This window comes from Aureimonas sp. AU20 (assembly GCF_001442755.1).
GTDB lineage: Bacteria > Pseudomonadota > Alphaproteobacteria > Rhizobiales > Rhizobiaceae > Aureimonas.
The window spans coordinates 227,748-311,483 of sequence record NZ_CP006370.1 but is presented as its reverse complement, the minus strand read 5'-3'; the positions used below and the strand labels follow the sequence as shown (position 1 = coordinate 311,483).

Sequence of the window (83,736 nt, the reverse complement as noted above, 5' to 3'; positions counted from 1 at the left end):
CGATTGGGGCCATCGTGCGGCCGGTGCCGAGGGGTGGCGTTCACCTTTCGTGTCACGTAACCCTTCCTAGTAACCCGAGTCTGCCGAGTCTGTCCGATGTCCCGAAGAAGCACCACAGAGGCCGTTGCCGCGATCCGCGCGCGTCGTCGCGCGTTGGGTCTTCGGTCCACCGAGACCGTTCTCCACGAGAGCGAGATCGCCGCGCTGGACGAGGCAAAGGAGCGCTTGGGGGTGCCCTCGCGCTCCGACGTGATCCGCGTCCTCATCGCCAAGGTGGATCTGGACGAACTGACCCGGGCCGACGCCGAACTCGTGAAGAGCGAGGCCGTCTGATGCCGAACCTTATCCTCAACAGGGAGACGCCATAGGCAAAGAAAAAGGCCCCGAAGCGGGAGCCGCCGGAGCCTTCATCTGTGATGCGTGGTTGCTCGCAGGTTTAGCCTCCTTCGCCTTCATCGTCAAATGAAAATGCGGCTTCCCGCCACGGCCTCGCTTTGCCTCGCGCAAGGAGAGAGACCATGCCGGAGGAACATTCCCGCACGCCTATGAGCGTGCCCGTGCCTGCGCGCGCCTCGACAAGAGGGCCGAGCGCCGGAACGATACCGCTTGACCTCGTGGAAGGGGAGGGGGCCGGGCCGCATCCCGACTTCCTCGCCCGCGCCGCGATCTGGCGCGATCAGGCCGCAGGGCTCCTGTCGCTCGCCGAGGCGCGCCTGCGCTCGGCCGCCATCGGGCGCGAGCCCGGGGGCGAAGCGCCGAGTGCGCTCGCGCGTGCGTCCCGTTCCAGGCCGCCACGCCAAACTTCCGCGCCGCGTCCGCGTCACAGCCGCCCCGCGCCTCAGGAGAGCCGTCAGTACGCGCAGCCCATGGCCACCACCGCCGCGCGCGACGACCGGCTGACGCCACACGCCAAGGCCTTTCTCCAGGTGCTTCGCGCGCGCTGCGGTAAGACGCGCGAGACCACCATCACCAAGGGCACGGCGGGCAACATCATGTCGCGCTCGCCGCGCACCATCCGCCGCTATCTCGTGGACCTCGTGCGCTTCGGCTATATCGAGCTGAAGACCCGCTGCAACGCGCGCGGCCTCCATCTCGGCCTCACGGTCACGCTCACCGAACGCGTGCTCCCGTTCTTCGAGGAGGCGAGGGGGCTGGCGCGCTGGCTGGCGGAAACGCCCAAGGCCCTGTTCCAGCCTTTCGACGGAATGATCGACCCGTCGCGCATGGGATCACGGATTTCAGGGGTGACAGTCCTGTCACACAGAAACCAATCCCAAATCAATCTCTCTGAAGTCTCCAGCAAAATTGCGGGACTGACAGGTCTGGCTGGGGATGAAAGGCTCTTGAGAAGAAGAATGGGAGAGGCTGCGCCAAGAAACTAAGACGAAGCAAGCTTCGATCAATTGGAAAACCGACCGGGACGCAGCTTATGCTGGCGAGCCTGCGGGAAAGCTATGTCCGGAATTTGCTAGAAAGGGCAAGCGGCCGAACCCAGTCATGCCGAGCCAAGACGCAAGGCCAGCGCCAAAGCGACCAAGACCAACAAGTGAAACGCGAGGATCGCGAGAAGCCGGCTGCGGAACGGCTCTTTGCGTGTCTTATGGCGCAGGACCTGCTGCGCGACGAGCGTGCCGGGGCTACCGCCGATCAGGGCGAGCTGAAGAAGCATGGCTTCGGGGATACGGCGCCGGCTGGCTCGCGCCTTGGCCTTGTCGAGCGCCATGGCCGCGAAGGCGAGAAGATTGATCGCTGCGAGATAAAGAGCGATCGCGGCACCTAGCGGCGATAGGCCTGGCATTTTCGTCTGAAGTCTCCGCCGGTTCGCCTGCGTTTCAGAACCGTGCCTTACCCCATCCCCGTCGCACCGTCGCGGGGCTGCTTGCACTCCAACGCTCTTGTTCCCAAATCGGGAACAGGGTAGAGTGCCGCCATGCAGATCCTGTCGAAGCGAACATTGCGGCAGTTCTGGGAGGTTCACCCCCATGCCGAGTCCCCGCTTCGCACCTGGCATGCGCTGGTGGAAAAGGCGGAGTGGGCGACGCCCAACGACATCAAGTCTCAGTTCGGGGCCAATGTCGATTTCGTCGGAGACAACAGGGTGATCTTCGACATCGGAGGCAACAAGTTCCGCCTGATCGTTCATGTCTCCTACACGTTCCGCCGCGTGCTGGTGAAGTTCGTGGGAACCCATGCCGAGTACGACCGCATCAACCCGGAGACCGTCTGATGGACATTCGCCCGATCCGCACCGAAGCCGATTACGACTGGGCCTTGGCTGAGGTGGAGCGCTATTTCCTCGACGAGCCCGCGCCCGGCAGCGAGGCGGCCGACCGCTTCGACGTTCTGTCCGCCCTGATCGAGGCCTACGAGGCCAAGGTCTGGCCGATCGAGGCGCCGGACGCGGTGGAGGCGGTGAAGTCCGTGATGGCGGACCGGCGCATCCCGCGCGACAGGCTGACCGCCGTGTTCGGTTCGAAGTCGCGCGTCTCGGAGTTCCTGAGCCGCAAGCGGGGCCTGACGCTCGCCGCCGCCAACCGCCTCCATGACGAGCTCCAGATTCCCGCCGCCGTCCTGATCCGCCCCTACGCGATCGCCCCCCGGCCCGGGGCTTCCCGGCGCCGGGAGAAGGCGGAGGGCTGAGGACGACATCATTCGGCCAGACCGGAGCACCAAAGCCCGATCCGAGGCAAACGTGTCGAGAGGGGTGGGCATTCATGGCCGGGAACGGATGGGGAGGGTGGCTCGTCCGAGCGGCTCTACTTTGCGCAGGGTTCTCAGGGGCGTTTGGCGAAGCCGGGAGGGCGCAAGGCGCGTCTTCGCCAGAAGTGAGATCCTTCATCGTTACCTGCGACTGCAAGACGCCGGCGCAGAGAGAGCGCATTGCGGCGGAAGTGCGCAAGCGCGGCGGCAAGGTGCTCTATATCTATAGCGAGATTCACGGGCTCGCCGTCGCGGCGCCCAGGCGAGGCAGCGCGAAGCGTTTCGCGGCCTCTATCGAGCGTATTCGCGGCGTGATCGCCGTGGAGCCCGACGGCGTGAGTCAGACCTCAACCGTGAACTGACGACGCCCCGGCACCGCGCCGATCCGCCGCGATAGAAAACGGCGGATCAGTCGCCCAGCGCGCGCTCGAAAACCGCGTCGGCGAGCGAAGCGGTGGCGAGCAGGCGGTCGAGCCCGTGACCCTCGCGCGCCAGGGTGGAAAGGCCGATCATCACGGTGACGACATAGTCGGCCAAGGGCGCGGCGAGGTCGGGCCGGGTGCCGGAAATGAAGCCGCGGAGCGTTTCGGCGGCGCCCTGCGTCAAGACACGGGCGGCGGCGCGCGCGTCGGGGTCGTCGCAGCGGGCGCCCTCGATGGCGAGACAGCCGGCAGCGCAAGGGTCCGCCGCATAGCGCCGGGCGGCTTCCTCCAGAACGGCAGCGAGCGCTTCGGCCACGGGTCGGCCGGGCCGCAGGATCGCGCCGAGCGGCACGCCTTGCGTCGCGGTGTAGCGCTCGAGGCTGCGGGCGAAGAGCCCCGCCTTGCTGCCGAAGGCGGCATAGAAGCTCGGCGGGTTGATGCCCAGCGCCTGCGTCAGATCGGCAACGCTCACCGCGTCGTAGCCGCGCGCGTGGAACAGACGCTGGGCCGAAGCGACGCTGGCCTCGGGATCGAAGCGGCGGGGGCGTCCACGCGCGCGCGGCTTTTCTGTAATCATCGCTACAAAAATCCTTGACGGGCTTTCGCCATCCTTTATGTAGCGGCCGATACGTTAATCTGGAAGGGCAAGTCCATGACCAATTTCGAAGGACAATCCGTGCTCGTGCTCGGCGGCAGCCGGGGGATCGGCGCCGCGATCGTACGACGCTTGCGCGCTGACGGCGCGAAGGTGACCTTCACCTATGCCGGTTCGCGCGAGGCGGCGGAGCGGCTGGCGGGCGAAACCGGCGCGACGGCGGTGATGACCGACAGCGCGGACCGGGACGCGGTGATCGCGCGGGTGCGCGAAAGCGGGCCGCTCGACGTTCTGGTGGTGAATGCCGGCGTCGGCGCCTTCGGCGATCCGCTGGAGCAGGACCCGGACGAGGTGGACCGGCTGATCCGCATCAACGTCACCGCGCCCTACCACGCTTCGGTCGAGGCGGCGCGGCACATGCCGGAGGGCGGGCGCATCGTGGTGATCGGCTCGGTGAACGGGGACCGGATTCCCTTTCCCGGCCTCTCGGCCTACGCGATGAGCAAGTCGGCCCTGCAGGGCATGGCGCGGGGCCTCGCGCGCGATTTCGGGCCGCGCGGCATCACGGTCAATGTCGTGCAGCCCGGCCCGATCGATACCGACATGAACCCCGCCGACGGCCCCATGAAGGACGTCATGCATGGCGTCATGGCGCTGAAGCGCCACGGGCGGCCGGAGGACGTGGCGGGACTGGTCGCCTGGTTGGCCGGGCCCGAAGCCAGTTTCGTCACCGGCGCCATGCACACGATCGACGGCGGTTTCGGCGCCTGATCCAAACGTAAAAAGGCCGGGGTCGCCGAGGCCCCGGCCTGAACGCATCGGCCGCCCGCCTTGCTGAAAGGCGGGCGGCTTGCTTTTCGAAACGCGGTTTCGGATCGGGAAAGGGGAGGGGCCACCGCCCCTCCGCGACAAGCGCCAGCCCCTTACTCCGCTAGCCCCTTATTCCGCAGGCACCTCCTGAGCCGACACTGCGCCCCGCGCCGCCTCGCCCGCCCGCGCCTTTCGCCCGGCGAGGGAGCGGACGAGGACATAGAAGAGCGGCGTCAGGAACAGGCCGAACAGCGTGACGCCGATCATGCCGGAGAAGACCGCGATGCCCATGGCCGAGCGCATCTCCGCGCCGGCCCCGGTGGAAAGCACCAGCGGCAGGACGCCCATGACGAAGGCGAGCGAGGTCATCAGGATCGGCCGCAGCCGCAGGCGCGCCGCCTCCACCGCCGCCTCGCGTGGGGTGCGGCCCTCGGCCTCCAGCTCGCGGGCGAACTCGACGATGAGGATGGCGTTCTTGGCCGACAGTCCGACCAGCACGATCAGGCCGATCTGGGTAAAGATGTTGTTGTCGCCCCCCGTCAGCCAGATTCCCGCGAGCGCCGAGAACAAGCCCGCCGGCACGATCAGAAGGATCGCGACGGGCAGCGTCAGGCTCTCGTATTGCGCCGCCAGCACCAGGAACACGAGAAGGATCGCCAAGGGGAAGATCACCACGCCCGAATTGCCGGCGATGATCTCCTGATAGGTCAGCTCCGTCCACTCGAAGCTGAAGCCCGGCGGCAGCGTCTCGGCCGCGATCCGCTCCACCGCCTCGCGCGCCTGGCCCGAGGAGAAGCCGGGCGCGGCGTTGCCGTTGACGTCGGCGGACAGGAAGCCGTTGTAGCGCAGCGCCCGTTCCGGCCCCGCCACCGTGTCGACGGTGAGAAGCGCCGAAAGCGGGATCATCTGCCCCGAATTGGAGCGCACCTTCAGATTGCCGATGTCTTCCGGCCGGGCGCGATAGGGCGCGTCGGCCTGGACGCGCACGGAGTAGGTGCGGCCGAACTGGTTGAAATCGTTGACATAGAGCGAGCCGAGATAGATCTGCAGCGTGTTGAAGATCTCGGTGATCGGCACGCCGAGTTGGCGCGCCCGCGCGCGGTCGACATCGGTGAAGAGCTGGGGCACGTCGATGCCGTAGCCGGTGAACATGCCGGTCAGCTCCGGCGTCTGATAGGCTTTCGCCAGGAACCCCTTTACCACCTCGTCCAGCGCCTTGTAGCCGCCGCCCGCGCGGTCCTCGATCTGCAGCTTGAAGCCGCCGATCGTGCCGAGGCCCTGCACCGGGGGCGGGGGGAAGATGGCGGTGAAGGCCTCCTCGATCCCGCCGAAGGCGCCGTTCAGCCGCTGCGCGATGGCGCCGGCGGAGAGACTGGGGTCGGTGCGCTCCTCGAACGGGTCGAGCGTCAGGAACACGACGCCGGCATTGGAGGAGTTGGTGAAGCCGTTGATCGACAGGCCGGGAAAGGCGATCGTGCTTTCCACGCCCGGCGTCTTCAGCGCGATCTCGCCCATGCGTCGCACCACGGCGTCGGTCCGATCCAGCGAGGCGCCGTCGGGAAGCTGGGCGAAGCCGACGAGATACTGCTTGTCCTGCGCCGGCACGAAGCCGCCGGGAACCGAGCGGAACAGCACCGCCGTCAGCGCGACCAGAAGGACATAGAAGCCGAGCGTCAGCCCCTTGCGGGTGATGACGCGGCCGAGCCCCGAGCCGTAGCGCCGCGACGAGGCGCCGAAGAAGCGGTTGAAGCCCCGGAAGAACCAGCCGAGCGAGGCGTCGAGGATGCGCGTCAGCCGGTCCTTCGGCGCGTCGTGGCCGCGCAGGAGAAGGGCGGCGAGAGCCGGCGAAAGGGTCAGCGAGTTGAAGGCCGAGATCACGGTGGAGATCGCGAGCGTCAGCGCGAACTGGCGGTAGAACTGCCCCGTCAGACCCGAGATGAAGGCGAGCGGCACGAACACGGCGACCAGCACCAGGGCGATGGCGACGATCGGCCCCGACACCTCGCGCATGGCCTGATAGGTCGCCTCGCGGGGGTTGAGGCCCTTTTCGATGTTGCGCTCGACATTTTCCACCACGACGATCGCGTCGTCCACCACGATGCCGATGGCGAGCACGAGGCCGAACAGGCTGAGCGCGTTGATCGAGAAGCCGAGGAAATGCATCACCGCGAACGTGCCGACGATGGAGACGGGCACGGCCAGAAGCGGGATGATCGACGCGCGCCAGGTCTGTAGGAAGACCACGACGACGATCACCACCAGCACCACGGCTTCCAGCAGCGTGTGGACCACGGCGTCGATCGAGGCGCGCACGAACTGCGTGGTGTCGTAGACGATCTCGTAGTCGACGCCCTCCGGCATCGTCTGCTTGATCTCCTCCATCACGGCGCGCACTTCGTCGGCGATCGCGATGGCGTTGGAACCGGGCGCCTGGAACACGGGGATCGCGACGGCCGCCTCGTTCGACAGGAGCGAGCGCAGCGCATATTCCGAGGCCCCGAGCTCGACGCGGCCGATGTCGCGGATGCGGGTGATCGCGCCGGTCTCGGCGTCGGTGCGCACGATGATGTCGGCGAACTCCTCCACGTCCTTGAGGCGGCCTTGCGCGTTCACGGACAGCTGGAACTCCACGCCCGGCACGCTCGGCGAAGCGCCGATGACGCCGGCGGCGGCCTGGACGTTCTGCTCGCGGATGGCCGAGACGACATCGCCCGCCGAAAGCCCGCGCGCGGCGGTCTTCTCGGGGTCGAGCCAGATGCGCATGGAATAGTCGCCCGAGCCGAAGAGCTGGACCTGCCCCATCCCGTCGATGCGCGCCAGCCGGTCGCGCACGTTCAAAAGCGCGTAGTTCCGGAGATAAGTCAGGTCGTAGCGCCCGCCCGGCGAGGTGAGGTGCACCACCAGCATCAGGTCGGGCGAGGACTTCACCACCGAAACGCCGAGGCGGCGCACCTCCTCGGGCAGGCGCGGCTCGGCCTGCGCGACGCGGTTCTGCACCAGCTGCTGCGCCTGATCGGGGTCGGTGCCGATGCGGAAGGTGACGGTGAGCTGCATCGTGCCGTCGGTGGTCGCCTGGCTCGACATGTAGAGCATGCCTTCGACGCCGTTGATCTGCTCCTCCAGCGGCGTCGCCACCGTTTCGGCGATCACCGCCGGGTTGGCGCCGGGATAGGCCGCGCGCACCACGACGGAGGGCGGCACGACTTCCGGATATTCCGAGATCGGCAGCGCGAAGATCGACAGGAGGCCGCCCAGAAAAATCAGGACGGAGAGAACGCCCGCGAAGACGGGGCGATCCACGAAGAACCGGGAAATGGTCATCGAAGCGGACTTTCGGGAAGGAAAAAAGAGACGGGCCGCGCGGCGGAGCGAGAGGGAGGGGGAGGGCGCTCCGCCGCCGGCGCGTCAGCGCGCGCTGGCTTGCCTGTCGAGGCCGCGTCCGGTCTCCATGGAGACCATCTGCGGGGCGACGCGCGCGCCGGGGCGAAGGCGCTGGAGACCGTTGACCACCACGCGCTCGTCGGCGGAGAGGCCGCTTTCCACGACGCGCATGTCGCCGGAGGCGGGGCCGAGATGAACCTCGCGGTACTGCACGGTGTCCTTGTCGTCGACCACCAGGACATAGCGCTTGTCCTGATCGGTGCCGACCGCGCGCTCGGACACGAGAAGGGCGGTGCCGGCATCGGGCTGGCCGAGGCGCAGCCGCGCGAACTGGCCGGGCATCAGCGTCCCGTCCGGGTTGGGGAAGGCGACGCGCAGGCCCACCGTCCCGTTGGCCGGATCGACGCTGGGGTCCACGAACTGGACGCGGCCTTCCACGCTTTCGCCATCGGCAAGGTCGAGCCGGGCGGGAATGCGGGTGATGTCGGCCATGCCGCCCGCCGCGCGCACGAGGCGCTGCACGGTTTCCTCGTCGGCATCGAACGCGGCGTAGATCGGGTCCACCGACACCATGCGGGCGAGCACGGGCGAGGTTGCCCCGGCCGAGACGAGATTGCCGCCCGTCACCTCAAGCCGCCCGATGCGACCCGAAACCGGCGCGCGGATTTCGGTATAGGAGAGATCGAGCTCGGCGCTGCGCAGCGCGGCCTCCGCGGAGGCGAGCCCGGCCTGGGCTTCCGCCGCCGCCTGGACGCGGCGGTCGAATTCCGAAGCCGCGATCGTGCGGTTTCCCTGAAGCTGCGAGCCGCGATCGCGCTCGCCGATCGCGAAGGCGAGGCGCGCCTCGGCCGCCTGCCGGTCCGACAGAGCGCGCTCCATGGTGGCGCGATAGGGGGCGGGGTCGATGGTGACGAGCAGCGCGCCCTTTTCCACCAGCGCGCCCTCATGGAAATGCGCGGCCTCGATGGCGCCCGCGACGCGCGAGCGGATCTCGACGCGCTCCACGGCTTCCAGGCGCCCGGAATGGCGCGACCAGAGGTCCACCGGCCGCCGCTCGACACGCGCGACCGAGGCGGGAATGGCGGGGGGAGTTGCGGGCGGCTGGGCCTCGGCGGTTTCCGCGCCGGTCGCGGGCCTCGGTTCCTGAGTCAGGACGCCGAGGCCGAGAAAGGAGACGGCGAGGGCGGCGGCCGCCGTGCTGGCCATGAAGGCGGCGACCCTGTTGAGGAGGATGGGGAGCTTCGACACGGGAGGACTTCCTTCGGGACGGCGGGGAGGGGGCATTGCCCGCGCACCCTGCGAGGCGAGTTGGCTTCGCCGGGTGCGTGGGGCCGGGAACACGGGAGGACCCCTCCGGCCAGCGGGCGTTGAGGGGCAGGCGCTAGAGAAGCAGGCTGTTGACCTCGCCCTCGGGGATTGGCCGGCGCGCGGGTGCGCGGCGGTGCGGCGCGGGCAGCATGTCCTTCGCCTCGGCCGGAGCGGAAAGGCGGGTGAACCAGCCGCGAAGCCGGGCGGTGAGAGTGCCGGGAAGCGAGCGGGTGGGCGTGGAGGTTTCGGGCGCGGCGTTGCGGAGCGAGGGGCGCTGAGAGATCAGGGACATGACGGGTTCCTCGTCTGGCGTTGCGTCGAAGGGACTTTAAGTTTTGAGCGGGGCGCTCGGCGGCAGGGCTGGCCGGATCGCCGTGTGGGGATGGGCCGCGAAGGCCGAGCCATGCCGTCTGCACCGCTCCGGTCTTCGCGTCTCGTCCCCCGCCAGCCTTCGCCGAAGAGCTTGTCAGGGGCTCCGGGGCGGCTCGCCCGCTTTCACGTCGCGGGCGAGCCTCGATGTCAGAAGCTGTCCGAGCCCGGAACGAGGGTATCGGTCAGCGTGGAGGACGGGGCCGCCACCGGCTGCGGGGCGGCCTTTGCTTCCGTGCGCTCGGTGAGCGGGCGGGCGGCGGGATAGTTGTAGACGGCCTCGATCCGCTCGTGCGTCGTGACGGTCGGCGCGATCACCGACCAGTCGGCGGCGGACTGGCGGTCGCGCGCCGCCGTTTCCGAGCCCGGCACGATGTCGTTGGCAAGGGCGAGGCCGGCGGACAGGAGGAGAAGGGCGGTGGCGGCAAAAAGAGTGGGGTTCATGGGACGTCTCCTGACGCGAGACGCAAAGGCCCGTTGCCGCGACGAGGGAGGTCGCGGAGCGCTTGCGGCTCTCTTGGGTTCAAAATCCGGGACGGGCGCGGACGGCTCGTCGCGCGCTCTCCCTCCGCCGGGCTGGAGGACCGGCGGTCTGGTCGCGCCGTCATGGCGCGGGGGTCGGTTCGGCCGGGAGTGAACGGCTTGCGTTCATTACCGATCGGTAGGGAATGAATTAGGGGCTTGGTTTCCGACTGTCAACGGACTAATTTACCGATGGGTATAAAATAAGAGCGCCTAACAACACCTCCGGGCAGAGAGCCGGCGAGGACCTTTTCGTCACCGCGAGAAGCCGGACGCAGTCCATGCAGTGCATGGGCGAGTACCGGTGACGCGGCGGAGGCGGAAAGAGACCGGCGGATCGACCCCGCGAGGTGTTGTTAGGTGCTCTCAGTCCGGGCTCTGTTCCGGGCTTGTTAGGTAAGGAGATGTCGGATGGGTATCGGTCGTCCGCGGGAGTTCGATCCCGACGCGGCCCTCGACAGCGCGCTGGAGGTGTTCTGGCGCCAGGGCTACGAGGGGACTTCGCTATCGGACCTGACGGAAGCCATGGGCATCGCCAAGCCGAGCCTCTACGCCGTGTTCGGCAACAAGGAGGAGCTGTTCCGCAAGGCACTCGACCGCTACGCCGCGCTGCGCTCCGACCGCTCCTGCGAAGCGATGAACGAGCCGACCTCGCGCCGCGCGGTGGAGCGGATGCTGCTGGGCTTCGCGGGCGTGGGCGACGGGGACGAGGTGCCCAAGGGCTGCCTGATGGTGCAGGGCGCGCTGGTCTGCAGCGAGGCCAGCGAGTCCATCCGGCAGGAACTCTGCGCCCGCCGCGCAGAGGGCGAGGCCGCCCTGTGCCGGCGTCTGGCCGAATGGAAGGCGATGGGCGATCTGCCGCCCGAGGCCGACCCGAAGGATCTGGCGCGCTACGTCATGGCGGTCGCGCAAGGCATTGCCGTTCAGGCCGCGAGCGGCGCCAGCGAGGACGACCTGCGCCGCGTCGTAACCATGACCATGCGCACCTGGCCGCCCGTCTAGAGGCGCACCCGTCTGAGGAAGGCTGCGAACCGCCACCGGCTTGCGGCGCCGCGCCGAAGCTTTGCGCGCGCTTTCGTCCATCGCGACAAGATCGTCGGAATTGATCTTGAGCGCGAGATGGGCTTTCCTACACAAGGCTTACTATAAGACGGTATTTCGGTTTGGAATGTCTTGCTTAATATTCGAAGTTTCCGGAACCAACTTTCAACAAACCCCTGAGACTTAAATCTATCTTGATGATTAGCCCCCTATAAATCGAAAGTGTAAAAGGTCATTCAGATTTTACCTGGGTAGTCGCATGCGTCTGACGATGAAGATGAAACTTGGGGCGAGCTTCGTTTCTGTCCTCGCCCTGACCGGTGCCGTCGGCTATCTCGGCGTGCGCAGCCTCAGCGAGAGCAACCTGACGTTCAAGCAGTTCGTCGCCGAACCCTTTGCCCTGATCAACCAGAGCAAGGACCTCGGCAAGGCGCTCTCCGACATCCGCCGCTCCGTGCTCCTCACGCTGGCGACCGACGACGAGGCCTCGGCCGAGAACGCCAAGCGCGACTACAAGCAGGCCTGGGACGCGATCATGAAAAGCGTCGAGGCGACCTTCGGGACGATGGACGAGGCGGGCAAGCGCGAATTCGCCGATCTGCGCCCGTCGCTCGACGCGCTGCGGACCGTGTCCGACGAAACCATCGCGGTGGGCCTCGCCTACGACACGAGCGGCCCGATGAACGCCTTCCTGCGCTCCAGCGAGGCGGTCGACAAGCTCAACGCCGGGATGGCGGAGCTGGGCCGCAAGGCCGGAAAGGCCGACACCGCCGAGTGGCGCATCGAGGCGCAGAGCCTGACGAACCTCTTGGACCGGGCGCGCCTCGACACGATCGGCAGCCTGCTTCTCTCCGAGCAGGACGCCATCCAGCACCTGAGCGACGATCTCGACGCCACGAATGGCGAGATCCTGGCGACCTGGGGCCGGCTCGGCGCGATCGCAGGTCCGGCCTCGGCGGCCGACATCGCGGCGCTTCGCGAAGGCTGGGCCAAGGCCTTCGCCGATCTCAGAACGCAGACCGACGTGGGCCTGAAGAATCTCGGCTCCAAGATGGTCAACCTGATTTCCGCCAAGCTGGTGCCCGGCACGGAAGCGATGGCCGACCGGGTGGACGCCCTGATCGCGCGCGCCGACGGCAGCACGCAGACCTTCCTCGCGCAGTCCGACACGAGCTACGCCTCGACCCGCAACCTCCTGCTCGTGATCCTCGCCGCGGCGGTGGTGACGGGCGCGGGCGCGGCCGCGTGGATGGCCCTGTCGGTCTCGCGCGGATTGGCGCGGTCGGTGGCCGTGGCCAAGGCGATCGGCTCCGGCGACCTGTCGCAGCCCATCGACATCCGCGGAAGCGACGAGATCGCCGATCTCCAGCGCGCCATGAACGACATGCGCAACAAGCTTCAGGAGATCGTCTCCTCCGTCTCCACCTCGGCCCTTGAGGTGGCGAGCGGATCGTCGCTCGCCGCCAGCACGGCCGAGCAGCTTTCCTCCGGCTCCAACGAGCAGGCGGCGGCCTCCGAACAGGCCTCGGCCGCGATCGAACAGATGTCGGGCAACATCCGCCAGAATTCCGAAAACGCCTCGCAGACGGAGAAGATCGCGACGCTGGCCGCCGCCAACGCCGAGCGCAGCGGACAGGCGGTCGCCAAATCCGTCGAGGCCATGCGCACCATCGCCGCGCAGATCTCGATCGTCGAGGAGATCGCGCGCCAGACCGACCTTCTGGCGCTGAACGCGGCCATCGAGGCCGCCCGCGCAGGGTCGCACGGCAAGGGCTTCGCGGTGGTCGCCTCGGAAGTGCGCAAGCTCGCCGAGCGCTCGCAGCAGACGGCCAGCCGGATCGGCCAGCTCTCTGGCGAGACGCTCGCCGTCGCCGACGAGGCCGGACACATGCTGGACGCGCTGGTTCCCGACATCCGCCGGACCTCCGACCTCGTGGCCGAAATCTCCGCCGCCTGCCGCGAGCAGTCGATCGGCATCGAGCAGATCAACCAGTCGATCACCCAGCTCGACCAGGTCACGCAGTCCAACGCGGGCGCCGCCAACGAAATGTCGGAAACCGCCAACAAGCTCTCGGTCGAGGCCGCGCGTTTGAACGAGCGGGCCGGTTATTTCCACGGCGCCCAGCCGCATGCGGCATCCGCCGCCCCCTCGCGGCAGGAAAGCGTGCGTCAGTTGCAGGAAAAGGTTCAGGCCTTCGGCGCCAAGCACGTCGTCAAGCCCGTCGCCATCAACCGCGCCGGCGCCTCGACTTCGGGGGCGCGGCCCGTCTCGGGCCTCGATCTCGATCTCGATCTCGGCGGCGATGGCGAGTTCGACCGGATGAGCGCCTGAGGGTCAGGCCGGGCTTCGGGCAACGGGGCGCGACAGGCGCCCCGGGCCTTGGAAAAGGGAAACCCGGCGGCCCGGGTTTCCCGCCGTCTCAGACCTCGGCCTTGCGGCCCAGACCGATCGACTTGGCAAGTTCCGAGCGCTTGGCGGCGTAGTTCGCCGCGACCATGGGATAGTCGCTGGGCAGGCCCCACTTGGCGCGATATTCCTCCGGCGTCAGACCGAACTTCGTCTGCAGGTGGCGGCGCAGAGACTTGAAGGCCTTGCCGTCCTCCAGGCAGATGATGTGGTCGGGCGTCACCGACTTGCGGATCGGCACCGCCGGCACGAGCGGCTGCTCGGCCGGGGCCGCTTCGGCCGGGGCGGCGTCGACGCCCTTCAGGGACTGGTACACCGCGCCGATGAGCTTCACGAGCTCGTCGCGCGGCACGTGGTTGCCGCTGACATAGGCGGAGACGATCTCGGCGGTCTGCTCGAGCACCTCGTCCTGTTCGTTCCGTGCCATGAAGCATCCTCCTGTTATGCGCGGCCAATGAGGAGCGATCTACAGGCCCGCCAAGCAAATGGAAACATCACAGGTTCGCAAAGATCGATTTTCCCGAAGCTCTAACCCAATGCAGTGCGGGATTCGACCATCGCGGCCGCAGCCCGGCTCAGGGCGTATCCGCCCTTCCACCGTCCCGATACTCGCGGAATGGAACGCTCGATTGGGGCGATGCCAGGTCAATACAAGCGACGGTCCTCATGGTCGGCGACGGGCGGCGTTCCCATGTCGCGGCGGTCTCGTGGCGCTCTGGCGACTCCGGTTCACATGCTTCAACTATGCGCATGACCCGAGGTTTTGCTGATACGTAAGCAACGCATAGAGCCATCGAGAATAATCTCAAAATCAAAAGACAGTCGAGAAAGTTCGTTAGAAACTCCTCGTCATAGGGTCGTTACGGAAACAGATGCGGCAGGCTGGCATGACGACACAGGACGACTTCCAGGCCTACTCCTTCGAACAGGCGCGCTTCGCCTCGATCGCCAAGGGCTGGAAGGCGCTTTACGTCGCCCTGTGCGCGGTTCTGGCCGCGGTCTCGATCGTCCACATCCCGCTCGCGCCCTGGTGGGCTTGGGGCCTGTTTCCGATCTTTCTCGTTCCGAAAGCCGCGCTCTGGCTGCTCATGTGGCGGGGGCGAACCGATCCCGTTCCTTCCACGGCGGAATGCGCGCGGGCGCTGCGCATCTTGAGCATCGAGGTCGTCTTCTGCGTCGGCGCTTTCGTGACGTGGCAGGTCTGGCTGTCCCTCTGGGGAACGCCCACCTCCATCGTGGTTCTCGTCCTGTGCATGGGCGGGGAACTCGTCTTCATCCTGTTCGGGCTGTTCCATCTGCGCGTCGCCTCGATCGTGGCCGCGATCATGTGTGTGGCGGGCCTGATCCTCACCGGCGTGCTGGCCGACTCGATCCTGGGCGCGGGCACCTATATGGGCGGCTTCGTCATTCTGACGGTGGGCGGCCTGTCGGGCCTCGCCTATATCGCCCATCAGCATTACGTGGATTTCCGACAACTGGTGCTCTCGCGGCATTCGCTCGCGCAGAAAAGCGAGCGGATTCAGGCCCTCCAAGAAGAAACCCTGCGGATCGCCAACACCGACATGCTGACCGAGATCGGCAATCGGCGCAGCTGTTTCCATCAGCTTGAGAAGGCCCTGGCGGAGGCGCGCCGAACGGGGCGCGGCCTGTCCTTCGGCATCATCGATCTCGACGGGTTCAAGGGCGTCAACGACACTCACGGCCACCTGGTGGGCGATCGGCTTCTGACCGCGATGGCCGAGCGGCTGCGGCAGAACATGGCCGCGCATGGCGAAGTGTTTCGCCTCGGGGGCGACGAATTCGCCTTCATCGTCTTCGACACGGACGACGACGACGTTCTGCGCTCGATCGGCGACGAGGTCATCACCTCGGTGAGCCAGCCGCTGCAGATCGGGGGCTTGAACATCGTGCTGGGATGTTCGGTCGGCTTCGCGAGCTTCCCCAAGACGGCGGAAAGCGAGACCGAGCTCTACGACCGGGCCGACTATGTCCTCTACGAGGCCAAGCGCGGCGGGCGGGGCATGACCGTGGTCTTCGAGGAAAGGCATCGCCGCATCGTGGAGGCCTCGGCCGTCGTGGAGCGCGCGCTGCGCGCGGGTCGTCTGGAGGAGGAACTCCATGTCGAGTTCCAGCCGGTGCTCGACCCGTTCCTGCGTCGCACCCTGTTCTGGGAAGCCCTGCCGCGCTGGACGAGCGAGACGCTGGGACCGGTGGAGCCGAGCCGTTTCCTGCTCGTGGCCGAGCAGACCGGCCTCGTCACTCGCCTAACGCCGATTCTTCTCCAAAAGGCGCTCGCGGCGGCGCGCACTTGGCCGAGCGACATCGGCCTCTCCTTCAGCCTGTCGCGGCACGATGTCGTGGCTCTGGAGCGGGTCCTGATCCTCACCTCGATTCTCGCCCGCAGCGGCGTTTCGCCCGGCCGCGTCACCTTCGAGATCGCGGAGAGCGATCTTCTGAAGGACACCGAGCGGGCCGCGAGCCATCTTCAGCATCTCCAGGCGACCGGCGCGCATGTCGCGCTGAAGCAGGTCGGCGTCGCCCAGTTGAGCGTCCACCTTTTCAAATCCTTCGGCGTCACCGCGATCAAGCTGGACCCGAGCCTCGCGCGCGATCTCGCCCATTCCGCTGCCAACGCCCCCATCATCCGCTCCATCGCGGCGCTCGCGAGCGAACTCTCCATCCGCTGCATCGTGGACGGGCTGGAAACGCGCGAGCAGTTCGACAGGCTGCGAAGCGCGAAGCCGGTTCTCGTCCAGGGCGATCTCTACGCCGCGCCCATGAGCGCGGACCGGGTTCATGAATTCCTCGAAGGCGAACGGCGCGAGGTCGCGGCGGGGTAGGCGGGTCTCGCCCGAGCCCTTGTCAGGCCGACCCGTCCGGCGTCTTCGCTTCCTCCCGCAGCCAGGCAACGAAGGCGTCGGCCACGGGGCGAAGGGCGACAGGCTGTTTCATCGGTTCGTTCAATGGTGCCGCCGCGGCCGCATCGCCCGCGCGCCCCGGCCGCTCGCCCGCGATCTCGGCGTCGAGCCGTCGCCGGAGGTCGCGGCCTGGCGCAGGCTGGATCGCCGGTGAGACGGAGAGTTCGGGGCGAGGGCAGGGGAGGGCACCCATTCGTCTGGTTGCCATTGTAATAAAATAACATTACAGGTCGATCCGTCCTGAGACGGAGCCCTTCGCATGAATCGCCCGCCCGCCCCTTTTCGCGCCCGCCTTGCCGGCGCAAACCTCGTCGATCCGATCGAACGCGCCGCCTTCGAACATGGCACCCGGCGCGGGTCCACGCGGCGGCGCTGGGCGGCCTCCGTCATCGATCTTCAGCCAAGTGCCCAGCCGGCCCGGCGGTTCCACCTGCCGATCGGCCGCTCGCCCTACGCCGGCTGATCGCTCCTTTCCCGTCACGTTTTCGAGAGACACCATGCCCCCTCGCACCCTCGTCGGCGCGCTGCGTCCGCTCGCGCTCGCCGTCTCGCTCCTCGCGCCCTGGCCGGCTTTGGCCGCGCCCGGCGGCAGCTTCGACATCGTCGCCCCGTTCGAGATCGGCGGCCCCGATCCTTCGCTTTCGGGCTTCCTGTTCCAGCGCATGCAGGTCGGGGAAACGCTGCTGGACGTGGACCGCGAGGGGCGCCCGCAGCCGGGCCTGGCCACGAGCTGGAGCGTTTCGGCGGACGGGCTGGTCTGGACCCTGCCGATCCGCGAGGGCGTGCGCTTCCACGACGGAACGGCTCTCACCGCCGAGAACGCGGCCGCCGCCTTGCGCTTCGCGCGCGCCAAGCCCGGCGTTCTGGAGCGCGCGCGGATCGAGAGCGTGGCGGCGGAGGGCAATTCGGTGGTGATCCGCCTCGCGGAGCCCTTCGCGCCGCTCGCCGCGCTGCTCGCCCACGCCTCGACCATCATCCTCGCGCCCGCCTCCTACGGGCCGGACGGCACGGCGACGAAGGTCTTGGGCACCGGCCCCTATCGCCTGACGCGGCTCGAAGCGCCGCAGCGCATGGCGGTTGAGGCCTTCGACGCCTATTGGGGCGGCAAGCCGGCGATCCGTCAGGCGACCTATCTCGCGGCGGGCCGGGGCGAAACGCGCACGCTGATGGCGGAAAGCGGCGACGCGGACCTCGCCTTCCAGCTCGACCCGCCCTCCATCGCGCGCCTGAAAGCCAATGGCGCGGTGGAGGTGATGAAGGTGCCGCTGCCGCGCGTCATGCAGATCAAGCTCAATGCGGGCCTGCCGCCCTTCGACACGGCGGAAGGGCGCCTCGCGCTCAGCGAATCCATCCAGCGCGCCGGGCTGGCGAGCGCGCTCCTGCGCGCGCCTGGCACCGGGGCGACGCAGCTCTTTCCGCCAAGCGTCGAGGCCTGGCACGATCCCGACCTCGCCCCGCTCGCCACCGACCCCGAGCGCGCCAGGGCACGGTTCGAAGCGCTCGGCTGGGCGCCGGGCGCGGACGGCATCCTGGCGAAGGACGGCAAGCCGCTGCGCCTCAAGCTTCTCACCTATGCCGACCGGCCGGAACTGCCGCTGATCGCGACAGCCCTTCAGGACCAGTTCCGCCAGGTCGGGCTCGACGTCGAAGTGTCGGTGACGAACTCCTCCTCCATCCCCGCCGGTCATCAGGACGGAACGCTGCAACTGGCGCTGGCCGCGCGCAACTATTCTCTGGTGCCCGATCCCTTCGTCACGCTGCTCGGCGATTTTCGCGACGGCGGCTCGGACTGGGGCTCGATGAACTGGAACGACCCGGCCTTCCACGCCGCCACGAAGGCGCTGCTCGCCAGCACCGACCCGGCCGAGCAGACGCGCCTGCGCCGCGAGATCGCCGCCATCCTGCAGCGCGACCTGCCGGTGGTCCCGGTGGTCTGGTACGAGCAGACCGCCGCCGTGACCAAGGCCGTGGAAGGTGCGGCGATCGACCCGTTCGAGCGCTCCTTCGGCCTGTCCAAGATGGCGTGGAAGCCATGATCGCGCGCCTCGGCCAAAGGCTTCTCCAGGCCCTGTTCGTGGCGCTCGCCGTCGGCGCCTTGACCTTCGCCCTCATGCGCCTCCTGCCCGGCGACATGGCCTATCGCATCGCCGCCGGGCGCTATGGCTACGACTTCGTCTCGGCCGAGAACGCCGCCGCGGTGCGCGCCGAACTCGGGCTCGAAGGCCCCGTCTGGTCCGCCTTCGCGCGCTGGCTGTGGGACATCGCGACGCTCGATCTCGGCCGCTCGCTGGTCTCAGGCGAGCCGGTCCTTGCCGAGATCGGCCATCAGCTCGGCGCCTCGCTCACCCTGGCGCTCGCCGCCGTCGCCCTGTCGCTCCTGCTCGGGCCGCCGCTCGGCATGATGGCGGGGCGAAGGGCGGGGGGCGCGCTGGACCGCGCGCTGCTCGTCTCGGCCGTGGTGCTGCGCGCGCTGCCGCCCTTCGTGCTGGGCCTGATCCTGGTTCTCGTCTTCGCCCTGTCGCTCGGCTGGTTTCCCGCCGCCGGCCATGCCGGCTGGGCCAACCTGGTTCTGCCCGCCGCGACGCTCGCGCTGGGGCTTGCGGCCGTGTCCTCGCGCGTCGCGCGCGATGCGACGGCCGAGATCGTCTCGGCGCCCTTCTACGCCTTCGCCCGGCTGAAGGGCCTGCCGGAGGCGCAGCTCTTTCCGCGCCATGGGCTGCGCAACGTGTCCGTTCCGGTGGTGACCTATCTCGGCGTGCAGCTGGTTATGCTGATCGAGGGCGTCGTCGTTGTGGAAACGCTCTTCGCCTGGCCCGGCATCGGCCATGCGCTGGTTCACGCCATCGTCCAGCGCGACGTGCCGATGGTGCAGGGCACGGCGCTCGCCATGGGCCTGATCTTCGTGTGTCTGAACGCCTTGGTCGATCTCGCCAACGCCCGGCTCGACCCGCGCGCGAGGGCCGCCGCATGAGCCTGTCCGACACGCTCCCCCTCCAGCCGCCCCCGGCGCGCCGCCTGCCGCATCTGGGTACGGCGCTGCTTCTCGGCCTTGGTCTCTTCGCCGCCCTGGCGCCGATCCTCGCCACGGTCGATCCGGCGCGGCAGGACTACGGCGCCATTCTCGCCGCCCCCAGCGCCGCCCATCCGCTCGGCACCGATCATCTCGGCCGCGACATGCTCGCCCGGCTGGGCTCGGCGCTGCGCCTGTCGCTGGGGCTGGCGCTTCTCAGCGTGGTGACGGCGGCGATCCCCGGCACGCTTCTCGGCATCCTGGCCGCCTGGCGCGGCGGCTGGACCGACCGGGGCCTTTCGACGCTCGCCGACATGGTTCTGGCGCTGCCCGGCCTGCTTCTGGTTCTGCTCGTCAGCGCCGTCGTGCCGGGCTCGTTTCTCGCCATCTACGGCTCGATCTCGCTGGTGCTCTGGATCGAATATTTCCGCATCACGCGGGCCTCCGCGCGCGCCATTCTCGCCTCGCCGGCGGTGGAGGCCTCGCGCCTTCTCGGCTTCCGGCCGGCCTATATCGTCTGGCGCCATCTCTGGCCGGAGCTGGCCCCGGTGCTGCTCACGGTCGGCGCCTTCGGCGCGGCGACGGCGATCATGGCGGTCGCCGCGCTCGGCTTCGTCTCGGTCGGCCTGCGGCCGCCCACGGCCGAGCTCGGGCTGATGATGACGGAGCTTCTGCCCTATTACGCCGAGGCGCCCTTCGTGCTGGTGCAGCCGATCCTCGCCGTGTTCCTGCTCGTTCTCGCCCTCAACCTCGTTGCAGGATACCGCCCGAGATGATCCCCTTTCTGCAAGCCGACGCGGTCACGGTCCAGGCCGGGTCGCAGCGCATCGTCCTGCCGACGAGCTTCACGCTCGAACCGGGGCGCCCCTTCACGATCGTCGGCGAAACCGGCTCGGGCAAAAGCCTCCTGGCGCAGGCCCTGGTCGGCAACCTGCCGGACGGGCTCTCGGCCGGGGGCCGGGTGCGGATCGGCGATCTCGCGGAGGACGCCAGCGCCGGGGCGCGCCGCGCGCTCTGGGGGCGCGGCATCACCGTGCTGCCGCAGGAGCCCTGGCTCAGCCTCGATCCCACCATGCGCGCCCTGCCGCAGGTGGCCGAAACGCACCGTTTCGTCGCCGGGCGCGAGGATGCCGAGGCCTACGGCGCGGCGGGGCGCGACCTCGCCGATCTCGGGCTTGGCGATGCGCTGGCCCGCTATCCCTTCCAGCTTTCGGGCGGCATGGCGCAGCGCCTCGCCTTCGCGGCGGCCCGGGCCGGCGGCGCGCCGATCGTGGTCGCCGACGAGCCGACCAAGGGGCTGGATGCCGCGCGCGTCGGCGATGTCGTGGCGCTTCTGCAAAAGGGGCTGGAGGCCGGGGGCGCGCTCCTCACCATCACCCACGATCTGGAGGTGGCGCGGCGCCTCGGCGGCCACGTCGCCATCATGCTGCGCGGCGAGATCGTGGAACAGGGACCGGCCGAGGCGGTGCTCGCTGCCCCGAGCCATGCCTATACCCGGACGCTGCTGGCGGCCGAGCCGCGCAACTGGCCCCGACGCCCCCGCGCGTCGGCGGCGGGTGCAAGTTCGGAGCCCGTGCTGACCTTCGAAAGCGTCGCGGCCTCGCGCGGCGGGCTGCGTCTCTTCTCCGGGCAGAGCTTCCGGCTGCAACCCGGCGAAATCCTCGGGCTGACCGGTCCCAGCGGCTGCGGCAAGTCCACGCTGGGCGACGTCGCGCTCGGGCTCCTGCGCCCCGATGCGGGCCGCGTCGCGCGCCGCTCCGGCCTCGCCCCGGCGGCGTTCCAGAAACTCTATCAGGACCCCGTCGCCGCCTTTCCGCCGCGCCGGACGCTGCGCCGCACGCTGGCCGACCTCGTAGCCCTCCATCGGCTGGACGCCGGGCGCCTGCCCGCCCTCATGGAGCGGCTGCGCCTTCACCCCGCGCTCCTCGACCGCCGCCCGGGGCAGGTCTCGGGCGGCGAACTCCAGCGCTTCTCGCTCCTTCGCGTCCTCCTCCTGAAGCCGGCCCTTGTGGTGGCGGACGAGCCGAGCTCGCGGCTCGACCTCGTGACGCAGAAGGAGATGATCGAACTGCTGGTGGAGGCCGCGACGGAAGACGGCTGCGCGATCCTTCTCGTCAGCCATGACGAGGCGCTGGTGGCGGCGGTCAGCGACCAGCGCATTCGGCTGGAGTTGGAGGGCGCCGGAAGCCTCGCCGCCTGAGGCGCCTCGCCCGCAGGCACGCTTGTCCGCGAGCACAGCGGCGTGATCGCAAACGCCCCGCTTTCACCAGCGCAATGCTTTCAAACGCGCCCGGCTTTCGCTAGAGACCGGGGCGGCTGGTCCCAGCCCCGTCGCGATCCCTAGCGCTTCGGGGGGAGGGGACACCCGGTGAGGAGTCCGGTATCCTCGAACAGCATCGGCCAAGAGGCGGAACGTGGCGGCAGACCAGCAGGACCCAGCGTCCGCAACCCATTCGGATGGCGATCTCGGGTTCCTCCTGATGGAGACCGCGCGCGTCTTCCGCCAGTCGATCGAGCGGGCGGTGATCGACAACCCGTTCGGCCTGACGCCCAGCGCCATCCGGGCGCTCGGCTGCGTCATCCGCTTCCAAGGCGACGGGCTGAACGTCATCGCCAAGCGCATGGACATCGAGCCCATGTCGCTCCACAACCAGATCGACCGGCTGGAGCAATGCGGCCTCGTGGAGCGCCGGGACTGCTCCAGCGACCGGCGCAAGAAGCCGATCTTCCCCACGCAGAAGGCGATCGAGGTCATGGCCGGCCTCGACCCGGCCTTCGACCAGCTTTACCGGACGATGACGCGCGACGTGCCGCGAGAGAGCATGGAGCAGCTGACCGCGATCCTGGTCAAGATGCGCGCCAACCTCACGGCCGACCCCGGCATCACCGCGCCCTTCACGCTCCTGCCCAAGGAACCGGCGGCCACCTGACCGCCTCACCCGCCGCCGCCCATGGTGACCGACATGAAGGCGCGAAACGCGGCGGCCGGTGGCGGAATGGCGCGGGCGCGCGCCCAGGCGAGGCCGACATCCATGCTGGGGATCGGCTCGACCAGCGAGCGCACCTCGATCCGCTGGCCTTCCAGCGACCAGGGCCTGTAGACCATGTCGGACAGGATCGTGACCCCCATGCCCGAGGCCACCAGCGAGCGGACCGCCTCGACGGAGGCGGTGGTCAGGACCGGGCGCGGCGACAGGCCGGCGGCGTCCCAATACCTGACGGCGGTGGTCTTGGCCTCGTCCACGGTGAGCATCACGTAGTCCTCGGCCGCAACGTCGGCGAGGGTGATGGCGGGCCGCGTCAGAAGGCGATGGTCGGCCGGCAGCCAGAGGCGGCGGCGCGAACGCACCAGCGTCTCGCAGTCGATCTCGGTGCTGCGCGCCAGGTTGGAGACCAGCATCACCGCCATGTCCACCTCGCCCTCCACGACGCCGGCCTCCAGCGCGTCGCGCGGCAGTTCCGCCACCTCCACCTCGATTTGCGGGTAGAGCTTGCGGAAGCGGGCGTAGTAGCGGGACATGAAATAGCCCACCACCGTATAGGTCATCCCGAGGCGTAGGACGCCCGCATGGCCTTCGCGGTCGCGCAAGGGGCTCTGAAGCGCGGCGGCGACGGCGCCGGTAATGGCCCGTGCCCGTTCCAGAAAGCGCGTGCCCTCGATCGTCAGCCGGACACCCGAATGCGTGCGCTCGAACAGCTTCACGCCGAGTTCGATTTCGAGGGACTTGATGGCCGCCGTCACGGCGGACTGCGAGATGTTGAGGTCCACCGCCGCATGGCTGACCTGACCACTGTCCGCGGTGGCGATGAAGTAGTCGAGCTGGCGCAGTGTGATGGTCACGAGAGGCCTTATCGTTTTTTTCGATATCCTTTTCAAAAAATGACTATTTCACAAAGCCCCCGAGTTGCGCAAAAAAAATGCAACGCCAAAATTTTGGCAGTTGCGAAGTGGGGGAGGCGATGGGGGTCACACTCAACTGCGACATGGGCGAGGGTTTCGGCCTTTACGTCATCGGCGACGATGTCGGCATGATGCCGCTGATCGACGTCGCCAACGTCGCCTGCGGCTTCCACGCTTCGGACCCGGATCACATGCGCAAGACCGTGCGCCGGGCTAGGGAAAGCGGCGTCAAGGTCGGCGCCCATCCCTCGCTTCCCGACCTGGCAGGCTTCGGGCGGCGCGAGATGAAGCTCAGCCGGGAGGAGGTCGCCAATCTCGTCATCTACCAAGTCGGCGCGCTGAAGGGCTTCCTCGACGCCGAGGGCATGGTCCTGAACCACATCAAGCCGCATGGCAGCCTCTACGGCATGGCCGCGCGGCAGGAAGAGGTCGCACACGGCATCTGCGATGCGGCGAGCGTCTTCGGCGTGCCGCTGTTCGGCATGACGGGCACGCTGCACGAAAGCGTCTATCAGGCGCGGGGCATTCCCTTCGTGCACGAATTCTATGCGGACCTCGACTACGCGCCCGGCGGCACCCTCGTCGTCACCCGCGAGCACGAGGCGAAGGACCCCGCCCTGATGGCGCGGTACTGCGTCAAAGCGCTGCAGGACGGCCTCGGCACCACCAGCGACGGCAGCACCTTCCCGGTGCGCGTGGAGACGATCTGCGTCCACTCCGACACGCCCAACGCGCTCGACATCGCCCGCGCCGTCCGCGAGGCGATCGCCCCCTGGCACTGAACTTGCAAGACTTCGCTCGACACCGTTCCCCGGAGTTCCCTATGCCCCAGATCCTTTCGCCGCTTCCCGGCACGTTCTACCGCAGCGCCTCGCCCGACAAGCCGCCCTACAAGGCGGACGGCGACGCGGTGGCGGTGGGCGACGTGATCGGTCTCGTCGAGGTCATGAAGTCCTTCCACGAGGTGCGCTCCGAGGTGGCGGGCAGCAACGTGCGCTTCACGGCCGACAACGAGGAGCCGGTCATGGCCGGCGCCCCGCTCGCGGATCTCGACTGATGATCGGCAAGCTCCTCGTCGCCAACCGCGGGGAGATCGCGGTGCGCATCATCCGGGCCGCGAAGGATCTCGGCATCGCGACCGTCGCCGTCCATTCCGTCGCGGACGCCGAAGCCCTTCATGTCCAGCTCGCGGACGAGGCCGTCGCCATCGGCCCGCCGGCGCCCAAGAAGTCCTACCTGAGCATTCCGGCGCTCCTGAAGGCGGCCGGCGACACCGGTTGCGACAGCGTCCATCCCGGCTACGGGTTCCTGGCCGAGAACGCCGATTTCTCCGATGCGGTGACGGCGGCCGGTCTCGTCTTCGTCGGCCCGTCCGGCGACGCGATCCGACTGATGGGCGACAAGGTTTCGGCGCGCGAAGCGGCGGCGAAGGCGGGCGTGCCGGTGGTGCCGGGCTCCAAGGGCCGGGTCGAGGGCATCGAGGCCGCGCGCGAGGTTCTGGCCGAAACGGGCTTTCCCGTGATGATCAAGGCGGCGGCGGGCGGCGGCGGGCGCGGCATCCGCATCGCCAATAACCAGGCCGAGTTCGATCAGGCCTTCCCCCAGGCCGAGGCGGAGGCGCTCGCCGCCTTCGGCGACGGCGGTCTCTACATGGAAAAGGTCATCGGCCGTGCCCGGCATATCGAGGTGCAGGTGCTGGCCGACGGCACCGACGCCATCCACTGTTTCGAGCGCGAATGCTCGCTGCAGCGCCGCCGACAGAAGGTTTGGGAGGAGGCGCCCTCGCGCGCCTTGTCGCCCGCCCTTCGCGAGGAGCTCTGCGCCTCCGCCGTGGCTCTGGCCAAGGCGGTCAACTATTCCGGCGCCGGAACGGTCGAGTATCTCTACGACGATGCGGCCGACCGCTTCTACTTCATCGAGATGAACACCCGCATCCAGGTGGAGCATCCCGTCACCGAGGCGATCACCGGCATCGATCTCGTGGCGGAGATGCTGCGCATCGCGGGCGGCGAGCCGCTGCGGCTGAAGCAGTCCGACGTCGCGGTCAAGGGCCACGCGATCGAGGTGCGTCTCAACGCCGAGGACCCCGCGCGCGACTTCGCGCCCTTTCCCGGCACCGTCGAGGACCTGCGCATTCCCGGCGGACCCGGCGTGCGCTTCGATTCCATGCTCTATCCCGGCTACCAGGTGCCGCCCTTCTACGATTCGCTTCTGGCCAAGCTGATCGTCCACGGCGAAACGCGCGAGGCCGCGATCGACCGGCTCGTGCGCGCGCTCAATGAGACGCGCATCGGCGGCCTGAAGACCACGAAACCGCTCTTTCTGGCGCTCGCGGCCGACCCGGCCGTGCGCGCGGGGGATGTCCACACCCGCTGGCTGGAAGGCTGGCTCACCGACAATGCGGCGGCCTTGAGCGCCTGACGGGAGGACCGATGTCCATACGTTTCAGCTTCGGCGGCGACGAACACATCTTCGGGGAAGTCTCCGAAGAGATGTCGCTCGCCTCCTTCTTCACCGGCCTGTCGATGACCAAGGCGGTGCGGGACGCCAGGATTCCCGGCGTCACCGAGATCTGCCCGGCGAACGCCAGCTTCCAGATCCGCTTCGATCCCGACCGGATCAGCCCCCAGGACCTCCTGAAGGAGCTTCAGTCCTTCGAGGCGGCGGCCTCGAAATCCGACGAGACGCTTCAAACGCGCATCATCGAACTGCCGGTCTATTTCGAGGACCCATGGACGCACGAGACCGGCCAGCGCTTCCGCGAGCGGCACCAGGACCCGTCCTCCACCGACCTCGAATATTCCGCCCGCATCAACGGCTATGCCAGCGTGAGGGAGTTCATCGAGGCCTATTCCGGCCAGCCCTGGTTCGTTTCCATGGTCGGCTTCGTCGCCGGTCTGCCCTGGCTCTACCAGATGGTGGAGCGCGCCCGGCAGATCGAGGCGCCGAAATATCTGCGCCCGCGCACCGACACGCCCAAGCTCACCATCGGCCACGGCGGCTGCTTCGCCGCGATCTACTCCGTGCGCGGAGCAGGCGGCTACCAGATGTATGGCGTGACGCCCGCGCCGATCTACGACCCGACGCGGCAGGTGAACTACCTCCAAGATGAGATGTGCCTCTTCAAGCCGGGCGACATCGTGAAGTTCAAGGCAATCGACCGCGACACCTACGACGCGACGCTCGAGGCGATCGAGGCCAACAGCTTCGCGCCCACGATCCGCCCCTGCACCTTCAACCTCGCCGAGTTCAACCGCGACATTCCCGGCACCAACGCCAAGCTGATGGAGCTTCTCGATGGCCGTTAACGTCATAAGCCCGGGCTTGGCCACCACCGTCCAGGACCTCGGCCGACCCGGCTACTACCATCTCGGCATTCCCGAGGGCGGCGGCATGGACCGTTTCGCCACCGTGATCGCCAATCTCCTCGTGGGCAACGACGCGAACGCGGCGCTGCTCGAGGCGACCTTCATGGGGCCCGAGCTGGAATTCACGAAGGACGCTTCCGTGGCGGTGACCGGCGGCGAACTGCCGCCCAAGCTGAACGGCGAGGAGCGCCCGACCTGGGAAAGCTTCCCCGTCAAAGCCGGCGACCGCCTGACCTTCGGTTTCCTGAAAGGCGGCGCGCGCGCCTATATCGCGATTTCCGGCGGCATCGACGTGCCGGTCGTTCTGGGATCGCGCACCACCTATGTGCTCGGCGCGCTGGGGGGCTTCGAAGGGCGCGCCATCAAGGCGGGCGACGTGCTGCCGGTGGGCGAGGGGCCGAACACGACCGGGCGCAGCCTTCCCGCGAACCTTCGGCGCGAGCGGCCGATCCCGGCCGAGCTGCGCATGCTGCCCGGCATCTACTGGCATCGGATCACGGACGCGGCGGGCGAGCGGTTCTTCGAGGACACCTGGAAGGTCGCGCCCGAGGCCGATCGCATCGGCTACCGCTTCAAGGGCGGCGCGCCGCTGGAATTCGTGCCGCGCGAGCAGCCTTTCGGCGCCGGGTCCGACCCGTCCAACATCGTGGATGCCTGCTATCCCTACGGCTCCGTGCAGGTGCCGAGCGGCACCGAGCCGATCGTGCTCCACCGCGATGCGGTCTCGGGCGGCGGCTACATGATGCTGGGCGTCGTGATCTCGGCCGACATGGACCTGATCGCCCAGCTCCAGCCGCACACGCCCGCCCGCTTTCAGCCGGTGACCATGGACCAGGCGCTCGCCGCCCGGGCCGACGCGAAGACGGCGCTCGGGCGCGCTCGGGACCACGTCGCGGGCTGAGGCCCGTTCGGCAAGCGCGCCGGTGGGGGCCGGCGTGGGGAGCTCCAGCATGGGGACGTCCGGCTTGATGGCCGGCCGTCCCGGCAGACCGGCCGCATGGGCCGGATCAGAGGGGCCTTGCGAGTTGCCGACGGTCCGGTCATCCGACCGGCCGTCGCGCCCTTCCGTCGAGACAGGAAAGGAAAGGCGCATGAAAAGTTTGAGCGCGGACTCCGTCTCCGTCGCCTTTGCCGGGCTGAAAGCCCTGTCGGCGGTCGATCTGCGGATCATGCCCGGGCTCATCACCGGCCTGATTGGGCCGAATGGCGCGGGCAAGACCACGCTGGTCAACGTCCTCACCGGCTTCCAGGCGCCGACGGGCGGCGCGGTGCATCTCGACGGCGCGAGCCTTGCCGGCCTCAAGCCGTTCCAGGTGCGCCGCCGCGGCATCGCGCGCACCTTTCAAGGCGGGCGCCTGTTTCGCGACCTCCCCGTGATCGACAATCTGGAGGTCACGGGCGTCGGGCTCGGCCTGTCGCGCCGGCAGGCGGTCGCCGAAGCCGAGGCCATGCTGCACTGGATGGGCATCGCGGATCTGGCCGATCGCGTCGCCGGCACGCTTCCCTATACCGACGAGCGGCGCGTCGCCATCGGCCGCGCGCTGATGGGAAGCCCGTCCTTCGTTCTTCTCGACGAGCCCGCCGCCGGCATGAGCGGGCCGGAAGCGACCGAGCTCTCGGCGCTGATCCGGCGCATCGCGGCCGATCTCGGCTGCGGCGTCCTCCTGATCGAGCACAATGTCGGGCTGGTGCTCGGCCTGTGCGAGCACATCGTGGTTCTGGATTCCGGCGCCGTGATCGAGGAAGGGCCGCCCGCTGCCATCCGGGCGAGCGAGAAGGTGCGCCACGCCTATATGGGCACGGCCGCCGACGCGCCGCTCCCGGTGGAAGCGCTGGAGGTGGCGCTATGAGCCTCCTCGAACTCTCCGGGGTCACGATCCGCTACGGTCGGCTGACGGCCGTGCGCGAGGTGTCCTTCGCGCTGGCGGAGGGCGAGATCCTCTTCGTCACCGGTCCGAACGGGGCCGGCAAGTCCTCGTTGATGCGCGCCATCGCCGGCGTCACCCGGCCGGCGGAAGGCACGATCCGCTTCATGGGTGCAGAGATCACCGCCGAGAAGCCGGAGTCCATCGCCAGGGCCGGCGTGTCCATGGTGCCGGAGGGCCGCGAGGTCTTCGGCTCGCTGACCATCGAGGAGAACCTCATGGTCGGCACCGGCATGCGCGCTCGGGAGCCCGGCGCCAAGGCGCGGGCGGCGGCCGAGCTGGAGGCCGTCTACGCCACGTTCCCGATCCTGAAGGAGCGCCGCTTTTCCCAGGCCGGTCTTCTGTCCGGCGGCCAGCAGCAGATGCTGGTGATCGGCCGCGCCCTGATGACGGGCCCGAGGCTGATCGCCATCGACGAGCCCTCGCTCGGGCTCGCCCCCAACATCACCGACCAGGTCTACGAGCGGCTCATCGCCCTGCAGCGGGAGCGGTCCCTGACGCTCCTGATCGTCGAGCAGAGTTCCACCCGCGCGGTGATGGTGGGCGGGCGGATGATCCTGATGCGCGGCGGGCGGGTGCTTCTCGACGGGGATGCGCGCGAGCTTGGCGACGGCGAAGCCATCAAGGCCGCCTATTTCGGCTACGAGGACCACTGAACATGCTGCAGGTCGTCTTCGACGCGCTCTCGCTCGGCTCCCTCTACGCGCTCGGCGCCCTCGGCATCGCGCTGATCTTCGGCGTCATGCGCCTCGTCAACTTCGCCCATGGCGACGTGATCGCCTTCTCGATCTTCGCGCTCCTCTGGCCCTCGACCGACGCGATGGCGATCGTCTTCGCCGGGCAGCTCCCCTGGTATCTCCTGGTGCCTTTCGTGCTCCTCGTCGGCGCCGGGCTTTCGGTCCTGTGCGAGATCGTGGTCTTCCGGCGCTTCCGGCACGCCAGCCCCGCCACGATGATGATCGCCTCCTTCGCGCTCGGCTTCGTGATCCGCTACTTCCTGCTCATGCTCTTCACGAGCCGGCCGAAGTCGATCTCGCTGCTGCCCGGCCTGTCGCAGCCGGTCGAGATCCTGGGTGCGCGCCTGCCGCTCCTCCAGCTGATCACGATCCTCGCGACGCTCGTCATTCTGGTCGCGCTGACCCTGTTCCTGCGCCGCACGCGCTTCGGTCTGGAAATGCGCGCGGCCGCCGAGAACTTCTCGATGGCGCGCATGCTGGGCGTGAAGGCCAACCGCGTGATCATGGGCGCCTTCGCCCTGTCGGGTGCGCTGGCGGCGGCGATCGGCCTGATCTTCGGCAGCCAGACCGGCACGGTGGACATCCAGATGGGCGCCTCGCTCATGCTGATGGCCTTCATCGCCACCGTGATCGGCGGTCTTGGGAGTCTGGCCGGCGCCGTGCTCGCCGGCTTCCTGCTCGGCGCCGCCTCCGTCGTCATGCAGGTCGCGCTGCCGCTCGACGCGCGCGCCTTCCGCGACGCCTTTGTCTACGCCGCCGTCATCCTCGTCCTCCTGTTCCGCCCGCAAGGCCTGATCGCCGCGCGCGGCACCAAGGAAAGGGTCTGATTCCGATGACCACGCCCTCCGCCTCGCTCGCCCTCGCCGCCGCCTCCCCCACCGGGGCGCGCAAGCCGGCCCGCTTCACGCTCGCCCGGCGCACGATCCTGACCCCCATCCTTCTGTCGCTGATCCTGATCGCGATCGCCGCCGTCACGGTGGCGACGGGGTCGCGCCCCTTCAACCAGACGGTGATCGACGTCTTCGTGCGCGTCATCTTCGTGGTCGGCCTCTACATCTTCATCGGCAATTCGGGCGTCCTGTCCTTCGGCCATGTCGGCTTCGCGTGCCTCGGCGGCTACATGGCGGCCTGGCTGACCATCAATCCGGTGATGAAGGCGAGCGCGCTGCCGGGCCTGCCTCATCTTATCCTGTCGGCGCGCCTTCCCTATTGGCAGGCGGCCGTTCTCGCCGCTGTGTTCGCGGGGCTGGCCGCGCTGGTCTTCGGGCGCGTCCTGATGCGGCTGTCGGGCATCGCCGCCTCGATCGCGACCTTCGCGGTGCTGGCGATGATCAACACGGTCTATGCCAACTGGGATTCGGTGACGGGCGGCACGTCCTCGGTGGTCGGCATCCCGATCGTGCGCACCCTCTGGCCCTATCTGATCGGCGCCGTCATCGCCGTCTTCATCGCCTGGGTCCACGCCATCTCGCGCGCCGGGCTGGCGCTTCGCGCCGCGCGCGACGAGCCGACGGCGGCGAGCGCATCGGGCATCGACATCCCGCGCGAGCGCCTCGTCGCCTTCACGATCTCGGGCGCGGTCATGGGGCTCGGCGGTGCGCTGATGGCCCATTCGGTCGGCGTCGTCACGCCCGATACGTTCTATCTCGGCCTCACCTTCATCACGCTCTCGATGCTCGTCGTCGGCGGCATGAACAGCCTGACCGGGGCCGTTCTCGGCACCGTGATCCTGTCCGCCCTGATCCAGATCCTGCGCTGGTTCGAGGCGGGCGTCTCGATCGGCGGCGCCCAGATCGCCCTGCCGAAGGGCCTCCAGGAAATCGCCCTCGGCGTCATCATGATCGTGATCCTCGCGCTTCGCCCGGCCGGCCTTTTCGGGCGAAGCGAGATCACGCTCTTTCGAAAGTCCCGCAACGCTTAGAGCCTGTTTGACAACCCGGTCGGGCAGGTCCGTCGGCGCTTTCCCGCCGTCACTTCGTTGCCGAGGGCGAGCCACGGGTCTCGCCCGTCCTTGTCGGACCCTCGCCGATGCGCCCTCGCATCGGCTGCGTTTGACGCCTCGTGAGCGTCGAAAAATCGCTCGACGGCCCTTCGCCGCCGAGTTGTCGAACTGGCTCTCAGATCCCGCCGGCATGACGCCCGCGCGGTCCAGCAAAGGAGACGTGCATGACAAAGACAAAGCACCTTGTCGCAGCGGCCCTCGCCTCGGTGGCCCTCACGGTCCCCGCCTTTGCGGACGACGGCACGATCAAGATCGGCTTCGCCACGGCGGAGTCGGGCTTCATGGAGGCCTATGACAAGCCCGCGACCGACGCCGCCCTGATCCGCATCGACGAGATCAACAAGGCCGGCGGCCTCCTCGGCAAGCAGATCGAGGTGGTCAAGGCCGACACCAAATCCGACCGCGCGGAAGGGGCCAAGGCCGGCCTCACCGTGATCGACGAGGGCGCCGACCTCGTGGTCGTGTCCTGCGACTACGACTTCGGCTCGCCGGCCGCGCTGGCCGCCGAGGATGCCAGCAAGGTCTCGTTCTTCCTCTGCGCCGAATCCGTCAAGGCCGGCATCCAGGGCGTCGGCCCGCTGTCCTTCTCGGCCTCGGTTCTGGCGCCGGTGCAGGGCGCGGCCATGTCGGAATGGGCCTTCAAGGAGAAGGGCGCCAAAGAGTTCTACAAGCTCCTCGACACCTGGACCGTCTACAACAAGGGCATCTGCGACGGCTTCGACTGGATGATGCCGAAGCTGGAGGCGCAAGGGGCCAAGCTCGTCGGCGAGGACACGTTCAAGAACGAGGACGCCTCGATCGCCGCGCAGATCACCCGCATCAAGTCGCTGCCCAAGGAGCCCGACGCGATCATGCTCTGCACCATGATGCCGGGCGGCGTCTCGGCGGTGAAGCAGATCCGCGCCGCCGGCATCAACTCGATGATCCTGACCGGTTCGGGCATGGACGGCAGCTACTGGCTGCCGGCCGTGCCGGACCTGTCGAACTTCTTCATTCCGGTTCAGGGCTCGATCTACGGCGACGATCCGAACCCGGACGTGAAGACCTTCAACGCCGCGTTCAAGCAGAAGACCGGTGCCGACCCCTCCAGCCAGTATGCCTATCCCGGCTACGTGATGGTGGACGTCTGGGCCAAGGCCGTGCAGCGCGCCGGCACGACCGACGCCGAGGCCGTGGTGGCCGAGCTGGAGAAGATGAAGGCCGAGCCGACGCTCTTCGGCCCGCGCACCTTCACGTCCGAGCTGCACCACCAGAACAACGCGACCTATCTCGTGGTGGACGTCGAGAAGGGCAAGCCGGGCGTCGTCGGCAAGTGGACGCTGTCCGAGCCCGTTCCGATGGACGCGATCATGAAGTAAGGAAAGGGCGCCGCGTTCGCGCGGCGCTTCGCTTTACCGGAAAACGAGAAGGGCCCGGCCGCGTCGTGCGGCCGGGCCCTTCTTTGCGACATGGTCGGTGCCGGCCGTCAGCTCCGGTTCTTGCGATAGGAATCCTTCAGCGCGATCAGATCGCCGTCGAAGCCGAAGATGTCGCAGCCGTCGACCTCGATCCCGCGCCCATCCCGCGAGGTGCCGACGAAGCGCCAGGACGACAGGCCCGTGTCGCCCGACACCACGTGCTTGCCCCGTGTCCAGGCGGCCTCGGGAAAGGCTTCGAACAGGGCGGCATAGGCGGCGCGCACCGCCTCGCGCCCTTCGTGCCGGGCGCCCTCCGCACCAAGCCCGCTGGACGCTTGGAAGGCGCAGGTCTCGGCCATGCAGTCCATCAGCGTGTCGACATCGCGCCCGTTCCAGGCCGCGAGGAAGCGATCGAGCGTGGCGAGGCGGCGGGCGGAGAGGTCGCTCTCCACCACTTCCACCTCCAGGAAGGCGAGCGGCGCCTCGCCGCCGTTGACGACGTTGTGCGCGACGCCCGTGCGCCGGGAATAGGGCACGCCCTGGCTCAAGCTCGCCTGCGCCGAGCCGCCATCGGGCAGGCCGAGGTCCAGCCTTCCGTCGGTGAGCGGCACGATGACGTAGTCGTGCCCGTGGATATGCCACCCGGTTTCCGCCCCCGGCTGGAACCGCCATTCCGTGACGCGGAACCGCCCGTCGTCGATGTGGACGACGGGCTCGGCCTTCGCCCGCGTCATAGCAGCCCCTCCGCCGCGACGGCTCCGGTCAGGCGCTCCAACGTGCGGCCGAGGCGGGTCATGATCTCGCCGACATCCTCTTGCGTGACGATCATCGGCGGGCAAAGCGCCAGTTGGTCGCCGATGGAGCGGAAGATCAGCCCTTCCTCGTGGCCGATCGCGGCGGCGATCTGTCCGGCCCGGCCGGCCTTCTCGAAGGGGCGCTTCGTCGCCTTGTCGGCCACCAGCTCTAGCGCCCCGATCAGCCCCGCGCCCCGCACCTCGCCCACCAGCGGGTGATCGGCGAAGCTCCGGAGCCCCGCTTGGAACGGCTGTTCCAGCCGCGCCGCGTTGCCCATCAGATCACGCTCCTCGATGATCGCGATGTTCTCCAGCGCGACGGCGGTGGCGACCGGATGGCCGGACGCGGTGAAGCCGTGGCCGAACACGCCGAGCCGGGCCGAGTTGTCCGCGATCGGCGCATAGACCGCCTCCGACAGCATGACGGCGGCGAGCGGCATGTAGGAGGAGGTGATCTGCTTCGACAGCGTCATGATGTCGGGCGTGAACCCGTATTTCTGGCAGCCGAAGGGCGTGCCGAGCCGGCCGAAGCCGCAGATCACCTCGTCCGAGACGAGGAGGATGTCGTTGGCCCGGCAGATGCGCTCGACGCCCTCCCAATAGCCGGCCGGCGGCGGCATGACGCCGCCCGCCGCCATCAGCGGCTCGCCGATGAAGGCGGCGATCGTCTCGGCGCCTTCCTGCGCGATGACGTCCTCGAGCTCGCGCAGAAGCCGGGCGGTGAACTCGGCCTCGCTCTCGCCCTCCATTCCGAAGCGGTAGAAATGCGGGCAGGTGAGATGGCGCACCGGGATCGCCGGCAGGTCGAAGTCGCGATGGTTGGTGGGCAGGCCCGTGAGCGAGCCGGAGGCGATGGTGATGCCGTGATAGGCCTTGGTGCGGGCGAGGAACTTCTTCTTCTCGGGCTTGCCCATCGCGTTCGAGCGATACCAGACCATCTTGACGATCGTGTCGTTGGCCTCCGAGCCGGAGGAGGTGAAGAAGGCGCGGGTCAGGGGCTCGGGCGTCATCTCGGCGAGTTTCTCGGCGAGGCGGATCGAGGGCTCGTTCGATTTGGAGGTGAACGTGTGGTAGTAGGGCAGCTTCAGCATCTGCTGATAGGCCGCGTCCGCCAGGCGCTTTTCGGAAAAGCCGACGCCGACCGACCAGAGCCCGGCCAGCCCCTCGATATATTCCTTGCCGCGATCGTCATAGACGCGGATGCCCTCGCCCCGCGCCATGACCAGCGGGCCGTTCGTCTCGTGCGCGCGCAGGTTGGTGTTCGGGTGCAGCGTGTGGGCGATATCGGCCGCAGCCAGCGAGTTGGAAAGCGTGTCCATGATTGTCACCGGGTTTGGAGGCAAGGAATGGAGGTCGACGCCTTGCGGAACGGCGTCGTCTGGAAAGGCGCGGACGGGATCGGCGGCCGATCGGACCACCGGGGCCGCACCCGTTCTCTCGATTTCTCAAGCATGCGCATCGATCACCTCCCGCAGGACGGCGGCCACGGCGCGGGCGTTGGGCGGATCGGAATGCATGCAGACGGTCTCGAAGCGGACCGGCCGCAGGGTTCCGTCCGACGTTTCGAGCTGCCCCTCCGCAAGGGCCCGGCGCATCCGCCTTTCGACGAGAGCGAGATCGATCTCGCTCTGCACCCGGGGGATCAGAAGCCCGCCATCCGGCCCATAGGCGAGGTCGGGAAAGAACTCGCCCTCGAAGGCGACGCCGAGTTCCGCCGCCGCCGTCTCATGCGCGGTTCCCGCCAGGCCGAAGAGCGGCACGCCGAAGGGTTGGACGGCGCGTGCGATGGCCCGCGCGGTCTCGATGTCGCGCGCGGCCATGCCGTAGATGATCCCGTGCGGCTTCACATGCGACAGCGTCCCGCCTTCGGCGGCCAGGATGCCGGTGAGCGCCCCGATCTGGTACAGGAAGGCGGCGGTGAGCTCTTCGGGCTGGAGCTTCATCTCGCGCCGGCCGAAACCCTCGCGGTCGGGCAACGACGGATGGGCGCCGACGCGCTTGCCGAGCGAGAGCGCGAGGCGAACCGTCCGCAGCATGGTCATCGGGTCGGACGCGTGAAAGCCGCAGGCGATGTTGGCGCAGTCGATCCGGGGCATGATCCCCTCGTCGTCGCCGAAGCGCCAGTTGCCGTAGCTTTCGCCCATGTCGCAGTTCAGGGTGACCATGTCGGGCAGGCTCTTTCCGTGATGGCTTCTCAAGCCAGGATATTGGCCGAGAAGTCGGCGGCGATGTGGTTCAGCTCCGGCTTCGGCTCGCGATCGTGGAGAAGGCGAAGCACGCGGGGCGGCGTCAGCGGCAGCCGGTGGACGGGCTTGCCGATGGCGCGCGCGACCGCGCAGGCGATCGCCGCTCCAACGCCCAGGATCGGCACCTCGCCAGCGCCCTTCGTGCCGAGCGGCCCGATCGAGGGCGCGCCCTCGAAGAGATCGACGGCGACCGGCACGGCGTCGCCCGCCAGTGGCACGCGGTAGGTCTCGAAACCGTCCTGCGCGATGCGACCGTCCTTCGTGATCGTCACCTCCTCGTGCAGCGCGTAGCCCAGCCCCTGCACGACGCCGCCCTGGATCTGGCCGAGAATGGCGCGCGGGTTGAGCGCGCGGCCGACATCCTGCACCACGCGATAGGCCAGCACCTCGACATGGCCGGTATCGGGGTCCACCGCGACCTCGGCCTCGTGCACCACGAAGACGGGAATATCGAGCGCGTCGATGAAATGGCCCATGGCGCAGCCGGACATGGCCGGCGTTCCCGCCGCCGTGAACGCGCCCGAGCCGCTGATCGGGCCGGTGGTCCAGTGCGCGTGCTGGACGACGGCCGCGATCGTGGTGCCGGAGCCCGGCCGCCCGCCGATCTCGACGCGGCCCTTGGTGAGGACGAGATCCTCCGGCCGGGTCTGAAGCATCTCGGCCGCGCTCTTCAGAAGCTTCTCGCGCACCTCGACGCAGGCCGAGACGCTGGCGGCCCCGATCGAGACCGTGGTGCGCCCGCCGCCGACGCCGACATCGAGGCCGGCCGCGTCCGTGTCGGCTTCGCGCACCACCACGCTCGCGGGATCGAGGCCGAGTTCGCCCGCCACGATCTGCGGCAGGGCCTGGACCATGGTGCCCGATCCGATCTCGACGCCGGAGGTGACGAGCACCGCGCCGCCATCGGCGTTCAGGTGCACCGTGGCGGCCGAGGGGCCGGTGAAGACGAACCAGGTGCCGACCACCGTGGCCATGCCGTAGAGACGGCCGTCGGCCCCGGCCTCCATCGTGCCCGTCCTGGCGCGCAGCGCCTCCATCCGGTCGATCATGGGGGCGAGGACGTCGCTGTCGAAACGCTGGCCGGTGGCGCCGAGATCGCCGTCGCCCGCCACGTTGCGCTTGCGGAAGGCGAGGGGGTCCAGCCCGAGCGCGTCGCAGATCTCGTCGGTGTGCCGCTCCAGGGCGAACGTGTTGTAGACGCCGTTGCAGGCGCGGAAGGCGCCGTTGGGCGGGGTGTTGGTGTAGACCGCGCGGCTGACGAGACGCATGGCGCCGACGCGGTAGTTGCCGCCGAGCGTGTGCGCCGTCATCGTGGTCAGGAACACCTGTTCGCCGCCATAGGCGCCGCAGTCCATCAGCACCACGGCCTCGCGACCGACGATCTCGCCGTCCGCCGTCACCGCCGAGCGGATCACGATCTCGGCGTTCTCGCGGCACAGGCACGTCGCCATCTCCTCCTGCCGCGAATTCTCAAGGACGACGCTGCGCCCGCTCATCCTCGCCAGAAGCGCCGTGATCGGCTCGATGGTCGCGTCGAACTTCAGCCCGAAGCCGCCGCCGACGGGGGGAACGGTGACACGCACCTGACCGGGCGCGAGGCCCAGCGCCCGGCCGGTGACGCCGCGCACGGTCCAGGGCACCTGCGTCGAGGTCTGGATATGGGCGCGCCCGTCCTCCCAGGCGCCGATCGCCACGCGCGGCTCGAAGGGAACGTGGCTCTGCCGCCCCACCACGAAGCGGCTTACGATCACCTTCACGTCGCCCCGCGCGAAAGCCGCCTCGACATCGCCCCGGCTGGTGCGGGCCTCCCAGGCGACGTTGCCCGAGCGTGCCGCGCCTTCCGTCAGCACGTCGTAGTCGCGCCAGTGCTCGTGGACGAGCGGCGCGCCGGGGGCCAGGGCCTCGGCCATGGTCAGGACAGGGACAAGCGGCTCGATCTCAAGGACGATCGCCCTCATCGCCGCGCGGGCCGCCTCCGGCGTTTCGGCGGCAACGGCGGCGATCGGCTCGCCGTGGTAGCGGATCGCATCGACGGCCAGAAGCGGATGATCGGCGATGCCGATGCCGTAAAGGCCCGGCGCGTCGCGCCCCGTGGCGACGGCGCGCACGCCGGGCATCGCAAGAGCGGCCGAAACGTCGAGCCGGACGATCCGGCCCGCCGGCACCTCGGCGCGCAGCAGGGCTGCGTGGAGCGTGTCCGGCCGCACGCGGTCGATCGTGTATTTCGTGCGCCCGCGCAGCTTGTCGCCCGCGTCGCGTCGCGGCAGGTTCATGACGGCGGCGGGATCAGACATCGCCCGATTCCGTGGCTGAGGCGCGCTCCGCCGCGAGGCCGGCGAGCACCGCATCGACGATGCGCTCGTAGCCGGTGCAGCGGCAGATGTTCCCGGTCATCGCCGCCTTGACCTCGGCGCGGCTCTCCGGCGCCCGGTCGCGGAAAGCGGCCGACAGGCTCATGACCATGCCGGGAAAGCACATGCCGCACTGGACGACATCGGCGGCCTCGAAGGCGACCTGGAGGGGATGGGGCGCCCCCGGCGGAGCGAGGCCTTCGATCGTGAGGACGCGTCGCCCCGCCACGCTGGCGATCGGCAGGAGGCAGGACATGCGGGCTTCGCCGTCCACATGGACGGTGCAGGCGCCGCAGAAGCCCTCCCGGCACACGGCCTTGGTGCCCGTCAGGAAGCGCTCGCGGCGCAGGATATCGACCAGCGGGGTCAGGGGGTCGCCGGCAAAGCCGCAAGGCTCGCCGTTCAGCTCGAAACGCACGCTCATGCCCTCGCCTCCAGATCTTCCATCGCACGCTTCACCAGCGCGGGCAGGACCGTGACGCGATACCAGCCGTCGGCCTCCACCCCGTCGCGCCCCTCGAAATCCATATGGGCCAAGGCCAGGCGGGCGGCCTCGTCGGGCGATATCAGCCGCGTGCCGATCGCCGCTTCCAGCGCCGTCCAGCGGCGGGCGACGGGTTCCACCGATCCGACCGCGACGCGAAGGGCGCCGCTCGGCAGACGCGCCAGCGAGACGATCGCCACCGGATAGTCGCCGGCCTTCCGTAGCGGCAGGCGCGCATGGGCGCTGGCGACCGCCTCGCGCGGCAGGTGGACGCGAACGAGAATGGCGCTTCGAAGGCGCGTCCGCCGTTCCGCGAGAAAAGCGTCGAGAGGCATGCGGTCGCTGCCGCCTCGGGCAGCGAGTTCCACCTCGGCGCCCTGGACCAGCAGCGCCGGCGCGAGGTCGGCGGCCGCAAAATCGGAAGCCGCGAGATTGCCGCCCAGCGTCGCGGCGTGGCGGATGGCGGGGTTGGCGGCGCTTGAGGCGGCCGTCACGATGCCCTGCAAGCCGGCGAGACCCTTCAGGGCGTTCGCCACGGCGACATGGGTCAGGCCGGCGCCGAGGGTGACGGCCGTGTCGGTCACCACCACCTCGGACAAAGCGGGAATCCGATCGAGAAGCACCACCGAGGCGGGCAAGGGTTCGCCGCGCCGCTCGGCCCGCATCATCCAGGTTCCGCCGGCCAGGACGCTCGCCCCTCCCGCCAGCGCCTCGATCGCGACGTCCAGACTTTCGGCGAAGACGACATGCCGCTGCGGCGTGTCCAACATGGCTCAGCCCTTCCCGCCTGCTTCGATGTCGATGCGGTTCCGACTTTGCCCCGGCCGCACCGCCTTTGTGAAATACGACTTCCTTGAATGGCTTATCGGAAAAACCGAAAACGCCTTCCCGGGTCAGCGCCCCGACAGGCGCGCCCGATCCAGCACCACGCCGAGGATCACGATCGCCCCAAGCACCACCATCTGCACGTAGCCGTCGATGCGCGCGAGGTTCATGCCGTTCGACAGGATGGTGACGAAGAGCGCGCCGAGCACCGCCGTGCCGACGCCGCCGCGCCCGCCGGCAAGGCTGGTGCCGCCGACCACGGCCGCGGCGATCGCCTGGAGCGAGAGCGAGCCGCCGAGATTGGGCTCGCCCGAGCCCGTGCGCGCCGTCATCATCAGGGCGCCCAGCGCGGCAAGCCCCGAGCACAGGAGATAGGCGAGGGCGAGAACGCGCTTGACCGGCAGGCCGGCGACGCCGGCCGCGCGCGGGTTGGTGCCCACGAGATAGAGCGAGCGGCCGAACACGGTGCGCGTCAGGGCGAGATGCAGGAGGACGGCGGCGAGGACGGCGATCGCGATCGCGGCCGGCACGCCGAACACGCTGCCGCGATAAAGGAGGTCGGAGAACAGGTCCGGCACGCCCTGGACCGGCCGGCCGCCCGAGATCGTGGTCGCGACACCGATGGCGATGTTGTAGGAGCCCAGCGTCGCGACGAAGGGGCTGACGCCCAGAAGCGCCACGACGACGCCGTTGAAGGCACCGACGGCCAGACCGATCGCGAGCCCTGCGAGAAGGCCGAGGAACAGAACGGCGACCGGCGACAGGCCCGCACCCCCGGCCGCCGCCAGCGCCATGGCGGAGGCGACCGAGACCACCGAGACCGTGGGGCCCAGCGACAGGTCGAAGCCGCGCGTCAGGATCACCACCGTCTGCGCCATGGCGAAGAGCGCGAGATAGCTCGTCTGCTGGGCGACGTTGAGGAGGTTGGCGGGGCTGAGCACCCGCGCGTCCACCGCCGAGAAGCCGAGGAGCAGGAGAACGAGGGCGATCGGCAGGGCCCATCGCCAGAGCCGCTGGCGGACGGTCGGTGCGTCCGATGCGGGAAGCGCGGCGAGGGCGGGCGAGTTCGTGGCGTCAGACACGCGGCTTTCTCCGTCTTCCCAGTTCCTCGATCGCCACCGCCGCGACCATGATGGCGCCCAGGAACACCGGCTGGAGGCGGGCGTCGACATGGAGGAGGTTGAGCGCGTTGCCGAGCGTCGTCAGGAACAGGGCGGACAGGGCGACGATCTCGACCCGGCCGACGCCGCCCCGCAGGGACACGCCGCCGATCACGGCCGCCGCGATCGACTGAAGCATCATCCGGTCGCCGCCGAAGCTCGCCTGGCCGGAGCCGACGAGGGCGGTGTAGAGGATGCCCGCACCCGCCGCGAAGACGCCCGACAGGACATAGGTGCCGACGACATGGCGCCCGATCGAGACGCCCGACACGACGGCCGCATCGGCATTGCCGCCGATGGCATGGACATAGCGCCCGAAGAGGGTGCTCCTCTGCACGAAGACCATGACGAGGACCAGGGCGAGCGCGATGGTGACGGCGTAGGGCAGGCCGAAGGCCTGGCCCCGGCCGAAACCCTTCACGAAGCCGTCGGGCATGCCATAGACCGGGATGCCGCTGGTGATCATCAATCCGACGCCGGCGGCCGCCGACATGGTGCCGAGCGTGACAACGAAGCCCGACACTTTGAGGCGCGACACGCAGAACCCGTTGACGAGGCCGACCGCTAGCCCTGAGCCGAGGCCCGCCGCCAGGCCGATCGCGACGATCAGCGCGTCGTTGCCGGGAAAGACGCCCCCCGCCCAGCCCATGACCTTGGCGGTGACGACGCTCGCCAGCGCCACCACGGCGCCGACCGACAGGTCGAAGCCGCCGGCAATGATGACGATGGCCTGACCGAGCGCCACGATCGTCAGGAAGGACGCGTTGCGCAGGATATTGAGGACGTTGGCCGGCCCATAGAACTGCGGCGAGACCAGCGACATGACGACGACGAGCAGGAGAAGCGCGATCGGCAGCATGCCGACGCGCAGCGACAGGCCGCGCGGGCGGCGGACGGCGAGCACGCTCATGCGGCCGCTCCCGCGCGCTCGTCGCGGAAGAAGCTCGCGAGGACGTTGGTCTCGGTCTTCTCCGTGCCCGTCAGCTCGGCCGCGATCCGCCCGTGGTGCATGACGTAGAGGCGATTGGACAGGGCCAGCACCTCCGGCAGCTCGGAAGAGACCACGACCACGGCGGCGCCCCCTTCCACCAGGCGCTTCATGAAGTCGTAGACCTCGAGCTTGGCGCCGACGTCGATGCCGACGCTCGGCTCGTCGAACAGAAAGACCGTGAGGTCGCGCGTCAGCGCGCGGCCGAGCATGACCTTCTGCCGGTTGCCGCCCGACAGGTTGCCGACCGCGCGCTCGATGTTCGGTGGGCGAAGCTTCAGCCGCTCCATGATCGGGGCGACGAGCGCGCGCTCGGCCTTGGCCTTGAGGATGCCGGCGCGCGCGAAGCGGGGCAGGTCGAGCGCCGTCATGGACGCGTTCTCGCGGATCGGCCGAGACAGGGCGAGGCCCTCCGTGACGCGATTGGCCGGAAAATAGGCGGCGCCCCGGCGCAGGGTCTCGCGCGGCGAGGGGGCCTCGTAGGGCGTGCCGTGGAGGCGGATGCGCCCGCCCGCGATCGGCTCCAGCCCGTAGACCGCGCGCACCAGCTCGGACTTGCCGCAGCCGACGAGACCGGCGATGCCGGTGATCTCGCCGGCGCGGGCATGGAAGTTCACGCCCGCGACCGTCCCGTCCGCGGTCGACAGGTTCTCGACGTCGAGCGCGACGGGGCCGGGCGTGTGGGTGATCTGCGGAAACAGGACGTCGATGCGCCGGCCCGTCATCAGCTCGACCAGCTCGCCATCGGTCGCCGTGGCGGCGTCGAGGGTGCGGATGTGGCGCCCGTCGCGCAGCACCGTGACGCGGTCGGCGAGCGCGCGGATCTCGCGCATGCGGTGCGAGACGTAGATGATGCCGACGCCTTCGCGCTTCAGGCGCGCGATCAGCTCGAAGAGACGCCCCGTCTCGCGCTCGGTGAGCGAGGCGGTGGGCTCGTCGAGGATCAGGAGGCGGACCTTGCCGAGGAGGGCTTTCGCGATCTCGGTCATCTGCTGGTGGGCGCGCGACAGATCGTCCACCCGGGCGACCGGATCGAGGTCGAAGCCGAGCTCGGCGATCAGTTCGCGCGCGCGCCGGCGCATGGCGCCCGCCCGGAGGACGCCGCCGACCGAGGCCTCGCGGCCGAGAAAGAGGTTCTCCTCGACCGTCAGGCTCGGCACCAGCGAGAATTCCTGAAACACCGGGCTGATGCCGATCTGGCGCGCCCGGTGCGGCGACAGGCGGCCGATCTCCTCGGCCCCGAAGCGGAAGGAGCCGGCGTCGGGCGCAAAGGTGCCGGAGATGACGTTGATCAGCGTCGACTTGCCGGCCCCGTTCTCGCCGAAAAGGACATGGAGTTCGCCCGCGCGCACGTCGAGATCGACGCCGTCGAGGGCGAGGACGCCCGTGAAGCGCTTGGTGATGCCGGCGAGGCGGAGCAGCGGCTCCGTTTCTCCGGCCTGCCCGTGGGGATGCTCCATGCCGATCTCCATGCCGCGCAGACGACTACTTGGCCTTGACCGAGTAGACCGGGGTCCAGTCGGCGGGCGCCAGGACGAGATCCATCTTGACGTTCGGCACTGTCGTCTTGTCGATCACGGCCGCTTCGGGCTGAACGAGCTTGACCACCGGCTTCTTCTCGATGAGGCGGATCGCCTGGTCGATGCCGATCGCCCCTTCGCCCACAGGATACTGGGTGGCGAAGGCGAGGATGTCGCCGCGGTTGAGCGCGTCGAGCATCGCCTGGTTCTCGTAGGAGGAGATGATCTTCATGTCGGTGCGGCCGGCTTCGGCCACCGCGCCGACCGCCGCCTCGGCCGTCGGTGCCGTGCCCCAGATGACGTTCATGTCGGGATAGGTCTGGAGCGCGTCCTGGATCAGCTGGAGCTGGACCGCGACGCCGCTATCGCCGAACTTCTCGTCGAGGATCTTGACGTTCGCGTTGCCGGCGACCTCCTTCTTGAAACCCTCGTTGAAGCTTTCCGCCCAGCCCGAGCCGGCGGGGCCGGGAAAGGTGACGACGTTGGCGGTCTCGCCGGACCCGAGGCTGGCGAGGAGACCCTTGGCGGTCACGCCCCCCATGGCCGCGAAGTCGACGAAGTTGGCGGCCGGCAGCTTCTCGATCGGCACCGGGTTGACGACGCCGACCACCGGCACGCCCTTGGCCTTGGCCTCGTCGAACTTCTGCGCGAGGCCGGCGCCCGAGATGGCGCCGACGATGATGGCGTCCGCCCCGCTCGCCAGACAGTCGTCGAACTGGGAAAGCTGGCGCGGCAGGTTCTCGTAGCCGCCGGCCTCGTAGAGCGTCATGTTGACGTTGGCGGCTTCGGCCTGTTTCACGACGCCGTAGGCGACCGCGACCCAGAAACTGTCCTTCATGTGCGGAAACAGGACACAGAGATTGTAGGGCTTCTCGGCCTTGCCGACCGGCGTGTATTCGGCCGGGGTCGGCGTGCCGGAGGAGGAATCGAAGATCTTCATCGGGAACCAGCTCTCCTCGGCCGAGGCGGGAAGAGCCGCTGCAAGGGACAGGCAGGTCGCGAAGCCGAGGGCGCGCGTCATTGCTTCGAAAGACGTCATGGCATCGATCCTTGGGCTTGGGAGGGAAGGGGGAGCGGGGCGTACCGGCCCCGCCCGTTTGGGCAGGTCTCGTCAGGCGGCCGCCCATTTGGCGACCGAGCGGCGCTCGAAGCTCTCGCGGAACTGGCGGGTGGATTCGGGCAGAAGCTCGCCCGTGCCCCAATGGAGGATCACGGCATGGCGGCGGATCACGTCGAGCATGTCGATCTCGCCGGCCCGGAACCGCTCGGCCACCGTTTCGGGATCGGTGCGGGCCCAGCCGGTGCGCTCGCTCGCGATCTCGGCGCGCAGCGCCCGCGTCGCCGCCTCGTCGACCTCGTACTCGCAGAGCTCGGCGTCGATCGTCCTGATCACGACGCCATAGTCCTTGGCGGCGCGCTCCACCGAGACGTAGTCGTCGGCGACATCCTCGAGGACATGGGCCGGGCCGCGCTTCAACGGATCGCCGAAGCCGCCGCCCCCGCCCGTCGGCCGCCAGAAATGGTCGCCTTCCTTCAGCGAGACGTCGGAGAAGATCGTGCCGAGGCGCACCGTCTCGTCCGTGCCGACGCGCTTCAGCGTCAGCCCGTGCGGGCTCGAGGGCAGGCCCCCTTCGATGCCCCAGACGATCGCCCGCTCGCGGTCGCAGATATAGGAGATCACGGTCTCCTCCGACTGGAGCATGCGCGAACCCTTGAGGACGCCGACGCCCCCGCGCCACTCGCCGGGGCCGCCGGAATCGCGCTGCATCTCGCACTCGGTCATCAGGATCGGCGTCGTGCGCTCCTGCCCCTCGATGGGCTGGGCCATCATGCCGGTGCCGAAGCACGAGGTCGTGGCATTGGCGCCGTCCTTGCCGTTGCGCCCGCCCCAGCCGCCGGGCAGCCAGTCGTAGAACATGAAGATCGGCTTGTCGGAGGACCGCGCGTCGCGCCCGCCGGTGAGGAGATATTCGAGGTTGAAGGTGCAGGCGAGCGCGCGCTCGGGCATCAGCTCCGACCACATCTCGTAGATCGAGTTCATGATCTTCTCGAAGGGCATCAGGAAGCCCGTCACCGCGACGGGCCACTTGGCGTCCACGATCGAGCCTTCCGGCACCGTCAGTTCGAAGGCGCGGTAGAAGCCGGAATTCAGCGGCAGGTCGGGGAAGAAGGTCTTCATGCCCGCCGCGACCGCCGAGAAGGTCGCGCCGAAGGCCGAGTTGTAGATCGAGGCGATGGTGGGGTGGCTGCCGGTGAAGTCGTAATAGGCCTTGTCGCCCCGGATCGTCATCTTGATGCGGATCGGGATCATGCCCTCGCCCCCCGCCGGGTCGCGGTCGATATAGTCCACCGTTTCCCAGGTGCCGTCGGGCAGCGCCGCGATGCGCTGGCGCACGGCACGCTCGACATAGTCCTGCACTTCGGCAAGACCCGTCTTCACCGTGTCGCGGCCGTATTTCTCGACGAGGCGCAAAATCTCGCGGGCGCAGACGGCCGTCCCCTCGGCCTGCGCCTGGATGTCGCCGAGGATCGAGGCGGGATCGCGCGTGTTGGAGGCGATCATGTTGGCCACATCGCGCCGGAACACGCCCTTGTCGTAGAGCCGCACCGGCGTGATGCGCAGGCCCTCGCGGAACATGTCGCGCGCCGTCACGTCGAAGGAGCCGGGCACCGAGCCGCCCATGTCCGACCAGTGGCCGTTGGACTGCGCGAAGGCGATGATCTCGCCGTTCGAGAAGATCGGCCGGATCAGGCGCACGTCGGAAAAGTGCGTGCCGCCGGCATAGGGATCGTTGATGGCGAAGACGTCGCCGTCATGCATGTCACCCTCGAAGGCGCGCATCACGTCCTTGCATGTGAAATGCAGGGTGCCGACGTGGACGGCGATGTCCTGGTTGCCCTGGGCGGCGCACTCGCCGTCGGCGTCGTGCAGCGCGGAGGAGAAGTCGTGGTTGTAGATCACGAAGGAATAGCAGGTCCGCAGCACCTGCTCGCCCATCTGGTCGACGCTGGTGATGAAGGAATTCTTGAGGACCTCGAAGGTCACGGGGTCGAGCGTCTGTTCGCTGGCCATCTCGTTCAGCCCTTCACGCGGATGATGATGTTCAGATATTTGTCGACCTCGGCGAGCGAGCCGGGCGGCACGACCACGGTGGAGTCCACCTGTCCGACGATCGCCGGCCCCCGGAAGGAGAAGCCGCAGGGCAGGTCGTCGCGGCTGTAGACCGGCGTGTCGTGGGGCGCGTTGTCGAACCAGACCGTGCGGCGCGAAACGGGATCTGGGGTTACACCCGTCGGCTCGTGGACGGCGAGTTCGGCCTTCGGCACGACGCCGATCGCCTTGACGTTGACGCGGAAGAAGCTGACCGGCGCGTCGTCGCGGCGGAAATTGTATTCGCGCTGGTGCTCGCGGTGGAAGTCGGCGACCAGCGCCTCGATCGAGGTGATCGGGCTCGGCACCGAGACGGCGAGCGAGCGCCACTGGCCGCGATACATCATGTCGATCGAGCGCTGGAGCACGATATCGCTTGTCGCCACGCCCTCGTGCGTCAGCCGGTCCAGCGCCTCGCGCTCGATGCGGGCAAAGCGGGCCTCGATGTCGGCGGGCTCGGCCTCCGTGCCCTCCACCATGCAGTTCTCGGAGAAGTCGTGCTGCATGTCGACGAGGAGACAGCCGAGCGCCGAGGTGACGCCGGGATTGGGCGGCACGATCACGGCGGGAATGGCGAGCTCGCGCGCGACATCCACCCCGTGCAGCGCGCCGGCCCCGCCGAAGGCGACGAGGGCGAAGTCGCGGGGGTCGTAGCCGCGGCTGATCGAGATCAGGCGCACGGCGTCCGACATGTTGGCGTTGGCCACGCGCAGGATCGCGTCGGACGCCGCCTCGGCCGAGAGGCCGAAGGGCTTGCCGACGCCTTCTTCGACGGCCTGGCGGGCGAGCGAGGCGTCGAGCTGCACCTTGCCGCCGGCAAGGCTCGTGCCGAGGCGCCCGAGCGTGACGTTGGCGTCGGTGTTGGTGGGCTGGCGGTTGCCGTTGCCGTAGCAGGCGGGGCCGGGAAAGGCGCCTGCCGACTGCGGTCCGTTGCGTAAGCTTCCCGCCTCGTCGGTCCAGGCGAGCGAGCCGCCGCCCGCGCCGATGGTCAGCACCTCGATCGAGGAGAAGCGGATGGGATAGCCGAACTCGATGAACCAGTCCTTGGTGACGCGCGACTGGCCCTCGTAGGCGAGCGAGACGTCCGTGGACGTGCCGCCCATGTCGAGGCCGATCGAGTTGGGATAGCCGCAGAGCGAGGCGATGTGGCGCGAGGCGATAGCGCCCGCCGCGATGCCGGAGCCCGCGAGCCGCGCGGCGAAATCCTTGACGCTGGCCGGCGTCATCACGCCGCCGCCGGTGTGCAGGAGGAGGAGATCGCGGGTGTAGCCCTCCGTCGCCAAGCGCTCGCCCAGGCGCGTCGTGTAGCTGACGACGACCGGCGAAAGGGCGGCGTTGGCGACGGTGGTCGAGAAGCGCTCGTGCTCGAAGATCTCGGGCAGGACCTGCGAGGAGATCGACACCGGCACGTCCGGCATGGCCTCCAGCAGGATCTCGCGCATGCGCCGTTCCGGCTCGCCGTTGAGATAGGCGTTCATGAAGCAGACGGCGATGGCCTCGACGCCGCGCTTCTTGAGAATGCGCGCGACATCGCGCGCGGCCGCCTCGTCCAGCGGCTCGACCACCTTGCCGGCGGAATCGACGCGCTCAGGCACCGTCAGCCGGTCGCGGCGCGGGATATAGGGTTTCACGACGTCCTTGTAGACGTCCCAAAGGTCTTCCTTGTTGGCGCGGCGGATTTCGAGCACGTCGCGAAAGCCGGCGCTGCACACCATGGCGGTGCGCGGCAGACGGCGCGTGATCAGCGCGTTGGTGGCGACCGTGGTGCCGTGGCTGAACAGGGCGACCTTGGACAGGTCGATCCCCGCCTTGCCGACACCGGCGAGGATTCCCTCGATCGGGTCCTTGGTGGAGGACGTCTTCTCGATGCGGATGAGGCCGGTGTCCTCGTCCATGATGCAGATGTCGGTGAAGGTGCCGCCGACATCGACGGCGACGCGAAGATTCTGCAAGGCGGCACATCCCATGCTTCGACCGGGCTTGTCGGCACGAGAGTGCCCGGCGGCGCGAGGGATCGATGCGATCCTCGCCCGTTCTCACAAGGACGGTCGGTGATTTTCGAAAGGTTGCCGGGGGATTAAAGAGGCTTTCGCCGGGCCGCTCTTGTCGGCCAGCGCATCAATCCTTGCGCCGGCGCGCACTCGCCGCCCAAGTCTTAGGCGCCTTTGTGCGTTGCACTATCGATGATCACCCGCGCGCGGCGGCGCGGGTCTCGCTTGGGCTTCGGCCGAACTGGGCACGGTAGTTCCGGCTGAACTGCGCCTGATCGCCGAAGCCCCACTCGTAGGCGATCTCGGAAATGGCGCGGCGATGGTTCTGCGGATCCTTCAGGAGCGAGTCGCACATCAGAAGGCGCTGGGTGCGGATATGGGCGCAGACCGTGGTGCCCTCGGCCTCGAAGAGCTGGTGGAGGTAGCGCAAGGATATGCCGCAGCCCTCCGCGATGCGCTGCGGCGACAAGTCGGTTTCGCGAAGGCGCGCGCGGATGAAATGCTCGGCGCGGTGAAGATGGGCGTTGCGCACCGATGAGCGCGAGCCCGACAGGACGCGCTGGTCGGCCTCCACCGCCATGGCCAGGAGATCCACGAGATGGCCGCCCATGCGGTCGCGCGCCGCCTCGTCCATCTCGTCCAGACGTGGCGCCGTCATGCGCACCATGTCCACGAACAGGGCGCCGACGCTGCGGCTGGCGTCGAACTGAAGGGTCGCCAGCCGCTCGGGCCGCGCGATGCGCGAACGAAGCAGTGCGCTCGGCACCTTCATCACCCAGAGCGCGGCGCGCTCGCGGTGGCTGAACTCATAGGGCAGGTGGCTGCGCTCGATCAGGAACTGCCCGGGTCGGCAGGTCACGTCCTGATTGTCCTGCGAAAAGCGGATCTCGGCGATGTCCGGCACGGTGATGAGATAGCTTTCCTCGCGCTCCGACACGAGATGGCGCTCCCGCCGCCGATAGAGCAGCCCGTCGCAATGGTTGCGCGAGATCGAGACCTGGCCGAGCGACCAGAAGTCGAGATCGCCCGCGAACTCCTGCGCGTTGCGGAATTGGATGTCGAGCGGGAAGTAGGTCCGCGAAACCGCGTCCTGCCAGAACTGCTTGCGCTGGCCGCCTGGGCTCTGGTTGGTGGAATAGCTCATTCGCATCGCACGCCTTCCTACCCGGTTCCGGCCACGGGGCCGGCGAACAAGAGTTCAGCACCCGATCGGCGAGGTCTGAAGCCCCACACCCATCGACACGTCGGAACGACCTCAGCAGGAAGCGTGCCAACTCGAGGCGACGACGGTTGACTTTATAAGAACACTTAAATGCAGTTCATGCATAGTCTGCCTGTCAATTTTTAAAGCCTGCCAACAAACGAAGTCGAACACGCCCTTGGCGGCTTTCTTTCTATGGTTGTATTGCCGAGATCGACTGCCGCCCCCAGTTTCCGCATCGGTCCGGCCGTGTTCGCGGAAGGTTTCCTGAAGCTCCTCGCCCGCGCCTTCTGAGACGAGTCGGCGGCGGCGGCGCTTGCCGAACGGGAGCGGCCTATCGCGGAGTGGGGAGGGGAGCGCGGAAGGCCCGTTCGCGTCAGCCTGAACGCTTGGTTTCCTGGGAACGCGGTCCGTTGCCCAGCGAGCGCCACCAGTGCAGGAGCCTTTGGGCGTCCGGGCGCACGGAGACCGCCAGCCCACCGGTGCTTCGGACCCAGGCGTCGCGCAGCCCGATCGGAACGGCCACGGCGATCGGCACGATATCGACGAGGGCGGCGGACAGGATTTCGACCAGTCCGCCGCCCTCGAGCTCGGCGCGGCCGAAGCGGTTGAGCAGGATGAGGTCGGGCTTTCGATCCAGCGCACCCGCAAGGCGGTGTCCGAGTTCGGGAAGTCTGTCGGACGCGCGTCCCTCGTACCGGCCTTCGTCGCTTCCGGCTTCCGGCCATTCCATCTCCGGAGCCAGAACGAACTCCACGGAACGGCTTTTCGAGGGAGCATCCGCCACGCGCCGCTGAAGGATGCCGAGAACGTCCCAGCCCTCCGCCAGCAACAGGCGCATGAACTCCGCGAGAACGGTGTCCGGATCGTCTCCCGGCGCATAGAGCATGCCCGCGACATCGTTGTCGGAATAAAGGCGGGGAAGGATCGCCATCGCCTCAGCCTACCGACCGCAGCCAGTCGCGTCTCCAACAGCGGGTGACGCAAGGCCGGTCGGCGTGAGGGGAGGGCAGACGCGCCGCGAGGCTGGGCCTTCGAGCCGGACGAGGAGCATCCGCGCACTCGGGCGTTCGCGCGACATCATGCCCGGACATACACCCAGGCGAGAAGGCCCGACACGGTCGTCGCCTCCACGCGCCGATAATCGTCCACCTCGTAGCGATCCGCGGCTGCAAGCTCTTCGCCCGTGATCCGGAAGAGCGTCCCCTCGACGAGATCCGAGGCGTCGTCCGACGGCATGACGACGGGGTGAAAGCGCTCCCCGCTCGTTTCGAGGACGGCTGGGTCCGTGATCTCCAGCATCTCGCGCCGAAAGCCTCGGATCGCGTCCGGCGCCCCAGCCAGTTTGCGCCCGAACGACGCGATCTGAACGTTCTCCTGTTGAAGCGTGCCGTAGGAAAACAGGCGAATGTCGGCGTCTTCGGTCAATGAAATCTCCTTTCGAAACGGCCCCAAACGGGGCGCCGCGAATCTCCCGGCCTCCAACCACCATAGAGGTTTGGCGCATCGGCTATATCCCGGAGAATACAGCGACTGGCCGACGGATTCCAACAGCTCGAAAGGTGTCATATTCCCGGGCGCTTGCGCTTTGCGTCGGCATGGATAGGCGGTTTGTTGACATGGCCAGCCTTAAGCGCGAGAGGGCGAAGGCCTGAGCCGGAGCGGCACCCGCGCCCAACCTTCCCTCAGGAGCGTGCCAGGCCGCGTGCCGCGCATTCGTTCGGAGGATCGAGACCATGTTCGTGACGAGCCCAGCCGAAGAGCACGCAACGAAGCCTGAGCTTTACGAGGCTTTGGCGGGACAGTTCGCGGCCCTCATCGCCGGCGAACGGGACGGTATCGCCAATGCGGCCAATCTCTCGGCTCTCCTGTTCACATCGCTACCTCACCTGAACTGGGCGGGCTTCTACTTTCTCCGGGCGAACTCCGAACTCGTGCTCGGCCCCTTCCAGGGCAAGCCCGCCTGCGTGCGCATTCCGGTCGGCCGGGGCGTGTGCGGGACCGCCGTCGAACGGGCCGCGACGGTTCTCGTGGACGATGTCCATGCCTTTCCCGGTCACATCGCCTGCGACGCCGCCTCCCGTTCGGAGCTCGTGGTTCCGCTGCTTCGGGAGGGGCGGGTGGTCGGCGTCCTCGATCTCGACAGTCCCATTCCCTCGCGCTTCGACGGGGAAGACCGGGAGGGCATCGAGAGGCTCGCCGCGATCTACGCAGAGGGCAGCGACCCGGTCTGACGAGCCCCTCGCAACCCGAACGATCTGGCGGCTTGAGCGGGGGCGCGATCCTCGCATCGTTCGGCTTCCTGCCGGCCTGACGCGGGTTTTCCGCGCCCGTGAGGCGCGACCGGAGGCGACGGATCGCAGGCTCCGGTCACGCGATGGTTCGGTGCGTCAGCCCTCGTGCGCCTTGGCGGCCATCTCGTTCAGCGTGCGCAGCGTGTCGTCGAAGCGCCCTTCGGCTTCCGCGCGGCGCAGGAACCCGACCCGCTCCACCAGGATCTCCCGCGGCGTCGGCTCGCTCGCGAAGAGCGCCATGACCTCGTCGATGAAGGCCTCGAGCGGCAGGTAGCCGGGGCGGCTTTCCTGGCCTGGGGTGAGACCGGTCTGCACGGCGGGCGGCGCGAGCTCGATGACCTCGACCCGCCCCTTCAACACCTCGCGCATCGACACGGTGTAGGAGTGCATGGCCGCCTTGGTGGCGTTGTAGGTGGGCGTCGTGACCAGCGGCACGAAGGCCAGCCCCGAGGTCACGTTGACGATGGCGGCATCGGGCCGAGCGACGAGGTGGTCGATCAGGGCGTTCGTCAGGCGGATCGGCCCGAGGAGGTTGGTGGTCACCGTCGCTTCCGCGTCCGTGAGATCGCGGCTCTGGTCCAAAGCCTCGAAGCGCATGATGCCGGCATTGTTGACGATGACGTTGAGGGCGGGGTGGGCGGCGAGCAGCCGCTCGGCGAAGTCGGCCACTCCCGCCGCGCTTTCGATGTCGAGGGTGATGGCGTGCATGTCGGCGCGCCCTTCGCAGGCGCGCTCCAGCGCCTCCTTTCGGCGTCCGGCCACGATCACGGTGTTGCCGTTGTCGTGGAAGCGCTGGGCCAGCGCTTCGCCGATGCCGGAACCGCCGCCGGTGACGAGAATGGTGTTGCCGGTCTGCTTCATGGGAAAGCTCCTGCCTGGGTTCGATGCGCTCTTATCTGTCGATCCACGATGCGATAGGAAGAAGGCACCGAAAATATCCATACGCACCTTTCGGAGAGTGACGCGATGTCCAGCCTTCCCTTCGACGACGCCACGGTCCGCAGGGCGCGGGCCATCGCCCAGACCAAGCCGCCGGCCGACAGCGACCCCAGGGTGGAAGCGCTGGTCAACGATCTGATCGGGCGTGTGGCCGACAAATGGACCATGATCGTGCTCGAGGTCCTGAGCGAGCACGAGGAGCTGCGCTTCACCCAGCTTTCGCGCCATGTCGCGGGCATCAGTCAGAAGATGCTGACGCAGACGCTGCGGCAGATGGAGCGCGACGGGATGGTGACGCGAACTGTCCATGCCGTGGTGCCGCCGCGCGTCGACTACAAGCTCACCGAACTCGGCCTCAGTCTTGGCGCGGCCTTCTGCGGCGTCTGGATCTGGGCGGAGGAAAATCTCGGCCGGGTCGAGACGGCCCGGGAGACATTCGATCGCACCTGCCGGTAGACGGCTCCTCGCGAAAGCCGGCGCCCTCCACGGCGATCGGGCTCGCAATCGGGAAGCGGCGCGGCGTCGAGGCCGGGCGCGATCGGCGTCCCGCCACCCCGCCGGGCAGGGTCGCGATCGATCTCCCGATCAGGTTTTGGGCGCACGAGATCGCGGCGCGACAAACCACGCTTCCCCTCGGCGGCAAGACCGTTATATCTGGCTGGCCATATCGCTCTGATCGGGAGACAACCATGCCCAGCCGTAGATCCTTCCTCGCCCTGCTTACGGGCGCGACCGCATGCCTCGGACTTGCGTTCCTGCCGGGGCAACCGGCCCATGCGCAGGACAAGGCGCCCGTGGTCTTCGCCGCGGCAAGCCTGAAGAACGCGCTCGACGAGATCAACACGGCCTGGACGGCGGAGACGGGCAAGTCCGTCACGATCTCCTATGCGGCAAGCTCGGCGCTTGCCAAGCAGATCGAAAGCGGCGCCCCGGCCGACCTGTTCGTCTCGGCCGACCTCGACTGGATGAACTATCTCGAGGGCAAGAAACTGATCAAAACCGATACGCGGGAGACGCTTCTCGGAAACGACATCGTCCTGATCGCGCCCAAGGACGCCGCGACCACGACGGAGATCCGTGAAGGCTTTCCGCTGAAGGACCTTCTCGCCGGGGGCAAGCTTGCCATGGGCAGCGTCGCGAGCGTTCCCGCCGGCAAGTATGGAAAGGCGGCGTTGGAAAAGCTCGGCGTCTGGGACAGCGTCAAGGGCAACGTGGCGGAAGCCGAGAACGTCCGCGCCGCGCTGGTTCTGGTTGCCCGGGGCGAGGCGCCGCTCGGCATCGTCTACAAGACCGACGCGGCGTCCGACCCGTCCGTCAAGATCGTCGGCACGTTCCCGCAGGACAGCCACCCGCCGATCCTCTACCCCGTCGCCCAGACGGCGGACGCCACCCATGCCGACGCTGCGACGTTCCAGACCTATCTGCGCTCCGCCAAGGCGAAGGCCGCCTTCGAGAAGCAGGGCTTCAACGTGGTGAGCGCGCAGTAAGCTATTGCGGGGCGGCGCAGACCGTGGAGCGGGTCAGGAAACGCCGCTCCCGGCCATTGTCGAGCGAGAACATGCCGCCTCGTCCCGGCACCACGTCGAGGATGAGATCGGTGTGCTTCCACACCTCGAACTGCGCCCCGCCGATATAGACGGGCGTGTCGTCGGCAAGTCGGCCCAAGAGAACGTCGCCATCGCCGATACGGAACTCGCCCCTGGGATAGCACATGGGCGAGGACCCGTCGCAGCACCCACCGGACTGGTGAAACAGCACCGGGCCGTGGTCCGCGACGATCTCGGCCAGGAACGCCATGGCCTCCGGCGTGGCCGTGACCTTGTCCATGATGACCTCCGTGAAAGCGGGCAAGGCGGCGGGAGAAAGACCCCCGCCGCCCTTCGCGGCCTTTTGCTCAGAAGAAGCCTAGCTTCTTGGGCGAGTAGCTGACCAGCATGTTCTTGGTCTGCTGGTAGTGATCCAGCATCATCTTGTGCGTTTCGCGCCCGATGCCGGACTGCTTGTAGCCGCCGAAGGCGGCATGCGCGGGATAGGCGTGGTAGCAGTTCGTCCAGACGCGGCCCGCCTGGATGGCGCGGCCGAAGCGGTAGGCCCGCGTGCCGTTCCGGGTCCAGACGCCGGCGCCCAGGCCGTAAAGCGTGTCGTTGGCGATGGCGAGCGCGTCGGCATCGTCCTTGAACTTTGCGACCGACACAACCGGGCCGAAGATTTCCTCCTGGAAGACGCGCATCTTGTTGTGGCCGGCGAAGATCGTCGGCTCGATATAGAAGCCCTGTGAGAGCTCGCCGCCGAGGTCTGCTCGCTTGCCGCCCGTCAGCACCTGCGCCCCTTCCTGCCGCCCGATGTCGAGATAGGAGAGGATCTTCTCCATCTGCTCGTTGGAGGCCTGAGCGCCGATCATGGTCGTCGGGTCGAGCGGGTGGCCCTGCTTGATCGCCTTCACGCGGGCGACCGCCTTCTCCATGAAGCGATCGTAGATCGACTCGTGCACCAGGGCCCGGCTGGGGCAGGTGCAGACCTCGCCCTGGTTCAGCGCGAACATGGCGAAGCCTTCCAGCGCCTTGTCGAGAAAGTCGTCGTCCTCGTCCATCACGTCGGCGAAGAAGATGTTGGGCGACTTGCCGCCGAGTTCCAGCGTGACGGGAATGAGGTTCTCGGAGGCGTATTGCATGATGAGCCGGCCGGTCGTCGTCTCGCCGGTGAAGGCGATCTTGGCGATGCGCTTGGACTGCGCCAGCGGCTTGCCGGCCTCCAGGCCGAAGCCGTTGACGATGTTGAGGACGCCCTCGGGCAGGATGTCGGCGATCAGCTCGGCGAAGACGAGGATCGAGAGCGGCGTCTGCTCGGCGGGTTTCAGCACCACGCAATTGCCGGCGGCGAGCGCCGGGGCGAGCTTCCAGACCGCCATCAGCAACGGAAAGTTCCAGGGAATGATCTGGCCGACGACGCCGAGCGGCTCGTGGAAATGGTAGGCGACCGTGTCCTCGTCGATCTCGGAGATCGAGCCTTCCTGGGCGCGCAGGCAGCCGGCGAAGTAGCGGAAATGGTCGACCGCGAGCGGCAGGTCGGCGTGGGTGGTCTCGCGGATCGGCTTGCCGTTGTCGAGCGTCTCGACCATGGCGAGGAGATCGAGATTCTCCTCCAGCCGTTCGGCGACGCGGTTGAGCAGCTTGGCGCGCTCGGCGGGCGCCGTCTTGCCCCATCCCTCGCGCGCCTTGTGGGCCGCGTCCAGGGCAAGCTCGACATCCGCCGCCGACGAACGGGCGACATGGCAGAGCGTCTGGCCCGTGACCGGGCTCGGATTGTCGAAATAGCGCCCGTCCGTCGGCGCGACCCATTGTCCGCCGATGAAGTTGTCGTAGCGATCGCGGATCAGGACCTTCTTGGAAACCTGGTCGATGGCTTGCTGGTACATGGGTTCCTCCCGGTGGCATCATGGCCGGCGGCCGTGTTGTTTCGCCGATCCGGGCGCGCTCCCACGTCGCCCGAGGCGGTGCGGAGGGGGCGCCGATCGACCGCCGGACACGACCCGCCGTCCGATCCCTGCCGGACGAAGCCCTCGCACGGCGGCAACCTGCGCCCGATTGGAGGCGCCGTCAACGTTATGTCCGCTCGAATATAACGGTTCTAAATTGTGGGCGCCCGAGCCTTGACCCATGGGGGCCGGCGAACGACTTTGGCCTGATGCCCAGCGGTCGGACCGGCGCCATGACTTCGAGAATTACTCTGCGGTTCGACCTCGGATCGCAAGGCCGGATCGGCCACGGCAAGATCGCTCTCCTCGAGGCGATCGGCACCACGGGCTCCATCTCCGCGGCAGGGCGGGAATACGGCATGTCCTATCGGCGGGCATGGCTGCTGGTCGAGGAAATGAACGGGATGTTCGACCAGCCCGTGGTGGAAACCCGAAACGGCGGCCTGAAGGGCGGCGGCGCCGAGTTGACGGCGCGGGGCCAGCATCTCGTCCGCGTTTATCGGGAGACCGAGGAACTGGTGGCCAAACAGGCGCGGTCCTCGCTGCGCGAACTCGAGCGATGGCTCGCCCCCGCCACGGACGCCGAGACGCCCACGACATAAACGGACCGGCACCGCGCCGCAGGGCGGTTGCCGCGCCGGTTCTTCCGTTATATCCGTATGGACATAACGAGAGGGTCGAGCCCATGTCCATCCTCCTGCGCCAGCTGCCGCCCGCGGTTCGGTTCGAGCCGAGCCCGGTTTCGTTCGAGCCTGCGGCGGAAGGGCCTGCGCCAAGGGCGAGGCGGAAGGACAGGGACCGGATCTGGGATCTGTCCACGAACCTTCACTGCTCCATCGTCGGCACCTGCCTCACGACGGGGGAGCTCAGGCAACTTCTGGCCAAGCTGGGGGACACCAACACGAGGACGGCGAGCAGCCACGCGATCCACCATCGCGCCGTCCAGGCCGCGAGCCTCGGAGACCTCGCGGGCAAGCTTCTGAACAAGCTTCTCGACCGCAAGCACGAAACCTTCGTGCGCCGGTTCAACAAGGCGACGACGCGCGACGAGGTGGCCGGCCTGTGGCGTGCGGCGCTGGAGGCCGGCGATATCCCCGGCGCCTACTGGGCGACGCTGACCCATCCGATGACCGACGACCTCCTGGTTCGGGAAGCGTTCGGCGAGGTGCACATGCTCTCGCATCTCGTCGGCACGTCCAATCGCCTCGACCTGGCCCGCCTGCGGCGCCTGGAGGAAACGCTGGCGGAGCGCGAGGACACCATCGCCCGGCAGCAGGCGCGGCTTCAGGAGAAGGTCGCCGAGATCGAGCGGCGGGACCACCGGATCGGCGAACTCGAAGCGCTGACGAAGGTTTTGCCGACCGAGCCCGCAAAGCCTGCTCCGGACGAGCGCAACCGGCTCGATTTGCTCCGGCGCGCGGATGTGGCGGAAGAACGGTGCGCGCGCTTGGAGACGGAGCTTGCGGCAGCGCAGGCGGCGCAGACGCGAACGGAGCGCGCCCTTTCCGCCGCCGAGACCCGGGAGGCCGAACTCAAGCGGGAATTGGCGCAATTGGACGAGGTGCTGGCCGGGCCGGGCGAGGAGGCCGAGGCGATCGACTTCCGCGGCGCGACGTTTCTTTATGTCGGCGGCCGTCCGGGTCAGGTCGAAAGGTTGCGCGACCTGATCCGGACCAAAGGCGGGGAGCTCCTGACCCATGACGGCGGCGTCGAGAACAACCACAGCCTCCTGCCGGGGCTCGTGGCGCGCGCCGACGCGGTCTTCTTCCCGGTCGACTGCGTCAGCCACGGCGCGGTCAACACGGCCAAGCGGCATTGCCGCGAGATGCGCAAGCCCTTCGTGCCCGTGCGCCACGCCAGCCTCGCGAGCTTCCTCTCGGCCGCCATCCAGCATCTCGAAGCGACGCACTGAATCGACACGTTCGATCGCGATCGGCCGCTCGAATGCCTTGAGCGACGGTGGGTCGGCTCGGTTTGAACGGCCGCGCCAGCTCGGCGATCGTCGCTTCGCAACGGTCTCGCCGCTCGCTGCCCTCGTGCCTTAGCGCTCCGAACGCATGAGATCGATGATGTAGCGACCTGACCCGCGCACATGCGTCTCGATCGCAGCCACCGCACCGACCGCGTCCTGTTCCTTGAGGCAGCGAATAAGCTCGCGATGCTCCACCTGCCGGGCCGCGTAGCGAGATCGTCCGATCGTCAAGCCTCGGCTGATCGTGCCGAGCGTCTTTCGATAGCGGTGCCAGAGCTCCACCGCGTTTCGATTGTAGTGCCGATCGTAGACGGCACGGTGGAATTGCTCGTCGAGTTGGTCGTACCGGTCGTGTCGCTCCACGCCGAGCGCCTCGATCTCGTCCTGAATGGCCTCCATGCGAAGAATGTCGGCGTCGGTCGCGTAATCGGCGAACCAGCGGACGAGATAGGGTTCGATCAGGACGTTGATCTCGTACATGTCCCGCACGAAGCTTTCGTCGATCGGGCGGACGCGGGCGCCCCGGTTCGGCTCGATCACCACGAAGCCCTCGCCGCGAAGCTGCTGAAGCGCCTCGCGCACCGGATTGGTGCTGGTGCCGTATCGCTTGGCGAGATCGGTCACCTTCAGACGCGCGCCCGCCGGAACATGCCCTGCCAGGATATCGTCCAGCAATCGGTCGTAGACGCGCCCGGCGGCCGCCGGCACCAGTGCGTCGACTTCGGCATTGGGCAGCGATCGAGCGAAGAGAAGTTCGGTTGCCATACTTTTTTCACACATTCGATTTGACAGATAATGTACGATCTGAGCGTTATGATGGCAAATCTGCTGGTGAGGGCGGGTCGGAAAATAAGCGGGGACACTGCGGAAAGCGGGCTCCGACGGGAGGAAAATCAATGGCATCCGCTGTCCGGCAACGCTTGGCATGGAAACTGACGCTCGGTGCGGCGATCGCCCTGTCATGGGGGGTGGCCGGGGCCGCCGAGTTTCGTCAGGCGCCTATGCTCGACGCCAAGGTCTCCGACGGCAGCCTGCCGGCGGTCGCCGAGCGTCTTCCCGCGACACCCTTCGTCGAGACGTTGATCGACGGGCCGGGTCGCTACGGCGGCAACCTTCGCACCACGATTCTGGGCGGCGGCGACCAGTACAACATCACCCGCACCATCGCGAACGAGACGCTGGTCCGCTGGACGCCCGACTGGACCAAGGTCGTGCCCTCGATCGCCGAGACCGTCGAGGCCTCGCCCGACGCCAAGACCTTCACCTTCAAGCTGCGCAAGGGAATGCGCTGGTCGGACGGCGCGCCCTTCACGGCCGACGACATCCTGTTCTGGTACGAGGACGTCTTCTCGAACCCCGCGCTGACACCGTCGAAGAACCCGACCTTCACGGTGGCGGGGAAGCCCGTCGTTGTGGAGAAGGTCGACGACGCGACCGTGGTGTTCCGCTTCGAGAGCCCTTACGGCCTGTTTCTTCAGCAACTGGCCTACGGTCAGGGGCACGCCCCGATCATCTACCCCAAGCACTACCTCTCGCAGTTCCACGAGAAGTACAACAAGGACGGCATTCCGGCGCTGCTTGCCAAGAACCCCTCGGTGGGCGATTGGGTCTCGCTCTTCAATTCCAAGGTCTCGCCGAACTTCCAGCCCGTCTACTGGCAGAATCTCGAGCTGCCGACCTTGAACCCCTGGGTTCTGACGGTGCCCTATGCCGACCAGGATCGCGTCGTGGCGAGCCGCAATCCCTACTACTGGAAGGTCGATCCGGCCGGAAACCAGCTGCCCTATCTCGATACCATCACCTGGGCCAAGCTCGACGACGTGCAGCTCATGCTGCTGCGCGCGACCAGCGGCGAGCTCGACTATGCCTTCCGGCACATCAACAACTCGACCTACAAGTCCGTTCTCTACGACAGTCAGGAGCAGGGGCACTACCGGCTGATGGACGTCGCCGATCTGCCGGCCAACGACGCCACGCTCCTCCTGAACCTCAACGTTCAGGACCCCATCAAGAACGCGCTCTTCAACAACAAGGACTTCCGCATCGCGCTCAGCCACGCGATCAACCGGCAGGACATTATCGATCTCGTTTATGTCGGCCAGGGCGCGCCCGCCCAGGTCGGGCCTCTGCCCGAGCACGAGCTCTACAACGAGCGTCTGGCGAACCAGTATGTCGAGTTCGACCCCGAGCAGTCCAAGGCGATCCTCGACCGGATCGGTCTCGACAAGAAGGACGCGCAGGGCTTCCGCCTCGGACCGGACGGCAAGCGCTTCACGATCACCTTCATGGTCGCCGACGTCTTCGGCCTGTCCTATCCCGACATCATGCAGATGGTGCAGCGATACGCCGCCGACGTCGGTCTGGACATCCAGATCCGCACCACGGACCGGGCGCGCCTCAACTCCATGTGGTACGCCAACGAGCAGGACGCCTATATCTGGAACTGTGTGGGCGGGCGCGCCGAAGCCTATACGGACGTGCGCTGCTACATGCCCTTCCAGAAGGCCGACATCTTCTTCGCCTCGAAATGGGCCGATTGGTACGCGGACCACTCGAAGGGCGAGGAGCCGCCGGCAGCGGTGAAGGAGCACATGGCGCTCTACGACAAGGTCAACGAGGCGGTGACCGACGAGACGCGGCTCGCGGCCATGAAGGTCTATCTGGAAAAGGCGGCCGACAATTTCTACACGATCGGCATCTCGCGCCCGATGCCGAAATACGCGCTGATCAACCGCGACATCAAGAACGTCTTCGAGCCGATCCCGATCACCGGCAATCTCTGGCACCCCGCCCCGACGCTGACCCAGTGGTATTTCGACCGGCCGGCGCCCTGACGCGGTAGCCGCCAGCGCGGCCGGCTGAGAGCCGGCCGCCCCTTCTCGAACATCGGCAAGGAGACCGGGATGCTCAGGTTCATCCTGCGACGCGTCGCGTACATGGTTCCCACCTTGTTCGCGGTCTCGATCGTGGCCTTCGTCATCATCCAGCTGCCGCCCGGCGACTACCTCACCACGCTCATGGCCGACTGGGCGAGCGGCGGCGGGGCGGTGGAGATGGGCACGGTGGAGGTGCTGCGTCAGCGCTACGGCCTCGATCAGCCGGTCTGGATCCAGTATTTCTACTGGATCTCCGGCATCGTGACGCGCGGCGACTTCGGCATTTCCTTCGAGCTGAACCGTCCCGTCACCGACGTCATCTGGGGACGGCTCGGCTACACGTTCCTCATCTCCTTCTGCACGCTCCTGTTCATCTGGGCCTTGGCGTTGCCGATCGGCATCTACTCGGCCGTGCGCCAGTATTCGATCGGCGACTACGTCGCGACCTTCCTGGGCTTCCTGGGCTTGGCGATCCCGAACTTCCTTCTGGCCCTCGTCCTGATGTACGTGACGGTGAGCTATTTCGGCGCGAGCGTCGGTGGCCTCTTCTCACCTGCGATGGTGGACGCGCCGTGGGGGCTCGCGAAGTTCGCCGACTTCCTCGCCCATGTCTGGCTGCCGATCCTCGTCGTCGGCACCGCGGGCCTCGCCTCGCTGATCCGCATCATGCGGGCGAACCTTCTGGACGAACTCCACAAGCCCTACGTCACGACGGCGCGGGCCAAGGGCGTTTCGGAGTTTCGCCTTCTCCTCAAATATCCCGTGCGCGTCGCGCTGAACCCGCTGATCTCCACGCTCGGTTGGATCCTGCCGGCCCTCGTCTCGGGCGAGATCATCGTCTCGGTGGTTCTCAGCCTGCCCACCACCGGCCCGATGCTCCTGCGCGCGCTGCTCGCCCAGGACATGTACCTCGCCGGCTCGATCATCCTCATGGTGAGCGTCCTGACGCTCGTCGGGACGCTCGTGTCCGACATCCTGCTCGCCATCGCCGATCCGAGGATCCGCTTCCAATGAGCGACATCGCGACAACCATCGGTCAGCCCCTCGACCCGCAGCCCTCGCCGCTCGAAACGGGCAGGCGCGACCTCGCCGTCGCGGGGCAGTGGACGCTGTTCTGGCTGAAGTTCCGCCGGCACAAGCTCGCCGTCGTCAGTCTCGTTGTGGTCATCCTCCTCTATCTCGTGGCGCTCTTTGCCGACTTCATCGCGCCCTTCGACCCCAACGCCGCCAACGCGCGCTACACCTACGCGCCGCCGCAGGGCATCGCCTTCTTCCTGTCGGAAGGGGAGGGGACCCGCTTCGCTCCGCACGCGGCGGGCCTCAAGATGGAGCTCGACCGCGTCGCCATGCGCCGCGTCTTCCAGACCGACCCGGAGAACCCCGTGCGCCTCGGCTTCTTCGTGCCGTCCGCGCCCTACAAGCTCGCCGGGCTCATCCCGATGGAGCGCAAGCTCATCGGCTCGGTGGAGCCTGGAAAGCCGTTCTATCTTCTGGGCGCCGACCGGCTCGGGCGCGACATCTTCAGCCGCGTCGTCTACGGCGCTCGAATCTCGCTGTCGATCGGCCTCGTGGGCGTCGCCATGAGCCTCGTGCTCGGCGTCGTGCTCGGCGGCATCTCGGGCTACTACGGCGGCGCCGTCGACACGGCGATCCAGCGCGTGATCGAGTTCCTACGCTCCGTGCCGACCATCCCTCTCTGGATGGGGCTTGCGGCGGCCGTGCCGCTGAGTTGGCCGCCGGTGCGCACCTACTTCATGATCACGCTGATCATCTCGCTGATCGGCTGGACGAGCCTGGCGCGCGAGGTCCGGGGCCGCTTCCTGAGCCTTCGCACCGAGGATTTCGTCCTGGCGGCGCGGCTCGACGGGGCGTCCGAGGCGCGGATCATCCTGCGCCATATGGTGCCGTCCTTCGCCAGTCACATCATCTCGGTGATGACGCTCGCCATCCCGACCATGATCCTCGCCGAGACCTCGCTGTCCTTCCTCGGCATCGGCCTCCAGTCGCCGATCGTCTCCTGGGGCGTGCTCCTGCAGGAAGCGCAGAACATTCGCGCCGTCGCCCAGGCCCCCTGGCTGCTCTTCGTTCCCGGCGGCGCGGTGGTGATCGCGGTGCTTTCCCTCAACTTCCTGGGAGACGGGTTGCGCGACGCCGCCGACCCCTACAGCCGATGACCGAGACCCTTGCCACGATCGAGGCCGCCGAGATTCCCGAGCTGGTTCTCGAGGTGCGCGACCTCCGGACCCATTTCGAGAACCGGACCGGCGTCCTCAAGGCGGTGGACGGCGTCAGCTTCGACGTGCGTCGGGGCCGGACGCTGGCGGTGGTCGGCGAGTCCGGCTCGGGCAAGAGCGTGACCGCGCGCTCGATCCTCCAGATCGTCGATCGGCCGGGGCGCATCGTCGGCGGCTCCGTGCTGCTCCATCGCCAGGATGGCTCGAGCGTCGATCTCGCCAAGCTCGACCCGCGCGGACGCGAGATCCGCGCCGTGCGGGGCCGGGAGATCGCCATGATCTTCCAGGAACCGATGAGCTCGCTCTCGCCGGTCCATACGATCGGCAACCAGATCGAGGAGGCGCTCTCGGTTCATCTGGAGCTGACGCGGGCGGAGGCGCGGCGCCGGGCGGTCGATCTTCTTTCCCAGGTCGAGATTCCCAACGCCTCGGCGGCGGCCGACCGCTACACGTTCGAGTTCTCCGGCGGCATGCGCCAGCGCGCCATGATCGCCATGGCGCTGGCCTGCAACCCGTCGATGCTGATCGCCGACGAGCCGACCACCGCGCTCGACGTGACGACGCAGGCCGAGATCCTCGACCTCATCGCCAAGCTCCAGCGCGAGCACGGCATGGGCGTCCTGTTCATCACCCACGACATGGGCGTCGTGGCCGAGATCGCCGACGAGGTGGCGGTCATGCACCACGGCCAATTGGTCGAGACCGGGCCGACCGACCGCATCTTCCATGCACCGCAGGCCGAGTACACGCGCATGCTCATCAACTCGGCCCGCAAGCTCGAGCAGAAGGCCGAGATCCGCCTGAGCCGCCCGCCGAAGCCGGCGCCCACCGCGCCGCTGATCGATGTGCGCTCGCTCACCATGACCTTCGGCAAGGGAGCCTCGGCCCTGCGCGCCGTGGACGATGTTTCGCTGACCGTCGCACCGGGCGAGACTCTCGGCATCGTCGGGGAATCGGGGTCGGGCAAGACCACGATGGGGCGTTGCCTCCTGCGCGTCTACGAACCCTCCAGCGGCTCGATCGGCTATCGGCGCGCGGACGGCTCCTCGGTCGATCTCGCATCGGCGGACCGGCGCACGCTGCGCGATTGCCGGCGCGAGATCCGCATGATCTTTCAGGACCCGGTCTCCTCGCTCAATCCGCGCATGACGGTCGCCCAGATCGTCGGCGAACCGCTCTATGTGAATGGCATCGCCAAGGGGCGCGAGCTCGACGAGCGCGTCTGCGCGCTTCTCTCTCAGGTCGGGCTCGAGCCTGCCTGGCGCGAGCGATACCCGCATGCCTTTTCGGGCGGGCAGCGCCAGCGCATCGTCATCGCTCGCGCCATCGCGTTGAAGCCGCGCCTGATCGTCGCCGACGAGGCGACCGCCGCGCTCGACGTCTCGTTGCGCGCCCAGATGCTCGACCTCCTGATCCGCCTCCAGGACGAGCTCGATCTCTCCTACGTCTTCATCAGCCACGACATCGGCGTCATCCGCTACATGTGCGACCGCGTCGCCGTGATGTATCGGGGCCGCATCGTGGAGACCGGGCCGACCGACGAGGTCTGCGACAACCCGCGCCACGGCTACACGCAGGCGCTCCTCTCGGCCATTCCGCGGCCCGATCCGCGCGCTCGCCGCCTCCACACCCGCTTCCGCTACAACGCCTGAAAGAGACGTCCCCGTGAAGATCCAGGACATCAAGGTCATCGTGACCTGCCCGGGCCGCAACTTCGTCACCGTGAAGATCCTCACGGACGAGGGCGTTACGGGCATCGGCGACGCGACGCTGAACGGTCGGGAACTGGCCGTCGTCAGCTACCTCCAAGAGCATGTCGTACCCTGCCTCCTCGGGCGCGACCCCGCGCGCATCGAGGACATCTGGCAGTATCTCTATCGCGGGGCCTACTGGCGTCGCGGCCCCGTCACCATGGCGGCGATCGCGGGCATCGACACCGCGCTCTGGGACATCAAGGCCAAGGCGGCCGGCATGCCCCTCTACCAGCTTCTCGGCGGCGCCTCGCGCGAGCATGTCCTGTGCTACGGCCATGCCCAGGGCACCACGATCGAGGAGACGGTCGAGGCGGTCGGCCGCCGGAAGGAGGAAGGCTACCGGGCGATCCGCGCCCAGTCCGGCATTCCGGGTCTGCCGAACGTGTACGGTACGGGCGCCTTCTCCGTTTCGACGACGGCGGCGACTGACGCCTTGCCGCGTGAAGAGGCTTGGGACACCGCGAAGTATCTCGTCCATACGCCCAAGCTCTTCGCGGCGCTGCGCGACGCCCACGGCTTCGATCTGCATCTTCTTCACGATTCCCATCACCGCCTGACGCCGATCGAGGCGGCGCGCCTCGGCAAGGACCTCGAGCCGCACCGCCTGTTTTGGCTGGAGGATGCGGTCGCGGCCGAGCATCAGGAAGGCTTCCGCCTGATCCGACAGCATACGGTGACGCCGCTGGCGGTCGGCGAGGTGTTCAACACGATCTGGGACGCGCGCCTCCTGATCGAGGAGCAGCTCATCGACTATATCCGCACCACCGCCGTCCATGCCGGCGGCCCGACGGCCCTGCGCCGGATCATGGACTTCGCCGCGATCTACGGCGTTCGCACGGGTTGCCACGGCGCGATGGACATGTCGCCGGTGTGCCTCGGCGCCAATCTGCATCTCGACCTCTGGGCGCCGAACTTCGGCATCCAGGAATATTCCGGCTATACCGACGCCACGCACGAGGTCTTCCCGCACGCCTGGACCTACGAGTCCGGCCAGCTCCATCCCGGCGACCAGCCGGGCCACGGTGTCGAGATCGACGAGACGCTGGCCGCCCGGTACCCCTTTGAGCGCGCCTATCTCCCCGTGAACCGTCTTGCCGACGGCACACTCTGGCACTGGTAGCCCGCCACCTTCTCTTTTCCCATTTCGAGGATCCGTCCATGAAGATCGCCGCCGTGCGTCCGTTTCCCGTCTGGGTCGGCACGCGAAACCAGCTTCTCGTCAAGATCGAAACCGACGAAGGCCTCTTCGGCTGGGGTGAGTCCGGCCTGTCGAGCCGCGAAAAGGCGGTGGCGGGCGCGATCGAGCATTACGCGCAGTTTCTCGTCGGGCGCGACCCGATGCGGATCGGCGCGCTCTGGCAGGAGATGTATCGCTCGCAATATTTCGAAGGCGGGCGCGTCCTGACAGCCGCCATGTCGGCCATCGACATCGCGCTTCACGACATCAAGGGCAAGGCGCTGGGCGTCCCGGTCTACGATCTCCTGGGCGGCAAGCAGCGCGACCACGTGCCGACCTTCGCAACCACGGCCGCCGAGCCGGGCGAGGCGATGATCGATCAGGCGCGCCAGCTGATCGAGGCGGGATGGGACTGCATCCGCTTCATGTCGACGGGGCAGGAAAGCCCCGATCTCCTCGACCCGCGCCGCTCCCTCGCCGAGACCGCACGCTGGATGGTGCGGGCGCGCGAAGAGCTCGGCACGGATGTCTCGCTCGGCATCGACTATCATCACCGCCTCAGCGTCGCGGAAGCGGCCTCCTTCTGCCAGCGCATGCCCAAAGGCACGCTCGACTTTCTGGAAGAGCCGATCCGCGACGAGACGCCGACCGCCTATGAGGCCCTTCGCCGCTTGACCGACGTGCCCTTCGCGATCGGCGAGGAATTTTCCTCCAAGTGGCAGTTCCTGCCCTTCATCGAGCGCGACATCCACCAGTTCAACCGGATCGACGTCTGCAATGTCGGCGGGCTGACGGAGGCGATGAAGGTCGCCGGCTGGAGCGAGGCGCATTATGTCGATCTGATGCCGCACAACCCGCTCGGGCCCGTCTGCACGGCGGCGACCATTCATCTGGCGGCGGCCGTCCCGAACTTTGCCTGGCTGGAAACGCGGTCCTCGCCCGTCGAGCGGCATCTCGGCTTCGACTCCAGCGAAATCTTCCCCGTGCAACCTCGGCTTGAAGGCGCCGTCTATCCCGTTTCGGATGCACCGGGCCTTGGCATCGAGGTGGACGAGAAGGCGCTTACCCGCGAGCCTTTCCGCTTCTGGGAAGCTCCCCACCTGAAACGGCCGGACGGGTCCGTCACCAATTGGTGACGGCTCGCCGTTGGCTTTCGCATCCGCAAGCGCGCCCCGATCTTCACCAGCGCGCGATCGGCACGGCCCGCTCGCGCGTCGGTGCCACCGCCCGGCGGCCAGTAGGGTTTTTCGTCGGGGACGAGGAGCGAAGCTTCAGCGATGCCGGCGGCAGGGCGAAGCATTCGAGACGAAGTCCACGGCGGAAAGATCAGGGCCAGCCGACCTCGTGGTGTTTTGTCAGCTGCTCTTAGCTCTCGGATGGGCGACCAGACGCCATGGCCGCTCGAACCCGTTCGTCAGTCGGCCGATCGCGGGGTGCGTCCCATGGTCCGCTTGTAGGCCTGCGTGAAGGCGCTCTGGGACCCGTAGCCGACCTCCTCGGCGACGGCGGCGACGCTTGATCCAGAGGACAGCTTGCGCCGGGCCAGGACCATTCGCCAAAGCGTCAGATAGTCCATCGGCGGGCGACCAACGCGCCGCGTGAAGCGCTGTGTGAAGGCGGAGCGGGACATGCCGACCTCCCGCGCCAGCATCGGCGCCGTCCAGCGACGGGCGACCTCGCCGTGCATCAGACCGATCGCCTTGGCCAGGCGGGGATCGGACAGGGCGGAAATCCAGCCGATCGTATCCGTCGACCCCGCCGCCACGAAGGCACGAACGGCCTCGACGACGAGGATTTCGGCCAGCCGCTCCGCGACGAGCGAACTGCCGACGTCCGCGTTTCGGATCTCCGCCTGGAGAGACAGCAGGGTCCGGGCGATGGCTGCGGCGGCCGGCGACGTGGGGTCGATGCGAAGGAACGGCGGCAGCGCGTCGAGCACGAACGGGGCGCAACCGTTCGCGAAGGCGCTGCCGCCTCCCACCATGGCGGTGTCGCGGCCTTCGCCCAGACGAACGGCGTCGTGCCCGGGAGCGGCGTAGAGGTCCATGCCGTCGGTCGGCTCGAAGTCGGGATCGCTGGCCACCGTGTAGCGTGTGTCGCTGAGCAGGAAGACGTCGCCCTCTTCCATTGGCTCCGTCCTGCCGCTCGGTAGAACGAGCCAGCATCGACCTCGGGTCATCGCGACGAACTTCAGGCGCGCCCGTCCGTCGAAGGAAAGCGCCCACCTGCCCGATGCCTCGAGGCTGGTGCCGCGAACGCTCCGCGTGCCCAGAAGGGACACGACGTCGGAGAAGGGATCGAGCATGATTTCGGCGGATCGCGACAAGAGAACGGTCGATCGAACATAGAGCCGCCAGCGGTGTCGTCCTAGCCTGCCTCCATCGCAACGAAGGAGGTTTCTCATGACCGTCGAGAACAAGATCGTCGCCGTCACCGGGGCCGGGCGCGGCATCGGCCGGGCCACCGCCCTGCTCCTGGCCGCCCGCGGGGCTCGCCTCGTGCTGGGAGCGCGCAGCGAGGCCGAGATCGCCGCTGTCGCAGCCGAGATCGAGAAGGCGGGCGGGAACGCCATCTACCAGGCAGTCGATGTCACCCGGCGCGCGGATCTGGAAGCCCTTGTCGGCCTCGCGGTGGAGCGGTTCGGTCGGCTGGACGTGATCGTCAACAATGCCGGGATCGGCCCGATCTCGCGCTTCGATGCCCTGCGGGTCGAGGACTGGGACGCGATGATCGACGTGAACCTGAAGGGCGCCCTTTACGGCATCGCGGCCGCGCTGCCCCTGTTCGTCGCCCAGCGCAGCGGCCACGTCGTGAACGTCGTCTCGACGGCCGGCCTCAAGATCGTCCCGACCATGGGCGTCTATGCCGCGACCAAGAACGCGTTGCGGACGGCGACCGAGGCCTTGCGGCAGGAATGCGTGCCCGGCCTGCGGGTGACGGAAGTCTCCCCCGGCTTCATCGACACGACCTTCGTCGACTCTTCGGTCAGCGATCCCGATGTCAGGGAGGAGCTCGGCAGGCGCAAGCGCGAACTCGCCATTCCGCCCCAGGCCATCGCGCGGGCCATCGCCTTCGCGATAGAGCAGCCTGACGACGTCGAGATCGGCAGCATCGTGGTTCGTCCCACCGCGCAAGACTGAGGACCTGAGGAAGGCGTCGATCGTGGGCCTTCGGCGACCACGATGGAAGGTTACGCGGGCAATGATGGGTCGAAGGCCGTCAGGCAGCGACCCGATAGGCGCCTCTTCTTAAGGTATACCGGGACACCGCCTGACAGGTCGCTTCAGATCAGGATTGGCCGCTCACCATTCGACGCCGATCTTCCCGAAATGGCTTGCGCCTTCCTCGTGCCGAAAGGCGCTCGCGAGGTCCGCGAGGGGGAAGCGGCGGTCGATGACGGGGCGGATCGCGTTCGCATCCAGCGCGCGGACGAACTCCTGCTGCTGCCGACGGCTTCCCACGATAAGCCCTTGCAGTTTGGCCTGCTTCGTCATGAAAGCGCCCGTCGGGATCTCGCCCGAAAAGCCCGTGAGAACCCCGATGAGCGCGATATGCCCACCGATCCGCACGGCCTCGATGGACTGGGCGAGGGTTCCTGGGCCGCCGACCTCGATGACGTGATCGACGCCCCTTCCACCGGTCCAGTCGCGAACCCGTCGTCCCCACTCCGGCTCAGCTCGATAGTTCAGCGTGAAGTCGGCCCCCATCGAGCGCGCGCGCTCGAGCTTCTCGTCCGACGATGACGTGATGGCGACGCTCGCTCCGAACATCTTCGCGATCTGAAGCGCCCAGACCGAGACGCCGCCCGTGCCGAGAAGGAGCACCGTGTCGCCCGCCTTGAGATGGGCGTCGCCGACCAGGGCACGCCAGGCCGTCAGGCCAGCCGTCGTGATGGCGGCAGCCTCCACCGCATCGTAGCCCTTCGGCGCGCGGGTGAACGCGGTGGCGGGAAGAACCACGCTTTCCTGTGCGAATCCATCGATGCCGTCGCCCGGCGTTCGCGCGAAGTCGCCAACGGTCGGCGAGCCGTCTTGCCAATCCGGAAAGAAGCAGGAGACGACCATGTCTCCCGGCGTGAACTCAGCCACGCCCTTGCCGACGCTTTCGACGATGCCCGCGCCATCGGCCAGGAGAATGCGCCCGTCCTCGGTCTTCATCTGCCCCTTGGCGACGGCCAGATCGTGGAAGTTCAAGGAAGCCCCGTGCAGGGCGACACGGATCTCCCCCGGCCCAGGCCGACCGGGATCGGGGTGGTCCTCGGCCACGATACGGTCCAGACCGGCCGGTGCTCGCAATGCCATTGCCTTCATCGTTGTGTTTCCCTTCCGTCTCGCGCGTTGGATGCGCCAACCTGCGTTGGAGATAGGGCATCTCCGCGTCCGGGAACGAAGAGGATCCGCATTCGCGACCTGGGCAGGCGGAAACCCGTCCGGCGGCGAGTTCTTCGGGTCGGGTCGTGACGCGGGTCGTGACGCCCCTGGCTCTCGCCGGAATTTCCAGCACCTCGACGCCGACCCTGCCGGCGTCGACATACCGACTGGCGGGGTCAGGGCTCCGAGATAGATCACCTGTTCGTCGGACCATGTCCGAGCCAGCGAGCGGCTGTTCCGACATCGGCAGTTCGCGACGGCGGGACCGTCCCTTGCATATGTCGAAGACCCGAAATCGAATGCACGCCTGCCGCTTCAGTCGCGAGGGGCCAGGCTGGCCCGCTCGACGAGGCGCGGCCGTGTGAGGTGATGGTGCGGCGCGTAGCGTCCCTCGATCCGCTCCAGAAGCTGGTGGGTCGCCTGCGCGCCGAGTTGGCGCCCTGACTGATCGACGCTGCTCAGCGCGTTCTGCGCGAGATTGCAGAGCGGCGAGTTGTCGTAGCCGACGATCGACAGGTCGCGCGGGATCGCCAGACCCATCTGCGTGGCGACGCTGATGGCTTCCAGCGCGCAGGCGTCCGTCCAGCAGAACAGGGCCTCTGGCCGGGGCGATTGTTCCAGAAGCGGGCGGATGACCTGTCCCGCGAACGGGCTGTTCTCGGCCCGGTGCACCTCGATCCAGCGGTCGAGGCCGCGCCGCTGCATGGCGCGTCGATAGCCGATCTCGCGGTGCGCGGTCACGGCGAAGCTCTCGTCCGGCGTCAGCGCGAGGCTGACATGGGCGATGCGGCGAAGGCCCGCCTCCGCCAGCCGGTCCACCACCATCTCGGCGCCCAGCGCGTCGTCGTTGTTGATCGTGTCGTAATGCTCGGCCTCGGGGCGGTGATGGCCGATCACGACGGTCGGAATGCGCTGCGCGGCCTCGTCCAGAAGCGCCAGCGGCATTCGGGGCGCCAGGAAGATCAGCCCGTCCATCTGCCGGTCCACCATGGCCTCGACCAAGGTTCGCTCCGTGCCGACCGCCGAGTTCGAGACGCCGAGCAGGGGCTGGTAGGGCGTCTCGGCCAGAACCGTGCCGATGCCGATCATGATCTCGGAAAAGAAGGGGTTGCGGATGTCCGACAGGACCACGCCGAGCGTGTAGGAGCGCCCGCGCATCCCTCTCGCCGAGGCGTTCGGACGATAGCCGAGGCGCTGGATCGAGGCGTTGACGCGCTCCTTCAGCCCGTCGCTGACCCCATAGGCGTTGCGCAGGACCTTGGACACGGCCGAAACCGAGACGCCCGCGTCGCTCGCGACGGTTCGGATCGTCGCGCGGCCCGGCCGTCCACTCGTTTGCTTCGGCCCCGTGCCCGACCCTGGCTTCACAGCGACCTCGTTCTTCCCGACCGTACCTCAGTTCTCCTTATCGTATCGGATGGCGGTTCGGCTATTGCCACGGAGACGATTTTGTAGAACGATGCACGTAGAACGATACACAAAATGATGATGCCGGTTCGTGGCGGGATGAAGGGCCACGGACCGAGGGGGGAGACAGGCGGATGGACGGTGGAAACCTGAGCATTGGCGCGCCGGGAGCGGACCACGCGAACTGGACGGCGCGGATGATCCACCCGTTGAGCGACGAGGGCGTCGGCACGCCGGCGTCGTTTCTGCGCCGGCGTTTCACGTTGGACGGTGTTTCCGGCGCCGAGACGCTGCGGATCAGCGCGCTCGGCCTTTATCGCTGCTTCATCAACGGACGGCGTGTGGGCGAGGACCTGCTGACGCCCGGCTGGACCAGTTACGACCGCCGCCTGTCCTACCAGACCTATCCCGTCTCCGATCTTCTGACGCCGGGCGAGAACACGATCGAGATCTGGCTCGCCGACGGCTGGTACCGCTCTCAGATCATGTGGGGGCAGGCGCCGATCTTCAACTGCTGGGGCGACAAGACCGGCGTGATCGCGGAGCTTCGGGCGGGCGCCGATGGCGCGCTGCTGCTGGCCACCGATGCGTCCTGGCGCAGCGGCCTGCTGCCGATCCGCGCCTCCGGTCTCTACTTCGGCGAAACCTTCGACGCCCGGCGCACCGCGCTGGAGGAAACCCACGGCGCGGAGGCGCTCGCCTTCGACACGAGCCTTCTCCTCCCCCACGAAACGCAGCCGGTGCGCGAACTGGCCGCCCTGGAGCCGATCGCGCAGACACGCGACGCGGAGGGGCGCGCGATCTACGATTTCGGACAGAACGCGGCGGGCTACATCGCCTTCGAGGTCGAGGGCGAGCCGGGCGCCAAGGTGGTCGTCGAACATTCCGAGATTCTCGACCGCGACGGACACTTCGAGAATTCGAACTACCGCACGGCCGAGGCGCGCATCACCTATATCCTGCGCGGCGAGGGGCCGGAGGCGTTCCGGCCGCATTTCACCTTTCAGGGCTTCCGCTACGCTCGCGTCTCCATCGAGGGCCGCGCGACGTTGCGCTCGATCCGCTCGGTGCCGATCAGCTCGGTCTACCCGCAACGCGGCCGGTTCACCTGCGGCCATCCGCTGGTGAACCGCTTGGTGGAGAACACGCTCTGGTCGCAGCGGTCCAACTTCATCGAGGTGCCGACCGACTGCCCCCAGCGCGACGAGCGCCTGGGCTGGACGGGCGACGCGCAGGTCTTCGCGCCGACCGCCTGCTACCTGCACGACAGCCACGACTTCCTGCGCAAATGGCTGCGCGACGTGATGGCGGATCAGCGGGCCGACGGGGCGATCCCGCATGTCGTGCCCGATCCCACGCGCCTTCACCCCGATCTTTATCCCGGCTTCTTCGGCTCGACCGGTTGGGGCGACGCGATCGCGATCGTGCCCTGGACCCTTTACCTCCACTATGGCGATCTCGACATTCTCGCGGAAACGCTGCCCGCCATGGTGCGCTGGGTGGACTTCGTCTGGTCGATCTCGGACGGGCCGATCGTTCGCCCGCCGCGCCAGTGGGGCGCGCGGGGCTTCACCTTCGGCGACTGGCTCCAGCCCAAGGGGCCGAGCGCCAAGCCCTTGCCGACCATCGGCGACGAGGCGTCGGCGACGATCTACCTGTTCATCACCTCTAGCCTCGTGTCGCGCATCGCCCGGCTGGTTGGCGACGAGGCGACCGCCGAGCGGATGCGCGAGCGCGCCGAATGCGTGCGCCGGGCCTTCGCGGACGAGTTCGTCACGCCGGCCGGGCGGGTCGGAAACGACGACCAGACCTCCTACGCGCTCGCCGTGCTCCACGATCTCGTGCCGCCCGAACGTCTGGGCGCGGTTCGCGCGAACTTCCGCAATGCCATCGCCCGGTCGGAGGGGCGCATCGGAACCGGCTTCATCGGCACGCCCGCGCTTCTGCCGGCGCTCGTGAAGCTCGGCGAGACGGGGCTGGCCAGTCAGGTCTTCCTGCAGGAGGACGTGCCGGGCTGGCTTTATCAGGTGAAGCAGGGCGCCACCACGATCTGGGAGCGCTGGGACGCGATCCAGGTGGACGGATCGGTGTTCGATCCGCAGATGAACTCCTACAACCACTATGCCTATGGCGCCGTGTGCCAGTGGCTTTTCGAGGCGGTGGCGGGACTGCGCCCCGACCCCGACGCCCCCGGCTTCGGCCGCGTGATCTTCGAGCCGCTCGTGCTGCCGGCGCTCGGCCATGCGCGGGCCGAGTACGAGAGCCGGCTCGGAACCGTCCAGGCGGCCTGGCGGGTCGATGACGAGGGCATGGTGGACTATGACATCGTCCTGCCGGCGGGGAGTTCCGGCCTTCTCCGCCTACCGGCCGGGGCCGGGGAGGCGACGCTGGGGGGGCAGCCCGTATCGGCCGATGGCGAGACGGCGCTGGCCGCCGGCCACCACCGGGTTCGTTTCTGCGCGCCGGAGCTGCGGCCCGGCCTGCCGGCCTTCGCGGCCCATACCAGCCGAACGCCTTGAGCCCCGGATGGCGGGACGGGAGCCCGCCTTCCGCCATCATCCACATCGTTTTTGGGAGGAAACAGATGAACCGTCGCAAAGGCCTGTCCATTCTGTGGGGAACGCTCGCCATCGGCCTGCTCTCCGGGTCAGTGGGCGCGTCCGCTGAGGACACCCAATTGTCCCTGCTGGTCGACAATGCCCCACATACGATCGCCGTGTCGCAGGCGCTCGTCGCCGCCTTCCAGGACAAGAATCCCGACATCGCGATCGAGATCGAAACGCGCCCCAGCGGCGGCGAGGGCGACAATATCGTCAAGACGCGCCTGGCCACCGGGCAGATGACCGACATCTTCTGGTACAATTCGGGCGCGCTCCTGCAGGCGCTCGCCCCCACGCGCACGCTTCTGGATCTCGCCGACCAGCCCTATGCCGCCACGATGGACCCCGCCTTCAAGGCGGCGGTCAGCATGGGCGGCGAGGTCTTCGGCGTTCCCACGCGCCCGGCCGAGGCTTTCGGCATTCTCTACAACCGTCGCCTCTATGCCGAGCTCGGGCTCCAGGTCCCCCGGACCTGGGCCGACTTCATGAAGAACAACGAGGCGATCAAGGCGGCGGGGCACACCGCCGTGATCCAGACCTATCGCGACACCTGGACCTCGCAGATCCTCGTGCTCGCGGACTATTACAACGTCCAGCGCCGCGAGCCGGACTGGGCCGCGCGCTTCACGGCGAACAAGGTCAAGTATGCCGACGACCCGGTGGCCCTCAAAGGGTTCGAGCGCCTGAAGGCCGTGCATGACGGCGGCTTCCTGAACGAGGATTTCGGCGCGGCCGGCTACGAGGACGGCCTGCGCATGCTGGCGGAAGGGGAGGGTGCGCACTATCCCATGCTCACCTTCGCCATCCAGGCCATCGCCGAGCTCTATCCCGACCGGCTGGCCGACATCGGCTTCTTCTCCCAGCCCGGCGAGGACGCGGCCGACAACGGCCTGACGACCTGGCTGCCGGCGGCCTTCTACATTCCGCGCTCCACGAGCCACGCCGAGGAAGCCAAGCGCTTCCTCGCCTTCGCGGCGAGCCCGGAAGGCTGCGCGGTGCAGAACAAGGTGGCCGCCGCCAACGGACCCTATCTCGTCCAGGGCTGCTCGCTGCCGGCCGATCTCCCGGCCGTGGTCCGCGACGTGCTCGCCTATTTCGATGCAGGCAAGACCGCGCCGGCTCTGGAATACCTCTCGCCGGTCAAGGGGCCGCAGCTCGAGCAGCTGACGGTGGAAGTCGGATCGGGCATCCGCCAGCCCGAGGACGCCGCCCGCCTCTACGACAAGGACGTCGCCCGGCAGGCGCAGCAGCTCGGCCTGCCCGGCTGGTGAGGATCGCACAAAGGGGCCGCGCCGGAAGCGGGCGGCCCCGACGCGGCGAAAACCCTTCCGCCAAGCCTTGCCCCACGTCCCATCCGTCACGCAGGACGACGATGACCGAGATCCATTCCCCGTCCGCCGAGCCGACCGCGCGTCGGCGGCGCAGCCCCTATCCGTTCTGGTTCTACCTGCCCGCCGCCGCGATCTACGGCGTCCTGTTCCTGTTTCCGGCGCTGTCCTCGATCTGGTTCAGCCTCACGCGCTGGACCCTTTTCGAGTCGAGCTTCATCGGCCTCGACAATTTCCGTGCCTTCTTTCAGGAGCCCTTCCTGGTTCAGGGCCTCGTCAACACCGTGATCTTCGGCTTCCTGACCTCGGGTCTGAAGACCGTGCTGGGGCTGCTTCTGGCGGTGCTTCTGACCTCGCGCATCGCGGCGCGCGACTTCCTGCGCTCGCTCGCCTTCTTTCCCGTCCTCGTCAGCACGATCGGCGTCGGCATCGCCTTCACGGCCATGATGCATCCGACCCATGGGGTCATCAACGAGGGGCTGGCGCTTCTCGGCGTCAAGGGGCCGGGCTGGCTGACCGACCCGCGCCTGGCGCTCCTGTCGGTGGCGGTCGTGGATGTCTGGAAAGGCGTCGGGCTCGCCACGGTGATCTTCATCGCCGGCATCGTTTCGATCCCGAAGGACTATTACGAGGCCGCGCGGATCGACGGGGCGCGCTCGCTCGCGCAGTTCACCTATGTCACGCTGCCGCTGGTGCGGCCCGCCACCGTGACGGTGGTGACCCTGTCGTTCATCGGAGGGCTCAGAACCTTCGACCTCGTCTGGGCCATGACCAAGGGCGGGCCGGGCTTTGCCTCCGACGTCGTCGCCTCGGTGATCTACAAACAGTATCAGGCCGGTTTCTACGGCCTGTCGACGGCGGGAAACGTCATCCTCTTCGCGCTGATCGCGGTGCTGGTGCTGCCGCTCTACGCCTTTCTGAACCGTGAGGAGGACCGCTCGTGAGACGCAAGCGCAGGCCCGTCGCAAACCTCGCCTCGGTCGTGATCTTCGCGGTCGTCTTTCTCGTGCCCTTCGCCTTCATCGCGCTCAACGCCGTGAAGACGCGCGCGGAGGCCAACCGGCTCGACTTTTCCTGGCCCACCAGCTTCGCGCTCTGGGACAATCTCGTGGCCGTGATCTCGGCGCGCAACTACATGTTGCTCACCGCCTATCTCAACTCCACCCTCATCACGCTCGCCAGCGTCACCCTGCTCGTGATCCTGGGCGCGATGGTCGGCTATGTCCGGCAGCGCCGGAAGAGCCGCTGGAACGGGGTGATCGACGCTCTGGTTCTGGCGGGGCTGATGATCCCGCCCGCCGTGGTGCCCACCATCTGGCTGCTTCAGCAGATCGGCCTCTTCGCCACGCTGCCGGGCATGGTGCTGATCCAGGTCGCCTACAACATCTCGTTCTGCGTGATCCTCTATCGCGCCTTCATCGCCACGCTCCCGCGCGAGTTGGACGAGGCGGCCATCATCGACGGCGCCAAGCCGCTCGACATCTTCTTCCGGGTGATCCTGCCGCTCTTGAAGCCGGTGACGGTGACCAACATCGTGGTGCAGTCGGTCGCCATCTTCAACGACTTCGTCAATCCGCTCTACTACCTGCCGGGCAACGGCAACGTGACGGTTCAGCTGACGCTCTACAATTTCCAGAGCCAGTACGCGACGCAGTACAACCTCCTGTTCACGAACATCCTGCTCGTGACGATCCCGCCGCTGGTCGTCTTCCTGTTCTTCAACCGCCAGATCGTGGCCGGCATGACCGCCGGCGCGGTGAAGGGCTGAGCGACGGGAAACCCGGGCGCGCGCCCGAAAGGAACTCCATGGCCGACCTGTCGCTTCAATCCATCCGCAAGGCGTTCGGCGCCGTCGAGGTCATCAAGGGCATCGACCTCTCGATCCGGCACGGCGAGTTCGTGGTCTTCGTCGGGCCGTCCGGCTGCGGCAAGTCCACGCTCCTGCGCATGATCGCGGGGCTCGAGGAAATCACCAGCGGCGAGCTCCGCATCGGCGGGCGCCTGTGCAACGACGTCGAGCCGAGCGAGCGCGGTATCGCCATGGTGTTCCAGTCCTATGCGCTCTACCCGCATATGAGCGTCTACGACAATGTCGGCTTCGGGCTGAAGCTGGCGAAGACGCCGAAGGCCGAGCGAGACCGGCGCGTGCGCGAGGCGGCCCGCGTCCTGCAGATGGAGCATCTTCTGGAGCGCCGCCCGCGCGAGCTTTCGGGCGGCCAGCGCCAGCGCGTGGCGATCGGACGCGCCATCGTGCGCAAGCCCGAGGTGTTTCTGTTCGACGAGCCGCTCTCCAATCTCGACGCGGCCCTGCGCGCCGACACGCGCATGGAACTGGCGCGGCTTCATGCCGAGCTGGGCGCGACCATGATCTACGTCACCCACGATCAGGTCGAGGCGATGACCCTTGCCGACAAGATCGTGGTGCTGGACGGCGGCGTGGTGCAGCAGGTCGGCCGACCCATCGATCTCTACAAGAACCCCGCCAATCTCTTCGTCGCCGGCTTCATCGGCGCGCCGAAGATGAACATGCTGCCCGTTCGCGTCGCGGCGGGCGGGAATGGGGAAAGCGTCCTGCTTGCCGAGGGGGCGGGGGAGGTGCTGCGCCTGCCGTCCGTCGCCGGCCTGAATGTCGGCCGCAACCTGACGCTGGGCCTGCGCCCCCAGGCCCTCCGCCTGGACGCGGACGGCTCGATCGCGGGCGAGGTCGAGACAGTGGAGCGACTGGGCAACGAGACGGTGGTGGCGTTCCGCTGGGCAGGCGGGCGGCGCTGGCTGGCCGTGATCGCGGGAGACCATATCCTGCGCCGAGGGGACGCCATTCGCATGGCCGCGATCGAGGAGGAGGTTCTCCTGTTCGACGAAAGCGGCAACCGGCTTCCCATCGATCGAGCCGGCTCGCCCCCGCCTCGCGCGGCGGCGGAGAACGGTTCCGCCCCTGCCGACCTCGACGCCTGAGGCTTCGCGAACCGCCGGGGGCGGATGCGATCGCAGGGTCGCCAGACGCCGTTTCGCTCGGCCCGACAATTGCGCCTCGACTGGATATGAGCTCTTCGCGAGGCCGACCACGGGGGCATTGTCCCCGGTGGGACTGGTGATCGGCGCGCTATCTCGTCGCCGACCGGGTGATCGATCCCGGTCGCGGTAGCAGCAAGCTTGCGCTGCGCTTCCAGAACGGCTTCGAGAAAGCGGCCGTTCCAGACATGCCATCGGCCTTCCCCAAAACGATCGTACTGTAAGAAAGGAAGTCGCAGCGGAAGCGAGTTGCTCCTGACGCGCGTTCTCTCCTACAGGCCGAGTATTTCGAAGGCGTCGTCCTCGGGCGAATAGCCCAGGACCTCTCGGCTTTCCTCCAATGTAAGACGCTTGTAACGATTGTCGGAAACGCCGTTGACGATGGCAAACCCGACCGTTTCGACGTCAACCGCGCGGACCAACAATTGCACGGCATCGCGATGGCTTATGAACGCACTGACATCACGGGGCGAATGCTTTTCTCCGGGCAGGAATTCGGCGAAATTGGCAATTCGGACGGCGATAACGGATAGGCCTTCCTGCGTCGAGAAATAGGATCCGAGCGCCTCGCCAAAGCACTTCGTTACGCCGTACAGATTCTTCGGCCTGACGGGATCGCGAACCGAGACCTGGCGATCCTCCGGATAACCCTCGATCGTCTGCGCGCTGCTGGCGAACACGACGCGGCGGCAACCGGCATCCGCCGCCGCGCGGAAGATATTGAACGCTCCCTTGATGTTGGCGTCGAGCAGCGATCCATAGAAGTCTGCGATCGGCCCGGGATCGGCGGCAAGATGGACGACCGTATCGATACCCTCGCAAGCTCGTCTGCATGCTTCCAGATCGGCAATGTCCATAGCCAAGGCGTCGTCCTCGACACCGAACGACGACGTGTCTCGATCCGCAAGGCGAAGGTGCAGCCGCTTCGGAGCCATCGACCGAAATGCAGACCCGACCCGACCAGCGGCTCCCGTCAAAAGAACTGTCCTCGAGCCGTTCCCAGCCATTCCATCATCTCCGATCAATGTCAGTCTCCACGGGTTCGACTCTCTCGCGAGACAGGCCGAGCCGATACGGACGCTTTCCGTCCACAAGCGAACGAGGCGTCAGAAAGGCACCGTTCCCCTCCGAAACCGTGCTTCTTCGCAGACGCCGAGTTCCGAAGTCCTGTTCCGGATCGGATACGCTCGAAACCGCTCGATGCAAACGGCAAAGCGGAAGAAGTTCCTGCGTTCCGAATGACCGGTTTCGGCCCGTCGCTACCACGATCGAACCAAACGCTCAGTTGGCGCTCTCGCGCCTCGCAGCCTCGCTCGCGTCATCGGAAAGACCGGCCCCAGGCGCGCCTCTCCTTGCGCCGCGGCCAAAAGGGGGGCGCCGAGTATAGAGCCCCTCTTGCGGAGTTTCAGTCAGACGGTGTCTCTCAGTCAGCGGGCCCGGATACAGGGTTTGTTGTATCGTCGTTGCGCCGCAGACGAGACACATAGGAAAAACGCTGGCCCGGATGCAGGCTGATGGAGAAGAGCGCGAGCTCGCTCTCGCCGAGGAAGTATCGTCGCGTGATTTCAAGCGTGTGATCACCAGCATCCGCCTCGAGCGGCGCGGCCAGAACCGCCGGGAGTCCGCAGGCCTTGAGCGTCTGCTCTACCAAGGTTACCGGCCTTCCGGCGAATTCTTCGACGAGTTCCGACACGGTACCCCGATGGCCGTCCATATGTTGGCGGACGAATTCGGAAAAGCTTTCCGCCACATAGACGTCCGTCCAGCAGATCGGTGCCATCGGCGGATCGGAGCGTTGGCAACGCCGAAACGAGACGACGAGCCAGCGTGACCCCGCCTCGATCTCGAAACGGGCGGCGGCGGCGCGATCGGCGACCCAGCTGGAGATCGTCAGGCTGTCGCGCAACGTGTCTGAAGCATATTGGACGATCGCTTCGACCGATCCCAACGTCTGGGTGAAGCCGCGTTCGTGGGTTTGCGGGATGGCCGCCTCGACACGCGTGCCAAGGCTTGGGCGGCGTGAGACGAGGCCCAACTTCTGCAACTCGCCTAGCGCTGCGCGAAGGGTCGAGCGGCTTACTCCAAGCAGGACGGCGAGCGTCGGCTCGTTCGGCAGCGTGGAGCCGACGGGATAGACGCCCTCGGCGATCTCGCCTGCCAGCCGATGAGCAACCTGCGCGTAACGCGTCTTCAATGCGCACCATCCTCCATCGGCAGCCACGACAGCATTAGCGCAATTCTCTGTCCGGACAAAGCCGTTGACATTGTTCGGACCGCGTAGTTTGTTCGAACAAAAGGAAAGGGTGGTCGTTTGTCTAGCACCGTCTTCGACTCGCTGTTGTTTCGTGACATGTTCGGAACGGCCGCCATGCGCGCCGTCTTCGCCGACGAGGCATTGGTTGCTCGCTATCTGGAAGCGGAAGCTGCTCTTGCCCGCGCGCAGGCGCGGCTCGGCGCCATTCCCGCCACGGCCGGGACAGCGATCGACGCGGCGGCCCACGCTATCCAGATCGATTTCGATCGTCTGCGCCGCGAGACCGAAATCGTCGGCTATCCCATCCTGCCGCTCGTCCATCAGCTCGCCGAGGCGGCGGGCGAGGCCGGTGGATATGTCCATTGGGGTGCGACGACGCAGGACATCATGGACACGGCGAACGTGCTCCAGATCCGCGCGGCGCTGGATCTCGTGGAAGCCGATATCGAGGCTCTGCGCACGATCCTCGCCCGGCTCGCCAAGAGCCATCGCGACACGCCGATGGCTGGACGCACCCATCTGCAGCAGGCGCTACCCATCACCTTCGGCTACAAGGCGGCGGTCTGGCTGTCTTGCCTCGATCGGCATGCCGAGCGCCTGCCGGGCCTGCGCTCACGGGTCTTGTTCGGCGAGTTTTCGGGTGCCGCCGGAACCTTGGCTTCGATCGGCCAAGGCGGCCTGGAGATGCAGGGCGCGTTCTGCGCGGAACTCGGCCTCGCTCAGCCCCCGATCACATGGCACGTCGCGCGTGATGGCATTGCGGAGGTCGTGTCCTTTCTGGGGCTCGTCACCGGCTCCCTCGCCAAGATCGCGACCGACGTCATGCTGATGATGTCGACGGAGTTCGGCGAAGTCTCGGAGCCCTTCGTTCCGGGACGCGGCGCGTCCTCCACCATGCCGCAGAAGCGCAATCCCATTTCCAGCGAGCTGATCCTGGCCGCGGCGAAATCGGTTCGCCAGCAGGTCGCCACGATGCTGGACGGCATGATCCACGATTTCGAGCGCGCTACCGGTCCCTGGCACGTCGAATGGATCGCCGTGCCGGAGAGCTTCATTCTCACGGCCTCGGCGCTCGCCAACGCTCGGTACATGCTCGACGGGCTGGTGGTCCACGAGGCGCGCATGCGCACCAATCTCGATCTGACAGGCGGGCTCATCGTCGCCGAGGCGGTGATGATGGCGGCCGCCCCCAGGCTCGGGCGCCAGCACGCGCATGATGTCGTCTACGAGGCCTGCCGCGCCGCGATCGAGGGCGGTGGTCGTCTCGCCGACATCCTGAAGACCAAGCCTGAAGTGATGGAGGCCCTGGGAGGGGCCGAGGCCATCGAGAGCGCCTGCAATCCGGCGAACTATCTCGGCCTTTGCGGCGAGATGGTCGACCGGGTTCTGGCCGGCCGGGGCTGAGGCGCCGGAGAAATCGACCAAGGGGCCGGATGAATCGCGCGCACGGCGCGCCATCCGGACGGGAGGAGTACCCCATGAACAGCATTTCGCCCAAGGCGGCCGGAGCGGCCCCGATCAAAGCGGGCAAGCCCATCTGGAAAGGGCTTGGGTTTCAGGTGATCGTCGGCATGGTGCTCGGCATCCTGGTCGGCCTGATCTGGCCGGAATTCGGCGCGTCGCTGAAGATCCTCGGCGACATCTTCCTGCGCCTCATCAAAACGGCGGTCGCCCCGCTCGTCTTCCTGACGGTGGTGGCGGGCATCGCGGCGGCGGGCGACTTCAAGCGCGTCGGCAAGGTGGGGCTCATCGCCACCCTTTATTTCGAGATCATCTCCACGATCGCTATCGTGTTCGGCTTGGCCGCCGCCTACCTCTTCGACGTCGGACGCGGCATGGGGCAGATCGCGGCCTCGGCGAGCGCGACGAAGGGCGCGGCCGACGCGGCCAAGAAGGCCGTCGATTCCCATACGACCTTCAGCCAGTTCTTTCTGAATGTCTTTCCCGACAACTTCTTCGGCGCCTTCGCGCGCGGCGAACTTCTCCAGGTGCTCGTGATCGCCATCATTTTCGGCGCGGCGCTCTTGTCTTTGAAGCCGGATAAGCGCGCACCGATCGAAAGGGGTCTCGCCACGATCTCGACCGCCTTCTTCGAATTCATCCATCTCATCATGAAGCTCGCGCCGATCGGCACGTTCGGCGCGGTGGCCTATGCTGTCGGCGCGAACGGCACGAACGTCCTGGTTGCCCTCGCCTGGCTTGTGCTGAGCTTCTACATCGCCATCGTCGGCTTTGTCGTGATCGTGCTCGGCACGGTGTCGATGATCTTCCGTATCAACCTTCTCGGCCTCCTGCGCTATATCAGGGACGAGATCGTCGTCGTGCTTGGCACGGCCTCGTCCGAAAGCGTCCTGCCGAGACTTCTCGAAAAGCTGCCCGGCTACGGCGCCTCGAAACAGGTCGTCGGTCTCGTGATGCCGACCGGCTACGCCTTCAACCTGGACGGCACGTCCATCTTCATGGGCATGGGCGTCGTCTTCCTCAGCCATGCCTATGGCATCGACATCACCTGGACGCAGC

Annotated in this window: 76 protein-coding genes (1 of these 76 cut by a window edge); 44 read left to right on the top strand and 32 right to left on the bottom strand. The window is 67.8% G+C overall.

The genetic code is table 11. The annotated features are described in order from the left end of the window. Positions 1–96 precede the first annotated feature (96 nt). Together M673_RS22435 and M673_RS22430 are read left to right on the top strand one after the other, a co-directional pair. On the top strand, positions 97–333 hold the full coding sequence (locus M673_RS22435; RefSeq protein ID WP_082640038.1) for a ribbon-helix-helix protein, CopG family: 237 nt from the start codon (positions 97–99) through the stop codon (positions 331–333). Between the two features lie 185 nt (positions 334–518). Next, positions 519–1,382 (top strand): helix-turn-helix domain-containing protein, encoded by an 864-nt coding sequence (locus tag M673_RS22430; RefSeq protein ID WP_244493098.1) that lies wholly within the window; start codon positions 519–521, stop codon positions 1,380–1,382. 113 nt (positions 1,383–1,495) lie between these two features. Here M673_RS22430 and M673_RS22425 read toward each other — a convergent pair whose 3' ends face one another. Further along, entirely contained in the window at positions 1,496–1,798 is a 303-nt protein-coding gene (locus M673_RS22425; RefSeq protein WP_061978945.1) for a DUF1294 domain-containing protein, read from the bottom strand. Between the two features lie 132 nt (positions 1,799–1,930). On the opposite strand from M673_RS22425, the gene M673_RS22420 reads away from it, so the two are divergent. From M673_RS22420 to M673_RS22410, 3 genes are all read left to right on the top strand, one after another. Further along, positions 1,931–2,227 (top strand): type II toxin-antitoxin system HigB family toxin, encoded by a 297-nt coding sequence (locus M673_RS22420; protein ID WP_061978944.1) that lies wholly within the window; start codon positions 1,931–1,933, stop codon positions 2,225–2,227. Next, positions 2,227–2,640 (top strand): helix-turn-helix domain-containing protein, encoded by a 414-nt coding sequence (locus tag M673_RS22415; protein WP_061978943.1) that lies wholly within the window; start codon positions 2,227–2,229, stop codon positions 2,638–2,640. Before M673_RS22420 ends, M673_RS22415 begins: the two co-directional genes overlap by 1 nt. A 185-nt stretch (positions 2,641–2,825) precedes the next feature. Continuing rightward, positions 2,826–3,062 carry a hypothetical protein gene (locus M673_RS22410; protein ID WP_061978942.1) on the top strand — a complete coding sequence of 79 codons (237 nt, stop codon included), beginning with the start codon at positions 2,826–2,828 and terminating at the stop codon, positions 3,060–3,062. A 46-nt stretch (positions 3,063–3,108) separates the two neighbouring features. On the opposite strand, the gene M673_RS22405 is transcribed toward M673_RS22410, so the two are convergent. Then, the gene (locus M673_RS22405; RefSeq protein WP_061978941.1) at positions 3,109–3,699 is read right to left on the bottom strand and encodes a TetR/AcrR family transcriptional regulator; all 591 of its coding nucleotides are present in this window, start codon (positions 3,697–3,699) and stop codon (positions 3,109–3,111) included. 75 nt (positions 3,700–3,774) lie between these two features. On the opposite strand from M673_RS22405, the gene bdcA reads away from it, so the two are divergent. Continuing rightward, positions 3,775–4,488 carry an SDR family oxidoreductase gene (gene bdcA, locus M673_RS22400; RefSeq protein WP_061978940.1) on the top strand — a complete coding sequence of 238 codons (714 nt, stop codon included), beginning with the start codon at positions 3,775–3,777 and terminating at the stop codon, positions 4,486–4,488. A 168-nt stretch (positions 4,489–4,656) separates the two neighbouring features. Here bdcA and M673_RS22395 read toward each other — a convergent pair whose 3' ends face one another. The 4 genes from M673_RS22395 to M673_RS22380 all read right to left on the bottom strand — a co-directional run bounded on the left by M673_RS22395 (position 4,657) and on the right by M673_RS22380 (position 10,029). After that, entirely contained in the window at positions 4,657–7,848 is a 3,192-nt protein-coding gene (locus tag M673_RS22395) for an efflux RND transporter permease subunit (RefSeq protein WP_061978939.1), read from the bottom strand. An 84-nt stretch (positions 7,849–7,932) separates the two neighbouring features. Further along, positions 7,933–9,114: an efflux RND transporter periplasmic adaptor subunit gene (locus tag M673_RS22390; RefSeq protein WP_374755551.1), complete on the bottom strand. Its 1,182-nt coding sequence runs from the start codon at positions 9,112–9,114 to the stop codon at positions 7,933–7,935. 175 nt (positions 9,115–9,289) lie between these two features. Continuing rightward, positions 9,290–9,508, bottom strand: a complete 219-nt coding sequence (locus tag M673_RS22385; protein WP_061978937.1) for a hypothetical protein — start codon at positions 9,506–9,508, stop codon at positions 9,290–9,292. Between the two features lie 227 nt (positions 9,509–9,735). Beyond that, positions 9,736–10,029, bottom strand: coding sequence for a hypothetical protein (locus M673_RS22380; RefSeq protein ID WP_061978936.1), 294 nt, complete (start codon positions 10,027–10,029; stop codon positions 9,736–9,738). Between the two features lie 489 nt (positions 10,030–10,518). Here M673_RS22380 and M673_RS22375 point away from each other — a divergent pair, with 489 nt between their 5' ends. Continuing rightward, complete coding sequence (locus M673_RS22375; RefSeq protein ID WP_061978935.1) at positions 10,519–11,109, top strand: TetR/AcrR family transcriptional regulator; 591 nt, start codon at positions 10,519–10,521, stop codon at positions 11,107–11,109. A gap of 310 nt (positions 11,110–11,419) precedes the next feature. After that, positions 11,420–13,480, top strand: a complete 2,061-nt coding sequence (locus tag M673_RS22370; protein WP_187301362.1) for a HAMP domain-containing methyl-accepting chemotaxis protein — start codon at positions 11,420–11,422, stop codon at positions 13,478–13,480. Between the two features lie 88 nt (positions 13,481–13,568). Here the strand turns inward: M673_RS22370 and M673_RS22365 are convergent, their stop codons facing one another. After that, positions 13,569–13,982: a MucR family transcriptional regulator gene (locus tag M673_RS22365; protein WP_061978933.1), complete on the bottom strand. Its 414-nt coding sequence runs from the start codon at positions 13,980–13,982 to the stop codon at positions 13,569–13,571. A 460-nt stretch (positions 13,983–14,442) separates the two neighbouring features. On the opposite strand from M673_RS22365, the gene M673_RS22360 reads away from it, so the two are divergent. The 7 genes from M673_RS22360 (at position 14,443) to M673_RS22325 (ending at position 22,413) form a co-directional block, all read left to right on the top strand. Then, positions 14,443–16,395: a putative bifunctional diguanylate cyclase/phosphodiesterase gene (locus M673_RS22360; protein WP_187301361.1), complete on the top strand. Its 1,953-nt coding sequence runs from the start codon at positions 14,443–14,445 to the stop codon at positions 16,393–16,395. 337 nt (positions 16,396–16,732) lie between these two features. Next, positions 16,733–16,936, top strand: coding sequence for a hypothetical protein (locus M673_RS22350; RefSeq protein ID WP_061978930.1), 204 nt, complete (start codon positions 16,733–16,735; stop codon positions 16,934–16,936). Positions 16,937–16,970: 34 nt separating this feature from the next. After that, a complete protein-coding gene (locus M673_RS22345; protein WP_061978929.1) occupies positions 16,971–18,509 on the top strand; it encodes an ABC transporter substrate-binding protein in 1,539 nt (512 codons plus the stop codon). Continuing rightward, positions 18,506–19,444, top strand: a complete 939-nt coding sequence (locus tag M673_RS22340) for an ABC transporter permease (protein WP_061978928.1) — start codon at positions 18,506–18,508, stop codon at positions 19,442–19,444. Before M673_RS22345 ends, M673_RS22340 begins: the two co-directional genes overlap by 4 nt. Further along, a complete protein-coding gene (locus M673_RS22335; protein ID WP_061978927.1) occupies positions 19,441–20,259 on the top strand; it encodes an ABC transporter permease in 819 nt (272 codons plus the stop codon). The genes M673_RS22340 and M673_RS22335 overlap by 4 nt, the downstream gene beginning before the upstream one ends. Next, complete coding sequence (locus M673_RS22330) at positions 20,256–21,683, top strand: ABC transporter ATP-binding protein (protein WP_061978926.1); 1,428 nt, start codon at positions 20,256–20,258, stop codon at positions 21,681–21,683. The genes M673_RS22335 and M673_RS22330 overlap by 4 nt, the downstream gene beginning before the upstream one ends. A 214-nt stretch (positions 21,684–21,897) precedes the next feature. Then, entirely contained in the window at positions 21,898–22,413 is a 516-nt protein-coding gene (locus tag M673_RS22325) for a MarR family winged helix-turn-helix transcriptional regulator (RefSeq protein ID WP_082640037.1), read from the top strand. Positions 22,414–22,418: 5 nt separating this feature from the next. On the opposite strand, the gene M673_RS22320 is transcribed toward M673_RS22325, so the two are convergent. Then, positions 22,419–23,324 (bottom strand): LysR family transcriptional regulator, encoded by a 906-nt coding sequence (locus M673_RS22320; protein WP_061978925.1) that lies wholly within the window; start codon positions 23,322–23,324, stop codon positions 22,419–22,421. A gap of 119 nt (positions 23,325–23,443) precedes the next feature. Between M673_RS22320 and M673_RS22315 the strand changes: the two genes are divergently transcribed. The 10 genes from M673_RS22315 to M673_RS22270 all read left to right on the top strand — a co-directional run bounded on the left by M673_RS22315 (position 23,444) and on the right by M673_RS22270 (position 32,774). After that, positions 23,444–24,166, top strand: a complete 723-nt coding sequence (locus M673_RS22315) for a LamB/YcsF family protein (protein ID WP_061978924.1) — start codon at positions 23,444–23,446, stop codon at positions 24,164–24,166. Between the two features lie 41 nt (positions 24,167–24,207). Next, positions 24,208–24,441 carry an acetyl-CoA carboxylase gene (locus M673_RS22310; protein ID WP_061978923.1) on the top strand — a complete coding sequence of 78 codons (234 nt, stop codon included), beginning with the start codon at positions 24,208–24,210 and terminating at the stop codon, positions 24,439–24,441. Next, positions 24,441–25,805: an acetyl-CoA carboxylase biotin carboxylase subunit gene (locus M673_RS22305; RefSeq protein WP_061978922.1), complete on the top strand. Its 1,365-nt coding sequence runs from the start codon at positions 24,441–24,443 to the stop codon at positions 25,803–25,805. The genes M673_RS22310 and M673_RS22305 overlap by 1 nt, the downstream gene beginning before the upstream one ends. Before the next feature lie 11 nt (positions 25,806–25,816). Then, positions 25,817–26,692 (top strand): 5-oxoprolinase subunit B family protein, encoded by an 876-nt coding sequence (locus M673_RS22300; RefSeq protein WP_061978921.1) that lies wholly within the window; start codon positions 25,817–25,819, stop codon positions 26,690–26,692. Beyond that, complete coding sequence (locus M673_RS22295) at positions 26,682–27,653, top strand: biotin-dependent carboxyltransferase family protein (RefSeq protein WP_061978920.1); 972 nt, start codon at positions 26,682–26,684, stop codon at positions 27,651–27,653. The genes M673_RS22300 and M673_RS22295 overlap by 11 nt, the downstream gene beginning before the upstream one ends. Before the next feature lie 190 nt (positions 27,654–27,843). Then, on the top strand, positions 27,844–28,602 hold the full coding sequence (locus tag M673_RS22290) for an ABC transporter ATP-binding protein (RefSeq protein ID WP_061978919.1): 759 nt from the start codon (positions 27,844–27,846) through the stop codon (positions 28,600–28,602). Beyond that, positions 28,599–29,333: an ABC transporter ATP-binding protein gene (locus M673_RS22285; protein ID WP_061978918.1), complete on the top strand. Its 735-nt coding sequence runs from the start codon at positions 28,599–28,601 to the stop codon at positions 29,331–29,333. Before M673_RS22290 ends, M673_RS22285 begins: the two co-directional genes overlap by 4 nt. Before the next feature lie 2 nt (positions 29,334–29,335). Then, the gene (locus M673_RS22280) at positions 29,336–30,241 is read left to right on the top strand and encodes a branched-chain amino acid ABC transporter permease (RefSeq protein ID WP_082640036.1); all 906 of its coding nucleotides are present in this window, start codon (positions 29,336–29,338) and stop codon (positions 30,239–30,241) included. A gap of 5 nt (positions 30,242–30,246) precedes the next feature. Continuing rightward, positions 30,247–31,335: a branched-chain amino acid ABC transporter permease gene (locus M673_RS22275; RefSeq protein ID WP_061978916.1), complete on the top strand. Its 1,089-nt coding sequence runs from the start codon at positions 30,247–30,249 to the stop codon at positions 31,333–31,335. Between the two features lie 245 nt (positions 31,336–31,580). Beyond that, complete coding sequence (locus M673_RS22270) at positions 31,581–32,774, top strand: ABC transporter substrate-binding protein (RefSeq protein ID WP_061978915.1); 1,194 nt, start codon at positions 31,581–31,583, stop codon at positions 32,772–32,774. Between the two features lie 107 nt (positions 32,775–32,881). Here the strand turns inward: M673_RS22270 and M673_RS25175 are convergent, their stop codons facing one another. The 15 genes from M673_RS25175 to M673_RS22195 form a co-directional block, all read right to left on the bottom strand. Next, on the bottom strand, positions 32,882–33,547 hold the full coding sequence (locus M673_RS25175; RefSeq protein ID WP_061978914.1) for a nuclear transport factor 2 family protein: 666 nt from the start codon (positions 33,545–33,547) through the stop codon (positions 32,882–32,884). Then, a complete protein-coding gene (locus M673_RS22260; protein WP_061978978.1) occupies positions 33,544–34,926 on the bottom strand; it encodes an aspartate aminotransferase family protein in 1,383 nt (460 codons plus the stop codon). The genes M673_RS25175 and M673_RS22260 overlap by 4 nt, the downstream gene beginning before the upstream one ends. 126 nt (positions 34,927–35,052) lie before the next feature. Further along, positions 35,053–35,772, bottom strand: a complete 720-nt coding sequence (gene pxpA / locus M673_RS22255; RefSeq protein ID WP_061978913.1) for a 5-oxoprolinase subunit PxpA — start codon at positions 35,770–35,772, stop codon at positions 35,053–35,055. A 29-nt stretch (positions 35,773–35,801) separates the two neighbouring features. Further along, entirely contained in the window at positions 35,802–38,147 is a 2,346-nt protein-coding gene (locus tag M673_RS22250) for a xanthine dehydrogenase family protein molybdopterin-binding subunit (protein ID WP_061978912.1), read from the bottom strand. Continuing rightward, a complete protein-coding gene (locus M673_RS22245; protein WP_061978911.1) occupies positions 38,140–38,628 on the bottom strand; it encodes a (2Fe-2S)-binding protein in 489 nt (162 codons plus the stop codon). The genes M673_RS22250 and M673_RS22245 overlap by 8 nt, the downstream gene beginning before the upstream one ends. After that, positions 38,625–39,458 (bottom strand): FAD binding domain-containing protein, encoded by an 834-nt coding sequence (locus tag M673_RS22240; protein WP_061978910.1) that lies wholly within the window; start codon positions 39,456–39,458, stop codon positions 38,625–38,627. Before M673_RS22240 ends, M673_RS22245 begins: the two co-directional genes overlap by 4 nt. Before the next feature lie 123 nt (positions 39,459–39,581). Beyond that, positions 39,582–40,595, bottom strand: coding sequence for an ABC transporter permease (locus M673_RS22235; RefSeq protein ID WP_061978909.1), 1,014 nt, complete (start codon positions 40,593–40,595; stop codon positions 39,582–39,584). Further along, entirely contained in the window at positions 40,588–41,583 is a 996-nt protein-coding gene (locus tag M673_RS22230) for an ABC transporter permease (protein WP_061978908.1), read from the bottom strand. Before M673_RS22230 ends, M673_RS22235 begins: the two co-directional genes overlap by 8 nt. Next, positions 41,580–43,121, bottom strand: a complete 1,542-nt coding sequence (locus M673_RS22225) for a sugar ABC transporter ATP-binding protein (protein WP_148640226.1) — start codon at positions 43,119–43,121, stop codon at positions 41,580–41,582. The genes M673_RS22230 and M673_RS22225 overlap by 4 nt, the downstream gene beginning before the upstream one ends. Before the next feature lie 25 nt (positions 43,122–43,146). Continuing rightward, positions 43,147–44,220, bottom strand: coding sequence for a TMAO reductase system periplasmic protein TorT (gene torT / locus M673_RS22220; RefSeq protein ID WP_082640032.1), 1,074 nt, complete (start codon positions 44,218–44,220; stop codon positions 43,147–43,149). A gap of 72 nt (positions 44,221–44,292) precedes the next feature. Next, a complete protein-coding gene (locus M673_RS22215) occupies positions 44,293–46,254 on the bottom strand; it encodes a hydantoinase B/oxoprolinase family protein (RefSeq protein WP_061978906.1) in 1,962 nt (653 codons plus the stop codon). 5 nt (positions 46,255–46,259) lie between these two features. After that, complete coding sequence (locus M673_RS22210; RefSeq protein ID WP_061978905.1) at positions 46,260–48,284, bottom strand: hydantoinase/oxoprolinase family protein; 2,025 nt, start codon at positions 48,282–48,284, stop codon at positions 46,260–46,262. Positions 48,285–48,519: 235 nt separating this feature from the next. Further along, complete coding sequence (locus M673_RS22205; protein WP_244493112.1) at positions 48,520–49,467, bottom strand: helix-turn-helix domain-containing protein; 948 nt, start codon at positions 49,465–49,467, stop codon at positions 48,520–48,522. Positions 49,468–49,900: 433 nt separating this feature from the next. Next, positions 49,901–50,458, bottom strand: coding sequence for a DUF2478 domain-containing protein (locus tag M673_RS22200; protein WP_061978903.1), 558 nt, complete (start codon positions 50,456–50,458; stop codon positions 49,901–49,903). 146 nt (positions 50,459–50,604) lie between these two features. Then, positions 50,605–50,952 carry a gamma-glutamylcyclotransferase family protein gene (locus M673_RS22195; RefSeq protein ID WP_061978902.1) on the bottom strand — a complete coding sequence of 116 codons (348 nt, stop codon included), beginning with the start codon at positions 50,950–50,952 and terminating at the stop codon, positions 50,605–50,607. Positions 50,953–51,260: 308 nt separating this feature from the next. Here M673_RS22195 and M673_RS22190 point away from each other — a divergent pair, with 308 nt between their 5' ends. Further along, complete coding sequence (locus M673_RS22190; protein ID WP_061978901.1) at positions 51,261–51,758, top strand: GAF domain-containing protein; 498 nt, start codon at positions 51,261–51,263, stop codon at positions 51,756–51,758. Positions 51,759–51,914: 156 nt separating this feature from the next. Here M673_RS22190 and M673_RS22185 read toward each other — a convergent pair whose 3' ends face one another. Then, positions 51,915–52,679 carry an SDR family oxidoreductase gene (locus M673_RS22185; RefSeq protein WP_061978900.1) on the bottom strand — a complete coding sequence of 255 codons (765 nt, stop codon included), beginning with the start codon at positions 52,677–52,679 and terminating at the stop codon, positions 51,915–51,917. Positions 52,680–52,784: 105 nt separating this feature from the next. Here M673_RS22185 and M673_RS22180 point away from each other — a divergent pair, with 105 nt between their 5' ends. Further along, positions 52,785–53,213 carry a winged helix-turn-helix transcriptional regulator gene (locus tag M673_RS22180; protein ID WP_061978899.1) on the top strand — a complete coding sequence of 143 codons (429 nt, stop codon included), beginning with the start codon at positions 52,785–52,787 and terminating at the stop codon, positions 53,211–53,213. A gap of 233 nt (positions 53,214–53,446) precedes the next feature. Further along, positions 53,447–54,244 (top strand): molybdate ABC transporter substrate-binding protein, encoded by a 798-nt coding sequence (modA, locus tag M673_RS22175; protein ID WP_061978898.1) that lies wholly within the window; start codon positions 53,447–53,449, stop codon positions 54,242–54,244. A gap of 1 nt (position 54,245) precedes the next feature. Here modA and M673_RS22170 read toward each other — a convergent pair whose 3' ends face one another. Further along, positions 54,246–54,584, bottom strand: a complete 339-nt coding sequence (locus tag M673_RS22170; RefSeq protein WP_061978976.1) for a DUF779 domain-containing protein — start codon at positions 54,582–54,584, stop codon at positions 54,246–54,248. 67 nt (positions 54,585–54,651) lie between these two features. After that, the gene (adh, locus tag M673_RS22165) at positions 54,652–56,172 is read right to left on the bottom strand and encodes an aldehyde dehydrogenase (RefSeq protein WP_061978897.1); all 1,521 of its coding nucleotides are present in this window, start codon (positions 56,170–56,172) and stop codon (positions 54,652–54,654) included. Between the two features lie 293 nt (positions 56,173–56,465). Between adh and M673_RS22160 the strand changes: the two genes are divergently transcribed. Continuing rightward, positions 56,466–56,834 carry a winged helix-turn-helix domain-containing protein gene (locus M673_RS22160; RefSeq protein ID WP_061978975.1) on the top strand — a complete coding sequence of 123 codons (369 nt, stop codon included), beginning with the start codon at positions 56,466–56,468 and terminating at the stop codon, positions 56,832–56,834. After that, entirely contained in the window at positions 56,792–58,144 is a 1,353-nt protein-coding gene (locus M673_RS22155) for a DUF2325 domain-containing protein (RefSeq protein ID WP_082640027.1), read from the top strand. Before M673_RS22160 ends, M673_RS22155 begins: the two co-directional genes overlap by 43 nt. Positions 58,145–58,273: 129 nt before the next feature. Here the strand turns inward: M673_RS22155 and M673_RS22150 are convergent, their stop codons facing one another. After that, the gene (locus M673_RS22150) at positions 58,274–58,969 is read right to left on the bottom strand and encodes a GntR family transcriptional regulator (protein ID WP_061978895.1); all 696 of its coding nucleotides are present in this window, start codon (positions 58,967–58,969) and stop codon (positions 58,274–58,276) included. A 131-nt stretch (positions 58,970–59,100) separates the two neighbouring features. Here M673_RS22150 and M673_RS22145 point away from each other — a divergent pair, with 131 nt between their 5' ends. The 6 genes from M673_RS22145 to M673_RS22120 all read left to right on the top strand — a co-directional run bounded on the left by M673_RS22145 (position 59,101) and on the right by M673_RS22120 (position 67,381). Further along, a complete protein-coding gene (locus M673_RS22145) occupies positions 59,101–61,038 on the top strand; it encodes an ABC transporter substrate-binding protein (protein ID WP_061978894.1) in 1,938 nt (645 codons plus the stop codon). 69 nt (positions 61,039–61,107) lie between these two features. Then, a complete protein-coding gene (locus M673_RS22140; RefSeq protein ID WP_061978893.1) occupies positions 61,108–62,094 on the top strand; it encodes an ABC transporter permease in 987 nt (328 codons plus the stop codon). After that, a complete protein-coding gene (locus tag M673_RS22135; RefSeq protein ID WP_061978892.1) occupies positions 62,091–63,254 on the top strand; it encodes an ABC transporter permease in 1,164 nt (387 codons plus the stop codon). The genes M673_RS22140 and M673_RS22135 overlap by 4 nt, the downstream gene beginning before the upstream one ends. After that, the gene (locus M673_RS22130) at positions 63,251–64,966 is read left to right on the top strand and encodes an ABC transporter ATP-binding protein (RefSeq protein WP_061978891.1); all 1,716 of its coding nucleotides are present in this window, start codon (positions 63,251–63,253) and stop codon (positions 64,964–64,966) included. Before M673_RS22135 ends, M673_RS22130 begins: the two co-directional genes overlap by 4 nt. A 13-nt stretch (positions 64,967–64,979) precedes the next feature. After that, complete coding sequence (gene manD, locus M673_RS22125) at positions 64,980–66,188, top strand: D-mannonate dehydratase ManD (protein WP_061978890.1); 1,209 nt, start codon at positions 64,980–64,982, stop codon at positions 66,186–66,188. A gap of 38 nt (positions 66,189–66,226) precedes the next feature. After that, a complete protein-coding gene (locus M673_RS22120; RefSeq protein ID WP_061978889.1) occupies positions 66,227–67,381 on the top strand; it encodes a mandelate racemase/muconate lactonizing enzyme family protein in 1,155 nt (384 codons plus the stop codon). Positions 67,382–67,659: 278 nt separating this feature from the next. On the opposite strand, the gene M673_RS22115 is transcribed toward M673_RS22120, so the two are convergent. Next, entirely contained in the window at positions 67,660–68,550 is an 891-nt protein-coding gene (locus M673_RS22115) for an AraC family transcriptional regulator (RefSeq protein ID WP_062215142.1), read from the bottom strand. Between the two features lie 97 nt (positions 68,551–68,647). Here M673_RS22115 and M673_RS22110 point away from each other — a divergent pair, with 97 nt between their 5' ends. Next, positions 68,648–69,385 carry an SDR family oxidoreductase gene (locus M673_RS22110; RefSeq protein WP_061978887.1) on the top strand — a complete coding sequence of 246 codons (738 nt, stop codon included), beginning with the start codon at positions 68,648–68,650 and terminating at the stop codon, positions 69,383–69,385. Positions 69,386–69,547: 162 nt separating this feature from the next. On the opposite strand, the gene M673_RS22105 is transcribed toward M673_RS22110, so the two are convergent. Together M673_RS22105 and M673_RS22100 are read right to left on the bottom strand one after the other, a co-directional pair. Further along, positions 69,548–70,555, bottom strand: a complete 1,008-nt coding sequence (locus M673_RS22105) for a zinc-dependent alcohol dehydrogenase family protein (protein WP_061978886.1) — start codon at positions 70,553–70,555, stop codon at positions 69,548–69,550. Between the two features lie 375 nt (positions 70,556–70,930). Continuing rightward, positions 70,931–71,983 carry a LacI family DNA-binding transcriptional regulator gene (locus tag M673_RS22100; RefSeq protein ID WP_061978885.1) on the bottom strand — a complete coding sequence of 351 codons (1,053 nt, stop codon included), beginning with the start codon at positions 71,981–71,983 and terminating at the stop codon, positions 70,931–70,933. A 173-nt stretch (positions 71,984–72,156) separates the two neighbouring features. Here M673_RS22100 and M673_RS22095 point away from each other — a divergent pair, with 173 nt between their 5' ends. The 5 genes from M673_RS22095 (at position 72,157) to M673_RS22075 (ending at position 78,905) form a co-directional block, all read left to right on the top strand. After that, positions 72,157–74,541: an alpha-L-rhamnosidase gene (locus M673_RS22095; RefSeq protein ID WP_061978884.1), complete on the top strand. Its 2,385-nt coding sequence runs from the start codon at positions 72,157–72,159 to the stop codon at positions 74,539–74,541. A gap of 65 nt (positions 74,542–74,606) precedes the next feature. Beyond that, the gene (locus tag M673_RS22090) at positions 74,607–75,893 is read left to right on the top strand and encodes an ABC transporter substrate-binding protein (RefSeq protein WP_061978883.1); all 1,287 of its coding nucleotides are present in this window, start codon (positions 74,607–74,609) and stop codon (positions 75,891–75,893) included. 101 nt (positions 75,894–75,994) lie between these two features. Then, the gene (locus M673_RS22085; protein ID WP_061978882.1) at positions 75,995–76,894 is read left to right on the top strand and encodes a carbohydrate ABC transporter permease; all 900 of its coding nucleotides are present in this window, start codon (positions 75,995–75,997) and stop codon (positions 76,892–76,894) included. Next, positions 76,891–77,718, top strand: coding sequence for a carbohydrate ABC transporter permease (locus tag M673_RS22080; protein ID WP_061978881.1), 828 nt, complete (start codon positions 76,891–76,893; stop codon positions 77,716–77,718). The genes M673_RS22085 and M673_RS22080 overlap by 4 nt, the downstream gene beginning before the upstream one ends. A 38-nt stretch (positions 77,719–77,756) precedes the next feature. Beyond that, positions 77,757–78,905: an ABC transporter ATP-binding protein gene (locus tag M673_RS22075; RefSeq protein WP_082640021.1), complete on the top strand. Its 1,149-nt coding sequence runs from the start codon at positions 77,757–77,759 to the stop codon at positions 78,903–78,905. Positions 78,906–79,234: 329 nt separating this feature from the next. Here M673_RS22075 and M673_RS22070 read toward each other — a convergent pair whose 3' ends face one another. Both M673_RS22070 and M673_RS24375 read right to left on the bottom strand, forming a co-directional pair. After that, positions 79,235–79,969 (bottom strand): NAD-dependent epimerase/dehydratase family protein, encoded by a 735-nt coding sequence (locus M673_RS22070; protein ID WP_061978880.1) that lies wholly within the window; start codon positions 79,967–79,969, stop codon positions 79,235–79,237. Positions 79,970–80,385: 416 nt separating this feature from the next. Next, positions 80,386–81,156, bottom strand: a complete 771-nt coding sequence (locus M673_RS24375) for a GntR family transcriptional regulator (RefSeq protein WP_061978879.1) — start codon at positions 81,154–81,156, stop codon at positions 80,386–80,388. Between the two features lie 117 nt (positions 81,157–81,273). Between M673_RS24375 and pcaB the strand changes: the two genes are divergently transcribed. Together pcaB and M673_RS22055 are read left to right on the top strand one after the other, a co-directional pair. After that, on the top strand, positions 81,274–82,620 hold the full coding sequence (gene pcaB / locus M673_RS22060) for a 3-carboxy-cis,cis-muconate cycloisomerase (RefSeq protein WP_061978878.1): 1,347 nt from the start codon (positions 81,274–81,276) through the stop codon (positions 82,618–82,620). 74 nt (positions 82,621–82,694) lie between these two features. After that, positions 82,695–83,736, top strand: partial view of a cation:dicarboxylate symporter family transporter gene (locus M673_RS22055; protein ID WP_061978877.1) — the 5' portion only. The gene runs 332 nt beyond the window's last position; the window shows 1,042 of its 1,374 coding nt (coding positions 1–1,042); the start codon lies at positions 82,695–82,697; its stop codon lies off the right edge, out of view.

What these genes read in the sequence shown, in the direction of transcription:
- M673_RS22435 (WP_082640038.1), top strand. Translation starts at nt 97, where the DNA reads ATGTCCCGAAGAAGCACCACAGAGGCCGTTGCCGCGATCCGCGCGCGT.
- M673_RS22430 (WP_244493098.1), top strand. Translation starts at nt 519, where the DNA reads ATGCCGGAGGAACATTCCCGCACGCCTATGAGCGTGCCCGTGCCTGCG.
- M673_RS22425 (WP_061978945.1), bottom strand. Translation starts at nt 1,798, where the DNA reads ATGCCAGGCCTATCGCCGCTAGGTGCCGCGATCGCTCTTTATCTCGCA.
- M673_RS22420 (WP_061978944.1), top strand. Translation starts at nt 1,931, where the DNA reads ATGCAGATCCTGTCGAAGCGAACATTGCGGCAGTTCTGGGAGGTTCAC.
- M673_RS22415 (WP_061978943.1), top strand. Translation starts at nt 2,227, where the DNA reads ATGGACATTCGCCCGATCCGCACCGAAGCCGATTACGACTGGGCCTTG.
- M673_RS22405 (WP_061978941.1), bottom strand. Translation starts at nt 3,699, where the DNA reads ATGATTACAGAAAAGCCGCGCGCGCGTGGACGCCCCCGCCGCTTCGAT.
- bdcA (WP_061978940.1), top strand. Translation starts at nt 3,775, where the DNA reads ATGACCAATTTCGAAGGACAATCCGTGCTCGTGCTCGGCGGCAGCCGG.
- M673_RS22395 (WP_061978939.1), bottom strand. Translation starts at nt 7,848, where the DNA reads ATGACCATTTCCCGGTTCTTCGTGGATCGCCCCGTCTTCGCGGGCGTT.
- M673_RS22390 (WP_374755551.1), bottom strand. Translation starts at nt 9,114, where the DNA reads ATGGCCAGCACGGCGGCCGCCGCCCTCGCCGTCTCCTTTCTCGGCCTC.
- M673_RS22385 (WP_061978937.1), bottom strand. Translation starts at nt 9,508, where the DNA reads ATGTCCCTGATCTCTCAGCGCCCCTCGCTCCGCAACGCCGCGCCCGAA.
- M673_RS22380 (WP_061978936.1), bottom strand. Translation starts at nt 10,029, where the DNA reads ATGAACCCCACTCTTTTTGCCGCCACCGCCCTTCTCCTCCTGTCCGCC.
- M673_RS22375 (WP_061978935.1), top strand. Translation starts at nt 10,519, where the DNA reads ATGGGTATCGGTCGTCCGCGGGAGTTCGATCCCGACGCGGCCCTCGAC.
- M673_RS22370 (WP_187301362.1), top strand. Translation starts at nt 11,420, where the DNA reads ATGAAGATGAAACTTGGGGCGAGCTTCGTTTCTGTCCTCGCCCTGACC.
- M673_RS22365 (WP_061978933.1), bottom strand. Translation starts at nt 13,982, where the DNA reads ATGGCACGGAACGAACAGGACGAGGTGCTCGAGCAGACCGCCGAGATC.
- M673_RS22360 (WP_187301361.1), top strand. Translation starts at nt 14,443, where the DNA reads ATGACGACACAGGACGACTTCCAGGCCTACTCCTTCGAACAGGCGCGC.
- M673_RS22350 (WP_061978930.1), top strand. Translation starts at nt 16,733, where the DNA reads ATGAATCGCCCGCCCGCCCCTTTTCGCGCCCGCCTTGCCGGCGCAAAC.
- M673_RS22345 (WP_061978929.1), top strand. Translation starts at nt 16,971, where the DNA reads ATGCCCCCTCGCACCCTCGTCGGCGCGCTGCGTCCGCTCGCGCTCGCC.
- M673_RS22340 (WP_061978928.1), top strand. Translation starts at nt 18,506, where the DNA reads ATGATCGCGCGCCTCGGCCAAAGGCTTCTCCAGGCCCTGTTCGTGGCG.
- M673_RS22335 (WP_061978927.1), top strand. Translation starts at nt 19,441, where the DNA reads ATGAGCCTGTCCGACACGCTCCCCCTCCAGCCGCCCCCGGCGCGCCGC.
- M673_RS22330 (WP_061978926.1), top strand. Translation starts at nt 20,256, where the DNA reads ATGATCCCCTTTCTGCAAGCCGACGCGGTCACGGTCCAGGCCGGGTCG.
- M673_RS22315 (WP_061978924.1), top strand. Translation starts at nt 23,444, where the DNA reads ATGGGGGTCACACTCAACTGCGACATGGGCGAGGGTTTCGGCCTTTAC.
- M673_RS22310 (WP_061978923.1), top strand. Translation starts at nt 24,208, where the DNA reads ATGCCCCAGATCCTTTCGCCGCTTCCCGGCACGTTCTACCGCAGCGCC.
- M673_RS22305 (WP_061978922.1), top strand. Translation starts at nt 24,441, where the DNA reads ATGATCGGCAAGCTCCTCGTCGCCAACCGCGGGGAGATCGCGGTGCGC.
- M673_RS22300 (WP_061978921.1), top strand. Translation starts at nt 25,817, where the DNA reads ATGTCCATACGTTTCAGCTTCGGCGGCGACGAACACATCTTCGGGGAA.
- M673_RS22295 (WP_061978920.1), top strand. Translation starts at nt 26,682, where the DNA reads ATGGCCGTTAACGTCATAAGCCCGGGCTTGGCCACCACCGTCCAGGAC.
- M673_RS22290 (WP_061978919.1), top strand. Translation starts at nt 27,844, where the DNA reads ATGAAAAGTTTGAGCGCGGACTCCGTCTCCGTCGCCTTTGCCGGGCTG.
- M673_RS22285 (WP_061978918.1), top strand. Translation starts at nt 28,599, where the DNA reads ATGAGCCTCCTCGAACTCTCCGGGGTCACGATCCGCTACGGTCGGCTG.
- M673_RS22280 (WP_082640036.1), top strand. Translation starts at nt 29,336, where the DNA reads ATGCTGCAGGTCGTCTTCGACGCGCTCTCGCTCGGCTCCCTCTACGCG.
- M673_RS22275 (WP_061978916.1), top strand. Translation starts at nt 30,247, where the DNA reads ATGACCACGCCCTCCGCCTCGCTCGCCCTCGCCGCCGCCTCCCCCACC.
- M673_RS22270 (WP_061978915.1), top strand. Translation starts at nt 31,581, where the DNA reads ATGACAAAGACAAAGCACCTTGTCGCAGCGGCCCTCGCCTCGGTGGCC.
- M673_RS25175 (WP_061978914.1), bottom strand. Translation starts at nt 33,547, where the DNA reads ATGACGCGGGCGAAGGCCGAGCCCGTCGTCCACATCGACGACGGGCGG.
- M673_RS22260 (WP_061978978.1), bottom strand. Translation starts at nt 34,926, where the DNA reads ATGGACACGCTTTCCAACTCGCTGGCTGCGGCCGATATCGCCCACACG.
- pxpA (WP_061978913.1), bottom strand. Translation starts at nt 35,772, where the DNA reads ATGGTCACCCTGAACTGCGACATGGGCGAAAGCTACGGCAACTGGCGC.
- M673_RS22250 (WP_061978912.1), bottom strand. Translation starts at nt 38,147, where the DNA reads ATGTCTGATCCCGCCGCCGTCATGAACCTGCCGCGACGCGACGCGGGC.
- M673_RS22245 (WP_061978911.1), bottom strand. Translation starts at nt 38,628, where the DNA reads ATGAGCGTGCGTTTCGAGCTGAACGGCGAGCCTTGCGGCTTTGCCGGC.
- M673_RS22240 (WP_061978910.1), bottom strand. Translation starts at nt 39,458, where the DNA reads ATGTTGGACACGCCGCAGCGGCATGTCGTCTTCGCCGAAAGTCTGGAC.
- M673_RS22230 (WP_061978908.1), bottom strand. Translation starts at nt 41,583, where the DNA reads ATGAGCGTGCTCGCCGTCCGCCGCCCGCGCGGCCTGTCGCTGCGCGTC.
- M673_RS22225 (WP_148640226.1), bottom strand. Translation starts at nt 43,121, where the DNA reads ATGGAGCATCCCCACGGGCAGGCCGGAGAAACGGAGCCGCTGCTCCGC.
- torT (WP_082640032.1), bottom strand. Translation starts at nt 44,220, where the DNA reads ATGACGTCTTTCGAAGCAATGACGCGCGCCCTCGGCTTCGCGACCTGC.
- M673_RS22215 (WP_061978906.1), bottom strand. Translation starts at nt 46,254, where the DNA reads ATGGCCAGCGAACAGACGCTCGACCCCGTGACCTTCGAGGTCCTCAAG.
- M673_RS22205 (WP_244493112.1), bottom strand. Translation starts at nt 49,467, where the DNA reads ATGAGCTATTCCACCAACCAGAGCCCAGGCGGCCAGCGCAAGCAGTTC.
- M673_RS22200 (WP_061978903.1), bottom strand. Translation starts at nt 50,458, where the DNA reads ATGGCGATCCTTCCCCGCCTTTATTCCGACAACGATGTCGCGGGCATG.
- M673_RS22190 (WP_061978901.1), top strand. Translation starts at nt 51,261, where the DNA reads ATGTTCGTGACGAGCCCAGCCGAAGAGCACGCAACGAAGCCTGAGCTT.
- M673_RS22185 (WP_061978900.1), bottom strand. Translation starts at nt 52,679, where the DNA reads ATGAAGCAGACCGGCAACACCATTCTCGTCACCGGCGGCGGTTCCGGC.
- M673_RS22180 (WP_061978899.1), top strand. Translation starts at nt 52,785, where the DNA reads ATGTCCAGCCTTCCCTTCGACGACGCCACGGTCCGCAGGGCGCGGGCC.
- modA (WP_061978898.1), top strand. Translation starts at nt 53,447, where the DNA reads ATGCCCAGCCGTAGATCCTTCCTCGCCCTGCTTACGGGCGCGACCGCA.
- M673_RS22170 (WP_061978976.1), bottom strand. Translation starts at nt 54,584, where the DNA reads ATGGACAAGGTCACGGCCACGCCGGAGGCCATGGCGTTCCTGGCCGAG.
- adh (WP_061978897.1), bottom strand. Translation starts at nt 56,172, where the DNA reads ATGTACCAGCAAGCCATCGACCAGGTTTCCAAGAAGGTCCTGATCCGC.
- M673_RS22160 (WP_061978975.1), top strand. Translation starts at nt 56,466, where the DNA reads ATGACTTCGAGAATTACTCTGCGGTTCGACCTCGGATCGCAAGGCCGG.
- M673_RS22155 (WP_082640027.1), top strand. Translation starts at nt 56,792, where the DNA reads ATGGCTCGCCCCCGCCACGGACGCCGAGACGCCCACGACATAAACGGA.
- M673_RS22150 (WP_061978895.1), bottom strand. Translation starts at nt 58,969, where the DNA reads ATGGCAACCGAACTTCTCTTCGCTCGATCGCTGCCCAATGCCGAAGTC.
- M673_RS22145 (WP_061978894.1), top strand. Translation starts at nt 59,101, where the DNA reads ATGGCATCCGCTGTCCGGCAACGCTTGGCATGGAAACTGACGCTCGGT.
- M673_RS22140 (WP_061978893.1), top strand. Translation starts at nt 61,108, where the DNA reads ATGCTCAGGTTCATCCTGCGACGCGTCGCGTACATGGTTCCCACCTTG.
- M673_RS22135 (WP_061978892.1), top strand. Translation starts at nt 62,091, where the DNA reads ATGAGCGACATCGCGACAACCATCGGTCAGCCCCTCGACCCGCAGCCC.
- M673_RS22130 (WP_061978891.1), top strand. Translation starts at nt 63,251, where the DNA reads ATGACCGAGACCCTTGCCACGATCGAGGCCGCCGAGATTCCCGAGCTG.
- M673_RS22120 (WP_061978889.1), top strand. Translation starts at nt 66,227, where the DNA reads ATGAAGATCGCCGCCGTGCGTCCGTTTCCCGTCTGGGTCGGCACGCGA.
- M673_RS22115 (WP_062215142.1), bottom strand. Translation starts at nt 68,550, where the DNA reads ATGCTCGATCCCTTCTCCGACGTCGTGTCCCTTCTGGGCACGCGGAGC.
- M673_RS22110 (WP_061978887.1), top strand. Translation starts at nt 68,648, where the DNA reads ATGACCGTCGAGAACAAGATCGTCGCCGTCACCGGGGCCGGGCGCGGC.
- M673_RS22105 (WP_061978886.1), bottom strand. Translation starts at nt 70,555, where the DNA reads ATGAAGGCAATGGCATTGCGAGCACCGGCCGGTCTGGACCGTATCGTG.
- M673_RS22095 (WP_061978884.1), top strand. Translation starts at nt 72,157, where the DNA reads ATGGACGGTGGAAACCTGAGCATTGGCGCGCCGGGAGCGGACCACGCG.
- M673_RS22090 (WP_061978883.1), top strand. Translation starts at nt 74,607, where the DNA reads ATGAACCGTCGCAAAGGCCTGTCCATTCTGTGGGGAACGCTCGCCATC.
- M673_RS22085 (WP_061978882.1), top strand. Translation starts at nt 75,995, where the DNA reads ATGACCGAGATCCATTCCCCGTCCGCCGAGCCGACCGCGCGTCGGCGG.
- M673_RS22075 (WP_082640021.1), top strand. Translation starts at nt 77,757, where the DNA reads ATGGCCGACCTGTCGCTTCAATCCATCCGCAAGGCGTTCGGCGCCGTC.
- M673_RS22070 (WP_061978880.1), bottom strand. Translation starts at nt 79,969, where the DNA reads ATGGCTGGGAACGGCTCGAGGACAGTTCTTTTGACGGGAGCCGCTGGT.